Below are 115,343 nucleotides of genomic sequence, written 5' to 3' on the forward strand. Positions count from 1 at the left end.
CGACAAGTAATCCTGCAAGAAAATATAACATAGTACCCCTCCTGAACTTTTTAAACCCATAATTCGCAGGAAGGCTTCATATTCGGCACCTGGCTGGCATAGTTTCAAGAACCGTAGCCCCTATAGTTTTGCGCCACCATCTTTCAACGGCTTTGCCCTTTCGTACGAACTATGTCTATTACAATCATATTATACCATATCTTGCTAATGCTAAATAGCAAATAAACTATTAACAAAGGGCAAACCAAAAAAACAGGAGAATATAAACGGTAAAGAAACAAAAGGCCCAGCAGTCTGTTAATCATGGCTTTTGTAAAGGAGGATTAGCTACAGCAAGAAAGGTGTTACAACTACATATTTCGGTGCCTGTCACCGCCCGAAGTTTGTCGAGATTTGTAGAATGAAAGTTTGTTATTTTTCAATATGCAGTAATCGCCGTGGAATTATACCATGGTATAATTCCACGGCGATTACTGTGATTCCTTCTATATATAAAGGGAAAATATAAAAAATTTGCTATTCCAAAATGGCCGGAAGTTGACGGATTGCCTGTCCGGTATTAGACGGTTATAAAATTCCGGTGCCTGTCACCACCCTGTCACCACCCGAACAATGCGAATTTTGTCGAAGAATGCATGGTTGCTAGCTGTACGGGAAGTGGTAGAATGGGGGTGTAGTCTTAGGTTGCCGTATATAGTATTCCTCAACTGATTTTCTCCTTTCTAACGATTCCTATCATTTTTTCTCACTCTCTTCACTAATTAGAATTCCCATTGCTATTTGCAGGTTACAGATTTAAGAATACGAGGCTTTTCCAGGAGGTTGTTTTATGACTGTGAAGGTGTCAAGTATTGGCTTAAAAGGGTTAGAAGGCTACTGCGTTCAGGTGGAGGTGAGGATTACGCCTGGCACGGAGTCAATGGTGATTGTTGGGTTGCCTGATGCCTCCGTTAAGAGTCACGGGAGCGGGTAATTGCGGCACTGAGCCGGTTTGATGCCGACGTGACGGACCAAAAGGTGGTGGTGAATCTTTCGCCAGCGGAACAGAAGAAAAATGGACCGTTGTTTGATTTGGCGATTGCCATTGCCGCTTTAAAAGAGCTGAATTTTATTAAAGGCGAGATTCCTTTGGATACGGCGTTTATTGGCGCTCTGTCTCTTGATGGGACAGTGGTAAAAGCGGAAGGGATGCTGCCGGCATTGACTGCGGCAAAAAGCCTCGGACTCAAAAAGGTTTATTTTCCTTTTGACCCATCCATTCCCATCCAACTGCTGCAAGGACTAGACTGTCGGGTGGTCCAACATATTGAAGAAGTCGTACAGCATTTAGAGGGGCAGGAAAGTTTGACATTGATTCCAGCGGCGGTCTCTGAGGCTCCTATACCACAGTTTTCGCATCGTCCTTTAAAGGATTTCGCCCATGTAATCGGTCATGAGCAGGCGAAGCGGGCTCTGATGATTGCTGCGGCTGGCGAGCATAATGTGTTAATGAGCGGTCCGCCTGGCTGTGGGAAGAGTTTGCTGGCGGAAACCTTTCCATCAATTCTGCCTTCGCTGACCAATCAATCCCAGCTCGAAGTTATGAGCTTATACCAATTGGCGGGTGAGAAATTAATCCATCCTACCCCGTATCGTCACCCCCATCATTCGGCATCATCTGTTGCGATTATTGGCGGCGGATCCACACCTCGGCCGGGAGAGATTTCTTTGGCCCATCATGGAGTTTTATTTTTAGATGAGATAGCAGAGTTCCCCAAAAAGACACTGGATATGCTGCGGCAGCCGCTGGAGACAGGCGAGGTGACGATCAGCCGGGCCCATTCCACGGTGACCTATCCTTGTTCCTTTATCCTGATCGGTGCCATGAATCCATGCCCCTGTGGATACCTTGGCTCCGCCAGCCACTATTGCACGTGTTCCTCCAAACAAATCCAAGCCTATCGAAATCGTTTGTCAGGTCCAGTGTATGACCGGATTGATATCCTTTTATCCTTAAAGTCGGTTAACCTTAATCAATCCATCATTCGGAACAAGTCTTCCAAGGAAATCAAGAAATTGGTGGAATTGGCTCGTGAACGCCAATACGAGCGTTATCAGCAAGAAGTTACCAATGCGAAGGTGCCAGTTGAGATTCTGTTGGAGACGTGCCGAATATCGAGTAACCAGCAAAACATGCTGACAAATGTGGTAGCCAAGCAAAATTGGAGCAATCGGGTGCAAATCAAAATCCTTAGGCTGGCCAGGTCGATATCCGATTTGGCGGGGGAAGCAGAGATTTCCGACCAAGCCATCTGGGAAGCAATGGCGCTAAGGCGCTGGAGCTACCAAAAACAACAGAGTGTCGCGAGGGAAACTTGATATGTCACGTGAGAAGCGTATCTGGATCCCCCATCGGTTTTATCATATCGTCTGCAGGGGCAATCGTCGTGACCCGCTGTTTCGTAACGCATCTGATTTTGAGGCCTTTCTCCATATCCTCAGTCAACTCCATCGGGACTATCGATTCGAAATCGCCTCCTATTGCTTGATGACCAACCATTATCACTTGCAAATCCGTAGCTCGGAGGTGTCACTCTCCAAATTGATGTCACTCGTCAATAAACGGTACGCCAATTACTATAATACGAAGTACCGCTTAACGGGCCATGTCTATGAGAAACGGTTCTATGACCATGTCATTGAAGACAAACAAGGGATGCTGGATGTCAGCCGGTACATCCATTTGAATCCTGTTGAAGCCAAAATGGTCAGAAGGCCGGAATACTATCCATGGAGCAGCTTCCCGCTATACAAAAGTTCCAGAATCATTCCTCCGAGTTTTATGAATAAGGAACAGCCTGCTTGGTTTTTATGAAGGTACGGAAGAGATGAGAAAGGATAAGTATTGTCATAGTTTACTTGGGAACGGAGCCCCGCCCCGAATAGAAAAGTGAACTTTAATAAATTGACATTTTTCTCCTATGCTAAGATGGGGGAAACCTTAATCCAAGCTCCTTTGTGGCACTTGTAATCAAACCTTTGTTTGACTGACAATATTCATGTCAATTTTTCGAATGAAGGTCTTCTATACCCGTGCATCCGGCAAATTTAATCAAATGGTTGTTTTATTTTCGAGGGCTGCCGTTAGACAACATTTCTTACGATTCATCAGTATTTGTTGAAAACAAGAATGGTTGGTCCGAAAATACCTAGCTTTTCAGCAAAATATGGATTTAAAAATCAGATAAAACCTCAATTTGAGGGGGCTTTTCCCCGTTTTAAACAATCGTTTGTTTGATTGCCGATATTCTACTCTATTTAAGATGCAAAATCCTTTTGTACCGGGTTATTTGGCGTATTTAATTAATCATTTGTTTACAGCGAATTCTGATTAGGGATGGTACCTGACCATTGAATTGACTTCCGAGGATACACCACTGGTTATTATTGACGGGAATCCATTCAGTTCTAGTTCAAGATGTACGAAAGGAACAGATGATATAGCAGAGTGGAAAGGTACTTTATGGCCATGGAAGTTTGTGTTTTAAGCAGGTTGTTGATGCCCTTTTATGACTGTGTGTATAAAGTCGCTCTTGTTTTCATATTTGTTTAATGGTGGGAATTTTTAAAGGGGGGGTACGATGTGAAATATACAAAATCGATTATGATTGGTCTCATTGCGTTAGTAATTGTTGTTGTGGGATTTGCTTCGGTAACCACTGTCGAATCTGGGAACAGGGGTGTGCTGGTGCAATTGGGAGCCGTTAAGCCGACCATTTTATCGGAGGGTCTTCATTTTAGGATACCATTTGTCCAATCCGTTCAACAAATTGAGGTTCGGGTTCAGAAGGAGGAAAGTTCCCAGTCGGCATCCTCAAAGGATCTTCAAATGGTCACAACAAAGGTCGCGGTCAACTATTCGGTTGATCCCGAAGCGGTCAATAAACTCTATCAGGAAATTGGAATGGATTACCGCACCCGCATTGTGGACCCTGCTATTGCCGAAGCACTGAAGGCAGTTACCGCCCAGTACACGGCAGAGGAATTAATCTCAAAACGTCCCGAGGTATCAGCGAAAGTGAAGGAAATACTGGCGAATAAATTAACAAAATACTATATGCTGCTTGAGGATATTAATATTAAGGAATTTGCGTTTAGTGAAGAGTTTAATAAAGCCATTGAATCGAAACAAACCGCAGAGCAAAATGCCCTGCGCGCCCAACGGGATCTCGAAAGAGTCAAAATTGAAGCGGAGCAAAAGGTGGCACAAGCCCAGGCTGAAGCTGAATCGCTGCGGCTAAAGAAACAAGAAGTCACCCCAGAACTAATTCAATTGAAACAAATCGAGGTCCAGGAAAAAGCCTTGGAAAAATGGGACGGACGCCTCCCGAGTGTAACAGGAGGCGCAACACCATTCATCGATGTTAACGGGCTTGAGAAGCAATAGATCAGATGCCAGGGGGACGGTTCTTGTGGTTCTTTTTATCAACTGATGTATAGTTGGACGTGGGAACTGTCCCTGCGCCATCAATGCCTCGAAAGCAAAAGAGCCACGAGAACTGCCAATGTGGTAACGTAGCCAGTAGAACCGTCCCTGTGGTGTCACCAGCGTAAAATAGCCCCCTCAGAATGTCCGGTGAGGATTACTTTACGCTTATACAATAATAGAAAGCTCCTCTTTATTACATTGTGTATTGATAGGAGCTTTCAATTTAAATAAATATTAATTTGCTGAATCTTATTGTAAAGACGTCATAAAAAAACTGTAATTCGTTTTTTCTCGATCTAACTGTACATATGTAATTCCGTTACTAGTTCCATATTTTTGTGAATTTGAATTCTCATCATCACTTACATAGTAATCCACTAACTGTTTAAAGACTTCTTCAGACTATTTTTATAGAAGGGTCTTTTATTAGTTTGAGTGGATTCTGGTTCTAAATGATTATTCATTAAATTTTCTCCTTGGGCTTTGATGGGATGTTTGATATATCTAGCAATAAAGTACGATTGCCATACTTTGAATTTATTAAAATCCTTGCGCTTATTTTCCTTTTAATTGGTTGGTAGAATCGATCCTTTTTTAATGATTAGACCGCCGCCCCTGAAACCATCCACCTTCCCTTTGATGGTAATGAGATCACCAGTTGCTAGATTGGTGATTTCGCCCTTATGTTGGTCTTGTACGATTACGTGGATATAGCCACTTCCTCCGTCTAGATAAACGGTGCTTTCCTGAAGAATAGTACCCATCAGCCAGGTCCTGCTAACTTTAGCTACCTCACCGGTGATTTCGACAACATTATCATCATATCGGCTTTCTGCTGAAACCTCGTTCGAGCTGTAGTCTTCGTATATTTCATTCGCTGAGACTATGATATTGGTCAGTTTGTTCTCGACATCAGGGGTTCCTATTCTATAGATGCCATAGACCAACATGCCTGTTTATGGCATTCTAAATATGTAGGGTATGGCACTTAATTTATGCAGGCCCCCGGGGGCCTGCATAAATTAAAAAAACCACTTGTCAACATTCCAAAATACACATACACTTCCTGTTGGGACAAAGTCGTGCAGGAGGTATTAAGGAGATGTTGGCAGTGGCCGAAATCAAGTATATCAGACAACAGGTTAATAATAAAGGCTGCGGGTATTCAAATGTAGCTAAAAGAATGGGATTAGATCCCAGAACAGTTAAGAAGTATGCGGATAAGGAAGACTTTAACGAACAGCCGAAGGAGAAACAAACAAGAGTATCAAAGGTTTTAGGGCCAGTGAAGCCAATAATTGACGATTGGCTTAAGGAGGATTTAAAGAAGAAAAAGAAGTTTCGTAGAACAGCTAAGAGAATATGGGATTTGTTAAAAGATCAGTATGATTTTAAGGGTTCTGATAGAACTGTTCGTGATTATGTTTCTAGGAGAAAAGAAGAATTAGTAAACGAGGCGGATCAAGCAGCACTACCACTTGAGTCCATTCCTGGAACAGCACAGGTGGATTTTGGTGAGGCCCCATTTATTTATGGAGGGGATGAAATTGTTCTTCCGTTTCTTGTGATGTCATTTCCAAATAGCAATGGCTTTTATTTTCAAGTCTTTCCTTCACAGAATAAAGAGTGTTTCCTAGAAGGTTTAAAGAGAGTATTTCATTATATGGGAGGAGTGCCAAAAGCGATTCGCTTTGATAATCTCACACCTGCCGTTAAAAAAATATTGCCAAATGGGGAACGGCAATTAACAGAGGAATTCCAAAACTTCGTTTTACATTACGGCTTTGAATGTGAATTCTGTAACCCCGCCAGCGGAAATGAAAAAGGACATGTGGAGGCAATGGTCAAGTATGTTAGGAATAACTTTCTTCTACCAGGGCTCCATGTGATTGAATTAGATGAGTTAAATAAGGAATTATGGGGAAAGGCCGAGAAAGATCGTCAAAGGAAGCATTATCAGAAGGATCGAGTAATTTCTGAATTGTTTGAGGAGGATAAGGCCGCCTTCTTACTATTACCGGCAAAGGAATACGAATGTGTAAGATATGAGACCCTAAAAGCTGATAAATACGGTTATGTGAAGGTGGACCTCAATCTATATTCGACTTCGCCGAGATACGCGCTAAAAGAGGTTCTCGTAAAGATTTCATACAACTCGGTGGAGATTCTGAATGAGGAGAATCTTCTAGTAGTTAAGCATTCAAGGCTTTATGGTCAATATCGAAAATCAATGAAGTGGCAGCCTTATTTGAACTTAATGGCCAAACGCCCTACGGCACTTAAATACACCAGTTTCTTTGATCAGCTGCCGGAAGAATGGAAAAACTATTTTCAATCCTGTACTGTGGCAGAAAAGTCAGAAGCATTGAAACTATTATCGCTAATTTTGAAAGAGCATGATTTCAGTCTTATAACAAAAGCGCTTGTCACCGCATCTGAACACGGGCATCCCTCCGTGGATGCCATAAAACAAGTATTCTATCAGCTTATCAATGGCCGTGGAATCCGGAAAGAAATAAAACCGAAAATGACGCTTCCTTCCCTGCCTGAAGCAACGCGAGGGCTCAATCGTTATGATCAGCTTCATAAAGGGGGCGATGCATAATGAACGGGGAAATTCAGACCTACGCAAAGAGGTTAAAGCTTAGCTGGATTAAAGAGCATTTCCATGAAGTAAAAGCTGCGACCCATGAGGAGTATTTATTAAAGATTTTTGAAGCGGAACTCCAGCAACGTGAAGAACGCAGGACCAATCTACTATTAACCCAGGCTACACTTCCAAAAGTACAGGGCAAGCCTTTTGACTGGAATGAGGTACAAATTCCGGCAGGAATGACTAAGGACAGTCTATTAAACGGGGAATTTATTGAACGACAGGAGAATGCCATTTTTTACGGCGGAGTGGGTGCCGGCAAAACTTACTTGGCAACATTGATTGGCTTAAATGCCATACAAAGGTTTGGCAAGTCAGTAAAGTTCTATACCGTTGCAGGGCTGGTAAATCGGCTTCTTGAAGCAAATGAAAAAGGAACACTTATTAAATTGTTTAAGCAAATCGAGAAGCTGGACTGCCTGATCCTTGATGAGCTGGGCTACATACCGCTGCATAAACAAGGTGGAGAATTACTGTTCCAGGTTATTTCGATGTGTTACGAAGCAAAGAGCATTATTATCACGACTAATCTTCAGTTTGGTCAATGGAATCACGTCTTTGGTGATCCCATTTTGACGGAGGCAGTCATCGACCGACTGATTCATCATTCTCACCTAGTAGTGTTCAATGGTGATAGTCATCGCTATAAAGAATCTTTACTAAAAGCTTAAAATGAATGTTGGCAAAGTGGATACATTTTTAATTGCCGTTTAATGCATTTTTTACTTGCCAAATACAAACATGCCGGCAAAGATGAGGAAACCGATAGCCAGACCGCCAATAGAGGAATCGTTCTTGCCGTCACTAGATTGCCTTTTTTCCTCCTTCAATAGGTCTACTACGAGATAGAGACAAAGCAATGCGGCTGCCCCACTAACTAGAATTAAAATCATCTGCTGTTCTCCTTATTCAATTTTCTTCCTTACTCCAGACTGACTCGTTCTTATTGCCCAATTAATAGTATATTAGAAATAGTTAATTTTTACTATCCGTTTTACAATACCTAGGGGGAAACGGCAATCGGAAGTTTTGCACGTATAAAAGAGTAAATAACCGTTGCTTTATTTAACTGATAACTATGGACGATAGATAATCCTGTCTTTAGGGTATTATTAAACAAAGTTTTAATGATATTGCTTGTCTTTGACAATACGGATAACATACGAAAGTTAATCAAGATCATAAAGGGGTTTGCTAAAGGGGCCTATAAAAGTAAAACTCTATCTCCGAAGCAATATAATATTCATAGAATCTAAAATTTGTTCCTATAGGAACCTTTTTTTCAATAATAAAATATAGGCACAAATAGTAACGGAAGGGCCGAAGAAACCATGGCAAATGATAAAACTTTAAAAATGACTAGCTCAGATTTTGTCAGCAATAATGATTTCAATTTAAAAGAGGCGATAGAAAAAGTTCTAACGGAACTAGAGATACATCCTATAACCAATCATAATTGGAAAACATTCAATATCGTTCTAAATACTAAGTCTTCGCGCCAGCAATCTGCTGAAGTAAAAAGAAAGATTCGTGAAGAGGTAGGAAAAGGGGTAGGTGGAATCTATATGGTCGCCAAACAAAAAACCATTCTTTATATCGGAGAGAGCAGAAGGAACATAGCTAATCGATTAATTCGGCATATGAACAAAATCGATATCCGAACCGATTATCGCTCTGATTTTTTCAAAATAAGAGAACATCAAGGGAAGCTAACAATCTATTTCTTTCCCCTTCCTTCTAATCTAATTGAAAGTAGGAAAGTAATTGAAGAATTGCTCACGATTTTCTTGGAGCCGGAATACAAAAAATGGGAAATGAAAAGGAAAGTTCTCGATTTGCGAGCAGGGATACATAACGCAAAGTAAAAGTTGGTAAGGAAAATGATACGAATTAATAATTCCGCTGCCTGGCGGTTAACAGGTGAGCCAATTACAATAGCTGCACCCGGGATCCGGGGTTTTCTCTTTAGAAATCAGTGTTTCCAGCAAATAAAATCAAACGTTTGATTTAGATGACCAGTAGTCCATACATAAAGACCCTGGGGGACGTTTCTTGTGGCATTAAGCCAGGGAAACTGTCCCCCATGGATTCGCTAATCTTCTTCATCTTCAGATAGGTTATAATCCTCACCGGCTTCGTGGACTTCTTTAATAAACTCATGAGGCAATATTTCTAATGCTCTTGAGATTTTATAGACCGTATCCAGAGAGGGAGATTTTTCATTTCTTTCGAGGTCCCCAATATAGGAGCGATCCAAACCGGATTCAAGGGCAAGTTTTTCTTGTGACATCCCTTTGGCTTTGCGCCGCCTTCTTAAAACATTACCTATGTAAATGGCCAAGGAAATCCTCCTTTTTAAAACCATTAGATAATTAGAAGGGGTATCACTCTACAGGCTACAGTCCTCATTTCGAGATTTTATGAAAAAATAGTGAAAAAAGGGGTGGCGAGACAGCATTTTATTTGCTATAACGCAAATGCAAACCGCCTGTCCGCAAGTTGGCGTATGTTACCCGTGAGTTGAATTCCTCTATCCGCAATTCAGCGTGCGTGATCCGCCAGTTGAATCCGGAAAACCATGGAATAATGCCTGGCAAAAAGCTAGGAGAGCCATCCCAATGAATTCAGGTCTCCAAATGGGCAAACAAACCAAATTCCTTATGAAAGCCAAGTTCGATGGTACCGGTCGGGCCATTACGATGCTTGGCAAGTATTACTTCAACCTTATTCCGGTATGGAGTATCTTTCGTGTAGTAATCATCCCGGTACAGGAAGGCGATGAGGTCGGCATCCTGCTCAATCTGTCCACTTTCCCGCAGGTCCGATAGAATCGGACGCTTGTCTTGGCGGCTTTCAACGCCTCGGCTCAGCTGGGACAAGGCGATTACTGTCACGTTTAGTTCCTTAGCCATGGTTTTCAGCGATCTTGAAATTTCATTGATTTCGGCCTGTCGGTTTTGTTTGAGGCTTCGGTCGCCTTCAATCAGTTGGAGGTAATCAACCACGACCAGCATTCTACGGTCTTGACCATACTCTCGTCGAGCTTTACGGACCTTTGTCCAAATATAAGAGATATCCATCCCGGCCCGGTCAAAGATATGGAGGTTCAGCTTGGATAGTGCTCCGATTGTTTCAGTCAAATGCTGCCAATCTTCCTCATGAAAATCTTTTTTCGGGTTCTTCAACTTCCGGCTATCAATCAAGCCGGAGAACCCGGCTATCCGCTTCAGCAACTGCTTTTTTGACATCTCTAGGGAAAAAATCAGGCTGATGTCCTGCTTAGCGGCACGAAAGGCAAGATTCAGGGCGAATGCGGTTTTTCCCATGCTCGGACGCGCCCCAATAATCACTAAATCGGATTCTTGGAAGCCGCCAGTCAGTTTGTCCAAGTTGGAAAATCCGGATGGGATGCCAACGATGTCGCCCCAATCTGTTTCACAGTCCATGAACAAATCGACCAAGGAAGGGGTAATGCTGCCCGTGTCCTCGTCAGTTAGATAGTCATGGATCTCCATCAGCTCCTGAATCCCATTATGGATGGTTTTGCGGATATCATTGCCTTTAGCCTCGTCGATGAGGCGGGAGGCAATCTGAACCGTTTTTCGTTTTTGCGCATGTTCTCGAATGGTCTGCTCATAAAAGTGAAAGTTGGCGGTGGATGGCACACCCCCGGCCAGCCGTGTCAGGTAGCTGACTCCGCCAAGCTCTTGCAGGCGGTCGGCTCCCAGTTCGTCGATAAAGGAAATAAAGTCGATTGGCTTTCCTTTCTCATCCAGGCTGCGGATGACGGAGTAGATAAACCGCAAATTCGATAAATAGAGCTGCTCCGGTTTGATCGTGGCTTCCTTCACTAACTCTTTTTCTAAAAAGAACGCCCCTATGAACGCCTCCTCCGCTTCCTGGTTGAAGCATGCAGAGGGATCTGGTGTCACATATTCCATGTTTTTTACCTCCTGTTAGGCATGAGAATGCTAGAAAATGTCCTGTGATTTTTCTCAGATAGGATCAAGCATCCTCAGCTTATTGCGTTCGTTGGATTCCCAAAATCGCTCTCATGCGGGCCAGCTCCCGTTGAACCACCGCTTCACATGCCGGTTTCTGTCCGGTGGTGATGATGATTTTGGTTTCGCCGGCGCTAGGGACTGTCATAGCGCCCGATGGTTTCGGTAGCAGGTCGGCTATTTTTGGCGGATAAGGTGATTGTTTGACAAAGGCAAACAGGTTTTCCAGGACCTCTTCGGACGGATAGGCTTTTAACACTTCATGCCACAGGTCGACTTTTTCCTGACTCACGATAAACTGCTCATAAAAGTTGCTAATCGTCTTTAATAGCTCAAATGTCTCCCGCTTAATCATCTAAATCAAAATCCTCCTCTTGGTACGTAGTGCCTCTTCGTGCGGTAATGGGGACACCGCGGGATGGCTCGAAGTAAGGAGTCCCTGTTGATTTTTGGTTCAGGTAGGCTTCGAACTTGGTTCCGAACAATGTTTCTGGTCTTAGGTATTGGCTCATATGGCGATCATTCAGCCATTCAACTGTCTTGAGGTCAATCACTTTCTTAAAGTCCTTCAAGGTAAAGCCTTCCTTGCATCTGGCTTTAATTAGCTGTCGGGTCTTCTTGGTTGTTGATTTGTAGTTAGCGTTCGTTTGTTCATTGAGGTAGTCGACAATGTCGACAATAGGGAGTATTTTCTCTGTTGTAATCTCTGAAGTAATCTCTGGTATTGCTTGGGTCAACTCGCTTTCTCCTATGGCCCATTCTAAAATCTCCGATGGGTCAGCTTGAACTGACGATGGTACGGAAATCTCGAAAGGGTCCGGTTCCGCTTGCAACTGTGTTGTGTCGCTGGCGGGGACTTTCGCAAGTGATTCCACCCGTTGATAATCAATCGTGTACCACTTGGTTTTATCCAGCTTTATCTTATTCCAATTGGCGGATAGCAGGAACCCACGCTCTTCCAGTGAAAGAATGATTCGTTTAATGGTGCTTTCTGACCAAAATGGCATTTGTTTTTGCCACTCCTTATAGGTATTGTAAATCCATCTTTTCCCTTCAATCACATGGGAACTCGTTTGGACCCAATAATGAATCTGCTGGAGCACGATGGCTTCGTTCAGGCCAATTTTTGCAGCAAGGGAAGGGATGATCATGATGGGAGCTTCGTCAATTAATAATTTGCTCATAAATTTTCCTCCTGGAAGTCATAATAGAATGCCATAAAAAAGAGGGTGGTGCTAGTTGGCGTTTGCATGCCGGTCCCACCCTTTGAAAAAGCAATATAAAAAAAATTAAGTGCTTATTGTCAGGTGGAGGGCTGAGTACTTGGTGCTGTCGTTAAACCGATATCTTTTAACCAGTTGTTTTCAGGGTCATCTTCGATTTCTTTGAAGAACTCTGAAGGTTTTATTTCAAAGCATCTTGACAGGATAATGATGGTATTTAAGCCTGGTTTTTTCCGATCCCTTTCTAATAAACTGATGTAGGAGGGATCCAGCAAGCAACGATCTGCTAGTTCCTCTTGTGTCAGTCCGAGGTCCTTTCGCTTTTTTCTAAGGGCTTTTCCGAACTGAACATTTGGGGAATTTTCCAATATGCATTCTCCTTTGAACATTGAAGTTGTCTGCTGGAACCTTTACTTTTGCTCTTCTTCCAATTGGTCAAACGGATATTTTCCGGATTTCTCTCTGGTGAATGGATCGTTTTTCTTTGGAGTGTGATCGTTGATGGCTGCGTTTGGATGGATGCCTCTTTTGGCTGATAGAGTGAGTAATTGTTGTGCTTTTTGTATTTTGTCATTAAAGGCCGTTACTTTGGAATCCACGATCATCGTGTAGCCGTTGCTCATTTCTACTACGGTGTTTTTGCCGAAACCAGTGGTTTTCACGATATGTTTGGGATTAAACCAAATGCAATCTGCATTTTGGGGAGATTCAGTTGGAAACAGGCAAATCCCCAAATAGGGATTCACAATAATTGGGCATTTGGCCTTCTTATCCAGTATGGACTTGGCCCCAGTGACAGCACCTTTCAAGTCAAAACCGATGGATGTTAACGTATCGTCCAAAAGCTGCAACGGAGTCCGGTCTACAAGAAAAGCTGAAGCCCCGGACACGACCCGGGTGCACAGCTTTCCGAATGGATTATATTCCCCTGTCATTAATATCATTTTTCTCTCGACAAAATAACTTTTTTGAGTCGTCAATGGATCATCCACTCCTAAAAGAATATGTATTTTATCCTCCCGACATTATTTAACAATAGTTTTGTAAGCGATTCCACGGACTAAAGTACAAATTCCGACTTTATTCGCGCTGCTTCTTGACAAATCTTTGACAATTGAAACTGAGGGATGGTTTTGTGCTTCAGTGGAGGCTATGGAGATGACTAGGATGATAACCCCATATATGGTGCCACCCTTCAGTGGTTTGCCCATGTCCGGTATATACAGGATCTCGTTACAGAATGGGTTAAGCGAATCACAAAAAATCAATTTTAAAGCCAAAATCGGTATCAAAACGTATTCTTTTATTTCAAATTTGATTTTTGTTTTTTTGTGATGCAGAGGGACGTGGTCTTATCAGGGGGATATCCCTGTTGACGCTCTAGTTAATTGAAGGGGGAACCTTTTATTCAAATTATTTCTGGAATCCTAGTCGGTAGTGTTTTCTTTTATATCGAGGTTGTTCTTCCAAAAAGAACAGAGAGGAAATCTCCTCTCTGTCTAGTACTCCCTATTCATTTAGTTTAAGACCATCTTCTAATTTCGTTACATTTGTCTCCGCATCATTATAATCGGTCATCGCACTGTTCAGTTGTTCGTCTGGCGAAGACCCATCTTCAATGGCTCCTGGCTTCAGTTGTTCTAGTATATGAATCTGTTTATTCACTGACGAAGTTAAGCTGTCCGTAGTCCCATTCAGTAACGATAATTCCTTATCTGAGAAATTGGTGGAATATTTAGCAGCCGCTTTTTTTACGTTATCCAAAAACCATTCTTCGGATTTAATCGAATCGATGGTAGAATCGACTTCTTTTGTGATTTCACTAGAATCAGTAAGTTGATTACTGTTACTGATAAAACTGTTCAAGTTATTATCACTACTTGTTAAATCTATTGCTTTCATCGCACTATTTAGGTCCTCCTGAATAGCTATGGTGTATATGGCTTGGCTAGAATTCATCAATTTTTTGGCTTTTAATGCTTCTTGATCAGAAAGCTGGTTCACCAGTTCATCCAGGGTGTCCAAGGACTTTTGGATATCCTCATCATCGTTGTATTCAATTCTAGTCTCAGTACCGATTCCGTATGCAATCAGGTTCACATCATTACTGAAATCAGTATATTCTTCCCTTGTTAAATATCCGACTTGTTCCTCAATCTGTTTATTATAGTTTTTGGCATCTTGTAGTTTTGCCATAATTTCTGCTTTCGCTTTTTTTCCTTCTTCACTCGAAACTGGTTGTTCTTTTTGGGTGCTAGTCTCTGTATTTCCACACCCTGTTACCACTGAAATGAATAATGATGCTAGTAAAAGTAATAGATATACTTTACCCTTTTTCATATGATCCCCCTATAAATCTATTCTTAGATGCACTTCTAATCATATCACTATAATAAAAATTTTTGTTTTGACACTCTTTAATTGACATAATGTACCTTGGAAAAATAGACATTCCACATCCTTGTTCTTGAGAACTGGTCCCTAAATAAACTTATTGGCCTATTTCAGGCCTTTTTTGAACATGAAGCACCTCCCCCAAGAGGGGCTGCAGCCCTAGATTAGAAGTTGCCGGGTTACTTGTTGTCCCCTCATTCGTTCGAGAAGACTCTGAATCGATACCAATACTGGTGTTTTACCTAAGGGGGCATCACCTAATCGTAGTGCCATTTTTCGCCTCTATTAATGGGGGGAGAAACCTTCAGCCAAGCGACTTTGTGGCAATTTTAAACAAACGTTTGAATAAATGACAATTTCCATACCTTTTAATCGAGTGAAAGTCAGCTGTACCAATGAATCTTACGGAATCAATTAAATGTTTGATTCATTCCTGATGCCTTCCATTAGACATCATTCTTCAAGTTTCATTCGGCATTTGTTGAAAACAAGGAGAATCCGTAAGCCATTACCTGATTTTTCGACAAAATCCAGATAAGAAAATTAGAAAAAACTTTTTTAAAAAGGCTCTTTTCGCCTTTTAAAACAAACAATTATTTATATGACAATATTCATCTGTATTTCTGGTTCATAATTCCTTTGTACCGGGGTTTTTGGCCTATTTAATCAATCGATTGTTTAAATGGCAAAACACTATGATGATTCCGTTTTGGATTGGTACCGGTAATGGCTGGATGGTAAAATGGAAGAAAACGATGCAGGTGACAACATGAATTTGTGTGAGCGCTGTGAATTAGCTGAAGCGAAGATTGTATTAGGTATGGAATCGATTAGCATGCATTTATGTTCTAATTGTTATAATGAACTCATGGCTGAGGAGCTTGATATGAAATTAGAGCAGCTGCCAGATACTTTTTCATGGAAGGATGCTCAGGGAATGAGTCGGACATTTCATGTGGATCGGCGGATTCATCCCAATGGAGTCTACTTGGAAGCAGCGGAAGCGAATGAATTTGGCTACAGATTTGCTGTACATGGTGAATTAGACTGTGATCAGCTAGATTTATTTACTAAATTAATGGCAAAAACACGAAAAGGACTAGCCAAGCAACACGTAGGGACCAACGTTTACCCGAATGGACACGCTTACTACTCCATGATAGGTGATCAGATAATAGGTTATATTGAGCATGATGAGACTTCTGACGGTACGCCACTTGTTATCATCGATGGCAAGCCTTTCACGTGGGAGGAAGTTGGCAAGATGATTATGTCATATGAAGGCTTTCGAATGAAGATAAAGATGTACGATATAACAGATGATGTGGATGAGGAATCAGACAATTAGGCAGCAAGGGGATGGCATAGTGACGAAGCAGAAGAAGTGGGTAATAGCGGCGATTGTTTGGATGATAGGTATTTTTTGCGTTACGCAGCTGCCCTATTTTACTGGGGAAAACACCTCAAAAGCAATCCACAAAGTAGTGGAAACGCAACATAAGGCAATCACCACGCCAAGTACAGATAGCCAGGAGATTGATATTTTAAATCTAGTGGTGAGGAAATCAACCCATTTTCTTGCGTTCGGCATTCTTGCGTTTTTATTGTTTAAATCACTGGAAGCGAAACGGTTCTCTTATATCTTGGCATGGGGGATGACCTCCTTTTATGCGATGACGGATGAGTACCATCAATCGTTTATGCCTGGAAGGGTCGCATCGTTTCGGGATGTCCTAATCGATTCATTTGGCGCCTTCATCCTGTTGACGATTATCTATTTCGTTAATAGGAGAAAAAAGGCAGCGGCTCGTTGATTTTTATTGCTAAATAAGGAAGCTCGGCTGCCGCTTTTATGGGGAGCCGAGCTTTTTCTATAAATGGCTGCCACCCCAAAAGGAGCAGCATCCATAGAGTAATAACTAGTCTTTGCCGGGATGTTGCGTCATCCTTTCATTCGTTCAGGAAGACTTTGGATCGACTGGACCACTAAATCGAGCTTAGACTCAATCCGGTAAAGCAAATAAAGGGTCACCACGATGGGGAAGCCCACCTCGCTGATGAGCGGAATGATTTGTTCCACGAGCGTTCACTCCTTTCTCTATTAATCTCTTCATAAAAAAGGCCGGTTTCTGCTGAATCCGGCCTCTCCGTTTATTGCACCTTAAGCAAGCTCATACTCCACGACATTGCGGTCGATCACTTTTGCTCCTTTCGCCGCAACCAGCTTGCCGGTGCTCGATACGAATATGTCAGAAGCAATGATTTGCGCCATGGATAGCTTGACGACTTCTTCGTCGATTGGCTCCTTCGGATTAATAGAAAAACTTATTTTAAATGAGTTTATTAGAAGATAATCTCGCATAAAATTAATTTGTACTAGTTGTGCTCAAACGGAGGTATCTTCTTCCCGGCAATTATTAAGGAGTAATTTTGGAGGAATCAATATGCGAGAAACAAAAGTCTGTGAATCATGTGGCAAACTTGTTAGAAGGTCCCCTTCACATATAAGGGGAAGAGTCTATTGCAGTAAGGTATGTTCTAACCTAAAAAAAAATGTGGGTATACCGAACGAAAAAACCTGCGAAAATTGTGGTATTACATTTTCAAAGCAAAAAAGGGAAACTTGGGAATATTGGAAAACAAAAAAGTACTGTTCTCATGAATGTTATTCGGCGTGCTTAGTTGGAAAAAAGAACCCTAATATATCGGCTACTTTAAAAAAACTTTGGGCAAGTGACCTATCATTCCAACAGAAAATGGCGGGCCGTCCATCACATTCCTTAGAAACAAGGCAAAAAATTGGCGCAGCCTTTAAAGGAAGAAAACTAACTTATAATCACAAGCAAAGAATATCCCAGGCCATAAAGGGAGAGAATCATCCCTTTTATGGAAGAACCCACAGTCAAGAAACCAAGAAGAAAATATCAGAAAATAGAAAAGGAATTCCATTATCTGAAAAACATAAACAGCACTTATCTGAATTGTTTACTGGTAGGAAGTTATCAGAAGCCACCAGAAAAAAATTATCAGACATTTCAAAGTACAAATGGGCAAATGACCCAGAATATGTTACAAGATTACTTGATGGTCTCTCGGGAAGTAAAGGTAGAACATCATTGGAGCAAAAAGTTGCAGATGTTCTTACTGAGATAGGTGTTGAGTTTGAAGAGCAATTTATCATAAGCCGTTCAATAGTTGATTTTTATATTCATAATGGGAAAAAGATTATTGAGGCAGATGGTGAGCGTTGGCATAGCGCACCAGAGAAAAAAGCAAAGGATAGACGAAGGGATTCATTTTTAATGGATAATGGGTACAGGATATTAAGACTAAGTGAGACCGAGATAAATAATAATCCCTTACCAAAAATTATGGAATTCTTGAATAAATGACCATTGATAGTACCGATATGCATTTCGTTATGTAGTATTATTATAATCACCGAGCTAATACAGACCTTTTATGGAAGGATAAAGAACACCTGAATGTTATCAAATTCAGGTGTCTTCAGTTTTAGATTATATGAGCTAGTAAATTACAGTTTCTCTATTAATTCGGCTATTGATGCTGAGTGATCTTTTTGAGGTTTTGGAAATAAATTTCTTATAACAATAGTTGCCATAGCAGCAACTTGAGAGAACAACCCAGCAAAAAAGATGTTTGTTACCCACTCAGATAATTTAAGCTTCCCAGAACCAATGTTCCAAAGATAAACATTTCCAGCAATTACTTCTATAAAAAGAGCAGACAAGATAAAGTAAGCAATATTTCTTCGCATTTTTCTTTCTTGTGTTTGCTGTTCCTTCCATGTTGTAATTACTGTTCTTATTTTATAGCTTTGATCTTGAGCAGCTTGGTAGGAATTAATTACTTCTACATCAGATGCAGAAACATTCCCGAGTGTTTCCTTTAAAAATTCTGACTTTTCCTCGATATCTGTTCTTGGTGAAGGATTTCCCATCATAATTATCCTCTATTTATCCCGATGTTAATTATACGATTACCCATTGCGGAAATAGATACACCAAAAAGAGCAGCAAGCTCATCAACAGTAGGGTTCTTCCTAATTTCCCATTCTCGTTTAACACGATCAGCCGGCATTAATAAAGCTGCCGCAAATTTATTGGCCTCTATTTCAATATCTCTAGAGGAAAAGTCAGGGTTATTTCTAAAGAAACTTAGTTCACGATCTACATATAAATTGTTTTTTGTATAATGTAAAAAATAGTGACCTAATTCATGTGCTATAGTAAACCTTTTTCTATTGGTATGATCATTATGCTTCACATATATCGTAGCTTCATCATTATTAGTGATTTCAAGCATTCCTGAAATATTTGGTTCAGTAAATTCAGCATATTTAACACTTATATGATTATTCTGCGCAATAATTACGGGGTTCACCGGGATTGATCCATTAGTATTATTTGCAAGAACTTCTTTAGCTTTTTCTTCTGGATTAGTTGCATTAGTTGCTTCCTTTACTTTGGACATATGCCTCACCCCTTTTTTAAAATCCTGGATATTATATATCTTTTTCATGGGATATCTCCCCTTAATACAGGTTAATAATCTTTATGCCCATTGTCATAGAATAATAACCGTTAAAGTAAGATATCAACGACAATCTTAACTAAGAAAATAAAAAAAGTCTAGTATGAAATTGTTAATTTACACTTTTTTCGCTTTTCATATATTTATATTTCGACAATATAAAGTTATATCCTTCCAAATATATAGTTTATATCCTAAGAATTTTCAAATAGCAAACATCTATCTAAAAGTCGTCAACTACCCCCAAAAGCTGCTGGCATAAACAATTAAGCCTATACTGCTACAAAGACTTATATTAAATTGCCCGTGGTAAATTAACTCGTGTTATGGGTGGTGACTCCACACCCTGGCCAGTCTTTGCTTCATCAAAATGTTTTATTTTTGTATGATAACATAATTCCCCAAGAAGAAGCAGGACGTGCCAGGTAACGCTATGATGACCAACTTTTAATCCCTGGGGATCCGCTGAATTTCAATTTTCTAAATTCCAAATGGAGAAGGTCAAGACTTATAGAGGTTGGTTGTTCTGTCACCTCATTAAATAATAATTAATAGAGTAGAAAGGTTAAAAGTGTGGTTAAACCATCTTCTTCTTGAAGAGACTATGAGGACAATGACGTTGCTTATTACGCCCCGACAATTTTTGTTTTCCACTCTATGGCTATCACCTCAAATTGAGCTGTAGCCATAGAGTAAAAACAAGTCTTTGCCGGGATGTTGCATCACCCTTTCATTCGTTCGGGAAGACTTTGGATCGACGAGACCACTAAATCTAGCTTAGACTCAATCCGGTAAAGCAAATAAAGGGTCACCACGATGGGGAAGCCCACCTCGCTGATGAGCGGAATGATCTGTTCCACAAGCGTTCACTCCTTTCTACTATTCTTTTAATAAAAAAGGCCGGTTTCTGTTGAATCCGGCCTCTCCGTTTATTGCACCTTAAGCAAGCTCATACTCCACCACATTGCGGTCGATCACTTTTGCTCCTTTCGCCGCAACCAGCTTGCCGGTGCTCGATACGAATATGTCAGAAGCAATGATTTGCGCCATGGACAGCTTGACGACTTCCTCATCGACCGGTTCCTTCGGATTTTCAATCGTAAGGCGTGCTGTCTTTCCAAACTCTGTGCCAAACTCCAATTCCAGTGTTTTTGCCATTTTTTTCACCTCCCATCGTTAGATTTTTCACGCGTCATTAAGCGATAATTTCTGAACTGTCATTGCGCTCGACTTTGTTTAACTGGTCGTTACACAAAACAGAGAGAGCAGTGGCAGCTTGCCACAACTGGTCAACAGTGGCCGACTTTGTGACATTACTGAATGTCTTGGACCGCACGATTGGCTTGCCCTCATCGTCCATCCCAGTTTGAAAAACTAAACGAAGCTTTGTGGTTTCGAGTAATCCTTGTGCCATGTCGCCTCACCTCCTTTCACCTTTTATATATAGATTTAAAGGTGAAAAGGACAGGTGGAAGGAAAAATAGGTGGTACCGAGCTTGATGACTCTTGTTTGGTGAATGGTTCAACCATAAAATCCACTAAAAATTCGGAAAAATTTTTATACTATTTAGGGTGACAGGCACCATCCAGATTAAACCAGGTGGCAGGCACCACCTGAATTATGGGAAGTTCATATGTGTTGAGGGATGGTTCGTGTATCCGGTCAGGATTAAGCGAACCATCCCTTTTTTGGCTTCATTATATTGAGATATTTTTCAACTAAACTAATTGCTATAATCTTACTATAGGACTTCTTCCCCGGTGCCCAAGGGGCCAATCCTAATCAGACTGGACATTCCCCCTTCTTGTGGCGGTTTTCTCTTTGGGCTTTTACGGCACAATGATAACATGAATATAGATTAAAAAAGTGAGGGGAAACGATTTGATTTTTCATACTGAGGATCCTCGGTTAAAGAAGATGGTCGTGCTTTTGGAACGGAATTTGTTTTATGAAGCGGTTCATGTTCTCGTGGACATTATTACGGAAGTGCGTGACCGGGAGGCATTGCTCTCCTATATGAGTGCGTTTGCGTACAACTTTTCGAATGCCAAGCAAGATAATTACGTACCCAATCGAAAACGGAAGGAATCGGCAAAAGAACCGCGCCTTTATTCAGCGATGAGCGCCAAGTTCGCCCCGCCCTTTGACCATTTATTGGAGCTTGTGAAGGATACCGAGTTCCGGGAAGTTCTCCATCCTGTGGTCCGGTCTATTACATTGTATTGTGAGAATGACATGGCGGGGGCCGTGAAGGAGATGGAAAAAGCGATTCAGGCAGGCGGCCGCTATGAGCTTTTGGACTATTACATGGCCGTGTATTTTTCGGCGCTAAAGGATTACCGCCAGTTTATGAAGTACTATGACCTGCTGGCGCCTGAGAATCGGAAGCAAGGCTTCTCCAAAAAATATGTCCGCTACCGTCCCGATTTCATCCATGACCCGGCCCATATGATTTATGAGTTGAATAAGGAGATGGAGAAGCAACGGCAAAGGAATGAGGATATGGTCAAACGGTATGCCCACAATTGGTCCAATTTGCTGCTGCCGCACACCATCCAAAGGGTGGTCAATTCGCTGGTGGAAGTGGGGCAATTTTCAAATGAGGCGATGATTTTGCGCCGGGCCTACCAAAATGAGACGCTTCTTGGCCAGCAGAGTGTCATGCTCCAGCTCCGCCATTCCGATGACTTCCATCAAGTGCAGCTCCATGTGCGAAAAGGGATTGCTGCCGCCAAAGACAAGGAGGCGGGAACGATTCAACAGGTCATCCGCGATAGCCTGGAAATCGTCTTGTTTAAAATTTTTTTCTCGGACGAACGGACCCGTTCGAAGCGGGATCAACGGATACTGGATGAATTCCAAAAACAGGGAGTGGATATTGGCCCCATTACGGAACAGCTGGGAAAACTGTTGATGGATGAGAAGGGGGACTTGTTGGGGTTTGTCTCAAAAGAGCTTGTCCCAATAGAAACGCTTGTCGCCGGACCGTGGCCGCTGGTCCGTCTCCTCAAGGAGGAGGGCGGAGCCTATGCGCTTCTGATTGAGATTTTTACCGAACTGTTCCGCAATGCCTTCACTTACGCCAGCAAATCCAAGGGGGATGCCATTTCGGTCAGCCTGGAGGGGACCAACATAAACGGGACGCCGTTTTTGGCACTGTCCCTTCGAAATAAAAAGCCGGACTATCCGGTCAGTTCGGGAACAGAAGAGGGCTTGGATTCCATGAAGTCGCTTCTGGAGATGGTCAACCGGGATGTTAATAAGGAGTTTGCCACCTCCTTCATGGAGACGGAGAACCGGAAGCATGACTATGAAATCCAGCTTATGCTAAAAGCCAATTTATTGATTGCACGGGGGGAACTGAGAAAATATGGCGGGTTATAAAAAGATTTTATGGGTGGAGGATTTTGACTCCGGGCGCCAGACGATGGATAAATACGATTTCGATCAAACGTATGTCCATGTGGTCAGGGATTTTGCGGATGCGTTGTTGTATATAAAAGAAGAGTACGGCACTTTCGATACGGTTTTGCTGGATATCAATCTGGAGCTTGGTGAAGTGGAATCGGAGGAAGTCCAGAAGATTATGGGGGAATACCTCCATCCAAATCGGCAGTTCCAAGATATCGGCAAACGGGAGCTGAAGGACAATGCCGGTTTTTACGTGTATTTGTATTTATTGCATAAAGGGTTTCCCCGGGATCGGGTGTGTTTCCTGACAGGTTACAAATATGCGGAGGAGGAAACGCGGTTCAGCGTGTTGCGCCGTTTTTTGGAGGAGCATGGATTCCATAAGGAGAACGTTTGGATTGAATACGGGGAATTATTGGACGAAATCAACGAGTTCATGGATGAGCCCGATTTTGCCGATATTGCCGATGGATTTATGGCGTCTGTCGAGCAAGGAAACACCGTGGAAGCGTATCAATACGTGGTGGACACGGAAAAACGGCTGGTTAAGTTTTCGGAGTCTTCTTTTAAAAATGAAGATATTTATGGGAAATGGGATGAGAACTTTTCCAAAACAGGGATTAAATCCCCTGATGGGTACAACAAGGAAGTGAAGGGGGAATTTAACGACTTCAAAGGTTGGCTAAAGGAACGGCAAACCCCCTACTACTTGCTCCGTTACGGTGTGGTTAGTGCCTGCGAGTATTTGTGTGAAAAAATGGATGAGAATCCTTCCTTTCTGCGGTTTGAGCGGGCGTTTTATCTGCCGAAGAAGAATCGGGACCTGGACGAGCAGGAAGATCAACGTGGGGAGCGCTTGTTTTCAAAGGAGTACTTCCAAGGCTTGCTGCTGGCTTTAAAAGAAATGCTGCCGCTTCATGAACCGGACGGCCCTGTGAAAAAGAATATTTATAAGCAAATCATCCGGTTTATCGCCCATGATTGGGAAGGGGCCGTGTCCGTCAATAAGTACAGCCAAGTCGACAGTGACAAGGAACAGGGCTATAAGGACCGCACTTATTTTTCGATTATGAAGTTGCTGCGGAACTGGAGTGCCCATAACAAGCTTATCGAGTTTACCGAAAGTGATGTGGCCTTTTTCTTGTTGGTCGCCTTGCGCAGCTATTTCCGCTTGAATAACTTAACGGAAAGCTTTCCGGTTGTGCCTTACGAGGAAATTCTTCTACAGGTAGTGGAACCACTTTCGGCTGAGGAGAAGGAACAGAAACAGGTCCGGCTCCAGCAAAGCCTGCAAAACAACGAGATTAAATTGAACCAGCAGTTCGACCAGCTCCGTCAGCGCATGATCAGGCACTATGAGAAGCAGGAAAAAGTATATCTTTCGATGTCAGTCAATCTTTATGATGTCTTGAAGGATATCGGCAAAGATCTGGACGACTGTACGGTGCATGATTTGCACATCATGCTTTGGTATGGGATGTGTTCAATTAGTTTTGGGAGCTTCCAAGCGAATATCATCAATGTGAAATATGATTACACCTTCATCAACCGGCTAATCTTCCAGAAGCGGAAGGAGAACGATTTGTTCACGCAATTATACATACGGACGTTTGAACAGCTGCTGCAGCCTGAAGGGTGCCAGGTTTAACGTAGGGACGGCTTTGGGGTTTAGCGTGTTGCGGGGTCGGGGTGTCGCTGGCAAAGGAATCCATCTATCATTGGAAAAAGGGGATGCTGTCATGAACCGTTTTTTAAACACAGAGAATTATCTAAGGGAGCTGATCGATGGGGATGCTATTGAGTTTGATTCCTTTGAGATGAATCCGGTTTGGGAAGAGGCGGAACTAACCCGCAACGGGGATGCCGCCACCTTCCGGTTTGCCGATGGCGAGTGGTACGAGGGGGAAGAAAAGGAAGGCATTCCCCGCGGATTGGGCACCTATACTTTTAAAAAAGGGAATCTCTACAAAGGGATGTGGAAGGACGGCCTCCCCCACGGGCAAGGAAAATTTTATTACCATGATGGGTCGTTAGCGTATGAGGGGGAGCTGAAGCAGGGGCAATATGACGGGTTTGGGAGCGCCTATTATCCGGACGGCTCGTATTACGTTGGTGAATGGTCAGAAGGCGCCATTTCCGGCTTAGGCTACTGCATTAAGAGGTTTGGCCGTGCCAATGAGGATACGGAGGACCCTTATATCTATGACTGGATCCCGTTTTCGTGGTATGTGGGCGAGTGGAAGGATAATGTCCCGGACGGTAAGGGCAGGATTTTCATGATGGAACCCGACGTTTCGAAAACGACCGATGCGGACCACTTCCAGAGGGAATGTTGGCAGGCTGTGCAAACCCGGCGGCGTCTCGCGGAGCTTCCCGATATGACCAAGAACCGGAAGTATCTTTGGTATGAGGGAGAGATGAAGGACGGTGACCCCTATGGGGTGGGGTCGTTCTATGATGAGGAAGGCCACCTGAGGTTTCATGGCGAAGTGAAGGGAAGCATCGAAAAACTAAATATGCTATATGACCATGTGCCCCAATGGTCCGATGACATCAGGACCCCGGAATTGGATGCGGACCCCTGGATATACTTCGACGGCAAACCCGTCATCAAGCTGGGATATGGGGAGTTTTACACGAAAAACGGGGAAGTCTGGTTCAAGGGCAGCATGGACCACATAAGGTGACAGGCACCTTCCAGTATTTGGACGGTGCTTGTCACCTGGAGGAAAGGAGGGCGGTTGACCGTGGATTTCCGGAAGGAAGAAGAGATGTTCCGGTTTTTATTTATTGAGGGGAACGCCTATAACAAGAAGCAGCTTGCTGGTCTCTTGGGTATGAAGGAGAAATATTTCTACGATAAATTTTTTCCGCGATTCCAGCAAGAGCTCGAGGAGCAGGTTGAAGCGGATTATGTGGAGTCCACAAGGCGGAAAAAATTCAGCTATGCCAGGCTTAAGTATGATGCCTACCAGTATAACGAAAATGTGTTGATGGCATTCTACCGGCAAAATAAGGCGCTTCGCCCGATTGAACTGGAGCGCCTCACCGACATGTTTTCATTGCTGTCCCAAAAGGCGATGACGAAGGAAGAGGTGGTCCGGGAGGTAAACAAGCGTCATCACCTGGTGGTCGACAATGCCTTTTCCCGATCGTTCGACCGGAGCTTTGCGGAACTGGAGCGGCTGGGGGTCGTTTATAAAACGAAGGCGAAAAAGCCCTACCAATATAAACTCGACCATCGTCTTCTCGAGGCGCTCACCACCGGGGAACTGCTGGATTTGTACGGGTTTGTCCACTACGTCTCCAATACGGCCAGTTTGTCGGTGCCGGGATACTTTTTGCTTGATATCGTAAAAGAATATCTGGCCTGCCAAGCGGCGGATGCAGCCCCCAGGCTGGATATATATTCCTACAAGTACATCAACTTCGGCAGAATTTTGGATGAATATAAGTGCATGCAGCTGCTATACGCCCTTGAGGGGAACAAATATGTAAAGCTCCGCTACTATCCGAAGGATGCCAAAAAGCGGGCCCATGTTGCAACCGATGAGCCCGACAAGCCGGAGCTTATGAAACTCATTCCTTTACGCCTGCTCTATGATCACCAATATGGCCGGTGGTATTTTCTGGGCGTGAAGGAAGGGGAAGAGAGCTATCGGATTTTGAAGCTGGAAGGAATCGCGGACATCGGGCTCGGTGAACGCATAGGGGAGTTGCCTGCATGGACGGCCGGGCAAATCACCGGCCAACTGGACAAGAGCTGGCTATTGGGCACGGATCCGCCCGTAACGGTCCACGTGAAATTTTACTTTGAACCTTCCCAGCCGCAACGGAATTTTATCCGCGAAAGAGTGGAGCGGCAAGGCCAGTGGGGGAAAATTACCGAAGAGGGGGAGGATTTCTTCCTCTATGAAATCCAGGTCAACGGAACCCGGGAGATCAAGCCGTGGATTCGGAGCTTTGGTTCGAGTGCCGAGGTAGTGGCCCCGAAGGATTTGCGGGAAGAGTTGATCGCGGAGTGGAGACTGTTGGCGGAGGAGTATGCTGATGTTTGAAAAAATTCATAGCCACCAGCTGAAAAAAAGCCTGAAGGAAATGATGGGAGACACGAATGAGTTCATGCTGCCCATCTCCAACCATGAAAAGCGCTGGCTCAAAGCCGCGCTGCAGAATGAGGCGGCGACCTTGTTTTTCAAAGGAGAAACAATGGAAAAATTGGAGCCACTCTTAGCTGAAATCGTAGAATCCGACCCTTCCCTCATTGTTGAAAAAGGAACCTCCAAGCCACTGGGACAGCAAGACGATATTGCCTCGATTCACCAGCGGCTTCGCCATGGCATGGCCAATAAACAGGCCTTCCTTCTTTCCTACCGGCTGAATGATGGGGACGTGATAGAGGGGGCAGAGGGCTTTCCGTATAAGCTTGAATTTTATGTACAAAAACAACAATGGTATGTGCTTTGGGTAAAAAAACAACATGATGTGGATTATCTGATTTCGACTCCTTTGCCCCATCTGTTGGATATTTGCTGGAAAAAATGCAGTGAAGCGGAGTATCGGGCGTATCTGGGGTTGGCAGAACAGCTGGTGGACGGGGGGAAGCGGCAGGCGACGATTGCGCTAAATCCGAAGACCCTGGATGAATCGTCCGTCGATCAGCATCGCCACCGTATTTTCTATGCTTTTTCCTGTTTTGACAAAGAAATTGTCTATGACGAAGAAGAGCATCATTTCGAGATTATCGTCTATTACCGGGAGACGGAAAAATATGATTTGCTGCAGAAGCTGCGATTTCTGGGGAAACGGGTGGTCGTAAAAGAACCTGAGGAACTGAGACGCATGCTCCAGAAGACTGCCATCGATGCATTAAAGCGGTATGGCGAGTGAAGAGTGTTTGCCGCTTGCTTTTTTAGGGAGCGTCGGGCTATCCGTTAGAGTAGGGTTATCAATCTTTCTGTGTTATAAGCCAACCAAACCATCAAATTCAAGCCGCTATAAAGCAGGTGACAATCTGCTTTGTAGTGGCTTTTTTTTTATAAAAGCATTCTACCTAAAAATGGGTAAATTCGCCTTTTTTTATTAACGGCCGTACGCATGAAAAAACCGCTAGAACAGTCGTTAATAACCCTTATTAACGACTTTTCTCGGGGGGAAATCACCGGAACGGTAGTTAATAGCCTTTATTGGCGACCGATCTCCCAGAAATACCGCCGGAACCGTCGTTAATAGCAAGCGATTAACGACCGAACTCGCAGAAAAAGCAACAGAACGGTCGGTAATGCAAATTGCCAAATATTGGAACGAACATTCGTATTCTTCACCAAAAAACAAAAGCAATATAAACAGCCTTTTTTTACACATAAGAGCGCTTATCCCCCCTAGTTGTGGCGGACTCAGGGGGGATTTTTCTGTCTATAATGAGGATAACAATTACTGAGGAAAGAAAGGACGGGATTTGATTGGCGAACAAAGGGATGGACGTTGAAAAAACAGCACAGGATGTGTCCGGGATATCAGCCGTGGCTCTTGGAGGAATGCGGGTCATCAATCTGGAACAGGCCTTTGCCGATTATAAAAAAATCATGCTGGAGGCGGTCCGGAGAAAGGATGGCGGGATCAGCGGCCTTCCGGACGATAAATTAAAGGGGTTTGTGTTTGAGGGCCATCATAAAGGCACGTTCAACATTGATGCGGCGGCCAAAGGCCTCTTTAAAAAAGATATCCAGGCCCATATCGGCAATGATGTGTTGGCGGACGGGTCCGTTTTATCGGCCCATGACATGACGACGGACATTCTCATTGAAAGCCGGCCTTCCCTACGGCAGCAATTGGGGCAGGAGCAGCCGAACGTCAAGGACTACCAGGCCAAAGTGTACGAGTCCCGTACGAAAACCATGAGGCACCTGGATCAGTATGACACGAACAAGCTGGGGCCCGCCGACCAAACACCTGAATACGCACAAATCGAGGAACAGTTCCGCGGCCGGACCGTGAAATCGGAGCCGATGACCTCGGATGAAGCGATGGACATGGTCCAGAACGCGAAGCAGTCCAACGTTGAGTATGGGGCAAAACAGCAACGCCTGAATGAGCTCCGCTGGGTGAATTTTAAGACGGCCGTGAAAGCGGGGGCCATTTCAGGCGCATTGGGTGCCGCCATCTCGGAGGTGGCCGATATCTGCCTGAATGGCAAGGACCTCACCGCCAAGCAGTTTGAAGAATCCATCGTCAATGTCCTGAAGGGAACGGCCGATGGGGCCGGGCGCGGAGGCGTATTGTTTGTGGCGGCCGAACTGTTTGGGGCCACCGGGTTAAAGTCCGTGCCGGGATTGGCCGCCGCCAATACGCTCTATGATTTTGCCAAGGATTTATACCGGTTTGTGAATGGGAAAATCGACGGCGATGACCTGTTGTGCAATACCGTCACAAACATGTTTACCTCTACGGCAACATTTGCCGGGGCGCAAATGGGGATGTCGGCGGCGATTGGCCTAGGCGCGACCATCGGAACCGCTGTGGGGCCATTCGGAACGCTTGTTGGCGGGGCCATAGGCGGCCTGATCGCCGGTTTGGGCGCTAGTGCGGTCGTGACCGGTGCCCAAAAGGATGCGTTCCGGCGGGTGCAGCAGGATATCGACGAGGTGATGCAGTCCACGACGCTAAACCCCCGCATGAAGCAATTAAAGCTCGTGGAAAAAATGTCCTCCTTGTCGGAAATCCAATTCTCGTTCAAGGACCTGATTCCCATGTACAACATTATCGGCGATTTGGCCGAATATAACCAGCGGAAAAAGGTCATCAAACAAGTGCGGAAGCAAGTGGCAGAGACGAGGGGCAATCTGGACAGAGAGTTTGAACAGGCCCACGAGCGGATGGTTGTCATGCATGAAAGGCGCTGCATAGAGCTGGAGGACCAGTTTGTTTCGGCACGCAGGCAACTGGCTCAGGAGTACCGGGGTATTTTTCAACAGGAAATTGGCGGTGACTTCCGGCGTTTTACGGCTGCCTACTCGGTTGCCTTTGGAAATCTCGCCACCTCATACTCGGCGCTCGAGGAGGCGCAAAACCGGCATAAACAACAGCTGGGGATGGAAATGCAACGGCAAGAGGCGCTTGACTATTACTTGAATCTGGTCAAGGAGGTTTCCGAAGAATCGGACCACCAGGCACTCCGGCAGTTGGTGGAGAAAATCCAGCGGGTGATCCGTCAGGACCGGTTTCTGAAGACCCTTTCCTATGTGGACCGCCACGACATCCTACACTATTTACGCGAGGAGGAATGTTGATGATCATCCGTGCTATTGTCCGGTGTTTGGCCAATCACTCCCTTAAGCGGGAGGCCGCCAGGGCCGAGAGGGATATTGAACAGCTCCAGGAGGAAATCGAGGAGCGGCAGGAACAGCTTGAGCGGGAGAAACGGAAGCTTGACCGGCAGTTCGAAGAAAGGAAGCGGTATTTGGAAAACCAGCTGAAGGTGGACCAGGAATTCCTTCAGATGGTGTATCCGAATCTGGTCCTTTATGTAGGACAGGAGATGAAGAAGCGCCAGTTGTTTTTGTACAAGGAGTTCTTCAAATTTTCCATGGTGCAGTACCGGCAGCAGCAACAGCAGCTGGAAGACTTGATCCGGTCTATTGATATAGATATCAAGCAGCTCGAGGATCTGAAGGAGAGCCTGGCCGCCCAATCGGATATCGGCCCCTATCTTGACCTGGCCAGACTGCACCACCAGGACATCCCGGATTCCAAGGACCCTGCCTTGCTCCGGAAGCTGCAGGAATTGAAGCGAGTGGTCCAGGAGGAGGAAGGCGCCGGCCCCAAGCTACATTCCTTGAATAAGCTGATCACTTATGTGTTGGCCAAAAACGAGCTGCTGAAGGACCTCCAGTATATCCAATGGGCGATTGGCATGAAACGGAGCAACCAGTCCCTGTTCCGAAAGCGGAAAAAAGCGGCGGGCGCGGCGGCCCGCGCGGCATCCAAGCAGGTCCAGGCCATGAATCAGGCCATCTCGGGCCAAATGGAGCAGCTGGAAGAGACGGCATGTGCCATCAGGAAATGCTGGGAAGTTCCGAAAAATGCCCTGTACGCGGAAAAAAAGGAGGTATTGGAGCAGCTCAAGCAAGTGGACCCGGATGACCGCTATCAGGAATTGAAGGAAGAGCGGCGTTCCTGCTTCGAAAGGCTTGAAGGGGTAAAGCGCGATATCCAGAAGTGCTATGACAGCCAATGCTTCGATAACCTGGAATGGTTGAAGGGGAAGAAAGAGCGAATCCATGCCAAGCTCAATGAGTTGAATGGACCGTTCAATGAAATCAAGCCCTTCAAACAGAAACTCCATGAAATCGGGCAGGAGCTAAGCCATTGGAAAGCGCGTGAAACCATGGTTTATGACCAGCTGAAGCAGCTGGATATCTACTTGATGGGAGGGAAAAGGAATGTCCGCGATCGACTTCAAGCTTAGTGACCGCTATTCACCCGTGGAGGAGGCAGCCTTTCGCCTGGTGGGCCTGGGAAGTGCGTCTCTTCGGGACATGGCGGATGTCCTCTACATTTTTTCAGAGCCGGTGGTAGCCAAAGCAGTGGAACGGCTGGTCAATGATCAGCTCCTTTCCATCGATTTATCGACCGGTGTGATTGACTATTCCCCCTTGGTGGAGAAGTTGTTCCGCTGCTGCAGCGAGGAGGTTTCCATCCTGTTTCCGGAGGAGGTGGAGGGGGACCAGCTTGTGCTTCAGCATCCACTCCTGATCAGCCAGGTGTTGGATGAGCTGGACAAAGAGGATGATAGGCTCAAAGAGTTGAAACGCAGCATTACGCTGATTTTGAGGAGGGATTCGAATGGATCGAACTGAGGCAATGGAAACATGGACGGAGCATGTGAACAGCTGGACGCGGTTTCTGGGGACACTGATTGCCGATTGTGAGGAAAAGGGCGATTTCGGCACGAAGGTCAAGTATAGCCGCCAGCTTAGCGCGTTGACGGATATCTCCTATGGAGCAGTCGTGAATCCCCTGTTGGTTGGGGCGTTCGTTTACCCGGAAGGGATGACCGAGGCACCCCTGCAAGAACTTGAATTTTACAATCGGAAATTGAATTTGCCGCAGCAGGAGGCGGTAAAAAAGGCGCTTTCCGCCGAGCTGCTTTGCCTTATCCAGGGACCTCCCGGCACAGGCAAAACAACAGTGATCACAGAGATTTGCCTGCAAATCTTAATGCACCAACCTCAGTCTCGAATTCTGGTATGCTCAGAAACTCATATCGCCGTTAACAATGTCATGGATAAGTTGTATGACATGCTTGATGAGTTTCATGCCCTGCGGATCCGCAACCGCGAAATCGACCCATCCGACCAAATTGAGCAGTCCACGACGGATGCTTATTTGCAAGCCTATTTTGCGCAGTTGGAAGAAAAAGGGGTGCGCGATGACATCAGGGGCATGCTCCGGGAGGTTTTTTCGAATGAAAACCCGGTCAAGCGGCGCGCTTTGGAAAAACAGCTAATCCAAAGCAAGCGGGTGGTCGGCATCACTTGCAATGGAATGGGGGCCTTTCCGTTTGGACCAGATGATGAGCCGTTCGATTACGTCGTCATCGACGAGGTGTGCAAAGCGACCTTGCCGGAGGTCCTGTTGCCGATGAGTGTGGCGAAGAAGGCGATTCTTGTGGGTGACCCCAAACAGCTGCCGCCGCTGTTTTGCAAGGAAGACACGGAAACGATGAGAGAGCTGGATGCCCTCGATATTCAGGACTTCAAGTACATCGACAGCCTGTTTCAGCGTATGCCGGGTTCCTGCTATAGCATGCTGCGCAAGCAGTTCCGCATGACCAATGAAATTGGGAAGCTCGTGAGCGATTGCTTTTACCGGGAGGAAGGCGGGTTGGAAAACGGGTTGGACCGGCCAAGTCCCGGGTGCATTCAATGGGTGGATTACCCGACAGACTCCAGGTGGCCGGAGGAAGAAGGGGGGCGAATTGTCAATCTCGATGAGGTAGAGCAGGTGAAGCTTCTGCTGGAGCGGGAGAATCTGGCGCTGTCGGGTACGGCGGGTACCACGCCAGGAGCAGCGGGTACCACACGGGAAGCGGCGGATGCCACTTCAGAAGCCGCAGAGGAAAATGCAGGAGCCGCAGTGGAAAATCCGGATGCCGCAGGGCGTGATACGGAAGCGGCGGAGGAAGGTGCGGATTCCGGTTCCGCAAAGGAAAAGGTTTCGGTTGCGATTATTTCGCCCTACCGGCCAATGGTCAGGACCCTCCGGAAAACCCTAGAGCGGGATGGCTATGATCGGTTGAGTATCCAGATTGATACGATCGATGCCTTTCAAGGAAAGGATGCCGACATCGTCATCTTCTGTCTTACCCGGAATGCCGGCACGCTGCGCTTCTTCTCCGACCCGCGCCGGTTAAACGTTGCCGTCTCCCGTGCCAAAGACAAGCTTTGGATTATCGGCAGCAAACGGTACGCCCGGCGCAGCCGATTGCTCCGCGACATTATGGACAGGGCCTGTTAGTGTGCAGGAGGGAGGTACTCCTGCTACACTTTGTCGGCAGATTTCGATACGCCGTCGTCGGCATTTGGGCCCAGCTCTCCGCCAAAGTCTAGTAAAGGCCGCACAATCAAATCTATTGTTATATTGGAATAGTTAGCAGGAAATTGGCGGCCTTCTACAGAAAGTAAAAAAGACGAAAAACAGTTTACCTGTATAACGTGTGGCCCTGTTTAAACGGGCAGCTTAAGCCATGGCCAAGAATAAAGCCAGAAACTAAAGAGGTGGGAGGCATTGGAACCTCTTTAGCCTGAATCACTCGCTGAGATTTTTTAAAAAAATTTGAGCGAACGATTTAGTCATTCCATTTACGAGGTGGTAAACATGAATCACGAAGAAGACGTTTATCAGCAAATCATCGCGGAGGACACCGCCCATATGATGAAGCCTGAAATCGAAACCGACCTGTTTGTAAAAAAGATCAGGGACGTGGTCACCCGCTACTATAACGAAATTTATCGGGAGGATAAGGTAACCGAAGCTTCCACGCGAAACGTGGCTGCCGAGTTAACGGGCCTGGTCCGGCAGTATCTGAAAAACCAACTAGCTGCCGCACGCGGGCTGAACGGAGAATTGCGTGAATTGGAGAAACTGGTCAGCGAGGTCCAGTTGGCAGCCAGGCGCTTCTTGTTTTTGGTCCATCAATTCAGAATCGAGGCGCCGCTTTCTCTGGAATTGGATTTTTCTTTTTCCAGCCTGTTGAAGCAATTTCAAGATACAACGGGCAGTGCCGCTAAAGGGTTCAAACAAAGATTGCTGGATGCTTGGGAGGAAAGCATCCTGTATTTTGAGATGAAGGAGGCGTCCCCGATTAGCGGTATGGATGTGTACGAAGCGATGCTGGACATCGCCAAGAGCCTTTCGACGAACATGCGGTCCGATTCGGAAGCCTTCGACCACGAATCCGTGCTGGAAATGACGGATGTCCTGACCGATTATTTGTGGGAAAATCAAGAGGACGACTGCAATGAGGCGGTCACGGCCTTTGCCGTATTCAACCATTTAATCAAGGACCACCATCCGCGGTGTAAGCTCGATAGCTCGTTCTATCGGGAGAACGTTTATTGCTACCTGGATGACGAGGACTTTGTCGACTATCTCGAGCTGATCCGCAACCGGCAATGGAAGAAAGCGATGGAACAACAGCCGGAGTACAGTATTCCCTATTACTATACGCTGGTAAGCCTGTTCGTTAGGAAATACAGTCCAAGGGAAATCAATGAGACGATTGATCAACATCTTCCGCTAATCAATGAATGTTTGGGCAACGCCGGCGACCTGTTTCATAAGTTCCCCGAGAATGACGAGTACTTGCCAAGCCTGGACGTTGAGTTTGTCACGCTGCTGGAGGCAATGGAAGAGCGGACGAACTATTTGCAGGTGCTCGAGGCGAAAAACAAAAAGCTCGAGGCACAAAAGCGGAAATTGGAAGAGCAGAAGCAGGAATTGGAGCGGTTGAACAAGGAATTGCTGCTGGTGAACCATAAAAACCGGAAAATGGTGGACGATTTTTCGCATTCGTGGACCAACATCTTGAAGCCGGACCTGGTCTATCATGCCGCCAAGGCCTTGATGGGGGATGAACGCTACCGCAAGCAATACATTGCGCTGATGCGGGCCTATAATGATGAAGTGCTGGCCGGGAATGAGTGCCAAATGCTGAAGCTGACCCATTCCGACTATAGCAAAGAATCGCGCAACCGCCTGCGCCATTACTTGCGGGAAGGAATTGTCACGGACAAGGAAAAAGGCATCGATGTCCGCTACATCCTGAATTATGCCCTGAACCGGACCCTGTTCCGGCTGTTTTTTGAAAAAGAAAATGAGCGGATCCGCTTTATTCAGAAGCAATTCGAGGATTCCGGCATTGAATTTTCGAAAAGGTCGCAAGCCTTTGAGCAGTTTCTCCATGATTCCGGTGTCCAAGAACCGGACGTGATCAAGTGGTTTAACCAGGACCCTGCTTTCTTCGCCATTGAAATTTGCATGGATGACAACTGGCGGGAAGTGCGCCTTGATAAAAACAAAGGCGTCACTACGTTCCTGATTACCCGGTTCATGGAGCTGTTCATCAATATGTTTACCTACGGCTCAAAGCGCAGTGAGGATTCTGTGTACATTCGGCTTTTTTCCACGCAAAAGGAGTTTTATGACTTTTTGGCGATCCGCTTTGAGAATAGCGTTGGACCGCAGCAGGGAACTTCGGGGTTCTCAGGAAGCCAGCGCGGGCTATTGGCCTCCCAGGAAATTTTCAAGATGCTGCATGCTGATCTGCTCCGTGACGACAGCACCGTCTTTCAAACCGGCCACGGGGAAAACCATCGCTTCTATGTGGAAATGCTCATTGATCAGTATTTATTAAAGGGGGAGTAAACCGTGAGAGTCCTTTGTGTGGATGATAACGAAACTAAAGAAAGTTTTTGTGCAATGTACCGCTTGGATCCGGACCTTATTGATTTTACAAGCAGCTTAAACGGGGCACTGGAAGCCATCAGCAATCCGGCCAAACGGCAGCAATATGATTTGGTTTTGTTGGATGTTGATATTGAGGGGGACATTGATGACAGGTATAAACCGTATTTGCGCCGGATTGTGACCGAAGATAAACTGCGGCACATTGAAAGCGGGTATGGCGGTTTTTACCTGTATCTGTCCCTCCTGTATGAGGGGTTTTCGCCCAATCGCATCGGCTTTTTAAGCGCCTATATTGACTATCGCTATCAAAACCTGCCAAGCTTACCTATCCAGCCCCTCGAGGAGTTAAGGGAAACCATCACGGCCAAAAGCGGCCAGGCCCTGAAGCTGCTGGCGAATTTGAAGGATAGGGTGGATTTTACCCACTATCGCCAATTGGAAAATATGTTAAAGGCTTCAGCATGGGCCAAGGCGGAGGATAAGGTGATTTCCTTGATGGCGGAAGCGGAAATGGTAGAAAAAAGTACGGAGGAGGAAAATGCCGAACATATTAACGAAAACTTTGATGCTTTTAAAGAAGCCGGAGTGAACATTCCTGAAAGCAATCAATTCAGCAAGGCGCAAAACGAGGTGAAGCCTGATAGTGGTGATCAAGAGACCAATCTCACCCGCTGGATTAAAAGTCAAGACGAAAGTGGGTATTATCAGCTGCGCTATGGAATGATACAGGGCTGCCAGCATTGGATGGACCGATTGGATTATATGTTGCGGGAAAATGCCGCCAATATCGAGAGGCTGCACGACGACTATCGGCATGACAGGGACAAGGAAGGGTATATCAAGGCATTGGAAAAGGAATTGCTGGACAGCACCAGCCATCTGCAGATGTTAAAGTTCTATTCTTTTAACAATTTGCGGGACTATCAGGAACAGTGGTATGAGGATGGGACGGTTTCTTTTCCTTATAAATCCAGCGTTATCCGTGCCCGGTATGGGCTTGAGTACTTCAGGGATATGCTTGCCACGCTAAGGATGCTGTTGCCGGTGCGGGAACCGGTTGATAAAAAGGATTTGTATGTCCAAATCGTCAAAATGCTTACCCACCCATGGGAAGCGGCGAAGGCCTCATATCGGGATTATGTGCGTGAGCGGGAAGTGCTTTTTAATAACTGTATTTCTACTGTGGCAAAATCGGTCCGTAATTGGACGGCCCATTCAAGGTTAACGGATTTTAATGAGGAAGACGTTGCGTTTATTTTTATCATTATGATGAGGTCCTATTTCCATCAGGAGCTGCAACAAGTATTGCCCTACGAGCAGCATCTGTTGACTTACGTGCTGAAATACGATGCTGAGCGGCGCAGTCCCGAATTTAGGGACTTGAAGGAGAAGTTGGCGGTGTCGCTTGATAAGTTAAACCATGACAATATCCATTCTGTTACCGATATTAATATATCAAACTTATTTACGGAAATCGGCAAGTACAAGGATTGCCCGCCTGACTACCTCTACCGGATGTTCGCCCATGTGGCCCATTACCCATATATCAAATTCAAACTTAAACAGGAAGATGGCGAAAAAAACACTTTATTCATCAACTTCAACAACATCTGCACCAGCACACAAGAAAATGACATCTTCTCCAAATTGCTGTCCATCAGCATCGAAAATGGCTTAAAGGCGTAAGGATGACAGGTATCATCCAAAATCTGGATGGTGCCTGTCACCCCGTCACCTTTATCCAGTTATCGGTATGTAATTTGACGGGGACGATGGTTAGTTTTTGTTGCGGCATATGAAAAGCACCTCCTTAAATTGATACCTTGATCGTACCAGGAGTTGCTGCTGTTTTATATGCGTTGTTTGAATACGGGCTTACGGATATCTGGGGAAAAGGGTAAATTAACATTTTTTCATTAAAGAGAAAGATAACCTTAAATTCAGTTAAAAATCTAGTACAATGGAACCGAACTTAGATAATTTATTAGGAGAAGAGAAATTAAAAAGTATATTAATAGTCGACGACCAATTTGGTATTAGAATCATGCTTAACGAAATGTTAACGAAAGAGGGGTATAAGACCTTTCAAGCTGCCAATGGCAAACAGGCCCTGGAGATTCTGGAGAAGCAAGACATTGATTTAATTTTGTTGGATTTCAAGATTCCAGGCATGGATGGGATCGAAATTTTTCGCAGGGCAATCGCCAATGGTTATACCAAGCAGGTAATCACGATAAGCGCTTATTCGGACCCTGAGGATATACAGAATGCAAAGAAATTGGGGGCGAAACTCCACTTTCGAAAACCAATTGACCGGGAGGATTTGAGAGAGGCGATCGGGAAACTGCTGCCTTCTGGTGATGAGGCAGGAACTCCTCCGCAAAATAAAAGGGATGGTGTGACCGGAGTGATTGACCGTTTTGTCGGGGATATCGCTGTGATCAAAATGAATGGTATCATTAGTAACTTTCCTAAAGATATATTGCCGGATCGTGCAAAAGTAGGAGATTTGGTTACCATAAAGGTGTCTCTTTAAGTTTAAGGTTTGGCTGCTGGAAAGACTGAGTTTTGCGAATGTGGGTGATGAGATGAAAACTGTTAGTTATTATATTTCTGATTATGGCTACGGCCATGCTTCCCACAGTGTGGCCATTATTCGAGAGCTGTTGGCGCAGTCTGATGAAATCAAGGTCATTGTTTGCCATAGTTATGCCCTTGGTTTTATGAAGGAATCCTTAGCTCTTGAACCGAGGGTTGAGTATAGAGAGGTATCCACGGATATTGGCTATATATTGCAACAAGATTCTTTGGGGACTGATCTCACAAGAATGAATCTTACTTATGAAAAATACATGAAAACACTAGATATCTTGATGAAGGATGAAATGGAGTTTTGCCTACGTACCGGTGATGATGCCATTCTTTCTGACATAGTCGGATTCTCTTTCAAAGTCGCAAAAGAATTGGGGATTCCGTCTATTGGATATCAAATTTCACCTGGTATACAGCCTATAAACAATTAATTGAGGCAGACAAGCTTGAGGGTCTAAAACAGTTATATTCTCTGATGGACTATCATTTTGCACTTGCGGCCAGCCATAAACCCGATTGGGGGCAGAGTACGAAAAAACAGTTTGGATTTGTATCGCGTACGTATGATGAGAACATTGTGGAAAGGTTAAGAGTTGAACTAGACCCGACCGGTTCGAAGACGATTGTTTATTTTGGATTAGGGATGAAGATATTTATGGATCAGCTAAAGGAGTTGCCTTTATGGGATAGTCCGGATTGTATTTTTGTGGTATCGAGCAATGTGGAGGTCCATAAGGACAATGTCTATAAGATTCCAGAGGATTACACGGAATCTCAGCATTTTATTGCAGCTTCTGATTTGGTGATTACGAAAGCGGGATGGAGCACGATTGCCGAGGCGGTGAACTCAAACAAACCGCTGATTGTTTTGAACCGGAATCACATGGAGGAAGATCAGAATACGATTCAGTACTTAAAAGAACATCAAAGGGCGCAAACTATGGAATGGCAGGAGATTAAGAACTTAATTATTGAAAAGAACTTGCTTATGCAGGTAGACAATCAGAAATCTGCACATAGTTCAGTTAATGATTGTGGGAGAATTACCAAAGGGATAATTGATATCATATTTGGCGAATAAGAAAAGGGCCTCAAATTTCATTGTAAAATGGAATTATCTATCACAAGATGGTTATCATCACTTTGCTGGTTTTTTTCTGCCAATAGTAGGGAAGTGGTTTGCACCCAGCTTCCCTGATTTTTTCTTTTCAATCTTATAAGTCTCATTTATCCTTTTTGGGAAGAAAACTTTTGGAAATCCAACTGTCGTTACTATAAGAATTAATAGTATTGTATTTTTCATCTCACTTTCCTTAGTTATTACTAGTTACTACCATTAGGACTAGGGTTATTTTGATTCAAGTGCCATAAAGAAGAGAAAAGATTCTGGATTTTCACCACCTTTTAATTCATAACTGATTCCATTTTTCAAGGTGTTGTTATCTGTTCCATTTTGTACTTGATTATTAAAATCCAAAGAATTTTGAATAATTAACTGTCTATCCTCTACAGATAGTTGAGGATCAGCGATTCCAACTAAGTCTTGAGTTAATTCTTCATATTGTCTTATTAAAATTTCATTCATTTGGCCAACAGGAGGTGTAATAACCATAAATGGTAGAACCAAATGGTTATTTTGAACTTTTGCTGAAATCTTAAAGCCATTCCATCTAGCCATATAGAGAGCTATATCACCTTTTATTTGTGATATTTCACTATCATTTATATCGATCTTTCCATTTGACATTGTTCTAAATTCATCTTCAAACTGACTTTGAGTCCAACCGTTAATTCCAGAAGGTCTTAAACCGTTATAATTCCAAGCAATAATAAACAGAAGAAGTATTACTCCTACAGATAGTAGTCTATCTATGTCCTTGCCTTTTTTAGTTTTGGCTGGTCTATTCCAGAAATAATAGGCTGCAACAATAAAGATAGTTGCTATTATGCCTGCAATAGTGTTCTTTAATGTGATTTTATCCCAACCACCGTTAAACTTCCATGTTACGTAAGTTAAAAAAACTAGAATAACTATTATTATATCCCACTTGTTGAATCTCCTTTTTTTTACTTCCTCTCTCTTGGCTGTTCGGGTTGTTTCTAAACGCTCCATACTTTTCCTCCTGTTCTGGGTATCTCATTTTTGTTTCATTCTAAGGATTGCTTAACTGGACCTAATATCTTTTCATCAACAAATTCTTTGAGAATTTATTAAAACAATTCCATCGGGTGTTTATCTAGGACAAAATAAGAAAAGTCTCACTAGTAAGCTAACCGTTCAGTTGACACCAAGACAGATATCCAATAATTCCTTTCTTAATTGAAATCGTAATCATTATCTCTATGTCTTCTATAAGTAGGAAAATAATTCCTCTAATGTTCCTGCTTTTGTAAATCTTTCTATTTAGATAGATAATTAATATTTATGCTTGAAAATGGATATTACTATTTGCCTTTCAGACAAAGAGCATTGGAAGCATTAATGTCCGTGCATGGCATAAAAGTGATGATGGATTTGAAGCATCACTTCACATGGGGCCGTGCTGTATGATCATTCCTGGTCTTTTGATAATGGGGTAATCAGAATGGGATGGGCGACCAAAATGGGTTTAAAGTCGGCGGATATGCTTATAGTTTAACTGGAACACAAATCCGGTGCCCGTTCATACTGTTAGGTATTGTTTAGCTGTCAATAACGGGGCGAATGGTTTTTATGCGAACCATCAGCCTGGGCAAGCAGCTACTTGGACCAATAACACGACCTATAATAATGGTAATCCGCAATATAATGCGAATTTTAATATGCTGGAGCGCGTAAGCCCGACTGGTATAAACAACATCCCAGGTTATAGAGAAGTATTGCACAATAACTTTCTTATATGGGCGCTTAATGAGGGATGATAACAATCCGCCTGAAAGTGTAACGAATAATTCCTGGACCATTGATGGTGACTTGCAAGCACAAAGAGAGCCTAACTTTTATAGTTTCTGTGGAAGAGTCTCTCTTTTATAGATGTGAATGAATGATATTTGATCTAAGATTCAATAAAAAATTTTTTGTAAATCCTTCTAATCGTTCCAATTTCAGTGTCTGAAATAAGTCCATTCAAAAAACTAATTCTATTATGTTCAACCCTAAATCTTTCGACACACTCTACTCTAAAATATCCAACTTTGTAAATGTCTGAAACTAGACTACTTGGTATTTTTCCACTAACGATAATATTCCAATGTTCTTTATATCCCGTTTGAATACTAATCCATTCTTCCTCTTGTCCCCATTTGGGATAACATGTAATAGAGTTAGGGGGATTTTTAACTAATGAATCCGTTGACCTTAAAAAGTACCAAACAACATCAAGTAGTTCACTGCACTGATTAATACTTGGGGGTGATAAATCATCTTGTTCGATTTCATTCCTAATTTTTATCAGCCTTTCAAGAAGAAGTGGGCGAATAATTCCTAAATAACTTAGTTGTTCTAATGTTTTCTTTGGAAAAAGTGGGGGATTTATTTTTAGAAATGAGTGGATTTCATTAAGAACTTCAAGTCTTCTAATCACGGAGCGAATAAGCGCGTAAATGGCGTCGGCTAAATGCAGCTCATCATGATGATTGTTTAATATATTTTCAGCATGACTCCATAATTGATAGGAACGAATATCATGTTCATTGAGAAAAGATGAGTCAACTTCCCCTTTCCAGGATAATATTTCTTTTGAGATCCACATTTATCTTATCTCCTTTCATTGAAAATTATGGGACATTATTTGAATTTGGTATAATATAGGTGATTGAGTATTTCTTTAGTGGTGTGATATTGATAAAAATATATGATGGTGTTTATCAAAAAAATTACATGAAATAGATCAAGAAAAAATATATGCAATGATTGCTAGTTATTATGAGTAAAAAGGTTGACTCAGGAGGAGACTGTTTAGATGATTGTCCTTAAATTATTTATGAGACTATACAAGATAAAATGTAATACGGCAGTAAAGGAATTATATCTATGGTCGAGAGATGAGTTAATAAGAGAACTACACGCTTTGCATCAGTAGGCATTATTTAGATTAATTGAAATAGCGGCTGATATCACAGTTGACCTAGATGACAAATTTTTACAGTTTTACCAAAAAAACAAGATGTAGAAGATCGCAGTATCACATCAAAGAAGCGGGTGGCTTTACTCGAATTCATAGGGACCACCCCCCATACCTTTCTTAACTTTGATCTTCAAATTAAACTGTTTTTTCATCTTTACAATTGAGCCCCTACTTCCAAGACCGTTAGAATGGGACACGTAATTTGAATAACTTTATAAGAACAATTATTCTGTAAAAAATGAGTAAAACACAATTTGATGTCATAATTGAAGTGGAGGAAATATTGGGGAAGTACATATAAATAGTTAGCTGTTGTTTATATATATGAAGAGAATAATTTGGGAGAGGTATTTATGACAAATTCAATTATTGACATTTCAGAGTGGAAGTTTGTTAATAAAAACGTTTCCGGTTCAAAGGAAAAGCGATGGTACAGATCTATATTAAATAATCAATTAGCATTGTTTAAGTTACCCATTTCCTCAAAGAAGAAACAAGTGGGGAAACGTGGTCAGAAAAAATTTGTAGTGGAATCGGGGAAATTATTGGATTCAAAACCCATAAGGTTGATATCGCTGCCTTAAATATAACTTCTGATGTTATTGATTATTATGGTATAGATCCACAAAAAGTCTTAGATTGCAATAAAATCCATGGCTCATTATGCTGGTCATTCATAAATGAGGAAGAGGAGAGCTTGGTTGAAGGCGCCGATATGATAATGGATTTTGACCAAACGTATAATCGGGATATATTACAAGGAGAGAAAGAAATATATAATTTTGATTTGCTTTATCGGCTTTTCAGTAAATATTGTATAATTGATGAATTATTCAAAATGATTATTTTTGACACGTTAATAGGAAATACTGATCGTCATCAAGATAATTTTGGTGTTATACGTAATGAAAAAACTGGTGAACATAAATTCGCACCTTTATATGATAATTCTTCATCACTAGGAAGAGAATTTCCAACCCAAAAGGTTAAATTAATGTTGAGGGACCCAAATATGTTTAGCTCCTATATCTACGGGAGTAAATCAACTACTCTTCTCAGGTGGGGGCAAATATGGCATAAAAAAAGAATGAATATTTTTGTTTTTTATGATCTTGTAACGGAAAAGCACCCCGAAATTAAGGACTATATACCCCAAATTGAATCCTTAACTAATCAAGAAATACTTAATATTATTAATAATATCCCTCAAGTCGTAATGTCTGATTCGCATAAAGAGTTAGTCTATAAAATTTTGATAACACGGAGAGATAGAATTCTTAGTGAGGGGAATTAATATGAGTGAAAATTTAAAAGTAAATAAATTGTTAGTATCATGGCAAAGTCCAGTTTCCAAAAGAAATTATTTTGTGGGAATTTTAAAAAAAGATAATGAAGGTTATATGTTTAAATATAATAATAATTTTGTGGAAGATGCAAAAAAGGAGGGCTTTACACCTTTTATTGGATTAAATGATTTAAATAAGATTTACCGTAGCATTAAGCTTTTCTCCGTATTTGAAAGAAGATTGCCAAGTAAGAATCGGAACATCTTCAAGATGGTGGTTAGAGAACATCAGTTAGATAACAGTAACGATGTTGATTGGGAATACTTACGGATTACTAAAGGTCAATTGGCTACTGATTCATTATCATTCTTAGAGCCGATCATAATCTGTGGGAATAAGATTCATTACAAAGGTGAAGTTGCCGGTTCCGGTTGGACTTTCACAATGCAAAATAATCGAATGTTTTCAATGGGAGATCCTTTAGCTTTAAGAATAGAACCAACTAACATTGACGATACAAAAGCGGTAGAGGTTTAGATCCTACTAATAAATTTATTAGAGTAGGTTACATTCCAAAACCATACAACTTAGTTTTTTTTCAATTATTAAAAGAGGGGTATCAACTAAATGGTCGAGTCATTTCAGTTAATGAAGAAACCAAGCGTCCGACTATTTTAATTGATGCTATTGTTCCCCATGAAAGGATGAAAAGTTTTCACTATGAGTTTGTGGATTACGTGTAATTTAAAATTAACAAAATAGGTGACAGGCACTATCCAAAAAGTTTCTAGTTACTTGAGGATCTTGTTCCATTAAGGGCTGATAGTGACCTCCAAGAGGATCATGACCCTATTTGGAATTTCCTTGGATGGTGCCTGTTCTCTCGTTTGGTCTCGTTGCATTCCTGATCCAGTTACGAATCATTCCATCTCGTTTTCCAAATAGTTGTTTATAAAAGACACATGAGGTTTGAAAAAGGGTACTGAATACAAATCAGTGTCCCTTATTTTGTTTTGATTACTAGGACTAGAGGCGCCTTTCCGCAGCCTTTTATGACATACTACACATGAAATTAGTATATATAATGACATAGTTACCGTTAACAAAAATCCGGCTTCATATATTAATCAAAAGGCTGATGAAAATAAATATATGTAGAATTTTGTAGAATATAATCAATTCTAGATTAAGAAAAAAATTCTTGCAGGCAGGAGAACATTTGCTGAGGGATGTGGCATCAGTTTCCGGGGATAACCCGTTTTTCTCATTATCATCCAACGAGTTGGAAGCGCTCACTCAACTTGTTCAACCATTTGGAATTTCTAAACCCTTTTTAGTAGATGCTTTGACTGTGAACGGTCCGGAGCTATTAGGAGGAACGATTGCTGTACGATCCACGTTATTAGTAGGAAAAAGGCAGGACCCGGCAGCAGTGTCCCGGCTTTCAGGGGCGTATATTTTGTCGTCTATTTCAAGTGGAAATCCAGTATTATTTCTTATTGCAGCTGGCGGGTTAATCTATTCATTGGTAAAGAGTGAGAACAAGCAGGAAGCGTTGGTAATGGGAGGAAAGGTGCGAGTGTGTCCGGCGGGGCGGAGGGCTAGTCGTAGGACCCGTTTGGATTGGCTGCTTGGCCTCGGTTGCTGTTGCTGTAAGCTTAAACTATGCGCTTGAAAATCCGGGCAAAACCTTTATAAGAGTAAAAGAGATGATAAAACCTACTTCATCAATCCTTCGGAAAGTAACCTTAGCAATAGGGAGGTGAAACTGTTGGTTATTTCATACCAAAGAGAAATTTTGGAGTTGGAAGCCTTTCAATCCATATTTTCTGTAATCAAAAAAAGTGGATCCGAAAATGGGAGCGAACATTGAACAATCGCTGATTTCATCGGTACAAGAAAGTTATGCACTGCTAAGGAGTGCCAGTACGCGAGACCAAATGGAAATTGCCTTGATTAAGGAGCAGATTTTTATCCAGGCACAAAGCAGTCAGTATTTAAATATTACTGACGAAATATCGATGAAAAAAAATAGGCTGCTTGAATGCATGCCAAAGGTGTATCACAACTTTATGAATAATGTTGAACAGGAGATGCTCAAATTTTTTCAAAAAAAGACGGAAGCCATGTTTCAGGAAATTGACAAGGATGGTACATAGGGAACTATTGGTCTTGCAAACAAAAGTTTTGAAAATAAAAAGTGAAAAGCGAAATGCTTCTAATGATATAGCAGAGACGATTCGGAACTTTAAGAACGAGAATAAACTTGTTCTTTATAAATATGTGACCGAGATATTTAGAGAAAGATCGAGTGCGATTGCCGATAACATCATCAAAGAGCTAACAGCCTCCTTCTATAACCAAAATAATCTTGAAGACATGAACCGATTTAAAGGAGAAATAGAGGAATATCTTACCCAGGCGAAAAGTTTAGAATCAGAGCTGTTTATAGTTACATCTACATTTAATTGATAAAGAAGGGTCAAAGACACAAAGCCTTTGGCCTATTTTTTCGGTGGCTTTATTCAAGGTGTTTTTTTAAGAAGACATCATGGCTACCTTCCCCAAAAAGCAGCAGCCATAGACTAAAAACAAGTATTTGCCGGGATGCTTTGTCATCCCTTCATTCGTTCGGGAAGACTCTGGATCGACTGGACCACTAAATCTAGCTTTGACTCAATCCGGTAAAGCAAATAAAGGGTCACCACGATGGGGAAGCCCACTTCACTGATGAGCGGAATGATCTGTTCCACGAGCGTTCACTCCTTTCTCTACTAATCTTTTCATAAAAAAGGCCGGTTTCTGCTGAATCCGGCCTCTCCGTTTATTGCACCTTAAGCAAGCTCATACTCCACCACATTGCGGTCGATCACTTTTGCCCCTTTCGCCGCAACCAGCTTGCCGGTGCTCGATACGAATATGTCAGAAGCAATGATTTGCGCCATGGACAGCTTGACGACTTCCTCATCGACCGGTTCCTTCGGATTTTCAATCGTAAGGCGTGCTGTCTTTCCAAACTCTGTGCCAAACTCCAATTCCAGTGTTTTTGCCATTTTTTTCACCTCCCGTCGTTAGATTTTCCCTACGTCATTAAGCGATGATTTCCGAACTGTCGTTGCGCTCGACTTTGTTTAACTGGTCGTTACACAAAACAGAGAGAGCAGTGGCAGCTTGCCACAACTGGTCTACAGTGGCAGCCTTGGTGACATTGCTGAACGTCTTGGACCGCACGATTGGCTTGCCCTCATCGTCCATCCCAGTTTGGAAAACTAAACGAAGCTTTGTGGTTTCGAGTAATCCTTGTGCCATTTCGCCTCACCTCCTTTCACCTTTTATATATAGATTTATAGGTAAAAAGGACAGGTGAGAGAAAAAATAGGTGGTGTCAGGAACGATGATTCTTGTTTGACGGGATGGGTTAACCATAATATCTCCAAAAAATACGGAAAAATTTTTATACAAGATGAAAAAATTGTGCTATACTTGGTTTAGTTAATAAAACTTGGTTTACTATAGTAAACCAAACAAATGAAAGGGTTTTCTAAGTGGATAAAAAGTATTGGGTTCCAGCCATCGAAAGAGCAGAAAACATTTTAGACATCATCGCCAACAAGCCCAATCAATACCGGCTGATTGATCTTTCCAATACATTGAAGATCAATAAAAGCTCTCTTTATTCCATGTTAAATACCTTAGAAACTTTAGGGTGGATTAAGAAGGAAAGGGATGATACCTACTCTCTGGGAATGAGGATGGGAATATTAGGCGCCTTATATTTTAGCCAGTTTGATCTTATTGGTACATTCTCAACAGAAGCGGTTACGAGCGTAAATAAGTTAAACGAAACCTTCCAGCTCTCGGTTTTAGATGGTACAGATATTTTGTATATAGCCAAGAAAGAAGGCACATCCCCTGTAAGACTGGCCACCGATCCGGGAATGAAGTTCCCTGCACATGCCACCGCGATGGGGAAGGTTCACTTATCCAAATATAGTGTGGAGCAACTTCAAGCCCTATATGCTGGGAAAGAGCTTGAACCTAAAACAGCTCAGACTGTCAAAACATTGCAGGAGCTTTGGGAGCAAATGACTCCATTGAAGGAGAATGGTTACATCTTGGAAGACCAGGAAGCGGTAGAGGGATTTACCTGTGTTGCTGCGCCCATTAGAAATGTTGAAAATGAAATCATCGCTGCTGTGAGTGTCACCATGCCTGTGAGTCACTTTGAAATGAAGCAGGAGCAGGCGAAGAAGGAAATTGTGGACTTGGCAAGGAGAATTTCACATCGAGCGGGATATGTAACTTCTGCTAAATGATCAGAAAGGTTTACCGCTCTATGTAAAAATAAAAGGGAGAGATGAAGATGTTTAAAGGTATTTTTACACCAACCATTACCATACTGGATGAAAACGGAAAGTTTGATTTTCCCAAAATGGAAGTGCATATAAACCATTTAATTGATAATGGCATCAATGGGATTCTATTCTTTGGCAGTCTTGGTGAGTTTTTTGCTTTCAGCTTGGAGGAAAAAAAGCAGCTGGTTGATTTTGCTGTAGAAAAAGTAAATAAGAGAGTTCCTGTGCTGGTTGGGATTGGCGGCACGAACATGGAAGAAGTAATCGAATTCGGGCAGTACTGTGAGGAAGCAAACGCAGACGGCGTCGTGGTGGTATCCCCTTATTATTTTGGACCAACGGAAGCAGCAGGTGAACGATATTTTGGAAAAATCGCAGAATCCGTCAATCTGCCAATTATGTTATATAACTTTCCTGCAAGAACAGGAAGCGATTTAACTCCGGAATTAGTTTATACATTAGCGATGAAATATAAAAATATTGTCTCCATTAAAGATACAGTTGACAATATTAGCCACACTCGAAAAGTGATCCAAAAAGTGAAAAAGGAAAGACCGGATTTTACCGTTCTATCCGGATTTGATGAATATTATATCGTGAACCGTATTTCTGGCGGGGATGGGGTCTTATGTGGGTTAACCAATGTTGAGCCTAAGTTATTTGTGACCTTGCATGAAGCCTATGAGAATCAAGATTTTGCCACTGTGGAAAGATGCGGCAAGCAGATCTCTACTTTGATGAAACTCTATGATACGACAGATCTATTCATTACAGGAATCAAAGCGGCCGTAAAAGCCAAAGGTCTCGATATTTCAGCATTTACGAAAGAGCCGGCCATTCAATTAACGGAAGAACAATTTGAAAATATTAAGAGAATCATAGACGAAGCAAAAGAATTGGCCACTGTTTAAAGCAGGAGATCGAAGTTTTGCACGCAAAAAAATACGGAAATGAAAGCGATTCACTGCTCCGTTTTAGGCGAAGGATTTGTTCAATATTTTGTTACATTATTAGTCTGGTAATCTGCCTATGTAAGCGCTATAATAAAAATGTGGAACGGCGTACCACAATGTGGAACGATATAGTTTCCGATACGAGGTCGATCACTTTTTTACAAGCTGCAGCTTGCCTCAAAAATAGCAAAAAAGAAAAAGAGAAGTCAGAAATCTGGATCTGTGCTGGTGGGCAGGATAAAATGGAAAGCGCTTTAACAGAAGCCGCTGCTAGATTCAACTCACTGAAGGAACAAAAGAACAGCATGAATCAACAAAACATCTACCCGTTACACTTATTACAATCTTCTACTATTAAACAATGAAAGGTCAGGTAGACAACTATGAAAATCTTAAAATCGGTTGAAAAGATCCCTGGGGGTCTAATGCTGGTTCCATTATTTTTAGGAGCGATTATTCACACCTTTGCTCCGAAATCAGGCGAGTATTTCGGCTCATTTACCAACGGGTTGATGACCGGTACTGTACCAATTTTAGCAGTATGGTTCTTCTGTATGGGCGCGGGCATTAATATTAAAGCTACTGGTACGGTCTTAAGAAAATCCGGTACTCTTGTCGTAACAAAGATAGCGGTTGCATGGATCGTGGCTTATGTGGCCTCCCTATTTATTCCAGCAGCCGGAATACAGTCAGGCTTCTTTGCTGGATTCTCCGTTCTTGCAATCATTTCTTGTATGGATATGACCAATGGCGGCCTTTATGCTTCCATCATGCAGCAATACGGCTCTAAAGAAGAAGCCGGAGCATTTGTTCTTATGTCACTAGAATCTGGCCCGCTTGTCACCATGATGATTCTTGGCTCCACTGGTTTAGCAGCATTTGAACCACATACTTTTGTAGGCGCTGTCTTGCCTTTCCTTATTGGCTTTATTCTTGGAAACTTGGATCAAGACTTACGAGAATTTTTCAGTAAAGCAACCACTACCATGATTCCATTCTTTGGCTTTGCCTTAGGGAACTCGATTGATCTTTCTGTTATTCTCAAAACAGGTTTAGCTGGAATTCTGCTAGGTCTCATCGTTATTGTTATCACTGGCATTCCTTTAATGCTGACAGATAAATTCATCGGCGGCGGGAACGGAACCGCTGGACTAGCTGCCTCTAGTAGCGCTGGAGCCGCAGTAGCCAACCCAATGATCATTGCCAGCATGAAACCTGAATTTATGGATGTTGCTCAATCCGCAACCGCATTGGTGGCCGCTTCTGTTATTGTCACATCGATTTTGGTGCCGATTTTAACAGCGTACTACTCTCAGTATATGAAAAAGAGAAAAGGTGACCCATCATTGGCTTCAAAGAAAGCCACTGCTTGATCATTCAGGCAAGGGGCTGTCTAAAAAAGGAGTAAACCCCTTATTGGACAGCCCCTTTTTTAACATGGAAGGAGGATTATGATGAGTAGGATATTAACAGTGGGAGAACCCATGGCCCTTTTTGTAGCAGAGAAGGAAGGTCCCCTAGAGGATGTTGAACGGTTTGACCGCTTTGTCGCAGGTGCGGAGGTCAATTTTTCGATTGGTATGTCACGGTTAGGCCATGAGGTCACTTATATGACCCAATTGGGAAATGACCCATTTGGCCGAAACATTGAAAAATTTTTAACGCAGAATGGCATCGATACTACATACGTGAGCTATGATGCTAATTATTCAACAGGCATGCAATGGAAGCAAAAGGTATTATCAGGAGATCCGGAAGTGTTTTCGTTACGAAAGGGTTCGGCTGCTTCTCATATGAGTCTGGAGACTATTGCCAACCTTGACTGGGATGGGTTCGACCATCTTCACTTAACGGGGATTCCACCAGCCCTGTCCACAGGCTGCCGTGAGATGGTCTATGAACTGATGAAGCAGGCCCGGGACAGAGGGGTGCAAATATCCTATGATCCTAACCTGCGTCCAGGGTTGTGGCCTGACAAACAGGAGATGGCACGGGTCATCAATGATTTGGCGTGCCGTGCGGACATCGTCCTGCCAGGCATTGGCGAGGCGGAGCTGCTCACGGGATATAGCGACGTTCAAGAGATTGCGGCTTTCTATCATGCCGCCGGGGTTAAAACAGTGGTGATCAAACTGGGAACCAAAGGGGCATTTACGAGTTCACTAGGAGAGCCATTCTACACAGATGTTTTCCCTGTTGAAAAAGTCGTGGATACGGTTGGTGCCGGAGATGGATTTGCTGTCGGTGTCGTGAGTGGACTTCTTGAAGGACTTTCTATACAAGAAGCTGTGAGGCGCGGTGCTGCAATAGGTGCTCTTGCCGTTATGGCACCGGGGGATAACGATGGTTTACCTGACCGGGATGGTTTGGAAGCATTTATGGAAAAAAGCGTCGTCAAGTGATTCCGTAAGTAAAGAAGACCAATTGGTTTTCTTTACTTTTTCATGGACCGCTATTAAAAATAAGGCTCTTTTATAACTGAATGGTGATTGTACTGTGTTTGCAAAATAAACGGAAAAATTCCGTTTAAATTGGGAAATATCCATATTTCCTTAAAAATAAAGGAAGCATTTCCGCTTAAATTATCCAAATCTTTGGATTTTGCTTTATTTGGAGCAGTTAATCGGAATATCTCCGCTTATATCTGTTTCTTAAGCATCCTATATATACAATAGCCGGAAATTCTCCGTCTATAAATTCTCATACTACTCGAAAATCAACAATGATAACAGTGCCAAAAATAAAAGAGGTATCCCCTTAGAGAATACCTTCTGGCTTAGGAACCGAATATCCTAAGTGCTTGGAAATGGCCAAACTGTAGTGTTTCATAATCGGGATGAACTTGTCATGGATGATTTCCCTTGTCACCCGGTTCGTAGGACCCGATAGGCTAAAACTGGCAATGATATTCCCTTTATGATCATAAATGGGGGAAGCAATACACCGGAGAACGACTTCATTTTCTCCATCGTCGAGGGCATATCCTTGTTCTTTCACTAATTCAATTTCTTTGAGCAATTCCTCTTTCGATGTAATCGTGGTAGGTGTCTTTGGCTGGAAGTTCATGTTGGCGATCACCTGGTCCAATTGAATGGGATTCATCCCTGAGAGTAATATTTTTCCGACTCCGGTACAGTACATGGGGGCCCGGCTGCCGATATAGGAATACATCCGAACGGGCTGATTGCTTTCGATTTTATCAATGTAAATAACCTGCCCTTGGTCTTCAATGCACAAGTGAATGGTTTCGTTTACCTCTTGACACAGTTGTTCCAAAAACGGTTTGGCGATGGCGATGATATTGTTGTTATTTAATAGGTTTCTTGATAGGTAAAGAACTTGTAAGCCAAGTTTATACTTGTCTGTCTCGGAATCCTTTGCGACATAGTTCATGCTGGATAAAGTGGCTAATAGTCTATGTATCGTGCTTTTCGTTAAACCAACCTGTTCAGACAGTCTTGCAATCTGGAGGCCATCGGGATATTCCGCAAGTTTATTTAAAATAGTCAGGGCTCTTTCTAGCGATTGAACATTGGACATGGTGGTTCCCTCTTTTGTTTTTATGGCTGGTACATTGAATATCACAATTAAGAACATTGTGTAAGTTCATCATACTGTATGCGTTTTCATTTGTAAAACAGAAATCAGAATTCTCGATAATTTGTAACAAGTTTATAGGCAATAGGAGTTTATTAGAAGGCTCTGCATATATTGATTTAGGTGTTTGAAAAATAAACGGAAAAATTCCGCTTAAATTGGGAAATACCCATATTTCCCTAAAAATAAAGGAGGTTTTTCCGTTTATATAATCCAAATTTTTGGATTTTGTTATATTTGGAGCAGTTAAGCGGAATATCTCCGCTTAAATCGGCTTTTTCAGCTTCCTTTACAAACTTAGCCGGAAATTCTCCGTCTATGAATTCTCATACCTACTCGAAAATCAACAATGAATAAAATTGGAGGATGACATGATGATTACAACAAAAAAGATACGGTTACATTAAACAATGGTGTAAAGATGCCATGGGTGGGATTAGGAGTTTTTAAAGTTCACGATGGAAATGAGGTCATTTCTTCCGTTAAGGCAGCGATCCAAAACGGTTATACCAGTATTGATACGGCAGCCTTTTATCAAAATGAAGAAGGAGTCGGACAAGCGATTCGAGAATCGGGCGTTCCCCGCGAACAGTTGTTTATCACGACAAAGCTTTGGAATACGGACCAAGGGTATGAATCTGCTCTAAAAGCTTTTGATCAAAGTCTTAACAAGCTCGGACTGGATTATTTAGATTTATATTTGATTCATTGGCCTGGCATCGACAAGTATAAAGAAACCTGGAAAGCTTTCGAAAAACTATACAAAGAGGGACGCGTCCGGGCCATCGGGGTCAGCAACTTCCAAATTCATCACTTGGAAGATTTAATCCGTTCTTCAGAAGTGAAACCAATGGTCAATCAAGTGGAATTCCATCCGCATTTAACGCAAAAAGAACTGCTTGCTTATTGTCAAAAGGAAGGAATTCAATTAGAAGCATGGTCGCCTTTAAAACAAGGGCAGCTTTTAAATGAGCCTGTACTAAAGGAGATTGCCCAAAAATATAGGAAATCGGTTGCTCAAGTTATTTTGCGCTGGGATCTTCAGAACGGGGTAGTGACCATACCAAAGTCGATTAAAGAACATCGAATCATAGAGAATGCGGATATTTTTGATTTTGAATTGTCTGATGAGGACATGAAAAGGATGGATGGGCTCAATCAGGACAGCCGCGCCGGTTCGCATCCTGACACCATGAGAGTAGGGTTTATTTAAATCCTTTGCCTCCATCCGGTAAAGCAAGTATAGGGTGACCACGAGCGTTTACTCCTTTCACTACTATACTATTAATAAAAAAGGCCGGTTTCTATGGGGAAGCCGGCCTTTCCTTTTTTGCACCTATGCGAGTTCATATTCCACGACATTGCGATCGATGACTTTTGCCCCTTTCGCCGCAACCAGCTTGCCAGTGGATGATACGAATATATCGGAAGCAATGATTTGCGCCATGGATAGCTTGATGACTTCTTCGTCGACCGGCTCTTTCGGATTTTCGACTGCAATCCGGGCTGTTTTTCCAAACTCTGTGCCAAATTCCAATTCCAGTGTCTTAGCCATTTTTTTCACCTCCTATCGTTAGATTTCCCCCGAGTCATTAAGCGATAATTTCCGAACTGTCATTGCGCTCGATTTTGTTTAACTGGTCGTTACACAAAACAGAGATCGCATTGGCAGCTTGATACAACTGGTCGACTGTGGCAGCCTTTGTGACATTGCTGAATGTCTTTGACCGCACGATTGGCTTGCCTTCATCATCCATCCCGGTTTGAAAAACTAAACGAAGCTTTGTGGTTTCAAGTAATCCTTGTGCCATTTCGCCTCACCTCCTTTCACCTTTTATATATAGAGTGATGGGTGGAAAGGACAGGTGATAGAAAAAATATTAGACCGTAATCAACTTCCTAAAGAGTTCTCATATGGGGGACAAATCTATAAAATGGAAGCGTAAACTGTCCCATATTCGCATATAAAAAAGCATCGGTTTTAGCACCGATGCTTTCATTCTTTTGCAAAAAAAGTGCCGAAACAAGTCCGGCACTTTTTATTGGTTACACTCTTCTTTTTAATTGCCTGATTTTCAGTAGTGCTCCAGCGAGAAGAAGAGCGCCGCCGGCAAGCAGCCAGTTGTATTGGTTAGTTGCTGTTAGAGGGAGCGGGCTCTCCGTATCTTTGGCTGCCCCAATTGCTTTTACCTTAACGGTGCGTGTTACTTCGGCTTTATTGCCAGCCGTGTCCGTCACGCGGTACACAAGAGCATATTCTCCGGGAGTATTCACGTCCACTTTGCCGGTAACGGTAACCTTACTTGTCAGATCACCATCGAAATTATCGGATGCGGTGAATCCTGGATCATTAAAGGTGCTGCCCTGATTGAGGGTCAGCGGGTTGTCCCCTTTTAGTGTAAGGACTGGAGCCTTTTTATCTACGACTTTAACCATCCGTACGACTTCAGCTTTGTTGCCGGCATTGTCCGTCACACTGTATACCAGTTGATATTCACCTGGCGTATTCCCATCCACTTGGCCTGTAACGGTAACCTTGCTATTCAAATCACCATCGAAATTATCAGAAGCGGTGAATCCTGGGTCCGTAAAGGTGCTGCCCTGATTAAGGGTCAGCGGATTGTCCCCTTTTAGTGTAAGGACTGGGGCCTTTTTATCTACTACCTTAACAGTCCGTACCGCTTCAGCTTTATTGCCGGCATTGTCCGTCACACTATATACCAGTTGATACTCTCCTGGTGTATTTCCATCCACTTGACCTGTTACGGTTACCCGGTTTGTCAAATCACCATCAACATCGTCGGCCGCTAACACACCTAGATCAGCGAATGCAGTGTCCAGTTCAACCGTGAGCGGGTTGTCCCCTTTCAAGGTAATCGCAGGCGCTGTAACATCGGTTACCAGTTGGGACGCTGACAAGGCAAGGAGCGTATCGACCGGTGCACCATCCACTTGTGCAACACCCTTTACCGTAAAATTATATGTCTGTCCTACGGTTAGGCCTGTTACGTCAAAAGTAGTTGCATCTCCTGGAACGGATGCAATTTGGTTTCCATCCTGGAAGATGTGATACCCTTGCACATTGCCAAAAACAGCAGGCCAGCTAAGTTGAACCGTACCGTTGCCTTTAACGGCTGCTGTTAGTTTTGGTAAAGAAACAGCTAAGGTGGCAAAAGGATTGGTGCCAGACTGTAAATCTAGTGAAAAACTACCTTGACTCCAGACATCACTGTTGATGTTGGCTAGAACGGCGGTCACTCCATCCTTAGGAGTGGAAGTTGTTCCCAGGCTGTCCAGCAATGGATTAAGGACTGGAGTATGATTATAAAACGAATCATTGTACACATTCGAAAATTTATCAAAGAAACTGGAATCTACCTGATACTGTCCAAAAATGGTAGACGTTGCATCACCGGTTCTCCATCCTTCTTCAATAGGAGTCGTATCTTCTGATTCCGCAGAAAGTAATACGGGTAAACCAAAGTCATGGCCAAACCCATAATCAAAATCATAGAATGCTATATTATTCTTCGGCTGCGATTCACTGACAAAAACATGTGTGTAGCCATCGACATTTTTTTTATTATGATCTAGTACATTAATCGACACCAACACCTGATTTGGCTCCATCGGATTGATGTATAGCTGATTGACGGATGCAGCAGCTGGGACTTTTGTTGGTCGTCCAACAGCCGTTTCTAAGTCGAAATAGGTTGCCCCATCATTCGATTGGGTATATCTAGGTACCCAGTAAACATGCTGTCCATTCAGTGGTGACTCAATAAATCCACCTACTGTTGAAACGGGATCGACATTATGATGTACAGAATTATTGACTTCCGTTTCTGTCACATCCCCAGTCTCCTTTTGCAAAAAAAACGTATCTTCATCCGAAAGATAGGTCCCGGAGGCCTCCCGAAACACAGCGTCACACCCGGAAAGAACGCCTAATAATACTATAAGTGCACTTAAAAAACGTACATTTTTCAATCGTTGCTTACTCTTCACTCCCATACCCCTCCAATACATGTTTGACCAAATTCTCCATAAAACCCCAAAATGCAGCAAAATGCTACCATGATATTCTACATAATTTTCTAAAAATTGTATATAAAATCCCACAAAATAACTAGAACTTTCTAACCGTGTGGTTTAAATGCCTGGCACCACCCGAGTTGTGTCGAAGATTGATAGATGACTACGACGTTTCTGTGAAAAATTTGACTGGTCTTTTCGTCAAATTTTTTAGAAAAGTTGGGACGGCCAATCTGCTCTTATCACGGTGTTTACGGTATTATAGAAGCAGGCAGAATGGATTATAAGATTGTACATATGACCACACTTCTTTCAGGGTATTTGGTCAATAGTGACTTGCATCCATTGTGATTGATCAAAAAAACAGAATAGGGGCATCGGAATGGGACTTTTTGATTGGTTTGGAAAGAGGACGCTATCGAAGGCGGAGATGAATAGAATAATAGAGAATGAGTGGCTGCAGCAGAAGAGCAGGGTCGATGAGATTATTATCACCGAATGCCAATCCGTTCGTTACCAAGACGATCTTGGCATCTGCTTGGAATCGGGATTGCACAAAGAGTTCGTTCAAAAACTGATTTTAGATTTGTTTATCGATAACTTTGGCTATGAACTTGGGGCGATCCACGGAACTAGCTATAATGTGACCGAGATTACCAATCGGAATAACGGCCGGATTTTAGAAGACTTTCTGGCAAAAATTGACCGGCTCGCGCCACACTATCCGTTTCGAGATATCCATACCTTAAAACAATGCTATCAGCGGATTGGCCAGCGAGTTATTCGAATCGGCCGTGAACGAGGCAAGGAGAATTATTCGCTGTTTAAGGATACGCTTGTTAGAAAATAGGAACACAGGTCACAGATAAACTTATAATCTACAACTGACTCTATTGAAGCACCATATACTAACCGGGGGAAATGACAGAGTGGGAAAGATATTTAACAACCGTTTTATTTTAGGCAGTTTTTTAATTTTATTGCCTTATTTAGGGTATACAATAGCCATGTTTTTTGGCGATCAAATATGGAAATGGGACAGGCTACGCACTCAAGAACAAATATTGACAGAGCTGACCAGTTTGCTGGTTCTTCTCGCTATTGCTATTATGTTTCGATATAAATCACATAGAAAACTCATGTTTACTTCTATGCTCATATTTTTTGTTTTATGGATTGAAACCTTAACCGTTGTTCTACATTCAGGAAAATTTAATTTTCTGGAAGAGGCTTATAGTGTCATTGGACTTATCATATTAATTGCGTGGGGAATCACGAGTGTTATAAAGAAAATAAAATTAACGGATCGTATGGCAAAGGAATGTGAGATATGGGGTTATTCTTTATTATTTATAGCCTTAATTATGCAATTTCTCATTCTGAATACGAATGATAACTATAATAAAGAAACGTTCGAATATCGGATTAATTACCAACTCCTACAAATTTGGAACTACCTAAACGCGATTGACATAGAAAACCATGGCCAACCCATTGAACGTCACATTTTTGATGACCCTAACCAAGGTGATTACTATGAAAACAGTTTGGAGTATCATGAACAATTTGATGATGATTTTGCTACTCAGATTAGGGAGCAAGAGGAAGAAGCAGAAAAGGATCACTCGGGTTGGTACTATGTTATGGTCTATTCCGTAAGTACCATCTTAATTGCTATTGGCCGGTTTCATGATATATCAAATAAAGGTATTCCTCCTCAAACCGTTAATGAGGCTCTTCAACAACAAAGGAGAAATCATCATTAACAAATGGAAAGAGTATTCGGTAATTCGACAGTCTTTTTCATATCTAATGGCATTTTCGCTTTGGCAAATGCCATTAGAAGTAGATCATTAGCAATTTAAATTAAACGTTTGTTTGACTGACAAAATTTGTGGCTTTTTACCTATAAATGCACTACTAGCATCAATGCGCGATCCAAACTAATCAACTGTTTGTTTGAATTTGATTTGATGAAAATGGTCGAGAACTGACGAAGGGATATAAACTCGGAACAATATAGCCGAAATTTCGTCAATATTTTTTGGGAAATAAAGAGAGGAAACGGAATTAAATGAAGGATTAGCACAAAGTTAATCAAACGTTTGGTTAAATGATAATCTTTTTAGCTGCTTACTCTAAAAAAACCATTTATTTCGGGCAAATAGCCATGTTTAAACAAACGTTTATTTCGTTCTTCCTTTGTCATTTTTTAAGTCTTTTAATTCTAAACGGTTGGTTACTCGCTCAGGAAGAAGTATTAGAATAAAGGGAAGCTCATCATTGTGAGCTTCCCTATCTTTTTGGTTATGATGTGTAATGTCGCGTGTATAAAACGCAACTTTTTGTATCCACCAATAAACCACAAAAAGTTGGTTATTTATAAATCTTTTGAATGACATGATTGCAGGTCAAACAGCGGTACTTTCCGTTTCCTTCATGTTTCATGGGCCGCTGGTGTCTTTCATCTTTTGATTCTTTCGGACAAATATCACCAACTTTATATGTCTGACTTTTCCAAGGACCTGCACCGCAATGAGAGCATAGGTATATTCCATCAACGCGTGCCCTGCTTTCCCGGCTGTCTATTATTTTATGACAGCACCAGCAGTGATTTAAATAAATGTTCGTGTCATGGGGATGACCCTCAAGGCAGGAAACAATCGTCGAACTGTATCTGGCTATATTTCGTGAATATTTAAAGTTGTTAACCATCATTTGAAAACATTTAGAACACTTTAAACGGTCACGTATTTCTTCGAGTCGGTTGACCCATCCGGAAAGTCGATTGACATATTGCTCTGGTTTTTCTAATTCCTCCAGACTTGGTGTAATCCCGCATGCAGACAAAATTTCAAGTAATGTCCAGTTCTTCCAATGGAAGTTTAGATTGGCATCAGTATGTGCTCCCTTTTCTTCCTTTTCCGAAAGGGTATATTCGCAAATGTGCGCTCTTGGGCAGACTGTACTTGCAAAATCATAGTCTTCCCTAGTTTGTCTCCCCTCGCAATAAGGCACCTTTGACAAGGCGCTATAATGGCAGTCTGGAAGGCCGCACCAGATATTTAACTTCTTACTAGAGCTTACGGCCTGTTGGAGTAAGTCATCCTGTATATACTGATGCGCTCTTTTAAAGGCGCCTTTTTTCTTTTCCTCAGGTTTATCTTTTGCCCACGCAAGCAGCAGAAGGGCTTTGATTTGCGGTTCCTTCTCAAGCTGACCCAGTTCTTCTAATTGTCCCGGCAGGATATTTTCCTTTAGAAACCGATTAATCACCATAACTTTTACCTCGTTGGCCAATTTGGCCCAGGTTTCTATCGGTGAATGCAGGAAGTCTTCCCACAGCACGTCCACTAACTCATCCGTATCTAAATAGGTTGAAAACGGCTTATGTTTTTTATATGAATTCGGAAGTCTATTTACATAGTTTTGTTTGTCAGAGTAGTACTTTTGGGAGTATAGCCATTTGGCTGCGATTTGCGAATTTTCTTTTGAAAATTCCGTGTTGTGCAGCCTAACAATTTTCCTTTCTGCTGGTGCCATTTTGAAAATCCGATCATCGAGAAGTGTTTCGTCCGGGACGGTGTCCCAATCGATCGCTCCAAGCGGTAATTTTATCGATTCAACGAGTTCCTGAATCCACTGTGGATGCCGGGCATCATAGGTTTTCAGTAATTCAATCAGCAAAGGCCCCTTGTGCACATTGGGGATGGCCTTGCGCAGTTCCTCCCAATCTCTATACAGCGAAAGAGGGAGAAGATTCAACGGCTGAATAAGATACGGATTATTTCGAAATGCCTCTATAAACAAAAGGTGAAAATCGTCAGGAAGAGCATCTGCAGAGTGATTGGACAGCAAAGAGGCATAACGTTTCGTTATTTCATCAGGACTAGCAAGACTTTTTACAAGGTCAAAATGAGAAAGAAACTCTTCGTCTGTCAATAAACTTATTAAAATACTATATTCACTTGTTGCAGATACCAACTGCAGCTTTTCAAAAATATAATCAACGGCTTCAGAGCGGGACAATTTTTCCAGGTAGTGGGGTAATACCGTTTTCCAAATGTACGTTTCAGGGGCGTCCGCCCACCTTTTTAATTCAGATAAATCATTTTCTAATTTGAATAGTGTTACATTCTGTGCCGAATCTTTCCCCTTTTTAGTCTCGATTTCAAATAATACGGTTTCACCTGTCTTTAGCAGGGAAGGAGAACACTGGACGTCATTCATATCAATGTGGAGATCTCCTCCTTTAGCCCGGGATAAATATCCATATCTTAAATCGGTCCTAAACCATTTCACTGTTCCAAGTTCTCGCATGAATGTTGCCTCCAAGCAGTTCATATTACGGATTTTCCCAATTGATTTTATTATCTCGAAAATTCTATCAATCAGCAATTATGTTTTCATTGTTAATTAGTAAAATTGTACTAAAATGGAAGATATGGAATGAAAGGAATCGGGGCATTATCATCACAAATTTGAAGGAGAGGATGTAGTGGGATTGAGGGAGAAAATTAAAAGTAAACTAATAGATTTATTTTTTGAGTACGAAGATGAAATGACGGAAGAGGAAATGGAAAGGTCCAGAAACGTTGACCGGCTATTAAACAGGTTATTTAGGATCGTATTTATTATCAATACTTGCAGTATTGTTTATTTATTCTTTGCAGGTTCTTTCAACGTTTTTAATATTTTGGATCTGGGATTGTTGCTTATTACCATTTCTTTGGGGATATTTTTATTGTATTCAAATAGAAAGGGTAACTAGGCAGGAAAAGATATAAGAATTGCAATCAATTGGAAAAATTTATATAATAATATAGCCCGGGCGTAAGGCTGCGGGGAAGTGGATGAATGCTTGTCAAGTGCTTCATGAACTTGCAGAGCAAACTGGCATACCAGCTGCATAAAGCATAAGCATGGCATAGGCATAGGCATAGGCATTTCTACTCCAATCCACATTAAGTTTACCATATCGCATGAGTCGCAGTCGTATGGAACACCATACGGAAAGGGATTAAGCTCAAAGGGTCTAACAGCTGCAGTGACATGGCCCTTTAAGCTCACTCAAACTATGGAAAAATATAAAATGAACTATAAAAAGTATTACGTTAAACCGTTTCCTCACTTTGATCAAAGAATCTCAGTCACCGACCCCGTCATAAAAAACCTGCAGAACCCCTACTATATTGCTAGACATAGCTTTTATCCATTTATCCACTATCCAATCGTTACAAGAAAATTTCATAAGGAAAAAGGATTATCAGCCCCAAAAGCCAGAGAAATTTATTATGCCAGCCATATGGACGGCTATATCTTTAAATACTATGGCGACCGATTAAACTGTTATTATAATAAGGTTTGTAGAGATAAAGGAATTGATCAGGCTTCTATAGCTTATAGAAATAATAAGGACGGAAAGAGCAATATCCACTTTGCCGCTGAAGTAATCGAGTTTATCACCCATCAATCTTCGGCCTTTATTTTTGTATCTGATTTTTCAAAGTACTTTGATAGCCTGGATCATCAAATATTAAAAGAGAAGCTAATGGCTGTATTGGGGAAAGAAAGATTAGATCATGATTGGTGGAATGTATTTAAGCATATTACTAGATTTAGCTGGGTCGAAAAAGAGGATATTGAAAAGGATTTGGACCTTGCTAAAGGGAGAATTCATAAAGAAAACAGTCCAGACCGGTACTATACTCCACCAGAATTTAGAGAGTTTCGAAAACGGGTGGAAATAAAGAAAAACACTTCTGGGGTTGGAATTCCTCAAGGTACGGCTATAAGTGCAGTGTTAGCTAATATTTATGCTTTAGATTTGGATCAAGCATTAAATCAGTATGCAACAAGCCGCGGAGGGATGTATAGAAGATACAGTGACGATATAATTCTTGTGATTCCAATGAGAGATGGGGAAGAGGATCATGTATCTTTTATAACGAAAAAAGTAAAAGAAAACAGGGTTACCATGGGAGCGGATAAGACAAGCACTCTGTTTTACTCTAATAATAGGATTTATACAGATTCACAATATAGTAATCAGTCTAAATTGGACTATTTAGGATTTACTTTCGACGGCAAGGCCGTAAAGATTCGGGAAAAAAGCTTATTTAAGTATTATCACCGGACTTACAAAAAAATTACATCCATTAATGGTGCAAGTATCAGACTAGGGAAGAAAGTTGGCAGAAAGAAATTATATTCTTTATATTCACACTTAGGTAAGAATTATAAGGGCTATGGGAATTTTATCTCCTATGCTAAAAGAGCCCATGATGTCTTTTTAAAAAATGATAAGATTGAAAGCCACATTTATCGACAGATAAAAAGACATTGGAATAAAATCCAAAACCGATTACTAAGATAATGGGTGACAGGCACCAGCCAGGAGAATTCCAATTTGGTGCCTAGTACAGAATTCAAATAAAAAGTTCAGGCGAAACACGGAATATAGTCTATGTGCAACAACAGGTACCTTTTAACTTTAGCTGCAAGCCTGATATTCACTCATAATGTTGTTGATAATGGCCTTCACCGGTAGGATTTCTTTGATTTTATGGACTCTTGCTCCGGCAAAAACAAGAGCATTCTCGCAATCTCCGTTCATAGTGGTAAACTCATTGGAAAAGGAGTAATACTTGGAACAATAGGACAATTTGGTGTGAAAGAAACTGTTACATGCGATGTTCAGAATTGGCTGCTAGATAAAGTGAAATAGGGGCCTCTCGCGTTTCACTTTTACTTATTAGAGGGTCGATATTCATTAAACGTTTATTTAGGTTATCGTAGATTCCGAGGAATATCCACCAGAAAGTCCTTTCCGACCCTATTTTGGACCTTAAAATGAATCGCCGGAATCAATATACTGAATCGAGCAATAGAATTATTATCATAAAATGTCTTGGGCTAGGAACTAGCCTTCGTGGAGAGGACGGCAATAGCCGACTCAATGAAACGAGAAGCTCTCCAATTTATTGGAGAGAGGTTCACAATCCAAACTAATTGTAAAATACAGAGTTGCAAAAATGGTTGTGTTTAGGTCTTCTTGCAAATACTTTAAAAAAATGTTAAACTTTAGAAGAATTATTTTTGTTCGGTGTAAAGGATAGTATAAGATTAACTTTTCGTCTTGATGATCACTGAGTGCAAGGATAGTAACACATTGTGTGCAAAGCACACTGCAGGAGGAAACAAAATGGAACAAGGTAAAGTAAAATGGTTTAACGCAGAAAAAGGTTTCGGATTCATCGAGCGTGAAGGCGGAGAAGACGTATTCGTTCATTTCTCAGCGATCCAAGGCGAAGGTTTCAAATCTTTAGACGAAGGTCAAACAGTTACTTTTGACGTTGAGCAAGGTCAACGTGGAGCTCAAGCAGCTAACGTGCGTAAAGCTTAATAATTAAGAACAAATAAAGCAGGCTCTTCATAGAGTCTGTTTTTTATTTGTTCTTTTAAAACAAGGAGCCCCACTCACGAATGAGTAGGGCACATGTAAACAAGTAAATCAAATGGTAAACAAAGTGTATCACATAATCAAACATTCTCCTATTCTCTTTGAATAAAAGTTTTAAAGTGCTTTGGTAGAGAGTGGGAATATCTTATATTGTTTCAAGTATTACCGACTTTCCACTAAAAGCATCTGATTACAGGTATCCTGACAGAAATGGGTAGCTTTTTTTTATTTGCTTTTTTTATACCCACCCTCTAAAAATCTAATCATATCACGCCCTGAAATCTTTTCTGATTCATGATAGCCTTCTTCATCACGCAAACTCAAGTACCAGTTGCTATCGCCATCTTCATTTAGCCTATATAACTTATTTGTAAAAACATTTGTATAAAAATCTCCATTTCTTAGCCTCATAATATCCCAACTCTAATGTATATAAACTGTATTATGCCCAAGATATCCGCCGTGAGCCATTAGACATATACAGTCAAAAATCCCATGGATATTCAATGAATACACGTGCCAATCAAGAGGAGAGGGACAGAACATGGAAAGTTAGAATTTTTCCTTATTCAGCTAACGGGGCCGTTATATGTAGTATAATTTTCCACAGTATTTAACGTAAGTAAAGATACGAAAAATGCCATATTTGTATCTTTGTAGACGCATTATATATAGTAAGTAATTATAGTTATTAACGTTAACAAACATAGGACTTTACTTGGAGGGGTAGATATGAAAGGCTTGCATGCCAATGAAACAACGTCTTCAGCCTTTCAAGACCAAACGTGCCCACGGAGGCTCCAAGTCTGGTCCTTAAATGCTTTTCTATGGTTACATGTAAACATAGATAAAAGGTACTTTCTATCAATCTTTTTAGGACTGATACTATATATAACCGCCCGATAGTTAAAAAGGCACAAATGATGAATCTCCCCAACCAAATTCCTTTGTGAAATATTGCTCAAAATTTTGACACTAGCGTATAATGATGTCTGAATATATTACCACGTAAAATATAACAGAAGTTACAATTAAAGTCAGTTTTCTAGTTGCGATGGTGGCACTAATTTAATTGTTCGAACTTTGATTGGTGTCATGTTGATGCCATTGGATAAGTGAAGAAGGAGTAAATCCAATGAAAATATTATTACTGATTATTCTTATTGTTTTCCTAATTATGCTTCTCTTGTTTCGCTACAATAATTTGTTCAATCTAGTAGTAAAAGCTGCTACAGCCATCAAGTACAATAAAAAAGGAATAACTGTGGCATTGGGAATCACAGCATCCTTTGTGTTCTGGGGAGTAGTGATAACATACGGTGTTAGGGCATTTATTCATACCGTTGAAGAAAGTCAAAAGGAAAAACATCCTCCGTGTTATTACACTTACAACTGTAGTGAACCTGCACCAAGGGATGATGGATATTATGATGCCAGTGTTCCATCAGGTGATAACAATAATTATGGTGATAGTCCGGGTTATCACCATGTAGATGGATATTACAGAAGCGATGGCACACACGTCAATGGGTATATCAGAAGTAATCCAGACGGAAATCCAAACAATAATCTAGGTGGTAAATAAAATTAAAAGTATCAATATTTAATAAAAAGTACTGTGGCAAATTAAGAGAAGAAGAAGATTATGATAAACTTGTTACGGGAAATTACACTATTAGTACATGGCCGTCAATTTTTTCATGAACCAGGTAAGCCAAGTTCCTATGAGTATGTCCTCATTGACGAGGAGACAGGTAAAAAGAGAAGAAAAACTTCGGATAGAACAACAGGAGAAACTTCCAACCGTGCCATTATCCTTGGCGTGATGGATGCTTTGAGCCGCTTAAATGATGAAGAAAATGCCGAATTAAGATTGTTACCAAAACGACTTGGAGATTCCTCAAGATGAGAAGAGAGAAAAAGGTGTGAATGGTGATTTGCTGCAACAACTCCTTTCTCTAATAATAAAGTGGAGATGTGGTAGAGCCTGTCGAGTCACCCGAGATGATTAATCTGTATTTTTAACTGGAAGTGATTAAGGCACAGGATTAAAGGATCCTGTGCCTTTTATCATCTAGTAATCTCTTGATAATCTCGTAAACAAAGTGGACGCTTAGTGAGTTTAGGCCTGCTTGTGCAATGGAGTTTATTTTTTGGGGATGTTTTAGTGAAGCCTTTTAAATTCGATGCTTCTTTAACAGGATTCAAAAAGCTGTAATAGCAAATACAAACAGAAAGGAATCTCATTGGGATAAAGGAGGTTGTAGTGGGGGTTCCACAAGGCATCACATTGTGCAGTAAATGTTAGTTTTTTATTTTGTAACAATTTAAAGTGTCAATATGGTAAAATTTTCACATAATATGATGAGGATGGTCTTTGCAATGAAACAATAAAAGGCAGCATCGATAAAGAAGAATTGAGAAAGAAGAGCTTAGGAGAATAAGTGGGGGATAAAAATGAACAACAAACATATGTTACAAATGATTAGTGGAGTATTACTATTTTTGAGTTTCTTTTCTTCATGGGTTTATACTGGCGCATTTCCTTTAAAACCTTCTGAATTTGTTAATCATTCCTATTCAATTGCATTTAAGCTATTTCTTACACTACCACTTTTAGGAGTAATTTCTTGTTATTTTGGATATGCCAAAAAGTATAAATATCGTTTAAATATTATCAATATTGCGGTTTGCCTTATACTTATGTTCACCATTCTAGGATACATAAATAAATATGATGGAAACCATTTGATTGTGGATAATGGATTTTATTTGGCTGGTCTTGCCGTGCTTGTATCAGCTGCCTCCATCATAGTAATGAAAAAAGAATTGAAATCTAAAAATATCAGCAGCATGGGGTGAATCTACTTTTAGGTATAGTAAAAATAAAATAATGTACCAAAGTTTTTATAAAGATTGTAGTCCGGGGTATTTTGCCATTAGTTTAAACAAGATTATTAAAATCCTAGAAAAATCAAACAACATAACTTTTTGTAAAGGATTTAAATCAGAGGAACTGCGCCAGTAATTGATGGAATATCATAAAGAAGAAACACAATAAGGGAATACGTCAAATGATGGAGACAGTTCCGAAGGCATAAAAGATGTGTGAATCGTTCTAGAGGGGTACCATGAGAACCGTCCCCATGGAGCTAAAAACATTATGGGGGTTTGTATGGCTAACTATTTCAACAAGACAGATGATGAATTAGAGAGACTTGATAGTAATGGAGATCATGAAGCAGGTCACGAGCTGGAAAATAGAGGTTATGTACAAGATCGATACGGAATTTGGGTTGACGAGGAAGATAATGATGATGATGAAGATTCAGGTTTTGGTCTTGTTTTATTCATCATTGGCGCTATTTTAGTCGTGGCAGCCCTGTTATGTACACAGTTTCTCGTGGCCTATTCAGTGGATTACCAGATTTATGTTTACATAGGTTTTTTCCTTGCATTTTTGTTCATGATTCTTGGAAGGGGTACTTCCAAGTTCTGCAATGTCTTATTTTTAATAGGTTGCTGGGCAATGGCTACTAGATTGTATCCTTACGTTGTTGAAGCAATCGAGGGAGTAGAGTATGGGGTCTATTTCGGTGAACAAACTAGAAGTTTATGGGATTGGATTAAATATGGTCTGATTTATGTAGCTTATGCTTCTTTAGTTCCTTACCTATTGATGAAAATAATTACGTTTATTGTTAGTGCTTATATGACTAAAGAACCAAATGAAACCACTAATTTAAAGGGATAACAGGAAATTGAAATTTTCTATACGATTCCTATTTATGGCCGTTCTATTAGCAGCCTTAGCTGCTTGTGGGAATGATGCTTCAACCAATGAAAACTCAGATGAAAAAAATAAGGCAAGCCTCCGAGGCAAAGGAAACAAAAGATGCAGACTCGCCTGAAATAACGGGTTATTGGAAAGATAAAAGTGGTTCCTATTATTCTATTACTCAAAAGGACGACACGTATACCTAAAATGAACTAGGAGCATTAGAATTACAGCTGAAATCATCGAAGAGTGAAGGAAATACCATCCATACTACCATCATCGAAACACCCAATACGGATCATTTAACGATGCCGAAGGAAATGATACCGGATTTACTGGGGCCAGGTAAAGAAGTAGAATTTGAGTTATCAGGGAACAAGGAAGAATTGCATTTTGAATTGCTTGGTGAACCTGTTACCTTAAGCAAAGTAGATAATTCAAATAAGGTGAATCCAGTGAATCTGGTTGGAAACTGGATGAATGATACTGATTATTACACAATTACCAAAGATCAAGATGTGATCACGGTCAGTTTCGAAGATGGAGTTGATGAAGGGGACGTCCAATTTGATATTTCAATGGAAATTACAGATGTGATTGAGGACCTAGTTGTTGGAAAAGTCACGAAAATCCTTCCCGAAAAATATGCGAATTATGATAATGGTTTATCTCTAGGTTCCCCACTGTTCATCCGACTTTCAGATGATAAAACAACATTATCATTTATGGGTGACCAGGAAGTAACCAAAACAGATACATCTTTTGAGGATTTTAAAGCACAAGTTAGCGATAATGAATAATAAAGGTAAAAGATGCTGTACGATTTCAGCATCTTTTACCTTTATTGAAAGTTCCGTACGCAAATTGACCTCTGCTATCAGCAACTATTTATTGGCTTGGTCTGGTAGGGGGACACTTCCGAAATCATGTCCGAATATGAAGATTTGGATTATGTGGTTCCGAAGGAAGGGTCCAACCTCTGGTTTGATAATATGGTCATCCCGAAAACAGCCAAAAATGTCGAGGGGGCCCACAAATTCATTAACTTTATGCTGAATGAGTGAAAGCAGGGAGGACGGTTTTTTGTGCTTCGATGCAGAGCTATCCTTGAATGTTATGGCAATCTTGTAGGGCTGATATAATTTTATGTCATAAAATGACCTCGGTTTAGATACCGGGGTTATTTTTGTCATTACGGTGCTTGTCACCATTAGAAGGTAGCCAGGGGGACGGTTGACCCATGAAAAAGCTGTCTATTTCACTGGTTTCGAACCGTTACCTTGAAACCCCTATGGAACCCAAACAAACTCTTGGGCATATAGTAATTTGAGGTGACTGGAGTGAATCAACATTTTAAACAAGCATTTGACATCAATGTGTTGAAAATAGGACAGATTACCAATTCTGGAGTTTTTCAAATTGGCAGTGGGGCAGGCAAAGCCCAACAAGTTGCCCCGATTGGATATACGACAGTTGGAACTTCATTAGTTCCTTTAGGTGCTCCAGAAGAATTTGCTGTCCCATTACAAGCACCGGTACGTCAGAAATCCTAAGTTCAATTACCGAAATGTATTTTTAATAACCAGAGGGGACGGTTTAGTCGAAACCTTGCGAACCAACCGTCCCTGTTGACCCTGTTTCTTCCCCAATAATCATAATTGCCTCAGAAGTTCTTAATTCTTTATCCTCTGACTATAATCCTTGAATGCTTCATCTCTTTCTTTTAACGCATGCTTCACTCCATTTGTAATCGCACTTTCCCTCCATGCGATGCCTTCAGGCGTGTGCCGGGCAATTCCATCAAAAAGGATTCCAAAGGATTGGGTGGTGTCTAATCCCATATTTGAGTACATTTGATTTACATATAGCTTCATCATTTTTAATTGATTGGTAGGAAGGAGAGCTACACGATTGGCCAGTTCATTGACTTTTGTTTCTAGCTGGTCCCGAGGAACGGCTTCTAAAATCATCCCAATTTTGGCTGCTTCTACCGCATTAATTGAGTCACCCGTAAATAATAGTCTTTTGGCTCTTTCCATTCCTAAGCGGACAATCCACATGGGGGTTGTCGGAGCTCCCCAAACCCGGGTAGGCGGGTATCCAAAATGGGCGTCCTCAGAAGCAATAATTATATCGGCGCAAAGCACCATATCCGAGCCGCCGCCTACAGCCCAACCATGCACCTGGGCTATCACCGGTTTGGAACAGCGAAACAGGCTCATCATGGCATTGCTGTTTTTGGACATCCAGGTATAGTCATGAACGGGGTCCCAAACACCATTCCCTCCGCTGTCTTTGTTGCTTTCATCTTCTGTAATGATGTCGAGGTCGTACCCGGCGCAAAAGTTTTTCCCTTCGCCTTTTAAAACAATGACACGAACATCCTCGTTATGATCCGCTTCTAATACGGCTGCTTGCACTTCAAATAATAATTCGTTGGTGATGGCATTGAGGCGCTCCGGACGGTTTAGGCTGATGGTAGCGATTCGATTATCCACTGATAGTTTTATATTTTTATAATCCATAGTGATTCCTCCTGTTTGAAAAAACTAGATTCCAAGTTCCTCGATGACTTGTTTTTTGAGCGCCATCTTAATGACTTTCCCGCTGGCAGTCAGCGGAAACTCATCAATGAAAAAGATATATTTTGGCACTTTCTGATGGCTCATTTTACTTTTGCAGTAATGGATGATTTCTTCTTCCGTTAAAGTATCATCCTTATTTTTTTTGATGCAGGCTGCTGCCACTTCACCAAAATATTCATCTGGAACACCAACCACTTGAGCATCATTGATTTGAGGGTGTTGAAGAAGAATGTTTTCTATTTCTTTTGGATAGATATTTTCGCCTCCGCGAATAATCATATCTTTGATTCTTCCAATCACATTTAAATACCCTTCATCATCCATCATCCCGATATCACCGGTTCTGAACCATCCATCTGGACTTAGGACTTCTTTTGTTTGGCTTTCCATTTTGTAATACCCTGACATGACCAGGTATCCTCGAACCTGGATTTCCCCAGGGGTATGACAGTCTGTTACTTCGTCCGTCACAGGGTCAACAATCCGTACTTCCGTATGCGGAAGCGGCCTACCGGTGGAATGATGTCTTTTTTCTTCTGAGTCGTCTGGTGAGCCCAGTGTATAAAGAGGGCTCGTTTCGGTCATACCCATCAGAATGACCCCTTTTCCGCTGGATCGTTTTTCGAGTTTTTGCAGCGTAGTAGGAGGGACCGGGGCGCCTCCGCTCATGAAAACCCGCAGTGAGGGTAGACGGGCGTTTGTTCTTTCTAACTCATTCACTACCGCATGAAGCATGGTCGGTACACCGAAGAAATGGGTTGCCTTAAATCGGGCCATAATATCCACACAATCCGCTGCGGTAAAATAAGGGACTGGAAGAAGAGAGGCTCCTGCGGCGATCGCGCAAAGAATACTAATCACGCTTCCTCCCGTATGGAAAAATGGAAGGGGGGAGCAATAGATATCTCCTTTTCCTAACTTCCAGCGAAGACCTGAGAGTCTTGCATTATTGAGCACTCCTCTGTGTGTAATCATGGCTCCTTTAGGAAAACCTGTTGTACCTGAGGTAAACTGAATCTGAAAAGCATCAGAAGGCCTTACTAATAACTGTTTTTCCTTTAAAGCGCTGTCTGAAACCGTATCGCCCTTTGTATAAATGTCTTGAAAGGAGGAATGGTTAATATCTTCATTAAGTGTATCCGCTTCCAATTGGTCGAAAGTGATGATTTTCTGCAGCAGTGGAATCCTGTTCACGACATTTTGAACATCTGTCAGGAAGTTTCGGTTTTTAAAGTTTGATAGGAAGAAGAGAGCTTTGGAATCACTGGTTTTTAATACATATTCCACTTCATCGGCGCGGAGAGCGGGATTGACGGTCACCAGGACTAAGCCTAATTTCGCGGATGCTAATTGAAGCAATGGCCACTCAGGAATATTGGGGGCCCACACGGCGATGTGGTCACCGTACTGAAAACCTTCTGCAATCAGCCCTTTAGCAAGTTGGTTCACTTTCGTTTGATACTCTTTATAAGACCAGTGAATTTCCGGAATATTGAATTCCGGATACGGTTTATAACAGACGGCCAGCATGTCTGAAAATTGGTCTGCTTGCTCGTCAAAATAGTCTCCGACCGTCCTATCCAGCAATACGGCACTTTGTTCATCAGGATACCACTGAGCCTTTTTCGTTACATCCATACTCATACTTATTTAAGCTCCTTCCTTTTTATTTACTAACCAGTAAGTAAAGAATAGCACCACACCCAAAATTTGTAAATTTAATTTATTGATTATTCTGTATACAATGATTAAATTTTTGAAAAGGACCTAATCACGGGGGATGATTAATAATTTACAAAATAGGAAGTAAATGTTAATTTAATATCAACTCGTCATTTACTAACCAGTAAGTAATTAATAAGCTTATGTGATTATTGGATAAATAGATTCATAAATTATAGAGAAATGAGGGGATGATCTTGAAGGGTACTCCTGCTATAAGAGCAGAAAAAATAATTGCAGAAGCAAGTGAACTATTTTTTAAAAATGGTTATCGAAATACCAGTATGAAGGAGATTGCCCTTCAATTGAATGTTACACACCCTGCTATTTATTATTATTTTAAAAGCAAGGATGAAATCCTGGAAACTATTTTAAAAAATGTTTTGAATCGTGCGGAGACCTATTTAAGTGAAATACTGATCCTTGAAAAACCGGCCCATGAAAAGTTTCATATGATCATCGAGCAGCATACGCTTGCCATATTAGATAACAAAATTGAGATGGGGATTTTTTTTGAAGAACAAAAAAATCTGCCTGAAAGTATTACCAAAGAAACGGTAAGGCGGATCAATCATTATTATAAAGCCATCACGGATGTTTACAGGGAGGCCATGGGGCAAGGATATTTTGTTCAAATAGATCCCACAGTGGCGGTTCAATTGATTTTAGGAATGTGCAACTGGACCTATAAATGGTTTTCTCCACAAGGAACCTATAATAAAGAACAGATTAGTCAATTCGTTTCTGCTTTATTGAAGAATGGCTATTTTAATGAATGAAACCATGTTGATCGGGAAAGAGGGGAGAAGCAAGGTCTATGAAACATGAAAATACACTTATTGATCATGAATATATCAATTGGAATCAATTGGAAACGTTGATCCGTAAAACGATTCCAGACATCCCGGATGAAACCATGAAAATCAAGAAGTTTTCCGAAGGGTATTCCAATCATACGTACCTGCTGTCATTTGGAAGTTGGGAGTCGGTGTTAAGAAGGCCGCCGTTTGGTGAAATTCCAGCAAAGGCTCATGATATTGGGCGCGAGTATAGGATTCTATCAAAACTTCATGAGGTTTACCCGCTTGCTCCAAAACCCTACTTATACAGTGAAGATCCTGCCATCATGGGGAAGCACTTTTACTTAATGGAAAAAAAGCAAGGTGTGGTGATTAACGAAGTTTTGCCTGATTGTTACGGACCATCTGAGCAGGTTGGACCGGCCATTTCAAAAGGGATCATTCATAGTTTGGTGGAGCTTCAACAGGTAGACTACCAAAAGGCCAACTTACTGGACATTGGGAAGCCTGAAGGGTATTTGGAAAGGCAGGTCCATAGTTGGATTAAACGGAACGCTATGTCCAAAACAGATGAGTTTTGTGGGGTAAAGGAATTGGAGGCGTGGCTGATTAAGAATATGGCGCCAACGGATGACACGACTATTGTCCATAACGACTTTAAACTAAACAACCTGGTCTTGGATCCGAATGACCCTGGCATCGTAAAAGGGGTCCTGGACTGGGAAATGGCCACAATCGGTGACCCGATGACAGATATCGGCGCAGTTCTCGCCTTTTGGGGAGAAGGGAGCGATCCGGATTTTGGCATTTCGGTGGTGACCAACCAGCCGGGCTTTTTTTCAAGACGGGAAATGGCCGAACTGTATGCCCGGGTGAGCGGCCGCGACATCAAGGCGATCAACTTTCATGTGACATTTGGCTTTTATAAGCTTGCCGTCATCTTGCAGCAGCTCTATTATCGCTGGAAAAAAGGAGCAACGGATGATCAGCGGTTTGCCAGATTGCATATCCCGATTGCCAATTTATTTGAGATGGCGAATTTAACGAGGGCAAATAAAATTCTTTAAGTTAGAGGATGAGGGACCAGTGCATTCGGAATGTGTTGAAAGCGGGGCTCTGGTCCTTGTATCTAAAGTATTGATCTTGCTCAAATGAAAGGTGCCTATCCGCAAGTTGAATCCCCCGGTTCGGAGGGAAACATATACCGGTCTAATATGTTACTAGAATTCCCTCAGTTTATAGCTCGTCCTAATAATCATGGGAGGGTTGTCCTCTGCTGAACAATGAGTAGAGGACAACCTTCTTTGTCTATTATGCTAATAATTTCAAGAATCTCATTTTTAATCGGTTTTCTTAGGAGAGGCTGCAAGATAAATGAACAGGATGATCATCAGCCCTGTAATGATCACCGGGAGGAGAAGCGGACTCTCAACCTTCCCGTTTGAAAAAAGTTCGGAGGCTGCACTAGTTAGTTTAGCAGGACTCCATTTCATCCATTTCTCTAGGAGCGATGTCAATAATGACAAAATAATGCTCAATAATAGTACAAATGCTGCGGCGAGCCCACTGCTTTTTAGGCGGCTGCTGAAGAAAACGGTACAGGTTAATAAAAAGATAATCCAGAGAAAAAAGAGGCCCGTCCCGCTCATTAGTTTCATAAACGAGAAGTCACCAATCAATAGTTCTGTATAATACCAAGCCGCCAGCATGCCAAGGATGACTGACCCAAGGCTAAGAAGAAGCGCACTTACCCATTTTGCGGTGATATACGAAGTATAGCTTACAGGCTTAACCAAGATCATTTTGAACATGCCACTTCTCCGTTCAGCGGAAACAATCCCCATGAATGCGAGAACAAGGATGAGGACACCCATTTGGTTGAGCTGACCCAAGGTCTGTGAGAGTACTTCCCCACTTGAAGGCAATGGAATCTTGATAACCGTCCCTTTTGGAAGGTTACTCGCACTTTTCATGATTTCTGGCATGTAATAGCTTGTTACGGGCTGCAGAAGACCTAATAATATAAAGGTGAGCGGAATCCAGATGATTTTATAGTTTCGACTCATTTCAAGCCATTCTTTTCGAAATAGAACAAACCACGTGTTCATTTTCCCACCACCTTCATGAAAAGGTCCTCAAGCGTTGTTTGACCGATTGTAAGACTTGTTATCGGGAGCCCTTTTACAGTCATTTCAGCCAAAAGCTGGCTTCTTGCCAGTGGAACATCCTTCACAAATATCTTGACGGTGCCTTTATTACTATCCACCTTTGAGACTACATCCCACGCTTCAATACTACGCGCCCATGATTCTAAATTTTCATTCGCCGAAATGACAATAACGTCTTCTTGGTACTTTTTACGGATTTCTTCAAGAGAACCTGCAATGGAGAGAGTCCCTTTATTAATCAAAATGATATCATCACAAACTTCCTCGGCATCGTGAAGGATATGGGTCGAAAACAGAATGGTCATACTCCCTTTTAGCATCTTCATCATCTCAAGAATTTCCCTGCGGCCGACAGGGTCCAGGGCGGAGACCGGTTCATCGAGCATCAGCAGTTTTGGTTCATGAATCAATGCTTGGGCAATTCCAAGCCGCTGTTTCATTCCTCCTGAATAGCCGCCAATCTTGCGCTTTTTGGCATCGGCAATGCCCATGAGTTCAAGAAGTTCATTGGCCCGTTTGGATACTTTTGTTTTAGGCATTCCAAAGAGCTGTCCCGTAAATAGGAGGAACTCCAGTCCATTCATCCAAGGGAAAAAGACGGGTTGCTGCGGCAAGTAACCGATTTGGGCACGATAATCGGCTGTCTCATTCCCCAAAAACGCGATCGATCCGTTTGTTGGATGAAGCAGTCCTGCGAGCATCTCTAGTGTCGTCGTCTTGCCCGCTCCGTTTGGCCCAATAAGAGCCACGCAGCGTCCTTCTTCGATTAAAAAAGATAGGTCATTAACGGCAATCTGCTTGTCAAAGGTTTTGGTTAATTGCTTTACTTCTAACAACTTCATCTTTTTCAGCCCTCCCTCTAAAAGGATATGGATTTATGTATGCTTTTTTCCAAAAATAAAATACAAAATTGGGCCGAAAATGTTGATAAAAACAATGATTAGCACCCACATCCAACGTGGTCCGTTTGTTTTTTCGGCTTTGGAGAGATCGATTAACGCAACAATAATTAAGATAAACTGAATGGCAATTAGTGGTGCGATTAAAGCCCAGTTAATAGTAGAAAATGTCATCCCCTGTCTCCTCCTTAAATGTATTAGTATAACAATCTCTTGAAATCTCATTTAATCCAAATAAAAAAACGTCCTTACTACCATTGAAATAAAATGAGTTGAGGACGTTAACGTATTATTAATTATTCTAGTTCCATTATACCCCTCCTGTAAGAAAACTACAAAGATAGTAAAATGATGAACTAGAAGTAGAGAAAGGACAAAAATCATCATCCCATCTTAGTCCGCGGTGCGTTACGATTTGGCATCGAGGGCTTATTTATCATATAGTAGGTAATTTAAAAGTATTCCCCACTTTCTGTTACTTCCGCTTTTAGTACAGATAAAAATAAATCGAATGACATAGAAAAGTGACGATTAATGGAAAATGCTGTAGTGAGATTTTTCAGATTCACTTATAATAAATGAATAGTGAGTGGTCAAAAGTTATTACAACAATGAGAGGTGCTTATATTCATGATACAGTTTCATGACTTGCAGGACTTTTTACACAGTTATTCGAACGTTTCTAATTATTATGTTGGAGAACGAATTCCTAGTAAAAAAGAAGGCAATGCACGGTCGCACTATGAAATTTCTGGTGATGATACGTTATATGCCTTATTTGATGGAACGTTATGGGGCAGTGCGAAAGAAGGCTTGGCTATTACAACTTCAGGGATATACTGGAAAAATTTATTTACCAAACAACCATGTACACTCCTTTGGAAGCAATTTATTGCCCTGAATATTAGAAAAGAAGGAAAAGAAAAAATCCGCTTAGGTGAGAACCTTGAGTTAAATATTGTTTCATCTTTAAAGACAGACGGCCTATTAGCATTTTTAAAACAGCTTCAAATGGAAGTTGAGGCGGTGCTCGGGGATGACCTTTATCTTCGGAATATAGACAGCACTAAAGATGAATTGGCTTCCTCGCTTGAAGTTGAAACTTATCAGGAGAGTAAGCAAACTGAAATTGAAAATGGTTTAACTAAATTGCATAGAGACATAGCAGGTGAAAAGAAAGAGGAATTCAACCCTGAATTACCAGCAATGTTTGAAATAAATAGAAAGAAATTAATAAATTCCTATGATGATAATAAAAAAATATATAAAGGAACGAATTTTCATTCCTATCTTGAGGATCGTGCAAAGGCATTAAAGGGAAATGGTGTTTTTACAGGCTCCATTCCTCAGAAAAAAATAGATAATGCAAAAGAAACATATGCTTATTCTGTAAAAGCTGATGATATTGTAGCCCTCTACGACAATACGGTTTTTGGAAGCGCGAAGGAAGGGTTTATCCTGACTTATACTGGATTGTATACAGGGAATAAAAAGAGTGCTGGCTCTATTGATTTTACTAGAATGGATTCTATCACCCATCAAAGTGGGTCTACTTACTCCGTCATTACAGGCAGTGTAAAGGAAACTGTCGAGCTATTGTATGCCGATCAAAAGGTATTATTAGATATGGTTCGCAATATTATTCACTATCGGGAAATGGAATATACGATTGATGTGTTAGGCGAAGAGGCAAAAAAGAGGACGGGCCATATAAACATATCAAAGCTTATTGAAAAACTAGATTATTGCATTTCGATAGGAAAATACAATGATTCGCTTGAAATCGCTCAAGAGTTGTTAAACATTGGAACGAATCAAGAGGAAATATGTAAAGCTGTGGCAAGGGCCCTGTGTTCCATTGGGGAAGATTATTTCAGCAAAGGGTACTTTGATTTAGCGCTAGATGCTTTTGAAGCAAGCATTTCTTATCATCATAGTAATGGACAAGCCCTTGTTGGATTAGGATTGGTTTATGCGGAACGTAATAATTACTCTTCTGCCCTTGAGAATTTTAATGCTGCATTAGCCTTACAATCGGACCATGGAACAATCTTTGGATATTCAGGGTATTGTTATTTCAAAATGAAAAATTATAATAAAGCCCTTGAATTATTTACGAATGCATTAAAATTCAATAATGATTCTTATGAATTGTATTTGTTTCGGGCAGAGATTTTTATGGAAAAAAATCGATTACATGAGGCTATAGAAGACCTTACAGCCGTATTGGGTACGAACAAAAATGCAGCAAAAGCTTGGAAGATGAGAGGCGACTGCTTCTACAAGTTGAATAGTCTTGAAAATGCATTGGAAGACTTTTTGGCAGCTAGGAAAGGTGGAAATACGCAAGAAATTACCGAAAAGATTAGTTCTATTCGTGTTAACCTTCATCATTGGAAAGAAGCAATTGATGAATTGACAGCTGTCCTTCATTTTGGCGACAACCGTCCAGAAACGTATTTTAATCGAGCTTTTGCTTATAAAGAAACAGAGCAATACGAAAATGCGATTGCAGATTTTACCCAGGCTCTAGCTTTAGACGAATCCATGAAAAATGTCTACTTCCTTCGTGGACTATGTTACGAGAATTTTGAACAATATGAAACGGCAGAGAGTGATTTTAAAGCAGCTATTCAGTGTAATATAAACAAGGTAGAGGCTGAAAAACACCTAGCCATTGTAAGAGACGAGATTAAAAAAATGCAAGAAAGACGAGAAAAAGAGCAAAAGGAAAGAAAACGCAATGTGTTTGAGGCAATTGATCAATCGGATGTTACTAGGTTAAGATCACTGCTTCAGGGTATAAATAGCGATAAAGATGAAATGGGTCTAACCGTACTCATGCATGCCATAATTAGAGGGAAAACAGATGTAGCATCCGCTCTTATTCCTACCTCGGATATCGGGGCGAAAGATCACAATGGTTATACTGCCTTTGAAATTGCTGTCATTAAAAATAATATGGTGATTGCCCAGCAACTGTTTGAACAAATGTATGAAAAATCGTTCATTTCTAAAGGAATGGCGGGATTAAACAAATTAGGCGAAGCAGGCTTGAAAAAAACAAAGTCAACTTTGACTAGCGCGCTATATAAAACGTCAGACCCTTTTCAAAAAGATCAAATTAGAATCAAATTAGCTGAAGTAGAAGAGAATTTGCGTGAAGTGGAAAAAGCAAAAAGAAGAATGATGCGTGAGGAGCAGGAACAAAAGGAGAATAAGAGAAAAGAACTTATCTCAGCTGCAAAAGAGCGCTTTAGGAAAGATATTATCAATTTGTTAAACACAAACAATACAAGTAACGATCATGAGGCTGCCATTAAATTGAAAAATCAATTAGCCAAAGAAGAAGAGGCCTATCACACAAAATTGGGCGAATTAGAACTTGTTATGGCTCAGCTTGATGAACAATACAACAAGCAAATTGATGAGATTAAAAGCTTATATTATCGTAGCCTTGCTGGTGAAAAGGGAGAATTTGAGACAACAGCACAATATGAGGCAAGGGTAGCAGAACAAAATAAGAAGAAAGAAGAACTGGATCGCTTCCTTCTTTACCCTGGACTTGCGGAAGATCGCCAATTGATACTAGAAATTAGAAATGCGATTGAGGAAGCTGCGAAGAATTATACACTAGAGAAAGAGGAAATCATCTCTAGAAATGAACAACAGAAGGAAGAGCTTGCGAAAGAGTATCAATTGCATAAGCAACATCTGGAGCAGGAAATTGAAGAAGAGATGCGAAAATCTTCGATTGCGTTTGCTGATAGAAGGACTGATATTGAAATGCGCTTGCAACTGTTTATATTCTATGTTTCTCCTATATTATCAACACTATCTATTGGGCGTTATGATGCGGACAAACAGCATTTCCCAATTGCAATGGGTGAGAACAACAGACAAGTTCACGTGCCAATTGAAAAAGCACCACAATTTAAAGAAAACTTTGATTCTCATCATGTATTTATTGATGGCGAATTTACTATTAAAAACAATCAACCGTTATTTTCTTGGAATATCATCATTCAAACCGCAGAAGGAGATAAATACACTTTCGATAGTGGGATGAGTGCATAGGATTGTTTTTTTTCTTCATAAATTATGAAAGCTAATATAGCAAAAGGTACCTGACCAAATCGCATGTACGATTAGGTAGCAGGTACCTTTACTTTAGCTGCAAGCCTGATATTCACTCATAATATTGTTGATAATGGTTTTTACAGGTAGAATATCTTTGATTTCATGGACTCTTGCTCCGGCAAAAACAAGACCATTCTCGCAATCTCCATTCATCGTTGTAATCAAAGAATCTAGCGTACAAAAACGATAAGAACAATTTTTTAAGCAATCTTGACAGTTTTTAATTTTGACTTTTTTATCATCCGAAATCAGTTCAATAAAATGGTTCTTAATGGCACGACCCTGAAGACCCACCGTTGTTTTGACTAAAATCGTATCTCCCTGCTCGGCATGTACATATTTTTCTTTAAAGGATAGGGGTGCATCACACTCTTCACTAGCCACGAACCTCGTTCCCATCTGGACTCCAGACGCTCCCACTCGTATTGCTCTCGCAAGATCCTCTCCCGTCATAATTCCTCCTGCCGCAATAACCGGAATCTTAACAGCTTCCACTACTTCTGGCAAAATATCAAACAAAGGTCTGTCTGTACCAAGGTGTCCGCCGGCCTCATGACCTTCCACCACCACTGCTGCGGCACCAAGACGTTCTGACAACTTCGCCAGCTTTGCGGAAGATACAATCGATATGACGGGTATGCCCGCTTCTTTGCCCCAAGCATACATATCCCTTGAAATGCCAGCACCTGATATAATGAAATCTACCTTTTCCTCAATGGCTGCTTTCATTTTTTCAGCAAAGTCATTCATCGCGAAAAGAACGTTGACGCCAATATAGCCAGTATCCTTTATACTGTCCTTCGCTTTTCTGATTTCCCATCTCATTTCTTCGACAGAAATCCCAGTTCCCGATATGATTCCTATTCCCCCAGCATTCGCTACGGCAGATGCGAGTCCGCTTAAAGAAATTCCTACCCCCATACCACCTTGCATGATTGGAACCAACGGCTGCATATGACCTATTTTTAATTGTGGAATGTTCAACAAAAAGACCCCATTTCATTAAGTTGATTAAGTGGATGCTTACTATCCCTTAATTTAAGCAATAGGGTCTCTCAATCATAGTGACGTTTATAATGGTTGATCCTAAAAGGTCACCATAAATCTCTGTTTGCCACAGAACGTTCAAATTTATCGTTTTCTAGTATAAAAATGAATGAGATCCTTGTGTGTGAAATGATTTATTGTTGACAAAACACTTACCAACTACTAAAATTAAAAATTATTTAGAAATAATGAGCACTATTTTAAAATTGAATTATTAGCAGGCTATGATGGCTATGGATCACACTATAGCAGGAGCAGCTTCTGGAGAGACCGCGGGTAATCCGCGGCGCCGAAGGGTTCACAATCTCAGGCAAAAGGACAGAAGAGTATTGAATATCTATTTGTTGTGCTGATATTCGTCAGCATACAAATACTTATTTGTTATTCTTATGACTTAAGAGATTGGGAGAGTACCCAGTCTCTTTTTTTATTGCCCATTGTATCAAAACAGTAACTTCATACTGAGGAGGAGACAGAAGTGGCACAACAAGAATTAAAGAGGGATTTAGCCAATCGGCATGTTCAACTAATCGCGATTGGCGGCACAATTGGAACTGGATTATTTTTGGGATCGGGAAAAGCGATACAGCTGGCAGGCCCATCTATCATTTTTGCTTATCTCATCGTAGGGATGGCCGTGTTTTTTGTCATGAGAGCGCTGGGGGAACTGCTGTTGTCTAAAGCGGGTTATCAGTCTTTTACAGACATTGCCGAAGACTATCTTGGACCTCGGGCCGCGTTTGTAACGGGATGGACCTATTGGTTTTGCTGGATCATGACCGCCATGGCTGATGTGATTGCGGTTGGGGTCTATGTCCAATATTGGTTCGACATCCCCCAGTGGATACCGGCCGTCATCTGCTTAATCATTTTATTGGGACTCAATTTATTGACGGTCAAGCTTTTCGGAGAGTTAGAGTTTTGGTTTGCCCTGATAAAAGTCATCACTATTGTCGCATTGATCGTGCTTGGGGTTATTTTGCTGGTGATGGGATTCAAAACGGACGCCGGAAACGTAACGGTCCAAAATCTTTGGAACCATGGAGGACTTTTTCCCAACGGAATCACAGGTTTCTTGCTTTCTTTCCAAATGGTCGTGTTTGCCTATGTTGGTGTGGAATTGGTGGGGGTATCGGCAGCGGAAACCTCCGATCCGGAAAAAAATATCCCTTCTGCCATTAATAAAATACCTTTACGGATTCTATTTTTCTACGTCGGTGCTCTCATCGTCTTGTTATGCGTGAACCCGTGGATGGAACTGAATGCGGCAGAAAGTCCCTTTGTCAAAACGTTTCGTTTGGTCGGCATTCCGGTTGCAGCAGGGATCATTAATTTTGTCGTATTGACGTCTGCCGCTTCCGCTTGTAACAGCGGGATGTTTTCCACCAGCCGGATTCTATTTAATTTAAGCAAAAATAATCAAGCGCCATCCCATCTAGCAAAACTGAATCAAAATCATGTACCGAGCAACGCGTTAGGGATGTCCACGCTTGTCCTATCAGTGGGGGCTCTATTGAGCAAACTTGTTCCGGAACAAGCTTTTGGCATCGTGACCACCATTAGTGCGATTTGTTTTATTTGGGTGTGGGGGGTTATTCTAGTTTGTCATGTACGGTATAAGAAAACACGTCCCGAGTTGCACGCCAAATCCAAATTTAAAGCACCGTTGACCCCGTTCATGAATTATGTCGTCCTGACGTTGTTTGCCGTGATTCTCGTTATTATGCTGTTTGCAAAAGAAACACGTCCGGCTTTGTTGTTGACACCTCTATGGTTCATTCTGTTGTTTGTTTTGTATCCAGGTAATAGAAAGAAGGGAAACAAGACTAAAGCTGCATAGAATTGAAATATGCTCAATGATTCTTCAGAGTGATCAGGTACTGGCAATTATCGTGCTATGCTGACTATTTAGAGAGTCAGGAAATGAAAAATCCCAAAACCGGAAGAATAGCCGCTTTCCCTTAAATCTGAAATAATCAGGAGTTTGTCGGGCGGCTTTCGACGCCGCCGATCAGCTGAGAAGGACAATCACTGTCACGTTCAGTCCCTGGGATTGTGGCTGCGTCCGAGCATGGGCAAAACGGCCTTTGCACTACATCTTGCCTTCTGTACCGCCAAGCAGGACATTCCCCTTATTTTTGCACTCGAGAGTTCATGAACAAGTCGACAAAAGGTGGGGGAATGCGCCTGTGTCCTCGCGGTTAGGGAGTCTGGGACGGCTATCAGCAGCCCCTGAATCCCATTGCAAATCGTTCTTAATGGTAATGCGCAAGTTCCTTAGCTTGAACTATAGCTTCTAACATGCTATTTTCGTCTGCTATCCCCTTGCCTGCTATGTCAAATGCAGTGCCATGATCTACACTTGTTCTAATAATGGGCAAACCTACAGTAATGTTAACTCCTGATTCTAGACCCAAAACCTTAATAGGTACATGCCCTTGATCATGGTACATAGCCACGACTATATCAAAATCCCCACGTACTGCTCGGAAAAATAAAGTGTCTGCAGGAAGAGGACCGGCAACATTAATTCCTTCTTCGATTGCTTGATTAACGGCCGGGATGATTTTATCTTCTTCCTCTCCATTACCGAATAACCCGCCTTCTCCAGCATGGGGATTTATCCCGCAAACGGCAATTCGCGGTTTGTGTATTCCAGCATTTTCAAGCGTTTGGTGAGCCAAATTGATGACTTTATACACTCTTTCAGGATTAATAATATTCACAGCATTAATTAGTCCAGTGTGAGTAGTTACATGGATCACCTTTAATTTGGGGGAGGATAGCATCATGGCGTAATCAGAGGACCCTGTTAGATCAGCCAGAATTTCTGTATGTCCAGGGTACAAATGTCCTCCTTTTTGTAAGGCTTCTTTGTTGAGAGGAGCCGTGCATATAGCGTCAACTTGTTGTTTTTGTGATAGTTCAATTGCTTTTTTTAGGTATTGGAAAGCAGCATCTCCGGCTTTTTCAGATATTTTACCGAATGGTAGGTCATAAGGAAGTAAATTTAAGTCTATACAATTAACTACTCCATAGTTATAAGAAACGTCTTTTGGCATTTCAATGCTACGCAGTTCTAGATCACAATTAATGATTTCCTTCGCTTTTTGAAGAATATTTAAATCGCCTATGACAAAAGGGTGGCATATATCATATACCCTCTCGTGGGTAAGCGCCTTCATTATGATTTCTGGTCCAACTCCTGAGGCATCCCCCATAGTAATTGCAATGATTGGTTTAGTCACTTTAAATTTCTCCTTCCTGTTAAATAGTTCATGGCGTTAACTAAAGAATATAAATTCCCGAACGAACCGGCTTTTGTAATGGCATAAAATACTCTTTCACCATGAAGTCTTCCAATTGGGATACCAGGTTCGAATTCATCTAATAGTTCAATACTGTTAATTTCCATTGCTGAACAAATAGCTTTGGCGGTATCTCCCCCTGTTAAAATTAGGCCATTTATTTTATGGAATGCTAAAACCTGTGTAATGATTTCCCCCATATTTTTCATGATGAAATTAGAAGTCGCTGTATTATCTAAACCTAGCCCTCTAGCTAAATCCTGACAGGTTTGTATATGGGCATGAGTTGAATTCATTTGAAAGGAGACACTTTTTCCAGCATTAAGAGAAAGGTTTATAAGGGATATGCACCTACTTTTCTCCATTGCATTCTCCTGAGGAGACTTTAATAGAAGTAGGGGATCGATGACTATTGACTCTACGTAGTCCAGTTTACTTACCTCTGTTAATTGGTGATGTGTCTTTTCTGAGGCACTTCCTGATACTAATATGACTGGATTAGTAGGATTATTAATTTTTATTTTGGTTATCTGTTCATTTCGATTATGATAAAGAAATTTAGCTAACCCTGCTGACCCTACTGTTAAAACCTTGAATTTAAAGTTAGATATAAGTTCTGCTACTCTTATTAAATCATTGTCAGTCTCAGCATCGAAAATAAATAGTTCCACTCGATTATTTATTGCATTAAGTATAATCGAGCTGCACTCATTGAAGTCACCTCTTATTTGTGTAAGATTTACTAACTGACATTTCCTTTTTGATTGCTCTTTAAGAATTTCTAAAATGGAAGCCGTACTAATAGGGGTCACCGGGTCTTTTGCCATTTCGGTTTGATTAATCGGAATGTTATTCAAAAAGTGAATACCATTAATAGTTGTTCTCCCATTACTGGGGAAGGATGGTACTATAAACGCTGCTTTATAATGGAGTTCATCTAGAATTGCGTCAATTTCTTGGCCTATATTTCCACGTAAGGATGAATCTATTTTTTTGTAAATCGTGTGAAATTGATTACTTCTAATACATTTTGCTATTTTTGTTACACGATCATATGATTCGGTTTTCGATATCGACCTGCTATTAGTTTCTATTACGATTGCTTCAGACTTTTTTGATTCCTCCGTAAGATCCTTACAATCAAAAATCACCTCTGTTTTTAATCCCTTTTTGGCAAACTGTATCCCGGCATCGGTTGCACCTGTTAAATCATCAGCTATTATTAAAGTCTTACACAATGAAAGAACCTCCGATTTTTAGTTCACGAATAGTTTCAAATATAAAATTCTAAGTTTCAAATATAACTTTAAAAAACGGTGATTTAAATGTCAATATTTATTTAATAATCAAAAAATTTACATTTTTCATATTGACAAAGGAAATTTTATGAAATAACATGGGTAAAAATGGAACTAACAGTCCATATATGAAACTGATTATAGGAGGGGTAACTATTTGAAAAAGTATGGTATGTATATCGGCGGAAAGTGGGATCAAAGCTCAAACGGAGAAGAAATTTTGGTATTAAATCCGGCTAATGAATCAGTCATTGCTTCAGTTCCTAGAGGAGGCCGGCTGGAAGCAGAAAGGGCAGTTGAAGAGGCTAATAAAGCAAAAAGTGCATGGGCTTCTATGAATATTTTAGAAAGGGCTTCCATTATTAAAAGGACAGCCAAAAGAATAGAAAAGAATCAAGAATATTTGGCAAAGGTTATAGTTCAAGAGCAAGGAAAACCCATTCAGGAAGCTATTGGGGAAGTACAAGGGGCAATTTTTATGCTAGAGTACGCTGCGAATTCTGCCTTACATATAGAGGGAGACATTCTTCATTCAAGTTTTGAAGACGAGCAGGTCCTAATCTTTAAGGTTCCGCACGGAGTAGTCTTAGGAATTACCCCTTGGAATTACCCATTGGCTGTGCCTGCGAGAAAGATAGCACCTGCATTAATTACAGGTAATACAGTCATCTTAAAACCACATGAGGAAACACCTATATCCGCTTTAGAATTAGCTAAAATGTTTGAATTAGAGGGTTTGCCAAAAGGGGTATTAAATGTCGTTACCGGTACAGGTGAGGAAGTTGGGGTTCCCCTAGTTAACAATTCAGGAGTTGACTATATAACTGTCACAGGATCTGTGCGAGCTGGGAGAAATATATATACTTCTGCAGCCAAAAATATTATCCCAGTTTCCTTAGAACTAGGCGGTAAAGCACCATTTATCGTTTTAAATGATGCAGATGTGGATCTCGCAGTCAAACATGCAGTTGATTCGAGAATGGCAAATTGCGGGCAAGTATGTATTTGTAATGAAAGAACTTATATTCATGAGGATATCTACGATGAGTTCATTACTAAATTTGAAGCAGAACTTAAGAACATTCAAATAGGCGATCCAATGGATATTAGGACGCAACTGGGACCAAAAGTAAATAAAACAGAGCTTACTAAAATACACAACATGGTTCTGAAAGCTCGTGATCAAGGCGCGACAATCGTAACTGGAGGAAACCCACTTCAAGAAGGGGAATTCCAAAGAGGATATTGGTACCCGCCTACCCTATTAACGGATGTAAAACAAAATATGGAAATTGTCCAGGAAGAGGTATTTGGTCCTGTTATTCCAGTTATTAAATTTTCAAATTTTGAAGAAGCTCTAGAAATGGCGAATGATTCAAGCTTTGGCTTATCGGCTTACTTGTTTACAAATGATTACAAAAAGATTATGAAATCAGTTCATCATATTGATTTCGGCGAAATTTATATCAATAGATCTGGTCCGGAAAGTTTTCATGCATTTCATGGCGGTTATCGTAATAGTGGAGTTGGGGGTGATGATGGTAAATATGGCCTTGATGGTTATATGAAGAAAAAAACAGTCTACATGAACTATCAATAGATTGTTTGGAAGTTGTAAGAGATTCGTTGTTATAAAAGAATAGGAGGAAATTAGAATGACTCTAGTAAGTATGAAAGATGTATTGAATGATGCAATGAACAACCAGTATGCTGTTCCAGCTTTTAATGTATGTAACTTGGAATATTGTAAAGCAGTCATAGAAACTGCGGAAGAGGTTAAGGCCCCGGTAATTGTTGCTATTCACCCTGTGGAAAATAAGTATGCAGGTATTGAAGTTCTAACGAATATTGTAAAGACTTTGGCAAATAAGGTTAGTGTTCCAGTCGTTTTACACCTTGACCATGGAGATGGTATTGGGACTACCGTACAGAGTATGAGATATGGGTTCACCTCGGTCATGTATGATGGCTCCAAATACGAGTTTAGTGAAAACGTATACAATACAAAAGAGGTTGTGAAAATTGCCCATTCAGTTGGAATACCTGTAGAAGGAGAACTGGGGATTGTTGGGGGAGCAGAAGGAGACGATTACGTCCATGTTGATAGTCTTGATTTGGATCAACTTACTGACCCTGATACTGCTGTCACCTTTGTAAAGGAAACGGGAATTGATTCCTTAGCTGTCGCGATTGGTTCTGCCCATGGTTTGTATAAAGGAGAACCGAGAATTGACATTGAAAGGCTTAAGCAAATTAGAAGTAAAGTGGATATTCCTCTAGTGCTTCATGGGGGATCAGGCACACCAGATAAAGTGATTGTAGAATGTATAAAAAATGGCATTTCAAAAATAAATATTGCCTCAGAACTTAAATATGCGTTTCATAAAGGCATTGTTGATTTGATTGAAGAAAACCCTAGTGTATATGAGCCTTTAGTAGTTTTAGAGGCAGCACAAAAGGCTGCAAAGGAATTAGTAAGGTCAAAGTTTGAATTGTTTCAAACAGAAGGAAAAGCAAAAAACTTCAATAAAGTTCTTATCTAGTTTTAGTCATTACTATTCGTTAACCATTGGAGGGAAGTATATGAAAAAAGGTTTGCTGTTGACTTTGGTTTTCATTGTATTTTTATATATTGCGGGTTGTTCTTCAAGCACGAATGAGGCGGGAGGAACCAAAAAAGATAGTAAGGTCACAATTGGAGTTTCATTACAAAACTTAAGTAACCCATTTTTTGTAGCCATGTCAAACGGAGCTAAAGAAGGTGCTAAAGAACATGGGGCTGATGTAATTGTAGTGGGTGCAGATGATGATATTGCGAAGCAGACATCACAAATAGAAGATTTGATCGCCAAAAAAGTAAGTATGATTATACTCGCCCCTGTTGACTCTAAGGGTATTGCAGGTGCAGTAGCTGAGGCAAAAAGTGCTGGCATTCCAGTTATCTCAGTAGATTCAGGAGCAGATGGCGGAGTAGATTCTGTTGTAACTTCCGATAATGTTCTTGCCGGAAAGTTGGCAGGAGAATATATTATTAAACAGCTAAATGGAAAGGGAAATGTTGTAGTTCTAGGGGCAGTTCCGAATACTGCAGTTGATGATAGATTAGCAGGGTTTAAGGAAGCTATTAAAGATGAGTCTGGGATCAAAATAGTAGCCACACAAAATGGTAAAGGGACGCGTGAAGGCTCCGTAACTGTCATGGAAACCATACTACAAGCAAACCCATCAGGTAAAATTGATGCAGTATTCGCCATCAATGACCCTTCTGCCATTGGAGCTCAGATTGCAGCAGAGCAGGCAAACCGAGATTCCGAAATGTTCTTTGTTGGTGTTGATGGCTCACCAGATGGAGAAAAAGCATTAAAAGAAAAGAAAAAATTCTATGCAACTTCTGCACAACATCCATTTGATATGGTGAAGACGGGTATTGATACAGGCTTTAAAGTTATAGATGGCGAAAAAGTTGATAAGTTAATTAAAGTTCCTGTTGACCTGATTACACAAGATGATATTGATAGCTATAAAGGTTGGTAATAATAAATTGCGGTGATGCGCTTCATAAAGAAGCGCATCATTTAAAACTTATTGATTAGAGGTGTTAGGGCAGTGGTTAAATCACCTATAGATAAGTATAACTCTACAGGTCTAAATGAGATTTTAAGCATGGAGGGGATTTCAAAATCTTTTTCAGGTGTTAGTGTGTTAAGGAATATAAACCTTCATCTGTTCGAAGGAGAAGTTCATGCCCTTATGGGTGAAAATGGTGCAGGAAAGTCTACGTTAATGAAAATAATGGCTGGTGTCCACCAACCTGATCAAGGAACTATTAAATTTCGAAATAAACAAATTAACTGGAACAATCCCATGCAAGCACGTGAACATGGCATAAGCGTGATTCATCAAGAACTAAATCTTTCTCCAAACTTAACAATTGGAGAAAATATTTTGATGGGTACAAAATATCCTAAAAACAAGCTGGGATTTGTTCAATATAATGAAGTTCATGAAAAGGCTCAAGCGATATTGGAATCTATTGGATCTAACCTTGACTCGAAAGCATATGTTTCCACTCTAAGCGTTGCTCAACAGCAGATGGTAGAAATTGCAAGGGCGTTATCTATTAAAGCAGAGGTCCTAGTGATGGATGAACCGACAGCTTTGCTTACAGATAAAGAAATAGAGAAATTATTTGTCATCATTCAGGAATTAAAGAAGCAAGGAGTAGCTATTGTTTATATATCTCACCGGATGGATGAGATTTTTAAGATATCAGATAGGTGTACAGTTCTAAGAGACGGTAATTTTATAGATTCATATCCTATTTCAGAAACAAATCCTGACCATTTGGTCAACATGATGGTTGGACGTGAAATGAAGGAACTTTTTCAAAGGACCATAGTAAAAAGTAAAGAAGCAAAGGAAAAAACTCCAGTATTAGAAATAAAGGGATTATCAGATAATAAATTACTAAAAGATATATCCTTAAAGGTTCATGCAGGGGAAATCGTTGGGATTTCAGGACTGGTAGGAGCGGGCAGAACAGAGTTGGTTAGATCCGTATTTGGATTAGAACCCATTTCTAAAGGAGACATATTTATTAATGGCAAGAAAGTAAAAATATCCTCCCCGCAAGATGCAATAAAACATGGCATTGCGCATGTTCCAGAGAGTCGTAAAGAACAAGGGCTCTTCTTAAATATGTCAGTCAAGGAAAACATTCTACTGGCACAGATGAGTAACTATAGAAAATTAAAATTACTAGATTGGGCAAAGATTAATGATAGTGCAACTGATTTTATCAAAAGCTTAGATATTAAAGTGGCAAATATGGAACAGCAGGTTGTTAATTTAAGTGGAGGTAACCAACAAAAGGTATTACTTGCAAGATGGTTATCCATTAAACCAAGGGTATTACTGCTCGATGAACCTACCCGAGGAGTGGACATAGGGTCGAAAACTGAGATTCACAAAATAATATGTGAACTTGCAAATAGTGGATTAGCGGTATTAATCATTTCATCAGAGTTACCGGAAGTACTGTCAATTAGTGACCGAATATTAGTCATGCATGAAGGTAAAGTAAAAGCCAACTTGTTACAGCAAGAAGCCACTCAAGAGAAAATTATGCATTATGCTATGGGAGGAGTTTAATATGAATAGTGGTACAGAAACACAGTTTGCCCCCGTCACAAAAAGTAGAATAGGATCTACCATGTCTATAATATGGAATCAATTAGGAATGTTTTTAGTCCTTATTGTCTTATTTATAGCCCTTTCCTTTATGGCACCCAACTTCTTAGATACTGTCAATATGTTAAATGTTGTAAAACAAGTGAGCATCACAGCCATTATTGCAGCGGCCATGACATTGGTCATCTTAACGGGGGGAATTGATCTCTCTGTAGGTTCAATCCTGGCTGTATCTGGTGTAGTGTCTGTCATGCTGGTAGAGAACGGTGCAAATGTATTCCTCGCTATGTTTATTGGAATGGTTATAGGATATATTGCTGGACTAATCAATGGATTTTTTATTGCCAATACAAAACTTCCTCCTTTTATTGTAACGTTGGGAAGCATGACCTATCTAAGAGGTATAGCCTATGTATTGTGTGGAGGAACCCCTATCGTTCTTTCATCAACCACCTTTAAGTTTTTCGGTTCTGGAAACATCATTGGAATACCAACACCTGTCTTTATAATGGTATTTGTATACGTTATCATATTTATAGCCCTTAAATATACCATGTTTGGAAGACATGTTTATGCTATTGGTGGTAATGAGGAAGCTGCGAGACTTACTGGGATTAAAGTTGAAAGAAACATACTGCAGGTTTATGCCATTAGTGGATTGTTATCAGGGGTGGCTGGAGTAGTACTTGCAGGCAGATTATATTCCGGTCAACCTAATGCCGGTATCGGAATAGAACTGGATGCTATTGCAGCAGTCATCCTAGGTGGGACTAGTTTTACTGGTGGAGTTGGAAAGATTCAGATGACCATTGTTGGGGTCTTAATAATGGGTTTTATCGGAAATGGCCTCACACTGTTGGATGTCGATTATTATTGGCAGCAAATCGTCAAAGGTGGAGTCATCGTACTTGCTGTTCTTCTTGATCGCCTTAGAATGCGGAATAATGGTTAGAGCATAAGTAGGTTTCATAATCTGTTTCTTCTTATTTTATAAGGACCAGGCGAAGTTACATTTACTCATTATTCGATAGAAACGCTTCAATCAAGAATATATATTTTAAGGGCTTCCAAATTGAATAATGATAACTATTTAAAATAAGGGGGGGCAAAACTGCTTGCTATATTTAGGAATTGATCTGGGGACTACAAATTGTAAGATATCCTTGTTTGATGAGATTGGTGATTTGGTAGATTATGCACATTTCCCCACACCATCAAATTTTCCCCATAAAGGCTGGGCTGAATATGATCCTGATCATCTATGGGAATTACTTACAAAAAGCATTAGAGAGCTATTGAAGATTGAAAATAGAGGCTTAGAAGTTGCAACTGTTGGTTTTAGTAGTCAAGGTGAGTCTGGCTTGTTGGTAGATCAGGCTAACAAGCCATTAACTCCAATTATAGCGTGGTATGATACAAGAACTCTAAAACTAGTTGATCAATGGAGGGAATTGATCCCAACTGAAGAGCTTTATGAGATAACTGGCCTGGAAGTACAACATATATATAGTCTTTTAAAAATTCAATGGCTAAAAGATAACGAATCAAATGTATATCAAAAAGCAGATAAATGGCACTGTTTATCAGATTATTTTGCGCGCAAAATATCTGGGGTAGCATCAATGGATTATTCTCTTGCATCACGTACCATGGCATTTGACATCCAAAAATTGGTGTGGAGTGAAAGGCTGATAAAGCTTGCTGGAGTTGATCGACAACTATTTCCTGAAGTGTATCCTTCAGGGCAGATTTTAGGAAAAATCTTACCTGAGATATCCACCATATGGGGGATTAATCCCGGAACAGTGGTGGTTACTGGCGGATTTGATCACATGGTGGGCTGTGCAGGATTAGATGCAAAACAATCTAATGTAATTGTTGCATCAATCGGAACCACGGAGTCTGTATGTTTATTTCAAGAAACTTTTGGGGATACAAGACATAACAATGGCTATACACTTGGACGACATGTCCTGCCTAATGCCTATTATAAATTAGGGAGTATGCCTTCTGGTGGAGAGACAATAGATTGGGCCATTAAAGTTATACTAAATAAAGATCCCAATCCTGAGACCTATTTAGAATTTACTAACCTAGTAAATAAAAGTTCAGTTGGAAGTAATGGAGTATTATTCTTGCCACATATAAAAGGCTGCGTTATTCCTGAGGTTAATCAAGAATCTAAAGGGAGTTTTTGGGGATTATCCATAAACTCACGAACAGAAGATTTATGTCGCGCAGTGGTTGAAGGTATCTGTTATGAGTTTAGATTAGTACTTGAATATGCACAACAAGGGAACATCGAGAAAGTCATTGCAATGGGGGGAGGAACCAAAAATTCACCCTGGATGCAATGTAAAGCAGATATCTTAGGCATACGAATAGAAGCGATTGACGATAAAGATCTAGTCCCTTTTGGAGCAGCTGCTTTAGGGGCAAAAGCTATTGGCAGAGAAATAGTTAGTGGAAATTTAGAAATAATCAAGAAGAAGATTTATGAACCGAATGAAATCAACCATAAATATTACAATCGTGTTTACCAAAAAGTATATAAGACATTATATAAAAGACAACAGGGAATAGATAGGATGATAACAGAGTCAGCCGAATTACTAATATAAGATTTTATTGGTAAGTTAATTTTGAACAATATATGTTAATAGGTAAAGACCTATTTGCTATAAGAAGGATATGTTATAAAATACTTACCGAATTTCCTATCATTTCAGAGAGGAAGATTATATGGAAGCTAAGGAAAGTATTAAAGAGAATAAAAATTCGATCCCAGCAGTAGAGCGAACCTTGGAAATCTTAGAATTGTTGTCCGACTATGAGGATCCTTCAGGAATAGGGTTTGAAGAAATATTAACAATGACTAATTTACCAAGAAGCACTGCATTCCGGATTTTATCTACTTTAGAAAGAAAAGCGTTTGTTGAAAAAACTACTCAAGAAAAATCGATAAAGTGGAAAATTGGAATTGGTCTCATGAGGATTGGATTAGAACAGGTTTCTAAAATGAACATCCGCTCTGAAGCCATGCCTGTGATGAAATGGTTATCTGATGAAACGGATGAATATGTCCAATTAGGAGTTCTATTCCAAGGCAAAGTGATGTATATCGAGCACATTAAAAGACTGAAACAATTATCTATGTACGCTGAATTAGGCTCTCTTTTGCATGCTAACTTGAGCGCTGCGGGCATGGTGTTATTAAGTGATTTATCTCCAACTCTTATTGATCAAATTATTTCAGAAAACGGGTTACCAAAGAGTACGGAAAAAACTATCACATCTCCAGAAGAATTTAAGAACAAATTAAATGAAGTAAGAATGAACGGTTATGCCATTGATGATGAAATGTTTGCAGTCGGTATACGTTGTATTGCAGCTCCTATATATGACCATTCCGGAAAAGCGATAGCTGCAATAGGTATATCCGGATTTGCTAGTCATATATCAGGAATAGGATTGGAAAGAAAAAAGAATTTAGTAATAGAGGCTGGTTATAGAATATCTGAAAGACTAGGTTTTAAAAATAAATAAATGAACTTAATACTAATTGTTCTAGCTTGAAAGGTCTGGATTAGGAAAGGTACCTTTTTAAGAGCCGGAACATAAAAAGGCACAACGAGCCAAATCTGCTTGTTGTGCCTTTTCAGCGTGTTCCGATTTTCGTCTTTATCCCGGAAATTAAATATGAAAAATCCGGTCTGCGTATTCATCCTCGATCGCCGTATTGTATTCTGGGCCTCCGTCAATGTTGGCGCTGCGGTAGACGGGGGGATTATATCCTTTCGCTACCATAATTTTAATGGCCTCATACATCGTCTGCTGCAACAGCAAGGTGGCGGAGAAGGAAGAAGTCCCGCAAACTTTCGTCTCTAATCCATCGATTTCCAATGCTGCATCCCCAAATTCAGATCGGTTATCCAAAACCACGTCGGCAAACTCATATAATAACTTGCCCGATGAATGACGGGAGCTGGATTTTTTGGAAGAATCGAGTGCGGTGACGACAATCAGTTTATTGCCATGTTCCTTTATCCACTGTGCCAGCTCGATGCCCATTGGATTGCGACCCGAATTGGATATGAGGAAAAATACATCATGTGGTTTAATTTGTACCTTGTGTGTTAATACTTTCCCAACGCCTTCAATCGCTTCATACATGCCGCCGGCCGGGTCCATGATCACCTTAGAGGGAATCAGTCCGCCCGCTCTGCCGCTTATTTCAATCGCTGCGGCATACGAGTGACCGCTGCCAAAAGCTTGGGTGATGCCGCCGTTCATGATTCCTTCTGCCACAATTTCAGCAGCCTTATGAATGTTTTCCGCTTGTGTTCTTTCTAATTCCTCTGTCAATTGCCGTGCTTTATCAAAAAATTCTAATCCCATTTTTTGTACTCCTCCGTTTCACCAGCTGTAACTAGTTTTTTTAGAAAAATGATTAGCCTAATACTTTAAGGTTAAACAATACAATACCTAACACCATGACCAGCAGGATGGCCTTGGTGGAGTTCATTTTTTTCCGGCCGAGCAGTCCATAGATGAGTCCCACCAGAAGGACAGGGACCATTGACGGCATGATTTGATCAATCATATCCTGAATTTTTAACGAGACCTCGCCGGACTTATAAACAAACGGCACTTTGGCGTTGATGACGGTTGGTATGAGGGCTCCGACAACGGTAATCCCAAGTAAAATCGCCGCTTCCGTTAAGGCATTTAAGCGGTCTGCAAATTCGGTTACTAATCTTGCCCCTTGTTTATAGCCGATAGGGAGCAGGGTGAACCGTAAACCAATGATCAATAGATTGACAATTACCCACAAAATGACGCCGGTGGCATTTCCTTTTAATGCCATATAAGAAGCGATGGACCCGAAGATGGTCGGGATGATGACGCCGAAAATCGTATCGCCTACACCGGCAAAGGGACCCATTAATCCTGTCTTTAAGCCGGTTACCACTTCCTTCGATTCCTTTCCTTCCCGTTCCTCAATGGCCATGTCCATCCCGAGGATCAAGCCGCCCACCATGGGGTTGGTGTTGAAGAATTGGTTGTGCATCGACATCATTTCTTTTAAGTCTTCGTCTTTTTTGTAGAGCTTCTTCAAGGTTGGCAAAATCGTGTATAAATAGCCGGTGGACATCATCCGTTCGTAATTCCAGCAAATCTGGCTGCAGAGCAGCCAGCGGACGTTGGCTGCCCATAAATCCCGTTTCGTGATTGCGTTTGAATTCACTGAATCAGTCTTCGTATTCGCCATCTTCATTTTCCCCTCCCATAGTGCTTGCTGTTAAGCCCCCAGCCATAGCCATTTGTTTGTTGTAATTTTGCTTAAAGTACATAATCGCGAGAGCCAAACCGATTAAGGCCACCCCGAACATCGGAACTTTTAGGTAAGCAGCTGCCACAAAGCCGATGATTAGATAGGAAACAAATTTTGTTGTCGGCAAATAACGCAGCAGGATGGCGATACCGACTACTGGTAAAATCCCGCCTGACACCTTCAAGCCGCCCATCAGCCAATTAGGCATTTCTTTTACAATAAAGTCGACGATATTCTGACCGAAGACCAGCATGATAAAGACAGGAATCGCACGGGATAAGCCCCAAGGCAATGCCCCAAGAATAACATTTCGTTTGATGGCTGCGATATTATTTTCTTCGATGTTTTTGTCGATGCGATGCAGGAAGAAGGTATTGGTGAAGCGGGCTAATACATCGAGCTGTACCATGAGAAGTCCCACTGGCACGGCAATCCCGATGGCAAACTCCACATCCTGATTGGAAATGATCGCAAAGGCGGTCCCTACAATGGCTCCTGTGACAAAGTCCGGTACCGACGCACCCCCGTAGGTGCCAACACCGAGTACCATTAATTGAAGGGTAGCCCCTACTGCCAGCCCGAGTGTGACATCGCCCATAATGAAGCCGGCAAAGGTGCCGATAATCACGGGATACTGGCAGCCGATATTGAGTGACAAAGAATCAAGGATCGATAAAAAGGCCAAGATAACCAAAAGAATGATTTGCCAAACAGCTAAGTCCATTCTGTTTTCCTCCTTTATTTTTCAACCAGCTTAAATCAGTTCCATAAAGTTGACAGCGTCTTCTGAAGGAACCATTTGGGCTGTGAAGTGGACGCCTTTACTTGAGAGATACTTGAAATCTTCCACATCTTGCTCTGTCACGCTGACAGATTTCCGAACTTGCTTGGAGTTTAGTTTGGCTGACATATTTCCGACGTTAATTTGGGGCAGCTCCACACCGCCATCTATCAATTCACGCAAGGCAGCAGGGGATTTGACAATGAGGAATACCCGCTGATCAGCATATTTTCCTTCCAAAATATTTTTAGCCGCACCGGCTGTTGTTAAGATGCTTAACTTGACTCCTGAGGGAACGGCGGTTTTTAGGGCCATTTTTTCCATTTCACTTTTGACGACTTTGTTATCGACAATCATGATGCGGGAGGCTTTGATGGTATTGGTCCACATGGTGGCAACCTGTCCGTGAATTAAGCGTTCATCGATTCTTACGTGTACAATTCCATTATTCGGCATTAGTCCTCTTCCTCTCCAGTTTCATTTTGTTGGCTGTCATTTTCCGTGGTGAGTATTTTCGTCGTTTCGATCACCCCAGCAATTGCTAATTCCAGGCTTTCGCCCAAAATAAGCGGTATGACTAAAGCGAGCGATAATCCTGAAACGATGGTGATCTGGTTGTATTTTTCGGTTAGCATAATGGCTGCGTTGCAGGGAGTGCCGCCTAATATGTCGACGATAATGGTGATGTCCTCTTCCGCATGCTTTTCAATGATTTGTTCATATTGATGTTTGACATCTTCCGCCCCCATGCTTTGGGTAAAAGCGATGGCATGGAGGTTATCGTGCACGCCTGTGATCATTTCGCAGCTGTTTTTCGTTTCGACGGCATACTGGCCATGTGAGGCCAAAATATATTGCATAAGGGTCCGCTCCTTCTATTGTTTTTTCTTTTCAATCTCGATGAAATAGTGATTATGGCGGATAAAGGTTTCTACATACTCGAATGGCTTGGTTTCCGGGACAAAGGTGATTCGTTCTATTTTGTAGACGGGCAGTTCCCCGATTTGCAGTTTTCTTTGGATGTCTTGTGATGGAGGGAATACGACCTTGATGGTTTCTTTCATCGCTTCATTCAAAATATTGATGCCATATAGCTGGTCTATTTTTTCCGAGAGGGAAGTGAATTCCTCATAGTTTGATAGATCAAGATTCATTAAGTTGCTTTTGGCGATGAAGTTATTTTGTATCGCCCATGCTGTATCGTCTATGTAACGAATTCTTTCGAAATGGACAATCGGCTGTGCTGGCGGAATTTGAAGTTTCTCCGCGACTCGCTCATCCTTGATTTCTTGGATGGAGAGGACTTCTGTGCGTTCGGCACTAATTCTTTTTCTGGTATTAAAATCGACAATTTGGTCATTGGGAAAGTGGGAGTATTCGTTAAAAATGACTTCCTTGTTTAAAATTGATTTGCTGACAAAGGTCCCTTTCCCTTGCTCCCTTGTGACCAGTCCGGCGCTGACCAGTTCTTGGAGTGCGCGGACAACAGTGGTATTGCTGACGTTATATTTTTTCTTTAGTTCCCCCTCTGAATAGATTTTTTCCCCTTGTTTGAATGTCCCATCGCTGATTTTTTGCTTAATGTCATTGATAATGGTTAGGTATTTTGGGTCACCCATAGTCATCCTCCTGGTATAGCTATACCGTCATTTGGTTATTCAATCTAACGTGATAACCGGTTAACACGTTAAGTTATAACAAAAAGATAACCCAATTATCAGAATAATGCAAGCGCTTTTATTGGGCTATTTTTGAACAAATTTTAAAAATTGGGGAATTTGTATGATCGGGCATTTCATGTTCTTGATTATATCTTTCTTGAATAGGCTTGGCATGCACTTTGGCAGAAACTCTTACAAGGTTTTTGAGAGTACAATGAAAAATTGGAAAATTACACTAGTTTTTGAGGCATAAAGTAGGATTTTGCTTTTGAAGTGGGTCTTTGGATATACGGTTCGACTCATTCTTTCAGAATCAAACAAAATAGCCCTTTTTTCTGCGGCCGTTTCTGACAGACTTCGCAAAAATTGAGTCTATAATATTCGTTGTTACCGTTTACATATAACTGGATTTGCGAAAGTCCAATACATAAAGACAGGGACATCTTAGTGGGCATGCGCCCATCATATCGATTGATGGCCAGGGACGATGGTTACGGTTTGGAGGTGGCCCGTTTAAGCGGATAGAATAGGCGCTGCATGGATTCAGGCATGGGGAAGAGGTATGCCAAAAGGAGGCGACTTATCAGTAACCTGTTGTAGCCTATCTGAAAGACTAGAAATCTATAAAACGTTTAATGCAAGGACGGTTCAACTTGGAAGAATCGATTAGCGAGAGGGGAAATTTTTGTGAAAAAAATTGGAAGTATGATGATGACCGGCTGTATGCTGGCAACCGTGATTACGACAGGTGCGGTTAGTGCAAATGCAGAGGAAACGCCGGTATCCCATGCGGTAAGTGCTGTCACAACACAGGCAGCGACAGCTAGTATTTACTATATTTCTCCAACTGGTAGTGATAGCAATCCAGGAACAATTGATGCACCATTCAAAAGCCTCATGAAAGCCCAAGAAGCCGCTTCCCCTGGGGATACGGTCTATATTCGCGGCGGTGTTTATGATGATTTTACAAGTGCAAAAACCGATAATACCTACCATTATGTGAATAATTTTACGAAGAGTGGGATCGCCTATGAGGCCTATCCTGGGGATCCAAGACCGGTTTTTGACTTCAAAAATGTGCCAACCGACCGACGTGTGGCTGCTTTCTTTATCGATCCTGTAGCGAAGGGTCTTACCTTCAAAGGATTTGATGTGATTGGGGTGAAAGTCGGCCCGCAAAAGCAATCCGAAGCTTTTAATATCCGCGGCAACGCCAATTTTGAAAATATGGCGGCCCATGATAATGAAGCCAATGGTTTTTATTTTAATGTGCATGGTTCAGGAACAGTGATTAACAGTGATTCTTATAACAACATTGGACCAACTGACCTATCGGCAGGAAACACGGATGGTTTTGGTGCACATGGAGATGATGTGACGTTCATTAATGACCGTGCCTGGCATAACAGTGATGATGGGTTTGACAGCATCACTTCACGTGGCACCGTGCTGTATGATCATTCCTGGTCTTTTGATAATCGGGGGAATCAGAATGGGATAGGCGACCAAAATGGGTTCAAAGTCGGCGGATATGCTTATAGTTTAACGGGAATCCCAAATCCGGTGCCGGTTCATACCGTGAGATATTGTTTAGCTGTTAATAACGGGGCGAATGGCTTTTATGCGAACCATCAGCCAGGGCAAGCGGCCACTTGGACGAATAACACGGCCTATAATAATGGCAACCCGCAATATAATGCGAACTTCAATATGCTGGAGCGCGTAAGCCCGACGGATATCAACAACATCCCAGGTTATAGAGAAGTATTGCACAATAACATTTCTTATATGGGCGTCTTAATGCGGGATGATCATAATCCGCCAGAAAGTGTCGCGAATAATTCTTGGACTATCGATGGCGGCCTGCAAATCGCTGACAAAAATTTTGTCAGCCTGGATACGGCTCAATTATCAGCACCTAGAAAACCAGATGGCAGTTTGCCGGAAGTTTCGTTTCTGCGTCCTGTACCGACAAGTTCACTTTTCCAATATGGTTTAGGCTACACGGCTGACCAGGATGCAGTGATTGCCTTACAGGAACTGGTGGCATCCTTCACTCAGAACGGGGCCATCGATCGTGCTGGGATCGCAAGCAGCCTTCAAGAAAAACTAGAGGACCATGAACTGTCTGCATTTGTTCATGAGGTAGAGGCTCAATCGGGTAAGCATATCGATAAGGAAACCGCTAAACTTCTTGTTCAAGAAGCCAATGCGTTGACGAAATAAGCAATCGAATTCAAAAAAAAAGGCACCCGCTACGGCCATAGCGGGTGTTTCTTTCATGAATCTGGCAAGTGAATAGGTCCTGTTCTTAAATGGGTCTATGGCCACAAATCGATTTTAAAGTTCAAACCATTCATGGATTTGTAGATTCATTTTCAGTTCCTTTTTATGTTTGAATTCATTTGATTCAGGACAATAATAGTATTCCTCTTTGTAATCTTTGATATGATCAATGACATCCTCGACGCAGTCGAATACGTAGTGAATTTCCTCTGTTTTGGTTGTTGGATGGAATGAAATACGGATCCAACCTGGTTTTAATATAAGATTACCTTTATCTATTTCATCTGTTATTCTTTTAGAGGAATCTTGAGTTATATTTAACAAATAATGTCCATAGGTACCAGCGCACGAACAACCGCCACGTACCTGGATACCATGAACGTCATTTAATAATTTCACGATTAAATTATGATGAACGTTTTTGACATAAAAAGAGAATATGGGTAATCGCACCTGCTTGTCTGGTTCTAATAACGTTATCTTTTCATTATTGTGTACTCTATTAAATACTGTTTCAATTATTTCCTGTTCTCTCTTCTTTATATTTTCAATGCCCATTTTTTCCTTTAGTTTAATGGCCAAACCTGCACGAATGGCTTGTAAGAATCCAGGTGTCCCGCCATCCTCCCGTACTTCTATATCATCAATGTAGGATTTGCCGCCCCAAGGATTTGTCCAGTTGACAGTTCCTCCACCAGGTTTATCGGGAATTTCTTTTTGGTAAAGCCTTTTATTGAAAATAACGATTCCAGATGAACTTGGACCCCCTAAAAATTTATGAGGTGAAAAGAAGATGGCATCCAATCTTTCATTCGTATCTTGGGGATGCATATCCATCGATACATATGGTGCAGAAGCGCTGAAATCCACGAAGCAGTAACCATGGTATTTGTGCATCCGTTTGGCTAATTCGTAATAGGGAGTTTGAACTCCTGTCACATTGGAACATGCAGTGAATGAGCCAATCTTAATCGTGCGCTCTTTATATTTTTTCAGCAGATTTTCCAATGAATCAGGGCAAACATCCCCGTGATCGTTTGGGGGGACAATCACAACTTCGGCTAAAGTCTCTTCCCAGGAAGTGTGGTTGGAATGGTGTTCCATGTGGGTGATGAAAACTACAGGTCGATCCGAATGATCTACCTTGATTTTATTTTTTAAGCCTTCATTGACCGATAATCCTAAAATGCGTTGTAACTTGCATATAGCTCCTGTCATTCCGGTGCCTTCAAACAGTAATACATCATCTGCATTTGCATTAACATGCTTCTTAATGATTTCCTTTGCGGAATGATAGGCATCTGTCATGGCTTTACCCGTTACATTCGTTTCCGTGTGTGTATTTGCCACAAAAGGACCAAGCTGGTGTGCAATCTTTTCTTCTATTGGCTGGTACAAACGACCGCTTGCAATCCAATCCGCGTAGCAAATCCTCTTTTGTCCAAAAGGTGATATAAATGTTTGAGTGTTTCCAATGATCCCATCATAATAGGGTCGAAAATACTCTTCTAAACTTGTCGTGTTTTCTTTTGTTATCATAATTTTGAGCTTCCTTTAGAATAAGTATAGGTGTTTGAATATTATGAATATTTTGTGCGTAATGTAGGAGACTTATTATTGACATATTGCTGGTAAACTATCGGACTACTCATTCCCGCGTGATGGATAGATCCATACCAGACCTTTCTTGAATACATAAGCAGTACCGATGATGGAAAATATCACAACTACCAAAGTTGTTTTTTCGTTATGATAATCATAGTTAGGTATTGCAATATAACATAATAATGTCAAAATTGAGCCTATAATGATGGCAACCATAATGTGAACTAAAAATAAAGCCAATTGATACTTAAATTTCTCCATACCAATCCTCTCTTTGAGTATTCTATAATTGATTCATCTATAGACTCCATCTTGCTTCGCCTTAAATCAATTGGTGTTCTGCAAACTCTTCTTTTTATTTCTCCTCCTTTTATACTATCGTGGTAGTGTTAAATTCCTAGTTAAAGAGATTATAGGACATTTTTCCTTTGTTTTCCATAGTTAATGTGCTGCTTGTTATTTCGACAATATTCGAAGAGGTGTCCCCAACGTATGACTTTTTGTGACACTCTCTTTTTCATGAAGCGGGGGACAGTTCTCCTGCTTCTTTTTTACCTTTAACGCACAAGAACCATCCCCCTGTTTCTAAGAAAATTCTAATCTTCCCGAGTTAGACTGAATGAGTGAAAAGAATTCAGCCATCCAATAGGAGGATGATGAGATGAAAAAAATGGACAAAAAATGGGTACTTCTATGTTCCACGGCCATTGCAGCGGTTTATGCCGCTGGGTATTATACGACAGAAACGCAGGCGGCCGATGGGCTGCCGAAACCATATACGGCAAATTTTGTTCAACCAAACAGCCAAACCTCCAAACAAACGGACGTCAGCAGCAGGCAAACCCAATCACGGTATAAAGACGGAACTTTTACCGGCATGGGAATGAATCGCCGAGGCTCCATTGAAGTACAGGTAACCATAAAAAACGATCAAATCACCGATGTGGAAATCAGTGATTTTGCCATGCATTATTCGGAACGTGATGTAGTAGGGCTGCCGGATGAGGTCCTGCAGAACCAAGGCGCGCAAGTACAAAATGTATCCGGGGCCACCTATAGCACGGAAGCCTTCCAAGATGCGGTGCAAGAAGCCCTGAATCAAGCCCAAAATGCATAGGGCGGAGAAGGAGGGAAAACCATGAGAAAAACCAAATTGTATATGGATACTGTAGTCGATATACAAGTTGTTACAGGAAAATCAAAACAAGCAGCGGCCGAAAAAATAAATCGGGCGTTTCAGGCCTTTTACCAAGTGGAACAAGCCTGCAGCCGGTTTAGCCCTTCAAGTGAATTAATGCGGGCCTGCCAAAATGTCGGCACACCCGTTGAAATCAGCCCCTTTTTATTCGAGCCGCTTCATTTTGCCATCGAAATGGCCAAAATGACGGAAGGATTATTCGATCCCACGGTCGGGAAAGTGATGGAGAAAAACGGATTTAACCTGCATTATTTAACCGGAGAACGAGTGGACAGCCCTGCAGCCGAGGAGGTTTCGTATCAAGACATCGTTATGGATCGGAAAACCCGTACCTTATGGTTAAAAAAACCTTTGGTCATCGATTTGGGTGCTGTCGCGAAAGGTTTTGCCATTGATTTGGCTGCCCAGGAATTGAAGGAGTTTGACGGCTTTCTCATTAACGCTGGCGGTGACCTGTTTGCCGGAGGGGTCGATTTTTATGGGAAGCCGTGGAAAGTCGGGATTCAGCATCCGTTTCTAAAAGATCAGTTGATTGATACCATCGAAATCACCAATCAAGCCATCTGCACATCAGGAAGTTACGAGCGGAGGAATCCGGCAATCGCTGACTTGCATCATATTGTGAATCCAAAAACCAAGCAATCACCCAACCAATGGGTCAGTGTCAGCGTCATGGCCCCATTCGCCATGATGGCGGATGCCTTTTCAACGACCTCCTTCCTGCTTGGCGGGGAAAAAGGAAAAGAGTTAATGGAAGACGCCAATTTACAAGGAATATGGATTACACCTGACTTACAGCTTGTTAGAACGGGAGGGATTTAAATGAACACAGCTAAATGGATTAAAACGCCAAAGGGATATGTGACCATCATCATCGCAGCTTTTTTCATCATCGCTTCGATTGGATCCGCCACACTCATGGGGATTATGAATGGTCTCCTTGCCATTGTGGCGGCATATGCAGCAGATTATATATACTGCAGGCTGAATAATCGAAAAAGCAGCAAGGATAGTACGGTCATTACAGGCCTGATTATATCCTTGGTTTTAAGTTTCACCACCCCGTGGTATATGGTGGCAGGGACCTCGGTAATGGCCATCCTGTCTAAGCATTTGTTAGTCTATAAGAAGAAACCGATTTTTAATCCGGCTGCCTTTGGCTTGCTGCTATCGATTTTTCTTTTTCATACAGGGCAGAGCTGGTGGGGAGCATTTGGAGACCTTCCTTGGTGGATGATCGGCATTCTTTTAATAGGAGGATACCTGGTAACGGAGCGGGTCAATAAATTTCCTCAAGTGTTTGCCTTTCTGGGGACGTTTTTTCTTTTACTCCTGCTTATGGGGGCCTTGGAGATCGGGGGAGCGGCAGATGCATTTCGGCCACCCTTTATTAACGCCGCCCTGTTCTTTAGCTTTTTTATGCTGACCGATCCGCCTACCTCACCGGCCAAGTATCAGAATCAAGTGGTATTCGGCATTCTTTCAGCCGTAACGGGAATTATCGTCTACGCCATTTTCGGCGGCTTGACGTATTTGTTTATCGGGCTGATGATAGGGAATATCTATAGTTATTGGAAAAAGTTATCGGCTTCGAAAGCAGCAGAACGCAGGCAGATGCGATCTAAAACTTCTCGGAGAGTGATTAGTAGATAATGTATCGGCAAAATGCTGGGAAGACGATCGTGGTTGAAAATCCTTAAGGGGGTTGGCAGGGCAGAATGCGAGTATTGGTTGTAGAAGATGATTTACCGTTAAGAAAAATTATTTCGACCATTTTACAGGAAGAACAATACGAAGTGGACCAAGCGGAAGATGGCGAAGAAGGGTATATGCTGGCCTCAGCCTGTGAGTATGATTTGATCACGCTTGATATTATGCTCCCGAAAATGGACGGTTTTACCTTAATGAGGAAATTGCGGACGGAAGGAAATCAAACCCCGACCTTGTTTCTAACGGCTAAGGATCGGATTGAGGACCGGGTGAAGGGACTTGATTACGGGGCAGATGACTATATCGTCAAGCCTTTTGCAACAGAAGAATTTTTAGCCAGAATCAGGTCACTCCTGCGCCGGGCAGGGAAAATCGGGCTGGAAGGGAAAATATCCTATGGGCCCATCCTTTTGGATACCACTCAGCATGAAGGCATTATCGGTGACCAAGTTTTAAAGTTGACGATCAAAGAATATGAGTTGCTTTATTATTTGATTCAAAATAAGGAACAAATTTTAACGAGAGATCAAATATTTCAACGCATCTGGGGAATTGAATCTGAAACGACCGACGCCATTGTTGATTTATATATCCACTATTTACGGAAAAAATTAGCCCCCTTTGACTATGAACACCTGATTCGGACGGTCCGTGGTGTGGGATATATGCTGAAGGAGTAGTATGATCTATGTTTAAAAAAACAAAACGCCGGCTTGTCATACTGAATTCGCTCGTTTTTTTTATTCTGCAAAATATTTTTGGCGCCCTTATTTATTTTTATACGTATTACAGTTTGTACCACCAGGTGGATAAAAACCTTACTGAAAAGAAAAGCCATTTGCTCCGCGAAAGAGAGAGAATTGACAAGGAATTCAACCCGGAACGGGAGGAAAATAGCCGGTTTGTCTATATCCTTTGGAAGAAGGGAACGAAGCAAAGCCTAGTGGTTCCAACGAACTCCTTTTCGGAGGCGCAGAGGAAACCATTTTCCAGTCTGCTTGATCAGGAAGGGCTGCAAACGGCGGCTATTGGGGATCAATCCTATCGGTATATCAATATCTCGGTTTCCGATAATCAAAACTATGCTCCCTATCAGAAAATTCAAGTGGTCTATAACCTGAAACACGAAAAGGAAATGCTCTCCCATTTATTGATGGTGATTGGTTTTGGTTCGTTATTAAGTGTATTTATTGCCATTCTGGCGGGGATTTACCTGGCCAGTAAAGCGTTAATCCCTATCAAGCAATCTTGGGATAAGCAGCAGCAATTTGTGGCGGATGCCTCGCATGAACTAAGGACACCGCTGTCGGTTTTAAAACTAAATCTTGAACACTTGTTTCGCCATCCCAATCATAGTGTCGAACAGGAAAGTGAAACGATTCATCAGTCCATCCAGGAAATTAATTATCTGTCAAAGATGGTCACCGATTTGCTGACCTTGGCCCGTTCTGATTCTGGCCAATTGCAGCTGCAGCATGAGGCCATCCAGCTGGATGACATTCTTCATCAGGCAGTAAAGAACTTTAAAGCGTTAGCCGATTTGAAAAATATTGGAGTAGCTGCGGAGCTTTCTCCCATTTCCTTAACGGGAGATAAAGAGAGGCTGAAGCAGCTGTTTGTTATTTTATTAGACAATGCCGTTAAATACACGAAGGAAAATGGTGTGATTTCCCTTAAAAGCGGTGTGAAGAATTCGCGCGCCATCATTGAAATAGCGGATACGGGTATTGGGATACCGAAGGAAGATATCCCATATATCTTTGATCGCTATTACCGGGGAGACAAGGCAAGAACCCGCCACTTAGAAGGATCCGGATTAGGGCTTTCCATAGCCCAATGGATTGTTCAATCCCACTCAGGCAAAATTCGGATTATCAGTCATGAAGGGGAAGGGACGCGGGTTATCGTAAATCTTCCTGTTAAATGAAGCAGGGATGTTCTCCTGCTTGGAGCCATGGGGACGGCGGTGCCAGTGGGGGATAGCTATTGGAGACAGTTTGGTGGGTTTCAAAGGCAGAACTGTCTCATAGAGCCCTTTTATGGGACAGTTTGCCGGATTTTATTTTTCAAATGTCCTATAGAAGCCCCATATGAGACAGTTTGATTGGTTTCAAGAGCGGAACTGTCTCATAGAGCGTGGTGCCAAGGGGGACGGTTCCATTAGCAATAGCCATGAGAACCTTCCCCGTAGAACCCCTGTGGAACCTTTACTGGCATGCCAACCAAAGGTAAGCCATTGCAATAAGCGGATTGTGCCCTAGGTAATCTTTGCAAGGTTGATTAAATTCCGTATAGGGCTTTCTTGCTAATTCGGTTTGCTCTCCCAAAAACGGATGATAAAACTCCCAAATCGTACCGGTGCGTTCAAATTGTTTGGCCGTCGCATCTAATGCTTTTTCCAGAATGAGTTTGGCAGCATCCCGTCTGTCATAGTTCATACAACCGCGTGCCGCCCAATAGGTCATGCTGTTCCAGGAAGGGCCTCTCCACATGCGGAGTTCAAAACCCGGATCATCAATCGCTACTGTTGGCATCGGATGATCGGTGAAAAATTTGTTTGGATTCAGGAGATGTTCATCAATCACCCGTTGTGCCTGTGCGGGGGATGCGGCCCCTACAACCAACGGCCAGATTCCTTCAAAGCAGAGGTGCCGTTTTTCCGGAGCATCCACTGCCCAGATGTCATAGAAAAATCCGGACTCTTCGTCAAATAACTTCGTTTGAATGAAATGCTGCAACTCATCTGCCCGGCTTCGATAATTGGAACTGGCATACCCCAGTTTTTCTGCCCATCTCTCCAAAGTCCGATACATGAAGTACACATGGGATGTGGCATCCACACAGGCAAATTTCCCCATGGAAGTATCATTAAACCGGATTCCGTCATCTACACCGCTTTCCCATTTATGGTTCAATATATCGGTATAATAATATCCTTCCCCGTCCGCCTTACGCTCACGTTCAAACCATCCAACCTGACGCTGCAATGCCTCAAAGCACGGCTCCATCAATGAGTCATCTTTCGTTAACTCCACATAACGGTCTACCCCGGCAATCCAGACGGGAGGGTGTGTTTGGTCGGTGCCCCATCTTACTTCATTGTTTGTCAGGTAAATGACACCGGGAAGAAATCCGTCACATGAAAGATTATGAAGATTGTTTAGGAGCTGCTGACGTGCATGTAATGGCCGTGTGTGAATCGCATCCATTACTTCATGTATAATGTCCCAATGGCCGAATGCTGGCCCGTAACAGTACCCGCTTCCAATCTCCTCCCATGGATAAATAAAGGGGGAAGAGGCCTCGTGTGTACATTTTTGGTGGAGTTCTTCAGTATATTGCAGAACAGGTTGCCAAGTTTGCTTTCCAGGAAAATGGGTTTCGTTCATCGTAAATTTTCTCCTTCCGGTGCCTGGTATAGTAGTAGATTGATATTCTATGTTCATAACGGGATGGTTCCGAAAAAACCATTACCGGCTTTTATAAATGGGTTCGAAGAAAGTCGCAAGCCTCTGCTCTCATGCCCGCAGTCTCAATATGCCCGCAGCCATACAGACCTAATTTCCAGTTTTCACTTTTTCCTACTTGTTCATATTTCTCCTTTAGTGCCTCATCAATAATCTTTACTCCGTCAAAAGGGGTAAGCCGGTCTTGGACGCCAACCAGGCTCAAGTGAGGGCGGGGGGCGATTAACTCCTGAATCTCCGAGGTTTGGAAATACTTCAACAACGCCGGAACATAGGAATAGAAATTATGATAGTTCAGCCCCTTTTGGGCCACCAATGTTTGGGCATCCACCAGACCGCAAATATCAATACACACCTTAATGCGCTCATCAAGGGCAGAAAGCCACCAGGCCATCAATCCGCCCATGGACATTCCCAATGTCGCAATCCGCGAGGAATCCACATCTTCTCTTGATACCAAATAATCAACGGCCCTCATGTTGTCATACACCATCATGCCCCACATCACCTGGCCCTTCCAAAGCATTTCTTTAAACATTTCATGCTCGGACAAGCCGCGCCTTTCCCCAAAGGCCCACATATCAATGCACAATGCACCGTAACCCAGGTTGGTTAATTCTTCTGCATAGGATAGATTTTGTAAATAATCACTGCTGCGGATCAATTCCGTCTTCCCAATATGGTAGTTCCCGCCATGGGAGTGGTTAAAGACTACAACTGGCATCGGTCCGGTTGCCGTTTTGGGACGGGCAAAATAGGCGGGCACCATCTCCAACCCGTTCAAGTCTAATAATAGAGATTCTAAAATATAACTGCCCTTGTCTTCTTCTTTCAGTTTTTTTGCATGGACATCGCCGGTTGGTTCAGGCAAATCGCCAAGCAGGGAAAATAATTGTTCACGCCGATTCATGTTTGTGGCTCCTTTTTTAAAAGAAATGGAAATAGGAAGCCGCCTGTGAAGACAGCCTCCCATTCGGAATGATTATTTTTTCATGTGTTCGTCGTATTTTTTCTGGGCTTCATTCAAGGCAGCGGCCCACTCATCCAAAAATTGCTCTACCGTCTTTTTCCCGCTTAATACTTCCTGAACCCCTGGGTCGACAACAGTGTTCAGGATTGTGCTGTATTCCGGAAGGTAGAATGGAGGAATATATAATTTTGTTTTTGGATTGGAATAGACATTGGCTGCCGTCTGGATATGCTGAGCCTGTGTAACCCAATCTTCTTTTAACGTATCAGCGTTGGTAGGGATTTGGCCTGCCTGCTGGTTCCAATAGCTTTGACTGTCTTTGGAGTTGACAAAAGCGATAAATTTCCACGCTGCATCCGCATGTTTTGTCCCTTTAAAAATACCAAGTCCGACAGTATTGCCGCCTTCTGCTACATAGTTGCCTTTCATTGATGTAGGTAACGGAATGGCCTGGAATTGCTCCGGTTTAAATGCCTTGGCATTTTCCCCGTAGGAACCGATGTTATGCTGGACCATTGCAGCAATTCCGGTATCAAAGGTACCCATCATCGTTTTATAGTCAGCCGTGATATCACTTTGCGGAGTGTATTTTTTATACATTCCTAAGTATTTCTTTAAAAACTCAACATGTTTTGGATCGTTAATCGTGCTCTTGCCGTTTTTCATATAGTCTGTGATTCCAGAATAAGCGTACATCATCCGCTGTAATTGGAAAGAACCGCCAGCGCCGCCGCGAATGGTAAATCCATAGACATTTTTGGATGGATCGGTCATTTTTTCGGCGGCAGTAAAGAATTCATCCCATGTTTGTGGAATTTTTACATTGGCTGCTTTAAACAAGTCCGGGCGTACCCAAAGAATGTCCTGGTTTTGGGAAAAGGAAACCGCATATAATTTCTTATCGGGAGCAATATCCTTGTTAAACTTAATACTACCTGCGTCAATTTTTCCTTTTCCGTCCCATTTATTAAAATAGGAGTCTAGTGGAAGCAAGGCGCCGCGCATGACAAATTCCGGGATCCATTGCGGGTAGACAATGGCTACGTCCGGGGCATCGTTTGCCGCAATGGCCGTGTCATATTTCGACTTTGAAGAATCCTTCGGCAATCCGACATAATCAACGGTAATGTTCGGATTCTTTGCCTCAAAGTCTTTAATGATTTTTTCCCATATCGGGGTCCGCTGTGGGCCAGCGTTATCATCCCAAAAGGTAATCGTGACCTTTTCGTTTGACTCAGTTTTTGGTGCCTTTTCTTTGGTTGTTCCGCTTGCGGACGAGTTATCTTTGCCGCAGCCAGCTAACAGCAGCGAAGCTGCCAATGAAGAAACCCCAGCCAGTTTTAAAAACTTTTTGAACACCATGATGATCCTCCTCCACCTGTTATTAACGTATCTAACTATTTTTCATCATCATTATAGATGTTAACGCTCTCACATTGAATTCAAAATTTTAAGATAATCGTTTAATATTTTTAGGTTCTTTAATACTTTACTAGAATGGGGGACAGGCCCCCGTCTGATTAACGCGTTAAAGGACACCAACAGCAAAGGGAGAAGTGAATACGCCTAGAATTTGGTTCGAAAGTATGGCGGTGCGGCAAGACAGATCAATGACAATATTGATTACTATACAGGGTTTATATTTAATCCGGAGTACAACTTGATGGATGCCATTCGATACCTAAAAGGAGTCTCGCTTTCCCAAAACGAGTTCATACAGCGGAGGAACGAGTGAAAGATTTAACGAATATGGTTAACCATCTGGATATTGTTGTTTGCCCTTTCCATACATGGGGGCTTCTTTTGCGCTCGTCGTTAAAACCATATAACCATTTGGCTTTAACTTGTCATAGCAATATTAAATAAACTTCGCTCTCTCTTGTTCATTCAATATGTGTGGGGGCGCATAACAAAAGATGCCATCATACAGTTTGGTGTCAAAGGTCATATCGGTTACGGAACCATGAAAGATCGGAATCTTAAGCCCGTTTTGCTTTGCCAATGCAATCGCTGTTTTGAAATCTCAATCCCTGTGACTTGGAGTCCGTTGTCCATAATGGTCACGAAATTATATCAAATCTTCGTATGGATTTTAAATATAGCATTTCCTTACAAAAAAATTGCTTGGGTCTAATAAACTAGGATAATCGCCCTGGAGGTCTTCAAGCGAGGTATTATTATTTGGGTATGTTATGAAGTTATATGGTAATAAGTGATAATAAATGGTAATATAGTCATATTCTTGTGAATATTTAAAACAGTCTCTATTTACAAATATATATTAAATATTTTTACATAGTGATAGTTGTTTTAAATGTGTCCGTAGGAATTTCATCGAAGGGGAGGTCATTTTTTTGCAAGAAGAAAAACAAGAATTAAAAAGGAGTCTAACTATGAGGAATTTAATCATCTTCGGGATGATTACAATGTCTCCGCTAGCTCCTTATCAGGTCTTCGGCTCAGTTGCGCAGGCAAGTTATGGGATGGTTCCATTAGTCTATTTAATTGGTGCAATCCTCATGTTTTTTACCGCTTTGAGTTACGCTCGTTTTAGTAAAGAATTTCCTTTTGCCGGTTCCGTCTATTCATACGTTGGGAAAGGCTTGAATCCTCATATTGGTTTCTTGACTGGATGGACAATCCTATCTGACTATATATTGTGTCCAGCATTAATGTGCTTATTTTCAGGCTTATGGCTGACAGGTATCTTTCCGGGGGTCAATACAAAATTATTAGCCATTGTCTTTATCATTCTTACAGGCCTCATCAATATTCGTGGAATTGAATTAAATGCGAAGGTTAACTCAATCTTATTTTGGTTACAAATTGCAGCTTTACTTTTATTCTTAGGCTTTGCTGTAAAATACGTCTTTATCGAGGGTCTAGGAATTGGAGGCTTCTCAATATCTCCTATTTTACAACCTGAACATATATCTTGGAGTTTTATCGCGGCTGCTACTTCGATGATTTTATTAGGATTCGTTGGTTTTGACGGCATTAGCACATTGGCAGAAGAGGTTAACGAACCTAAAAAAGTTGTAGGAAAAGCAACAGTTGTTGCCTTAGTATCAACGGCCCTTTTGTTTTTAATTCAAACTTATATGGCTTCATTAGCTCATGCCAAATATATGAATTTGAATCCAGATATGGCGATGTTTGATATTTCTAGAGAAATTGGCGGTTATTATTTCTATGTTGCCATGATTATTATTAATGTTGTTGCCGTTGGACTAGCTGTCACACTAAATGTTCAATCAGCGGTTTCTCGTGTCTTATTTGCCATGGGCAGGGATAATTTTCTGCCTGGATCTAAATGGCTAAGAAAAATTCAACCTAATTTTAGAACACCAGCAAATGCTATTTTGTTATCCATGATTATATCTATAGTCCTTATCTTAACTGTGCCAATTGGAACGATTTTAATGTTCGTCAACTTTGGTGCCGTTACAGCATTCACTATCCTGAATTTTTCTGTGATTGTTTATTTCTTCTTTAAGCAAAAAGAACGGGGAATCCACGGCTTTTTCTATCACCTTTTGTTCCCATTTATTGGTTTTGCAGTTTGTGCCTTTGTTTGGACAGGATTTGATATGAATACAAAAATAGTAGGGATTTCCTGGATATTTGTTGGTGCAGTCGTTGGTTTTATTAAATCAAAAGGTTACAAACAGGCGGGTCCATCTATTGAGAGTTATAAAATGTAACAATGATGTCCAAAAAAACAAGATAAAGAGGGGAATTTTTAAATGAGATTAAAAAATAAAGTAGCGATTGTAACGGGAAGTGCTCGAGGAATTGGCGAAGCAATGGTAAGAGATTTTGTCAAAGAAGGAGCAAGTGTTGTGATTGCCGACATTTTAGAGGAGGAAGGACGAGTCCTAGAAGCTGAATTACAGAAAGAAGGGCATCATGCTTATTTTTTTAAAACAGATGTTTCTTCCGAACAGAATGTAAAAGAGTTAGTTCAATTTACGGTTGAGAAATTTGGTGATATTAATGTCCTATGCAACAATGCGGCCGTTAACATTCCTGGTTCCGTAACCGAATTAACAGAAGACATTTGGGATAAAACAATGGATGTAAACGTGAAGTCCCAATTCCTCGTTTCCAAACATGTCATTCCGATTATGCAGCAATCTGGCGGGGGGTCCATCATTAATACTGCGTCTGCGAATAGTTTTGTAGCAGAACCGCGGCTTACAGCTTATGTTTCTTCTAAGGGAGCTATTCTTATGCTGACAAGAGCGATGGCCTTGGATTATGCAAAAGATCACATTAGGGTAAATTGTATCTGCCCTGGTTGGGTAGATACAACCTTCAATGATGCACATGCTGAATTATTTGGTGGAAGAGAAGCCGTTCTTAAGGATTTAGCATCCGTCCAACCAATTGGCAGACCAATCAAACCTATCGAAATAGCAAAAGTTGCCACATTTCTAGCCTCGGATGATTCCTCAGCACTAACAGGCTCTCCCGTTATAGCAGATGGTGGCATCACGGCAGGAGTATAATCGTTTAGATTTTCAACCAAGAAACCAGCTAAGGCACAACTAGCAATTGTCTGTTAGTTGTGCCTTTTTGCGTGCAAAACTTCCTATTGTCGGCTCTAAAAACCTCGCTTTGTCTTGCCAATCAATCGCTGTTTTTGAATCCTCAATCCCTGTTACATGTAGGATGGGGGACAGGTCCCCGCTCAGTTAACGCGTTAAAGTGTAAAATAAAAGGCTGTTTTATGTCACTTCTGTCGTTATTTATCGAGAAGTTATGATTTCCATAAAATGGTACATGCTTTAAAATGGAGATGTTGGATAAATTGCATAGGAGGTTATTTTATTGAAAAAAAGGAACAAGGGTATCGCGATCGTAGCCAGCAGTATTCTAGCAATCTCTCTATCTTCTCTCAACCTTCAAGCTTCTGCACAATCATCTGCTAAAACCTACCTTATTGCTTACAATCAAACTTCACTGCCAAAAACCTATCAGCAAGACATCAGTAAGGCCGGTGGCGAGGTCATCACTGCCATTCCGGAAATTGGCGGATTAGAAGTCCGCTCATCGGATCCTAATTTTCTCAGCAATCTAAAATCTAATTCTAGTATCAGCGCTGCCAATGTGGAAATGAGGTATAAGCTGGATGACGAACAGCCTGCGGCAGCAGATGGAAAGGCTGTTACCCTCACCCCTGATGCAGATGGTACATTTTGGAATTCGCAGTGGGACATACAGCATCTAACCAATAAAGGAAAATCTTTTGCCATCGAGTCTGGGGGCACCGAAAAGGATGGAAAGGTTACTCATAAAGCCATTGTGGGAGTAATCGATACCGGGATTGATG

Annotated in this window: 112 protein-coding genes, 5 pseudogenes and 2 riboswitches (2 of these 119 cut by a window edge); of the genes and pseudogenes, 67 read left to right on the plus strand and 50 right to left on the minus strand. The window is 41.6% G+C overall.

Translation table 11 applies throughout. From position 1 onward, the window contains the following. On the minus strand, positions 1-31 hold the start of the coding sequence (locus ACY8D0_RS09945) for a DUF3789 domain-containing protein (RefSeq protein WP_462410357.1). The gene continues 95 nt to the left of window position 1, outside the view; only the first 31 of its 126 coding nucleotides appear in the window; its start codon is at positions 29-31; its stop codon lies beyond the left edge, outside the window. A gap of 50 nt (positions 32-81) precedes the next feature. Further along, positions 82-167: riboswitch (cyclic di-GMP riboswitch) on the minus strand. A gap of 662 nt (positions 168-829) precedes the next feature. On the opposite strand from ACY8D0_RS09945, the pseudogene ACY8D0_RS09950 reads away from it, so the two are divergent. The 3 genes and pseudogenes from ACY8D0_RS09950 (at position 830) to ACY8D0_RS09960 (ending at position 4,426) form a co-directional block, all read left to right on the plus strand. Further along, positions 830-2,358 (plus strand): annotated as a pseudogene (locus tag ACY8D0_RS09950) (YifB family Mg chelatase-like AAA ATPase). Position 2,359: 1 nt separating this feature from the next. Continuing rightward, on the plus strand, positions 2,360-2,854 hold the full coding sequence (locus ACY8D0_RS09955; protein ID WP_462410358.1) for an REP-associated tyrosine transposase: 495 nt from the start codon (positions 2,360-2,362) through the stop codon (positions 2,852-2,854). 789 nt (positions 2,855-3,643) lie between these two features. Beyond that, positions 3,644-4,426 carry a prohibitin family protein gene (locus ACY8D0_RS09960; RefSeq protein ID WP_462411339.1) on the plus strand — a complete coding sequence of 261 codons (783 nt, stop codon included), beginning with the start codon at positions 3,644-3,646 and terminating at the stop codon, positions 4,424-4,426. Between the two features lie 608 nt (positions 4,427-5,034). Here ACY8D0_RS09960 and ACY8D0_RS09965 read toward each other — a convergent pair. Beyond that, positions 5,035-5,418, minus strand: coding sequence for an OB-fold protein (locus tag ACY8D0_RS09965; protein ID WP_462410359.1), 384 nt, complete (start codon positions 5,416-5,418; stop codon positions 5,035-5,037). A gap of 152 nt (positions 5,419-5,570) precedes the next feature. On the opposite strand from ACY8D0_RS09965, the gene istA reads away from it, so the two are divergent. Both istA and istB read left to right on the plus strand, forming a co-directional pair. After that, a complete protein-coding gene (gene istA, locus ACY8D0_RS09970; RefSeq protein WP_462408543.1) occupies positions 5,571-7,073 on the plus strand; it encodes an IS21 family transposase in 1,503 nt (500 codons plus the stop codon). Next, positions 7,073-7,792: an IS21-like element helper ATPase IstB gene (gene istB, locus ACY8D0_RS09975; RefSeq protein WP_462408544.1), complete on the plus strand. Its 720-nt coding sequence runs from the start codon at positions 7,073-7,075 to the stop codon at positions 7,790-7,792. Before istA ends, istB begins: the two co-directional genes overlap by 1 nt. Positions 7,793-7,843: 51 nt before the next feature. On the opposite strand, the gene ACY8D0_RS09980 is transcribed toward istB, so the two are convergent. Continuing rightward, positions 7,844-8,014 carry a hypothetical protein gene (locus ACY8D0_RS09980; RefSeq protein ID WP_462410360.1) on the minus strand — a complete coding sequence of 57 codons (171 nt, stop codon included), beginning with the start codon at positions 8,012-8,014 and terminating at the stop codon, positions 7,844-7,846. A gap of 438 nt (positions 8,015-8,452) precedes the next feature. Between ACY8D0_RS09980 and ACY8D0_RS09985 the strand changes: the two genes are divergently transcribed. Then, positions 8,453-8,986 (plus strand): hypothetical protein, encoded by a 534-nt coding sequence (locus ACY8D0_RS09985; protein WP_462410361.1) that lies wholly within the window; start codon positions 8,453-8,455, stop codon positions 8,984-8,986. Between the two features lie 227 nt (positions 8,987-9,213). Here ACY8D0_RS09985 and ACY8D0_RS09990 read toward each other — a convergent pair whose 3' ends face one another. The 7 genes from ACY8D0_RS09990 to ACY8D0_RS10020 all read right to left on the minus strand — a co-directional run bounded on the left by ACY8D0_RS09990 (position 9,214) and on the right by ACY8D0_RS10020 (position 14,685). Next, positions 9,214-9,462, minus strand: a complete 249-nt coding sequence (locus ACY8D0_RS09990; protein ID WP_462410362.1) for a helix-turn-helix domain-containing protein — start codon at positions 9,460-9,462, stop codon at positions 9,214-9,216. 283 nt (positions 9,463-9,745) lie between these two features. Further along, positions 9,746-11,062 carry a replicative DNA helicase gene (gene dnaB, locus ACY8D0_RS09995; RefSeq protein ID WP_462410363.1) on the minus strand — a complete coding sequence of 439 codons (1,317 nt, stop codon included), beginning with the start codon at positions 11,060-11,062 and terminating at the stop codon, positions 9,746-9,748. 79 nt (positions 11,063-11,141) lie between these two features. Beyond that, on the minus strand, positions 11,142-11,477 hold the full coding sequence (locus tag ACY8D0_RS10000) for a replicative helicase loader/inhibitor (protein WP_462410364.1): 336 nt from the start codon (positions 11,475-11,477) through the stop codon (positions 11,142-11,144). Further along, positions 11,470-12,306, minus strand: a complete 837-nt coding sequence (locus ACY8D0_RS10005) for a conserved phage C-terminal domain-containing protein (protein WP_462410365.1) — start codon at positions 12,304-12,306, stop codon at positions 11,470-11,472. Before ACY8D0_RS10005 ends, ACY8D0_RS10000 begins: the two co-directional genes overlap by 8 nt. A 119-nt stretch (positions 12,307-12,425) precedes the next feature. Then, positions 12,426-12,713 carry a helix-turn-helix domain-containing protein gene (locus ACY8D0_RS10010; protein ID WP_462410366.1) on the minus strand — a complete coding sequence of 96 codons (288 nt, stop codon included), beginning with the start codon at positions 12,711-12,713 and terminating at the stop codon, positions 12,426-12,428. A gap of 42 nt (positions 12,714-12,755) precedes the next feature. After that, positions 12,756-13,325: a competence protein ComK gene (locus ACY8D0_RS10015; protein ID WP_462410367.1), complete on the minus strand. Its 570-nt coding sequence runs from the start codon at positions 13,323-13,325 to the stop codon at positions 12,756-12,758. A 529-nt stretch (positions 13,326-13,854) separates the two neighbouring features. Then, positions 13,855-14,685, minus strand: a complete 831-nt coding sequence (locus ACY8D0_RS10020) for a hypothetical protein (RefSeq protein ID WP_462410368.1) — start codon at positions 14,683-14,685, stop codon at positions 13,855-13,857. Positions 14,686-15,481: 796 nt separating this feature from the next. Here ACY8D0_RS10020 and ACY8D0_RS10025 point away from each other — a divergent pair. Together ACY8D0_RS10025 and ACY8D0_RS10030 are read left to right on the plus strand one after the other, a co-directional pair. Further along, positions 15,482-16,087 (plus strand): DUF7686 domain-containing protein, encoded by a 606-nt coding sequence (locus tag ACY8D0_RS10025; protein ID WP_462410369.1) that lies wholly within the window; start codon positions 15,482-15,484, stop codon positions 16,085-16,087. A 19-nt stretch (positions 16,088-16,106) separates the two neighbouring features. Beyond that, entirely contained in the window at positions 16,107-16,553 is a 447-nt protein-coding gene (locus tag ACY8D0_RS10030) for a VanZ family protein (RefSeq protein WP_462410370.1), read from the plus strand. 128 nt (positions 16,554-16,681) lie between these two features. Here ACY8D0_RS10030 and ACY8D0_RS10035 read toward each other — a convergent pair whose 3' ends face one another. After that, positions 16,682-16,819 carry a YvrJ family protein gene (locus tag ACY8D0_RS10035; protein ID WP_042462125.1) on the minus strand — a complete coding sequence of 46 codons (138 nt, stop codon included), beginning with the start codon at positions 16,817-16,819 and terminating at the stop codon, positions 16,682-16,684. An 81-nt stretch (positions 16,820-16,900) separates the two neighbouring features. Then, positions 16,901-17,101 carry a DUF2922 domain-containing protein gene (locus ACY8D0_RS10040; protein WP_462410371.1) on the minus strand — a complete coding sequence of 67 codons (201 nt, stop codon included), beginning with the start codon at positions 17,099-17,101 and terminating at the stop codon, positions 16,901-16,903. A gap of 82 nt (positions 17,102-17,183) precedes the next feature. Here ACY8D0_RS10040 and ACY8D0_RS10045 point away from each other — a divergent pair, with 82 nt between their 5' ends. Continuing rightward, positions 17,184-18,131, plus strand: coding sequence for an NUMOD3 domain-containing DNA-binding protein (locus tag ACY8D0_RS10045; protein ID WP_462410372.1), 948 nt, complete (start codon positions 17,184-17,186; stop codon positions 18,129-18,131). A 143-nt stretch (positions 18,132-18,274) separates the two neighbouring features. On the opposite strand, the gene ACY8D0_RS10050 is transcribed toward ACY8D0_RS10045, so the two are convergent. The 5 genes from ACY8D0_RS10050 to ACY8D0_RS10070 all read right to left on the minus strand — a co-directional run bounded on the left by ACY8D0_RS10050 (position 18,275) and on the right by ACY8D0_RS10070 (position 20,707). Next, positions 18,275-18,703: a hypothetical protein gene (locus ACY8D0_RS10050; RefSeq protein ID WP_462410373.1), complete on the minus strand. Its 429-nt coding sequence runs from the start codon at positions 18,701-18,703 to the stop codon at positions 18,275-18,277. 2 nt (positions 18,704-18,705) lie between these two features. Continuing rightward, positions 18,706-19,281, minus strand: coding sequence for an ImmA/IrrE family metallo-endopeptidase (locus ACY8D0_RS10055; protein ID WP_462410374.1), 576 nt, complete (start codon positions 19,279-19,281; stop codon positions 18,706-18,708). A 734-nt stretch (positions 19,282-20,015) separates the two neighbouring features. Continuing rightward, positions 20,016-20,153, minus strand: a complete 138-nt coding sequence (locus tag ACY8D0_RS10060) for a YvrJ family protein (protein ID WP_462410375.1) — start codon at positions 20,151-20,153, stop codon at positions 20,016-20,018. A 79-nt stretch (positions 20,154-20,232) separates the two neighbouring features. After that, positions 20,233-20,451 (minus strand): DUF2922 domain-containing protein, encoded by a 219-nt coding sequence (locus ACY8D0_RS10065; RefSeq protein WP_462410376.1) that lies wholly within the window; start codon positions 20,449-20,451, stop codon positions 20,233-20,235. 37 nt (positions 20,452-20,488) lie between these two features. Beyond that, positions 20,489-20,707: a DUF1659 domain-containing protein gene (locus ACY8D0_RS10070; protein ID WP_462410377.1), complete on the minus strand. Its 219-nt coding sequence runs from the start codon at positions 20,705-20,707 to the stop codon at positions 20,489-20,491. A 468-nt stretch (positions 20,708-21,175) separates the two neighbouring features. On the opposite strand from ACY8D0_RS10070, the gene ACY8D0_RS10075 reads away from it, so the two are divergent. The 5 genes from ACY8D0_RS10075 to ACY8D0_RS10095 are packed head-to-tail and all read left to right on the plus strand — an operon-like array spanning position 21,176 to position 27,595. Beyond that, positions 21,176-22,678 carry a hypothetical protein gene (locus ACY8D0_RS10075; RefSeq protein ID WP_462410378.1) on the plus strand — a complete coding sequence of 501 codons (1,503 nt, stop codon included), beginning with the start codon at positions 21,176-21,178 and terminating at the stop codon, positions 22,676-22,678. Next, positions 22,665-24,353, plus strand: coding sequence for a hypothetical protein (locus tag ACY8D0_RS10080; protein ID WP_462410379.1), 1,689 nt, complete (start codon positions 22,665-22,667; stop codon positions 24,351-24,353). The genes ACY8D0_RS10075 and ACY8D0_RS10080 overlap by 14 nt, the downstream gene beginning before the upstream one ends. Before the next feature lie 28 nt (positions 24,354-24,381). Beyond that, positions 24,382-25,392, plus strand: coding sequence for an MORN repeat-containing protein (locus ACY8D0_RS10085; RefSeq protein WP_462410380.1), 1,011 nt, complete (start codon positions 24,382-24,384; stop codon positions 25,390-25,392). Between the two features lie 60 nt (positions 25,393-25,452). Beyond that, positions 25,453-26,763 (plus strand): helix-turn-helix transcriptional regulator, encoded by a 1,311-nt coding sequence (locus tag ACY8D0_RS10090; protein ID WP_462410381.1) that lies wholly within the window; start codon positions 25,453-25,455, stop codon positions 26,761-26,763. Then, complete coding sequence (locus ACY8D0_RS10095) at positions 26,756-27,595, plus strand: WYL domain-containing protein (RefSeq protein WP_462410382.1); 840 nt, start codon at positions 26,756-26,758, stop codon at positions 27,593-27,595. Before ACY8D0_RS10090 ends, ACY8D0_RS10095 begins: the two co-directional genes overlap by 8 nt. Positions 27,596-27,826: 231 nt before the next feature. On the opposite strand, the gene ACY8D0_RS10100 is transcribed toward ACY8D0_RS10095, so the two are convergent. Further along, the gene (locus tag ACY8D0_RS10100; RefSeq protein WP_462410383.1) at positions 27,827-28,069 is read right to left on the minus strand and encodes a hypothetical protein; all 243 of its coding nucleotides are present in this window, start codon (positions 28,067-28,069) and stop codon (positions 27,827-27,829) included. 98 nt (positions 28,070-28,167) lie between these two features. On the opposite strand from ACY8D0_RS10100, the gene ACY8D0_RS10105 reads away from it, so the two are divergent. The 9 genes and pseudogenes from ACY8D0_RS10105 (at position 28,168) to ACY8D0_RS10145 (ending at position 39,347) form a co-directional block, all read left to right on the plus strand. Continuing rightward, entirely contained in the window at positions 28,168-29,994 is a 1,827-nt protein-coding gene (locus ACY8D0_RS10105; RefSeq protein WP_462410384.1) for a hypothetical protein, read from the plus strand. Continuing rightward, positions 29,994-31,172, plus strand: coding sequence for a hypothetical protein (locus tag ACY8D0_RS10110; protein WP_462410385.1), 1,179 nt, complete (start codon positions 29,994-29,996; stop codon positions 31,170-31,172). The genes ACY8D0_RS10105 and ACY8D0_RS10110 overlap by 1 nt, the downstream gene beginning before the upstream one ends. Continuing rightward, positions 31,147-31,563 (plus strand): hypothetical protein, encoded by a 417-nt coding sequence (locus tag ACY8D0_RS10115; RefSeq protein ID WP_462410386.1) that lies wholly within the window; start codon positions 31,147-31,149, stop codon positions 31,561-31,563. Before ACY8D0_RS10110 ends, ACY8D0_RS10115 begins: the two co-directional genes overlap by 26 nt. Beyond that, a complete protein-coding gene (locus tag ACY8D0_RS10120; RefSeq protein ID WP_462410387.1) occupies positions 31,550-33,223 on the plus strand; it encodes an AAA domain-containing protein in 1,674 nt (557 codons plus the stop codon). The genes ACY8D0_RS10115 and ACY8D0_RS10120 overlap by 14 nt, the downstream gene beginning before the upstream one ends. 360 nt (positions 33,224-33,583) lie before the next feature. Continuing rightward, complete coding sequence (locus ACY8D0_RS10125) at positions 33,584-35,632, plus strand: hypothetical protein (protein WP_462410388.1); 2,049 nt, start codon at positions 33,584-33,586, stop codon at positions 35,630-35,632. A gap of 3 nt (positions 35,633-35,635) precedes the next feature. After that, entirely contained in the window at positions 35,636-37,360 is a 1,725-nt protein-coding gene (locus tag ACY8D0_RS10130) for a response regulator (RefSeq protein ID WP_462410389.1), read from the plus strand. Positions 37,361-37,634: 274 nt separating this feature from the next. Continuing rightward, positions 37,635-38,027: pseudogene (locus ACY8D0_RS10135) on the plus strand (response regulator); the annotation flags it as partial. Positions 38,028-38,262: 235 nt separating this feature from the next. Next, on the plus strand, positions 38,263-38,697 hold the full coding sequence (locus tag ACY8D0_RS10140; protein WP_462410390.1) for a glycosyltransferase family protein: 435 nt from the start codon (positions 38,263-38,265) through the stop codon (positions 38,695-38,697). A 44-nt stretch (positions 38,698-38,741) separates the two neighbouring features. Further along, positions 38,742-39,347 (plus strand): glycosyltransferase, encoded by a 606-nt coding sequence (locus tag ACY8D0_RS10145; RefSeq protein ID WP_462410391.1) that lies wholly within the window; start codon positions 38,742-38,744, stop codon positions 39,345-39,347. Positions 39,348-39,614: 267 nt separating this feature from the next. Here the strand turns inward: ACY8D0_RS10145 and ACY8D0_RS10150 are convergent, their stop codons facing one another. Further along, a complete protein-coding gene (locus ACY8D0_RS10150) occupies positions 39,615-40,379 on the minus strand; it encodes a hypothetical protein (RefSeq protein ID WP_462410392.1) in 765 nt (254 codons plus the stop codon). A 542-nt stretch (positions 40,380-40,921) separates the two neighbouring features. Here ACY8D0_RS10150 and ACY8D0_RS10155 point away from each other — a divergent pair. Beyond that, positions 40,922-41,167, plus strand: coding sequence for a right-handed parallel beta-helix repeat-containing protein (locus ACY8D0_RS10155; protein WP_462410393.1), 246 nt, complete (start codon positions 40,922-40,924; stop codon positions 41,165-41,167). A gap of 134 nt (positions 41,168-41,301) precedes the next feature. On the opposite strand, the gene ACY8D0_RS10160 is transcribed toward ACY8D0_RS10155, so the two are convergent. Continuing rightward, complete coding sequence (locus tag ACY8D0_RS10160; RefSeq protein WP_462410394.1) at positions 41,302-41,997, minus strand: hypothetical protein; 696 nt, start codon at positions 41,995-41,997, stop codon at positions 41,302-41,304. 728 nt (positions 41,998-42,725) lie between these two features. Here ACY8D0_RS10160 and ACY8D0_RS10165 point away from each other — a divergent pair. The 6 genes from ACY8D0_RS10165 (at position 42,726) to ACY8D0_RS10190 (ending at position 46,130) form a co-directional block, all read left to right on the plus strand. After that, positions 42,726-42,956, plus strand: a complete 231-nt coding sequence (locus tag ACY8D0_RS10165) for a hypothetical protein (RefSeq protein WP_462410395.1) — start codon at positions 42,726-42,728, stop codon at positions 42,954-42,956. A 113-nt stretch (positions 42,957-43,069) separates the two neighbouring features. Beyond that, the gene (locus ACY8D0_RS10170) at positions 43,070-43,666 is read left to right on the plus strand and encodes a HipA domain-containing protein (protein ID WP_462410396.1); all 597 of its coding nucleotides are present in this window, start codon (positions 43,070-43,072) and stop codon (positions 43,664-43,666) included. Position 43,667: 1 nt separating this feature from the next. Beyond that, on the plus strand, positions 43,668-44,195 hold the full coding sequence (locus ACY8D0_RS10175; RefSeq protein WP_462410397.1) for a hypothetical protein: 528 nt from the start codon (positions 43,668-43,670) through the stop codon (positions 44,193-44,195). 682 nt (positions 44,196-44,877) lie between these two features. Continuing rightward, positions 44,878-45,333, plus strand: coding sequence for a hypothetical protein (locus ACY8D0_RS10180; RefSeq protein WP_462410398.1), 456 nt, complete (start codon positions 44,878-44,880; stop codon positions 45,331-45,333). A gap of 181 nt (positions 45,334-45,514) precedes the next feature. Then, positions 45,515-45,817: a hypothetical protein gene (locus ACY8D0_RS10185; protein ID WP_462410399.1), complete on the plus strand. Its 303-nt coding sequence runs from the start codon at positions 45,515-45,517 to the stop codon at positions 45,815-45,817. After that, positions 45,807-46,130, plus strand: a complete 324-nt coding sequence (locus tag ACY8D0_RS10190; protein WP_462410400.1) for a hypothetical protein — start codon at positions 45,807-45,809, stop codon at positions 46,128-46,130. The genes ACY8D0_RS10185 and ACY8D0_RS10190 overlap by 11 nt, the downstream gene beginning before the upstream one ends. A gap of 143 nt (positions 46,131-46,273) precedes the next feature. Here the strand turns inward: ACY8D0_RS10190 and ACY8D0_RS10195 are convergent, their stop codons facing one another. The 3 genes from ACY8D0_RS10195 to ACY8D0_RS10205 all read right to left on the minus strand — a co-directional run bounded on the left by ACY8D0_RS10195 (position 46,274) and on the right by ACY8D0_RS10205 (position 46,967). Continuing rightward, complete coding sequence (locus ACY8D0_RS10195; RefSeq protein WP_042462125.1) at positions 46,274-46,411, minus strand: YvrJ family protein; 138 nt, start codon at positions 46,409-46,411, stop codon at positions 46,274-46,276. Positions 46,412-46,492: 81 nt separating this feature from the next. Then, positions 46,493-46,711, minus strand: coding sequence for a DUF2922 domain-containing protein (locus ACY8D0_RS10200; RefSeq protein WP_462410376.1), 219 nt, complete (start codon positions 46,709-46,711; stop codon positions 46,493-46,495). A 37-nt stretch (positions 46,712-46,748) separates the two neighbouring features. Beyond that, positions 46,749-46,967, minus strand: a complete 219-nt coding sequence (locus ACY8D0_RS10205; RefSeq protein ID WP_462410401.1) for a DUF1659 domain-containing protein — start codon at positions 46,965-46,967, stop codon at positions 46,749-46,751. A 236-nt stretch (positions 46,968-47,203) separates the two neighbouring features. Here ACY8D0_RS10205 and ACY8D0_RS10210 point away from each other — a divergent pair, with 236 nt between their 5' ends. The 5 genes from ACY8D0_RS10210 (at position 47,204) to ACY8D0_RS10230 (ending at position 51,368) form a co-directional block, all read left to right on the plus strand. Beyond that, positions 47,204-47,974, plus strand: a complete 771-nt coding sequence (locus tag ACY8D0_RS10210) for an IclR family transcriptional regulator (protein ID WP_462410402.1) — start codon at positions 47,204-47,206, stop codon at positions 47,972-47,974. 47 nt (positions 47,975-48,021) lie between these two features. Then, positions 48,022-48,924, plus strand: a complete 903-nt coding sequence (locus ACY8D0_RS10215) for a dihydrodipicolinate synthase family protein (protein ID WP_462410403.1) — start codon at positions 48,022-48,024, stop codon at positions 48,922-48,924. Between the two features lie 17 nt (positions 48,925-48,941). Next, the gene (locus tag ACY8D0_RS10220; protein WP_462410404.1) at positions 48,942-49,331 is read left to right on the plus strand and encodes a hypothetical protein; all 390 of its coding nucleotides are present in this window, start codon (positions 48,942-48,944) and stop codon (positions 49,329-49,331) included. A gap of 18 nt (positions 49,332-49,349) precedes the next feature. Then, positions 49,350-50,339, plus strand: a complete 990-nt coding sequence (kdgT, locus tag ACY8D0_RS10225; protein WP_462410405.1) for a 2-keto-3-deoxygluconate transporter — start codon at positions 49,350-49,352, stop codon at positions 50,337-50,339. Positions 50,340-50,420: 81 nt separating this feature from the next. Continuing rightward, positions 50,421-51,368, plus strand: a complete 948-nt coding sequence (locus ACY8D0_RS10230; RefSeq protein ID WP_462410406.1) for a sugar kinase — start codon at positions 50,421-50,423, stop codon at positions 51,366-51,368. A 355-nt stretch (positions 51,369-51,723) separates the two neighbouring features. On the opposite strand, the gene ACY8D0_RS10235 is transcribed toward ACY8D0_RS10230, so the two are convergent. Next, positions 51,724-52,506: an IclR family transcriptional regulator gene (locus ACY8D0_RS10235; protein WP_462410407.1), complete on the minus strand. Its 783-nt coding sequence runs from the start codon at positions 52,504-52,506 to the stop codon at positions 51,724-51,726. Positions 52,507-52,984: 478 nt separating this feature from the next. Here ACY8D0_RS10235 and ACY8D0_RS10240 point away from each other — a divergent pair, with 478 nt between their 5' ends. Continuing rightward, positions 52,985-53,776 (plus strand): aldo/keto reductase, encoded by a 792-nt coding sequence (locus ACY8D0_RS10240; RefSeq protein ID WP_462410408.1) that lies wholly within the window; start codon positions 52,985-52,987, stop codon positions 53,774-53,776. 123 nt (positions 53,777-53,899) lie between these two features. On the opposite strand, the gene ACY8D0_RS10245 is transcribed toward ACY8D0_RS10240, so the two are convergent. The 3 genes from ACY8D0_RS10245 to ACY8D0_RS10255 all read right to left on the minus strand — a co-directional run bounded on the left by ACY8D0_RS10245 (position 53,900) and on the right by ACY8D0_RS10255 (position 56,571). Further along, entirely contained in the window at positions 53,900-54,118 is a 219-nt protein-coding gene (locus ACY8D0_RS10245) for a DUF2922 domain-containing protein (protein WP_462410409.1), read from the minus strand. 37 nt (positions 54,119-54,155) lie between these two features. Next, positions 54,156-54,374, minus strand: a complete 219-nt coding sequence (locus ACY8D0_RS10250; protein WP_462410410.1) for a DUF1659 domain-containing protein — start codon at positions 54,372-54,374, stop codon at positions 54,156-54,158. Positions 54,375-54,609: 235 nt separating this feature from the next. Further along, complete coding sequence (locus tag ACY8D0_RS10255; RefSeq protein WP_462410411.1) at positions 54,610-56,571, minus strand: immunoglobulin-like domain-containing protein; 1,962 nt, start codon at positions 56,569-56,571, stop codon at positions 54,610-54,612. Between the two features lie 409 nt (positions 56,572-56,980). Here ACY8D0_RS10255 and ACY8D0_RS10260 point away from each other — a divergent pair, with 409 nt between their 5' ends. Together ACY8D0_RS10260 and ACY8D0_RS10265 are read left to right on the plus strand one after the other, a co-directional pair. Next, positions 56,981-57,448: a hypothetical protein gene (locus ACY8D0_RS10260; RefSeq protein ID WP_462410412.1), complete on the plus strand. Its 468-nt coding sequence runs from the start codon at positions 56,981-56,983 to the stop codon at positions 57,446-57,448. Between the two features lie 79 nt (positions 57,449-57,527). Then, the gene (locus ACY8D0_RS10265) at positions 57,528-58,364 is read left to right on the plus strand and encodes a hypothetical protein (RefSeq protein ID WP_462410413.1); all 837 of its coding nucleotides are present in this window, start codon (positions 57,528-57,530) and stop codon (positions 58,362-58,364) included. 610 nt (positions 58,365-58,974) lie between these two features. Here the strand turns inward: ACY8D0_RS10265 and ACY8D0_RS10270 are convergent. After that, on the minus strand, positions 58,975-60,918 hold the full coding sequence (locus ACY8D0_RS10270; RefSeq protein ID WP_462410414.1) for a cold shock domain-containing protein: 1,944 nt from the start codon (positions 60,916-60,918) through the stop codon (positions 58,975-58,977). Positions 60,919-61,690: 772 nt separating this feature from the next. Between ACY8D0_RS10270 and ACY8D0_RS10275 the strand changes: the two genes are divergently transcribed. Continuing rightward, positions 61,691-62,974 (plus strand): reverse transcriptase domain-containing protein, encoded by a 1,284-nt coding sequence (locus ACY8D0_RS10275; protein ID WP_462410415.1) that lies wholly within the window; start codon positions 61,691-61,693, stop codon positions 62,972-62,974. Between the two features lie 117 nt (positions 62,975-63,091). On the opposite strand, the pseudogene ACY8D0_RS10280 reads toward ACY8D0_RS10275, so the two are convergent. Next, positions 63,092-63,220 (minus strand): annotated as a pseudogene (locus tag ACY8D0_RS10280) (nitronate monooxygenase); the annotation flags it as partial. A 582-nt stretch (positions 63,221-63,802) separates the two neighbouring features. On the opposite strand from ACY8D0_RS10280, the gene ACY8D0_RS10285 reads away from it, so the two are divergent. After that, a complete protein-coding gene (locus tag ACY8D0_RS10285; RefSeq protein WP_042463323.1) occupies positions 63,803-64,003 on the plus strand; it encodes a cold-shock protein in 201 nt (66 codons plus the stop codon). Positions 64,004-64,285: 282 nt separating this feature from the next. Here ACY8D0_RS10285 and ACY8D0_RS10290 read toward each other — a convergent pair whose 3' ends face one another. Then, positions 64,286-64,471: a hypothetical protein gene (locus ACY8D0_RS10290; RefSeq protein WP_462410416.1), complete on the minus strand. Its 186-nt coding sequence runs from the start codon at positions 64,469-64,471 to the stop codon at positions 64,286-64,288. A 724-nt stretch (positions 64,472-65,195) separates the two neighbouring features. Between ACY8D0_RS10290 and ACY8D0_RS10295 the strand changes: the two genes are divergently transcribed. The 7 genes and pseudogenes from ACY8D0_RS10295 (at position 65,196) to ACY8D0_RS10325 (ending at position 69,391) form a co-directional block, all read left to right on the plus strand. Further along, on the plus strand, positions 65,196-65,645 hold the full coding sequence (locus ACY8D0_RS10295) for a hypothetical protein (protein WP_462410417.1): 450 nt from the start codon (positions 65,196-65,198) through the stop codon (positions 65,643-65,645). A 60-nt stretch (positions 65,646-65,705) separates the two neighbouring features. Next, positions 65,706-65,969 carry a hypothetical protein gene (locus tag ACY8D0_RS10300; RefSeq protein WP_462410418.1) on the plus strand — a complete coding sequence of 88 codons (264 nt, stop codon included), beginning with the start codon at positions 65,706-65,708 and terminating at the stop codon, positions 65,967-65,969. A gap of 548 nt (positions 65,970-66,517) precedes the next feature. Further along, positions 66,518-66,922: a hypothetical protein gene (locus ACY8D0_RS10305; RefSeq protein WP_462410419.1), complete on the plus strand. Its 405-nt coding sequence runs from the start codon at positions 66,518-66,520 to the stop codon at positions 66,920-66,922. A gap of 313 nt (positions 66,923-67,235) precedes the next feature. After that, positions 67,236-67,814: a hypothetical protein gene (locus ACY8D0_RS10310; protein ID WP_462410420.1), complete on the plus strand. Its 579-nt coding sequence runs from the start codon at positions 67,236-67,238 to the stop codon at positions 67,812-67,814. A 332-nt stretch (positions 67,815-68,146) separates the two neighbouring features. Further along, positions 68,147-68,638, plus strand: coding sequence for a hypothetical protein (locus ACY8D0_RS10315; protein WP_462410421.1), 492 nt, complete (start codon positions 68,147-68,149; stop codon positions 68,636-68,638). 120 nt (positions 68,639-68,758) lie between these two features. Next, positions 68,759-68,893, plus strand: a pseudogene (locus tag ACY8D0_RS10320) (extracellular solute-binding protein); the annotation flags it as partial. A gap of 285 nt (positions 68,894-69,178) precedes the next feature. After that, complete coding sequence (locus ACY8D0_RS10325) at positions 69,179-69,391, plus strand: spore germination protein GerPB (protein ID WP_462410422.1); 213 nt, start codon at positions 69,179-69,181, stop codon at positions 69,389-69,391. Between the two features lie 120 nt (positions 69,392-69,511). Here the strand turns inward: ACY8D0_RS10325 and ACY8D0_RS10330 are convergent, their stop codons facing one another. Further along, the gene (locus tag ACY8D0_RS10330) at positions 69,512-70,363 is read right to left on the minus strand and encodes a crotonase/enoyl-CoA hydratase family protein (protein WP_462410423.1); all 852 of its coding nucleotides are present in this window, start codon (positions 70,361-70,363) and stop codon (positions 69,512-69,514) included. A gap of 24 nt (positions 70,364-70,387) precedes the next feature. Then, positions 70,388-72,067 carry an AMP-binding protein gene (locus ACY8D0_RS10335; RefSeq protein WP_462410424.1) on the minus strand — a complete coding sequence of 560 codons (1,680 nt, stop codon included), beginning with the start codon at positions 72,065-72,067 and terminating at the stop codon, positions 70,388-70,390. A gap of 275 nt (positions 72,068-72,342) precedes the next feature. Between ACY8D0_RS10335 and ACY8D0_RS10340 the strand changes: the two genes are divergently transcribed. Then, complete coding sequence (locus tag ACY8D0_RS10340; RefSeq protein WP_462410425.1) at positions 72,343-72,924, plus strand: TetR/AcrR family transcriptional regulator; 582 nt, start codon at positions 72,343-72,345, stop codon at positions 72,922-72,924. A gap of 38 nt (positions 72,925-72,962) precedes the next feature. Beyond that, positions 72,963-74,012, plus strand: a complete 1,050-nt coding sequence (locus tag ACY8D0_RS10345) for a phosphotransferase family protein (RefSeq protein ID WP_462410426.1) — start codon at positions 72,963-72,965, stop codon at positions 74,010-74,012. Positions 74,013-74,285: 273 nt separating this feature from the next. On the opposite strand, the gene ACY8D0_RS10350 is transcribed toward ACY8D0_RS10345, so the two are convergent. The 3 genes from ACY8D0_RS10350 to ACY8D0_RS10360 are packed head-to-tail and all read right to left on the minus strand — an operon-like array spanning position 74,286 to position 76,186. Continuing rightward, positions 74,286-75,053 carry an ABC transporter permease gene (locus ACY8D0_RS10350; protein WP_462410427.1) on the minus strand — a complete coding sequence of 256 codons (768 nt, stop codon included), beginning with the start codon at positions 75,051-75,053 and terminating at the stop codon, positions 74,286-74,288. After that, the gene (locus ACY8D0_RS10355; RefSeq protein WP_462410428.1) at positions 75,050-75,955 is read right to left on the minus strand and encodes an ABC transporter ATP-binding protein; all 906 of its coding nucleotides are present in this window, start codon (positions 75,953-75,955) and stop codon (positions 75,050-75,052) included. Before ACY8D0_RS10355 ends, ACY8D0_RS10350 begins: the two co-directional genes overlap by 4 nt. 33 nt (positions 75,956-75,988) lie before the next feature. Then, the gene (locus ACY8D0_RS10360) at positions 75,989-76,186 is read right to left on the minus strand and encodes a PLD nuclease N-terminal domain-containing protein (RefSeq protein ID WP_462410429.1); all 198 of its coding nucleotides are present in this window, start codon (positions 76,184-76,186) and stop codon (positions 75,989-75,991) included. A gap of 456 nt (positions 76,187-76,642) precedes the next feature. Between ACY8D0_RS10360 and ACY8D0_RS10365 the strand changes: the two genes are divergently transcribed. After that, positions 76,643-80,089, plus strand: a complete 3,447-nt coding sequence (locus ACY8D0_RS10365; RefSeq protein WP_462410430.1) for a tetratricopeptide repeat protein — start codon at positions 76,643-76,645, stop codon at positions 80,087-80,089. 93 nt (positions 80,090-80,182) lie between these two features. Here the strand turns inward: ACY8D0_RS10365 and ACY8D0_RS10370 are convergent, their stop codons facing one another. Beyond that, positions 80,183-81,136, minus strand: a complete 954-nt coding sequence (locus ACY8D0_RS10370; protein WP_462410431.1) for an NAD(P)H-dependent flavin oxidoreductase — start codon at positions 81,134-81,136, stop codon at positions 80,183-80,185. A 314-nt stretch (positions 81,137-81,450) separates the two neighbouring features. Beyond that, positions 81,451-81,531: riboswitch (glycine riboswitch) on the plus strand. Between the two features lie 146 nt (positions 81,532-81,677). Between ACY8D0_RS10370 and ACY8D0_RS10375 the strand changes: the two genes are divergently transcribed. After that, the gene (locus tag ACY8D0_RS10375; protein WP_462410432.1) at positions 81,678-83,039 is read left to right on the plus strand and encodes an amino acid permease; all 1,362 of its coding nucleotides are present in this window, start codon (positions 81,678-81,680) and stop codon (positions 83,037-83,039) included. 415 nt (positions 83,040-83,454) lie between these two features. Here the strand turns inward: ACY8D0_RS10375 and pdxA are convergent, their stop codons facing one another. Continuing rightward, complete coding sequence (pdxA, locus tag ACY8D0_RS10380) at positions 83,455-84,420, minus strand: 4-hydroxythreonine-4-phosphate dehydrogenase PdxA (protein WP_462411340.1); 966 nt, start codon at positions 84,418-84,420, stop codon at positions 83,455-83,457. Between the two features lie 23 nt (positions 84,421-84,443). Continuing rightward, complete coding sequence (locus tag ACY8D0_RS10385) at positions 84,444-85,745, minus strand: four-carbon acid sugar kinase family protein (protein ID WP_462410433.1); 1,302 nt, start codon at positions 85,743-85,745, stop codon at positions 84,444-84,446. Between the two features lie 217 nt (positions 85,746-85,962). Between ACY8D0_RS10385 and aldA the strand changes: the two genes are divergently transcribed. From aldA to ACY8D0_RS10420, 7 genes are all read left to right on the plus strand, one after another. Continuing rightward, positions 85,963-87,405: an aldehyde dehydrogenase gene (gene aldA / locus ACY8D0_RS10390; RefSeq protein ID WP_462410434.1), complete on the plus strand. Its 1,443-nt coding sequence runs from the start codon at positions 85,963-85,965 to the stop codon at positions 87,403-87,405. A 55-nt stretch (positions 87,406-87,460) separates the two neighbouring features. Next, the gene (locus ACY8D0_RS10395; RefSeq protein WP_462410435.1) at positions 87,461-88,348 is read left to right on the plus strand and encodes a class II fructose-bisphosphate aldolase; all 888 of its coding nucleotides are present in this window, start codon (positions 87,461-87,463) and stop codon (positions 88,346-88,348) included. A 40-nt stretch (positions 88,349-88,388) separates the two neighbouring features. After that, positions 88,389-89,339, plus strand: a complete 951-nt coding sequence (locus tag ACY8D0_RS10400; RefSeq protein ID WP_462410436.1) for a substrate-binding domain-containing protein — start codon at positions 88,389-88,391, stop codon at positions 89,337-89,339. A 72-nt stretch (positions 89,340-89,411) separates the two neighbouring features. After that, the gene (locus tag ACY8D0_RS10405) at positions 89,412-90,956 is read left to right on the plus strand and encodes a sugar ABC transporter ATP-binding protein (RefSeq protein WP_462410437.1); all 1,545 of its coding nucleotides are present in this window, start codon (positions 89,412-89,414) and stop codon (positions 90,954-90,956) included. A gap of 61 nt (positions 90,957-91,017) precedes the next feature. Beyond that, positions 91,018-91,947, plus strand: a complete 930-nt coding sequence (locus tag ACY8D0_RS10410; protein WP_462411341.1) for an ABC transporter permease — start codon at positions 91,018-91,020, stop codon at positions 91,945-91,947. Positions 91,948-92,110: 163 nt separating this feature from the next. Next, complete coding sequence (locus ACY8D0_RS10415) at positions 92,111-93,616, plus strand: FGGY-family carbohydrate kinase (protein ID WP_462410438.1); 1,506 nt, start codon at positions 92,111-92,113, stop codon at positions 93,614-93,616. 121 nt (positions 93,617-93,737) lie between these two features. Continuing rightward, a complete protein-coding gene (locus ACY8D0_RS10420; RefSeq protein WP_462410439.1) occupies positions 93,738-94,541 on the plus strand; it encodes an IclR family transcriptional regulator in 804 nt (267 codons plus the stop codon). A 147-nt stretch (positions 94,542-94,688) separates the two neighbouring features. Here the strand turns inward: ACY8D0_RS10420 and ACY8D0_RS10425 are convergent, their stop codons facing one another. The 6 genes from ACY8D0_RS10425 to ACY8D0_RS10450 are packed head-to-tail and all read right to left on the minus strand — an operon-like array spanning position 94,689 to position 98,730. Beyond that, positions 94,689-95,393 (minus strand): SIS domain-containing protein, encoded by a 705-nt coding sequence (locus ACY8D0_RS10425; RefSeq protein ID WP_462410440.1) that lies wholly within the window; start codon positions 95,391-95,393, stop codon positions 94,689-94,691. Positions 95,394-95,445: 52 nt separating this feature from the next. Next, the gene (locus ACY8D0_RS10430) at positions 95,446-96,273 is read right to left on the minus strand and encodes a PTS system mannose/fructose/sorbose family transporter subunit IID (RefSeq protein WP_462410441.1); all 828 of its coding nucleotides are present in this window, start codon (positions 96,271-96,273) and stop codon (positions 95,446-95,448) included. Beyond that, positions 96,248-97,054: a PTS mannose/fructose/sorbose/N-acetylgalactosamine transporter subunit IIC gene (locus ACY8D0_RS10435; RefSeq protein ID WP_462410442.1), complete on the minus strand. Its 807-nt coding sequence runs from the start codon at positions 97,052-97,054 to the stop codon at positions 96,248-96,250. Before ACY8D0_RS10435 ends, ACY8D0_RS10430 begins: the two co-directional genes overlap by 26 nt. Positions 97,055-97,084: 30 nt before the next feature. After that, positions 97,085-97,567 carry a PTS sugar transporter subunit IIB gene (locus ACY8D0_RS10440; RefSeq protein WP_462410443.1) on the minus strand — a complete coding sequence of 161 codons (483 nt, stop codon included), beginning with the start codon at positions 97,565-97,567 and terminating at the stop codon, positions 97,085-97,087. After that, positions 97,567-97,971, minus strand: a complete 405-nt coding sequence (locus ACY8D0_RS10445; RefSeq protein ID WP_462410444.1) for a PTS sugar transporter subunit IIA — start codon at positions 97,969-97,971, stop codon at positions 97,567-97,569. Before ACY8D0_RS10445 ends, ACY8D0_RS10440 begins: the two co-directional genes overlap by 1 nt. A gap of 15 nt (positions 97,972-97,986) precedes the next feature. Beyond that, positions 97,987-98,730 carry a GntR family transcriptional regulator gene (locus ACY8D0_RS10450; protein WP_462410445.1) on the minus strand — a complete coding sequence of 248 codons (744 nt, stop codon included), beginning with the start codon at positions 98,728-98,730 and terminating at the stop codon, positions 97,987-97,989. 729 nt (positions 98,731-99,459) lie between these two features. Here ACY8D0_RS10450 and ACY8D0_RS10455 point away from each other — a divergent pair. Beyond that, positions 99,460-100,998, plus strand: coding sequence for a right-handed parallel beta-helix repeat-containing protein (locus ACY8D0_RS10455; protein WP_462410446.1), 1,539 nt, complete (start codon positions 99,460-99,462; stop codon positions 100,996-100,998). Between the two features lie 114 nt (positions 100,999-101,112). Here ACY8D0_RS10455 and ACY8D0_RS10460 read toward each other — a convergent pair whose 3' ends face one another. Continuing rightward, positions 101,113-102,597, minus strand: coding sequence for an aminotransferase class V-fold PLP-dependent enzyme (locus ACY8D0_RS10460; protein ID WP_462410447.1), 1,485 nt, complete (start codon positions 102,595-102,597; stop codon positions 101,113-101,115). Between the two features lie 105 nt (positions 102,598-102,702). Then, on the minus strand, positions 102,703-102,924 hold the full coding sequence (locus ACY8D0_RS10465) for a hypothetical protein (RefSeq protein ID WP_462410448.1): 222 nt from the start codon (positions 102,922-102,924) through the stop codon (positions 102,703-102,705). A 400-nt stretch (positions 102,925-103,324) separates the two neighbouring features. Here ACY8D0_RS10465 and ACY8D0_RS10470 point away from each other — a divergent pair, with 400 nt between their 5' ends. The 5 genes from ACY8D0_RS10470 to ACY8D0_RS10490 all read left to right on the plus strand — a co-directional run bounded on the left by ACY8D0_RS10470 (position 103,325) and on the right by ACY8D0_RS10490 (position 107,498). Next, positions 103,325-103,780: an FMN-binding protein gene (locus tag ACY8D0_RS10470; RefSeq protein WP_462410449.1), complete on the plus strand. Its 456-nt coding sequence runs from the start codon at positions 103,325-103,327 to the stop codon at positions 103,778-103,780. Positions 103,781-103,801: 21 nt separating this feature from the next. After that, positions 103,802-104,683, plus strand: coding sequence for an FAD:protein FMN transferase (locus ACY8D0_RS10475; protein WP_462410450.1), 882 nt, complete (start codon positions 103,802-103,804; stop codon positions 104,681-104,683). Then, positions 104,684-105,514: an RnfABCDGE type electron transport complex subunit D gene (locus ACY8D0_RS10480; RefSeq protein ID WP_462410451.1), complete on the plus strand. Its 831-nt coding sequence runs from the start codon at positions 104,684-104,686 to the stop codon at positions 105,512-105,514. It abuts the gene before it with no gap. A 65-nt stretch (positions 105,515-105,579) separates the two neighbouring features. Beyond that, the gene (locus tag ACY8D0_RS10485) at positions 105,580-106,251 is read left to right on the plus strand and encodes a response regulator transcription factor (RefSeq protein WP_462410452.1); all 672 of its coding nucleotides are present in this window, start codon (positions 105,580-105,582) and stop codon (positions 106,249-106,251) included. An 8-nt stretch (positions 106,252-106,259) separates the two neighbouring features. Then, entirely contained in the window at positions 106,260-107,498 is a 1,239-nt protein-coding gene (locus ACY8D0_RS10490) for a sensor histidine kinase (RefSeq protein WP_462410453.1), read from the plus strand. 280 nt (positions 107,499-107,778) lie between these two features. On the opposite strand, the gene ACY8D0_RS10495 is transcribed toward ACY8D0_RS10490, so the two are convergent. The 4 genes and pseudogenes from ACY8D0_RS10495 to ACY8D0_RS10510 form a co-directional block, all read right to left on the minus strand. Continuing rightward, complete coding sequence (locus tag ACY8D0_RS10495; RefSeq protein ID WP_462410454.1) at positions 107,779-108,960, minus strand: MGH1-like glycoside hydrolase domain-containing protein; 1,182 nt, start codon at positions 108,958-108,960, stop codon at positions 107,779-107,781. 91 nt (positions 108,961-109,051) lie between these two features. After that, on the minus strand, positions 109,052-109,948 hold the full coding sequence (locus ACY8D0_RS10500; RefSeq protein ID WP_462410455.1) for a dienelactone hydrolase family protein: 897 nt from the start codon (positions 109,946-109,948) through the stop codon (positions 109,052-109,054). Positions 109,949-110,020: 72 nt separating this feature from the next. Further along, positions 110,021-111,370, minus strand: a complete 1,350-nt coding sequence (locus tag ACY8D0_RS10505; RefSeq protein WP_462410456.1) for an ABC transporter substrate-binding protein — start codon at positions 111,368-111,370, stop codon at positions 110,021-110,023. A gap of 409 nt (positions 111,371-111,779) precedes the next feature. Next, positions 111,780-112,063: pseudogene (locus ACY8D0_RS10510) on the minus strand (class I SAM-dependent methyltransferase); the annotation flags it as partial. Positions 112,064-112,362: 299 nt separating this feature from the next. Here ACY8D0_RS10510 and ACY8D0_RS10515 point away from each other — a divergent pair. The 3 genes from ACY8D0_RS10515 to ACY8D0_RS10525 all read left to right on the plus strand — a co-directional run. Next, positions 112,363-113,712: an APC family permease gene (locus ACY8D0_RS10515; protein ID WP_462410457.1), complete on the plus strand. Its 1,350-nt coding sequence runs from the start codon at positions 112,363-112,365 to the stop codon at positions 113,710-113,712. Between the two features lie 42 nt (positions 113,713-113,754). Next, positions 113,755-114,519 (plus strand): SDR family NAD(P)-dependent oxidoreductase, encoded by a 765-nt coding sequence (locus ACY8D0_RS10520; protein WP_462410458.1) that lies wholly within the window; start codon positions 113,755-113,757, stop codon positions 114,517-114,519. A gap of 322 nt (positions 114,520-114,841) precedes the next feature. Then, positions 114,842-115,343, plus strand: partial view of a S8 family peptidase gene (locus ACY8D0_RS10525; RefSeq protein WP_462410459.1) — the 5' end (the start) only. 980 nt of this gene lie beyond the right edge of the window; 502 of the gene's 1,482 nt are visible here — the first part of the coding sequence; it begins with the start codon at positions 114,842-114,844; its stop codon lies off the right edge, out of view.

Source organism: Neobacillus camarae (assembly GCF_054950115.1).

What these genes read in the sequence shown, in the direction of transcription:
- ACY8D0_RS09955 (WP_462410358.1), top strand. Translation starts at nt 2,360, where the DNA reads ATGTCACGTGAGAAGCGTATCTGGATCCCCCATCGGTTTTATCATATC.
- ACY8D0_RS09960 (WP_462411339.1), top strand. Translation starts at nt 3,644, where the DNA reads ATGATTGGTCTCATTGCGTTAGTAATTGTTGTTGTGGGATTTGCTTCG.
- ACY8D0_RS09965 (WP_462410359.1), bottom strand. Translation starts at nt 5,418, where the DNA reads ATGTTGGTCTATGGCATCTATAGAATAGGAACCCCTGATGTCGAGAAC.
- istA (WP_462408543.1), top strand. Translation starts at nt 5,571, where the DNA reads ATGTTGGCAGTGGCCGAAATCAAGTATATCAGACAACAGGTTAATAAT.
- istB (WP_462408544.1), top strand. Translation starts at nt 7,073, where the DNA reads ATGAACGGGGAAATTCAGACCTACGCAAAGAGGTTAAAGCTTAGCTGG.
- ACY8D0_RS09980 (WP_462410360.1), bottom strand. Translation starts at nt 8,014, where the DNA reads ATGATTTTAATTCTAGTTAGTGGGGCAGCCGCATTGCTTTGTCTCTAT.
- ACY8D0_RS09985 (WP_462410361.1), top strand. Translation starts at nt 8,453, where the DNA reads ATGGCAAATGATAAAACTTTAAAAATGACTAGCTCAGATTTTGTCAGC.
- dnaB (WP_462410363.1), bottom strand. Translation starts at nt 11,062, where the DNA reads ATGGAATATGTGACACCAGATCCCTCTGCATGCTTCAACCAGGAAGCG.
- ACY8D0_RS10000 (WP_462410364.1), bottom strand. Translation starts at nt 11,477, where the DNA reads ATGATTAAGCGGGAGACATTTGAGCTATTAAAGACGATTAGCAACTTT.
- ACY8D0_RS10005 (WP_462410365.1), bottom strand. Translation starts at nt 12,306, where the DNA reads ATGAGCAAATTATTAATTGACGAAGCTCCCATCATGATCATCCCTTCC.
- ACY8D0_RS10020 (WP_462410368.1), bottom strand. Translation starts at nt 14,685, where the DNA reads ATGAAAAAGGGTAAAGTATATCTATTACTTTTACTAGCATCATTATTC.
- ACY8D0_RS10025 (WP_462410369.1), top strand. Translation starts at nt 15,482, where the DNA reads ATGGAAGAAAACGATGCAGGTGACAACATGAATTTGTGTGAGCGCTGT.
- ACY8D0_RS10040 (WP_462410371.1), bottom strand. Translation starts at nt 17,101, where the DNA reads ATGCGAGATTATCTTCTAATAAACTCATTTAAAATAAGTTTTTCTATT.
- ACY8D0_RS10045 (WP_462410372.1), top strand. Translation starts at nt 17,184, where the DNA reads ATGCGAGAAACAAAAGTCTGTGAATCATGTGGCAAACTTGTTAGAAGG.
- ACY8D0_RS10050 (WP_462410373.1), bottom strand. Translation starts at nt 18,703, where the DNA reads ATGATGGGAAATCCTTCACCAAGAACAGATATCGAGGAAAAGTCAGAA.
- ACY8D0_RS10055 (WP_462410374.1), bottom strand. Translation starts at nt 19,281, where the DNA reads ATGAAAAAGATATATAATATCCAGGATTTTAAAAAAGGGGTGAGGCAT.
- ACY8D0_RS10065 (WP_462410376.1), bottom strand. Translation starts at nt 20,451, where the DNA reads ATGGCAAAAACACTGGAATTGGAGTTTGGCACAGAGTTTGGAAAGACA.
- ACY8D0_RS10070 (WP_462410377.1), bottom strand. Translation starts at nt 20,707, where the DNA reads ATGGCACAAGGATTACTCGAAACCACAAAGCTTCGTTTAGTTTTTCAA.
- ACY8D0_RS10080 (WP_462410379.1), top strand. Translation starts at nt 22,665, where the DNA reads ATGGCGGGTTATAAAAAGATTTTATGGGTGGAGGATTTTGACTCCGGG.
- ACY8D0_RS10095 (WP_462410382.1), top strand. Translation starts at nt 26,756, where the DNA reads ATGTTTGAAAAAATTCATAGCCACCAGCTGAAAAAAAGCCTGAAGGAA.
- ACY8D0_RS10100 (WP_462410383.1), bottom strand. Translation starts at nt 28,069, where the DNA reads ATGTGTAAAAAAAGGCTGTTTATATTGCTTTTGTTTTTTGGTGAAGAA.
- ACY8D0_RS10110 (WP_462410385.1), top strand. Translation starts at nt 29,994, where the DNA reads ATGATCATCCGTGCTATTGTCCGGTGTTTGGCCAATCACTCCCTTAAG.
- ACY8D0_RS10115 (WP_462410386.1), top strand. Translation starts at nt 31,147, where the DNA reads ATGTCCGCGATCGACTTCAAGCTTAGTGACCGCTATTCACCCGTGGAG.
- ACY8D0_RS10120 (WP_462410387.1), top strand. Translation starts at nt 31,550, where the DNA reads ATGGATCGAACTGAGGCAATGGAAACATGGACGGAGCATGTGAACAGC.
- ACY8D0_RS10125 (WP_462410388.1), top strand. Translation starts at nt 33,584, where the DNA reads ATGAATCACGAAGAAGACGTTTATCAGCAAATCATCGCGGAGGACACC.
- ACY8D0_RS10140 (WP_462410390.1), top strand. Translation starts at nt 38,263, where the DNA reads ATGAAAACTGTTAGTTATTATATTTCTGATTATGGCTACGGCCATGCT.
- ACY8D0_RS10145 (WP_462410391.1), top strand. Translation starts at nt 38,742, where the DNA reads ATGGACTATCATTTTGCACTTGCGGCCAGCCATAAACCCGATTGGGGG.
- ACY8D0_RS10150 (WP_462410392.1), bottom strand. Translation starts at nt 40,379, where the DNA reads ATGGAGCGTTTAGAAACAACCCGAACAGCCAAGAGAGAGGAAGTAAAA.
- ACY8D0_RS10160 (WP_462410394.1), bottom strand. Translation starts at nt 41,997, where the DNA reads ATGTGGATCTCAAAAGAAATATTATCCTGGAAAGGGGAAGTTGACTCA.
- ACY8D0_RS10165 (WP_462410395.1), top strand. Translation starts at nt 42,726, where the DNA reads ATGACAAATTCAATTATTGACATTTCAGAGTGGAAGTTTGTTAATAAA.
- ACY8D0_RS10175 (WP_462410397.1), top strand. Translation starts at nt 43,668, where the DNA reads ATGAGTGAAAATTTAAAAGTAAATAAATTGTTAGTATCATGGCAAAGT.
- ACY8D0_RS10185 (WP_462410399.1), top strand. Translation starts at nt 45,515, where the DNA reads ATGGGAGCGAACATTGAACAATCGCTGATTTCATCGGTACAAGAAAGT.
- ACY8D0_RS10190 (WP_462410400.1), top strand. Translation starts at nt 45,807, where the DNA reads ATGGTACATAGGGAACTATTGGTCTTGCAAACAAAAGTTTTGAAAATA.
- ACY8D0_RS10200 (WP_462410376.1), bottom strand. Translation starts at nt 46,711, where the DNA reads ATGGCAAAAACACTGGAATTGGAGTTTGGCACAGAGTTTGGAAAGACA.
- ACY8D0_RS10205 (WP_462410401.1), bottom strand. Translation starts at nt 46,967, where the DNA reads ATGGCACAAGGATTACTCGAAACCACAAAGCTTCGTTTAGTTTTCCAA.
- ACY8D0_RS10215 (WP_462410403.1), top strand. Translation starts at nt 48,022, where the DNA reads ATGTTTAAAGGTATTTTTACACCAACCATTACCATACTGGATGAAAAC.
- kdgT (WP_462410405.1), top strand. Translation starts at nt 49,350, where the DNA reads ATGAAAATCTTAAAATCGGTTGAAAAGATCCCTGGGGGTCTAATGCTG.
- ACY8D0_RS10230 (WP_462410406.1), top strand. Translation starts at nt 50,421, where the DNA reads ATGAGTAGGATATTAACAGTGGGAGAACCCATGGCCCTTTTTGTAGCA.
- ACY8D0_RS10235 (WP_462410407.1), bottom strand. Translation starts at nt 52,506, where the DNA reads ATGTCCAATGTTCAATCGCTAGAAAGAGCCCTGACTATTTTAAATAAA.
- ACY8D0_RS10240 (WP_462410408.1), top strand. Translation starts at nt 52,985, where the DNA reads ATGCCATGGGTGGGATTAGGAGTTTTTAAAGTTCACGATGGAAATGAG.
- ACY8D0_RS10245 (WP_462410409.1), bottom strand. Translation starts at nt 54,118, where the DNA reads ATGGCTAAGACACTGGAATTGGAATTTGGCACAGAGTTTGGAAAAACA.
- ACY8D0_RS10250 (WP_462410410.1), bottom strand. Translation starts at nt 54,374, where the DNA reads ATGGCACAAGGATTACTTGAAACCACAAAGCTTCGTTTAGTTTTTCAA.
- ACY8D0_RS10260 (WP_462410412.1), top strand. Translation starts at nt 56,981, where the DNA reads ATGGGACTTTTTGATTGGTTTGGAAAGAGGACGCTATCGAAGGCGGAG.
- ACY8D0_RS10270 (WP_462410414.1), bottom strand. Translation starts at nt 60,918, where the DNA reads ATGCGAGAACTTGGAACAGTGAAATGGTTTAGGACCGATTTAAGATAT.
- ACY8D0_RS10275 (WP_462410415.1), top strand. Translation starts at nt 61,691, where the DNA reads ATGAACTATAAAAAGTATTACGTTAAACCGTTTCCTCACTTTGATCAA.
- ACY8D0_RS10285 (WP_042463323.1), top strand. Translation starts at nt 63,803, where the DNA reads ATGGAACAAGGTAAAGTAAAATGGTTTAACGCAGAAAAAGGTTTCGGA.
- ACY8D0_RS10290 (WP_462410416.1), bottom strand. Translation starts at nt 64,471, where the DNA reads ATGAGGCTAAGAAATGGAGATTTTTATACAAATGTTTTTACAAATAAG.
- ACY8D0_RS10295 (WP_462410417.1), top strand. Translation starts at nt 65,196, where the DNA reads ATGAAAATATTATTACTGATTATTCTTATTGTTTTCCTAATTATGCTT.
- ACY8D0_RS10300 (WP_462410418.1), top strand. Translation starts at nt 65,706, where the DNA reads ATGATAAACTTGTTACGGGAAATTACACTATTAGTACATGGCCGTCAA.
- ACY8D0_RS10305 (WP_462410419.1), top strand. Translation starts at nt 66,518, where the DNA reads ATGAACAACAAACATATGTTACAAATGATTAGTGGAGTATTACTATTT.
- ACY8D0_RS10310 (WP_462410420.1), top strand. Translation starts at nt 67,236, where the DNA reads ATGGCTAACTATTTCAACAAGACAGATGATGAATTAGAGAGACTTGAT.
- ACY8D0_RS10315 (WP_462410421.1), top strand. Translation starts at nt 68,147, where the DNA reads ATGCCGAAGGAAATGATACCGGATTTACTGGGGCCAGGTAAAGAAGTA.
- ACY8D0_RS10330 (WP_462410423.1), bottom strand. Translation starts at nt 70,363, where the DNA reads ATGGATTATAAAAATATAAAACTATCAGTGGATAATCGAATCGCTACC.
- ACY8D0_RS10335 (WP_462410424.1), bottom strand. Translation starts at nt 72,067, where the DNA reads ATGAGTATGGATGTAACGAAAAAGGCTCAGTGGTATCCTGATGAACAA.
- ACY8D0_RS10345 (WP_462410426.1), top strand. Translation starts at nt 72,963, where the DNA reads ATGAAACATGAAAATACACTTATTGATCATGAATATATCAATTGGAAT.
- ACY8D0_RS10350 (WP_462410427.1), bottom strand. Translation starts at nt 75,053, where the DNA reads ATGAACACGTGGTTTGTTCTATTTCGAAAAGAATGGCTTGAAATGAGT.
- ACY8D0_RS10355 (WP_462410428.1), bottom strand. Translation starts at nt 75,955, where the DNA reads ATGAAGTTGTTAGAAGTAAAGCAATTAACCAAAACCTTTGACAAGCAG.
- ACY8D0_RS10360 (WP_462410429.1), bottom strand. Translation starts at nt 76,186, where the DNA reads ATGACATTTTCTACTATTAACTGGGCTTTAATCGCACCACTAATTGCC.
- ACY8D0_RS10365 (WP_462410430.1), top strand. Translation starts at nt 76,643, where the DNA reads ATGATACAGTTTCATGACTTGCAGGACTTTTTACACAGTTATTCGAAC.
- pdxA (WP_462411340.1), bottom strand. Translation starts at nt 84,420, where the DNA reads ATGGGGGATGCCTCAGGAGTTGGACCAGAAATCATAATGAAGGCGCTT.
- ACY8D0_RS10395 (WP_462410435.1), top strand. Translation starts at nt 87,461, where the DNA reads ATGACTCTAGTAAGTATGAAAGATGTATTGAATGATGCAATGAACAAC.
- ACY8D0_RS10400 (WP_462410436.1), top strand. Translation starts at nt 88,389, where the DNA reads ATGAAAAAAGGTTTGCTGTTGACTTTGGTTTTCATTGTATTTTTATAT.
- ACY8D0_RS10410 (WP_462411341.1), top strand. Translation starts at nt 91,018, where the DNA reads ATGTCTATAATATGGAATCAATTAGGAATGTTTTTAGTCCTTATTGTC.
- ACY8D0_RS10420 (WP_462410439.1), top strand. Translation starts at nt 93,738, where the DNA reads ATGGAAGCTAAGGAAAGTATTAAAGAGAATAAAAATTCGATCCCAGCA.
- ACY8D0_RS10425 (WP_462410440.1), bottom strand. Translation starts at nt 95,393, where the DNA reads ATGGGATTAGAATTTTTTGATAAAGCACGGCAATTGACAGAGGAATTA.
- ACY8D0_RS10430 (WP_462410441.1), bottom strand. Translation starts at nt 96,273, where the DNA reads ATGAAGATGGCGAATACGAAGACTGATTCAGTGAATTCAAACGCAATC.
- ACY8D0_RS10435 (WP_462410442.1), bottom strand. Translation starts at nt 97,054, where the DNA reads ATGGACTTAGCTGTTTGGCAAATCATTCTTTTGGTTATCTTGGCCTTT.
- ACY8D0_RS10440 (WP_462410443.1), bottom strand. Translation starts at nt 97,567, where the DNA reads ATGCCGAATAATGGAATTGTACACGTAAGAATCGATGAACGCTTAATT.
- ACY8D0_RS10445 (WP_462410444.1), bottom strand. Translation starts at nt 97,971, where the DNA reads ATGCAATATATTTTGGCCTCACATGGCCAGTATGCCGTCGAAACGAAA.
- ACY8D0_RS10450 (WP_462410445.1), bottom strand. Translation starts at nt 98,730, where the DNA reads ATGGGTGACCCAAAATACCTAACCATTATCAATGACATTAAGCAAAAA.
- ACY8D0_RS10460 (WP_462410447.1), bottom strand. Translation starts at nt 102,597, where the DNA reads ATGATAACAAAAGAAAACACGACAAGTTTAGAAGAGTATTTTCGACCC.
- ACY8D0_RS10465 (WP_462410448.1), bottom strand. Translation starts at nt 102,924, where the DNA reads ATGGAGAAATTTAAGTATCAATTGGCTTTATTTTTAGTTCACATTATG.
- ACY8D0_RS10470 (WP_462410449.1), top strand. Translation starts at nt 103,325, where the DNA reads ATGAAAAAAATGGACAAAAAATGGGTACTTCTATGTTCCACGGCCATT.
- ACY8D0_RS10475 (WP_462410450.1), top strand. Translation starts at nt 103,802, where the DNA reads ATGAGAAAAACCAAATTGTATATGGATACTGTAGTCGATATACAAGTT.
- ACY8D0_RS10480 (WP_462410451.1), top strand. Translation starts at nt 104,684, where the DNA reads ATGAACACAGCTAAATGGATTAAAACGCCAAAGGGATATGTGACCATC.
- ACY8D0_RS10485 (WP_462410452.1), top strand. Translation starts at nt 105,580, where the DNA reads ATGCGAGTATTGGTTGTAGAAGATGATTTACCGTTAAGAAAAATTATT.
- ACY8D0_RS10490 (WP_462410453.1), top strand. Translation starts at nt 106,260, where the DNA reads ATGTTTAAAAAAACAAAACGCCGGCTTGTCATACTGAATTCGCTCGTT.
- ACY8D0_RS10495 (WP_462410454.1), bottom strand. Translation starts at nt 108,960, where the DNA reads ATGAACGAAACCCATTTTCCTGGAAAGCAAACTTGGCAACCTGTTCTG.
- ACY8D0_RS10500 (WP_462410455.1), bottom strand. Translation starts at nt 109,948, where the DNA reads ATGAATCGGCGTGAACAATTATTTTCCCTGCTTGGCGATTTGCCTGAA.
- ACY8D0_RS10505 (WP_462410456.1), bottom strand. Translation starts at nt 111,370, where the DNA reads ATGGTGTTCAAAAAGTTTTTAAAACTGGCTGGGGTTTCTTCATTGGCA.
- ACY8D0_RS10520 (WP_462410458.1), top strand. Translation starts at nt 113,755, where the DNA reads ATGAGATTAAAAAATAAAGTAGCGATTGTAACGGGAAGTGCTCGAGGA.